This window comes from Kitasatospora sp. NPDC089509 (genome assembly GCF_044749365.1).
Lineage (GTDB): Bacteria > Actinomycetota > Actinomycetes > Streptomycetales > Streptomycetaceae > Kitasatospora.
Window position 1 is genome coordinate 1 of the sequence record NZ_JBIVHS010000029.1, and the last position, 109,043, is coordinate 109,043.

General features: G+C 73.6%; 105 protein-coding genes and 1 pseudogene (1 of these 106 running past the window's edge). 48 read left to right on the forward strand and 58 right to left on the reverse strand.

The annotated features are described in order from the left end of the window. Window positions 1-169: 169 nt before the first annotated feature. The 6 genes from ACIP4P_RS38065 to ACIP4P_RS38090 all read right to left on the reverse strand — a co-directional run bounded on the left by ACIP4P_RS38065 (window position 170) and on the right by ACIP4P_RS38090 (window position 5,462). The gene (locus tag ACIP4P_RS38065; protein ID WP_400926936.1) at window positions 170-610 is read right to left on the reverse strand and encodes an SHOCT domain-containing protein; all 441 of its coding nucleotides are present in this window, start codon (window positions 608-610) and stop codon (window positions 170-172) included. Window positions 611-710: 100 nt separating this feature from the next. Beyond that, window positions 711-1,301 carry an NUDIX domain-containing protein gene (locus ACIP4P_RS38070; RefSeq protein WP_400926939.1) on the reverse strand — a complete coding sequence of 197 codons (591 nt, stop codon included), beginning with the start codon at window positions 1,299-1,301 and terminating at the stop codon, window positions 711-713. After that, window positions 1,298-2,455, reverse strand: a complete 1,158-nt coding sequence (locus tag ACIP4P_RS38075) for a type III polyketide synthase (RefSeq protein WP_400926942.1) — start codon at window positions 2,453-2,455, stop codon at window positions 1,298-1,300. The genes ACIP4P_RS38070 and ACIP4P_RS38075 overlap by 4 nt, the downstream gene beginning before the upstream one ends. Before the next feature lie 47 nt (window positions 2,456-2,502). After that, window positions 2,503-3,711 carry a cytochrome P450 gene (locus ACIP4P_RS38080; RefSeq protein WP_400926945.1) on the reverse strand — a complete coding sequence of 403 codons (1,209 nt, stop codon included), beginning with the start codon at window positions 3,709-3,711 and terminating at the stop codon, window positions 2,503-2,505. A 210-nt stretch (window positions 3,712-3,921) separates the two neighbouring features. Next, a complete protein-coding gene (locus ACIP4P_RS38085) occupies window positions 3,922-4,623 on the reverse strand; it encodes a response regulator (RefSeq protein ID WP_400926948.1) in 702 nt (233 codons plus the stop codon). An 11-nt stretch (window positions 4,624-4,634) separates the two neighbouring features. Continuing rightward, complete coding sequence (locus ACIP4P_RS38090) at window positions 4,635-5,462, reverse strand: sensor histidine kinase (RefSeq protein ID WP_400926951.1); 828 nt, start codon at window positions 5,460-5,462, stop codon at window positions 4,635-4,637. A 139-nt stretch (window positions 5,463-5,601) separates the two neighbouring features. Between ACIP4P_RS38090 and ACIP4P_RS38095 the strand changes: the two genes are divergently transcribed. The 6 genes from ACIP4P_RS38095 (at window position 5,602) to ACIP4P_RS38120 (ending at window position 14,076) form a co-directional block, all read left to right on the forward strand. Then, window positions 5,602-6,327, forward strand: a complete 726-nt coding sequence (locus tag ACIP4P_RS38095) for an ABC transporter ATP-binding protein (RefSeq protein ID WP_400926954.1) — start codon at window positions 5,602-5,604, stop codon at window positions 6,325-6,327. Beyond that, entirely contained in the window at window positions 6,324-8,633 is a 2,310-nt protein-coding gene (locus ACIP4P_RS38100) for an ABC transporter permease (RefSeq protein WP_400926957.1), read from the forward strand. The genes ACIP4P_RS38095 and ACIP4P_RS38100 overlap by 4 nt, the downstream gene beginning before the upstream one ends. A gap of 188 nt (window positions 8,634-8,821) precedes the next feature. After that, window positions 8,822-10,078 (forward strand): hypothetical protein, encoded by a 1,257-nt coding sequence (locus tag ACIP4P_RS38105; protein WP_400926960.1) that lies wholly within the window; start codon window positions 8,822-8,824, stop codon window positions 10,076-10,078. 25 nt (window positions 10,079-10,103) lie between these two features. Then, window positions 10,104-11,039 carry a hydroxymethylbilane synthase gene (gene hemC, locus ACIP4P_RS38110; RefSeq protein ID WP_400926963.1) on the forward strand — a complete coding sequence of 312 codons (936 nt, stop codon included), beginning with the start codon at window positions 10,104-10,106 and terminating at the stop codon, window positions 11,037-11,039. Between the two features lie 152 nt (window positions 11,040-11,191). After that, on the forward strand, window positions 11,192-13,084 hold the full coding sequence (locus ACIP4P_RS38115) for a serine/threonine protein kinase (RefSeq protein ID WP_400926966.1): 1,893 nt from the start codon (window positions 11,192-11,194) through the stop codon (window positions 13,082-13,084). A gap of 191 nt (window positions 13,085-13,275) precedes the next feature. Next, a complete protein-coding gene (locus tag ACIP4P_RS38120; protein ID WP_400926969.1) occupies window positions 13,276-14,076 on the forward strand; it encodes an RICIN domain-containing protein in 801 nt (266 codons plus the stop codon). 9 nt (window positions 14,077-14,085) lie between these two features. On the opposite strand, the gene ACIP4P_RS38125 is transcribed toward ACIP4P_RS38120, so the two are convergent. Continuing rightward, a complete protein-coding gene (locus ACIP4P_RS38125) occupies window positions 14,086-14,250 on the reverse strand; it encodes a hypothetical protein (protein WP_350514609.1) in 165 nt (54 codons plus the stop codon). Window positions 14,251-14,330: 80 nt separating this feature from the next. On the opposite strand from ACIP4P_RS38125, the gene ACIP4P_RS38130 reads away from it, so the two are divergent. Beyond that, entirely contained in the window at window positions 14,331-14,858 is a 528-nt protein-coding gene (locus ACIP4P_RS38130) for a hypothetical protein (RefSeq protein ID WP_400926973.1), read from the forward strand. Between the two features lies 1 nt (window position 14,859). Here ACIP4P_RS38130 and ACIP4P_RS38135 read toward each other — a convergent pair whose 3' ends face one another. Then, window positions 14,860-15,378 (reverse strand): helix-turn-helix domain-containing protein, encoded by a 519-nt coding sequence (locus tag ACIP4P_RS38135; protein WP_400926976.1) that lies wholly within the window; start codon window positions 15,376-15,378, stop codon window positions 14,860-14,862. 60 nt (window positions 15,379-15,438) lie between these two features. Between ACIP4P_RS38135 and def the strand changes: the two genes are divergently transcribed. The 4 genes from def (at window position 15,439) to ACIP4P_RS38155 (ending at window position 18,800) form a co-directional block, all read left to right on the forward strand. Then, a complete protein-coding gene (def, locus tag ACIP4P_RS38140; protein WP_400926979.1) occupies window positions 15,439-16,023 on the forward strand; it encodes a peptide deformylase in 585 nt (194 codons plus the stop codon). Then, complete coding sequence (locus tag ACIP4P_RS38145) at window positions 16,023-16,667, forward strand: class I SAM-dependent methyltransferase (protein ID WP_400926982.1); 645 nt, start codon at window positions 16,023-16,025, stop codon at window positions 16,665-16,667. The genes def and ACIP4P_RS38145 overlap by 1 nt, the downstream gene beginning before the upstream one ends. A 137-nt stretch (window positions 16,668-16,804) precedes the next feature. Then, window positions 16,805-17,209 carry a nuclear transport factor 2 family protein gene (locus ACIP4P_RS38150; protein ID WP_400926985.1) on the forward strand — a complete coding sequence of 135 codons (405 nt, stop codon included), beginning with the start codon at window positions 16,805-16,807 and terminating at the stop codon, window positions 17,207-17,209. A 121-nt stretch (window positions 17,210-17,330) separates the two neighbouring features. Further along, entirely contained in the window at window positions 17,331-18,800 is a 1,470-nt protein-coding gene (locus ACIP4P_RS38155; protein WP_400926988.1) for an MFS transporter, read from the forward strand. Here ACIP4P_RS38155 and ACIP4P_RS38160 read toward each other — a convergent pair. The 3 genes from ACIP4P_RS38160 to ACIP4P_RS38170 all read right to left on the reverse strand — a co-directional run bounded on the left by ACIP4P_RS38160 (window position 18,773) and on the right by ACIP4P_RS38170 (window position 20,153). Further along, complete coding sequence (locus ACIP4P_RS38160; RefSeq protein WP_400926991.1) at window positions 18,773-19,024, reverse strand: DUF397 domain-containing protein; 252 nt, start codon at window positions 19,022-19,024, stop codon at window positions 18,773-18,775. The two genes, ACIP4P_RS38155 and ACIP4P_RS38160, sit on opposite strands and share 28 nt — an antisense overlap. A gap of 62 nt (window positions 19,025-19,086) precedes the next feature. Continuing rightward, window positions 19,087-19,275, reverse strand: a complete 189-nt coding sequence (locus tag ACIP4P_RS38165; protein ID WP_400926994.1) for a DUF397 domain-containing protein — start codon at window positions 19,273-19,275, stop codon at window positions 19,087-19,089. After that, window positions 19,272-20,153, reverse strand: coding sequence for a helix-turn-helix domain-containing protein (locus ACIP4P_RS38170; protein ID WP_400926997.1), 882 nt, complete (start codon window positions 20,151-20,153; stop codon window positions 19,272-19,274). The genes ACIP4P_RS38165 and ACIP4P_RS38170 overlap by 4 nt, the downstream gene beginning before the upstream one ends. A 120-nt stretch (window positions 20,154-20,273) precedes the next feature. On the opposite strand from ACIP4P_RS38170, the gene ACIP4P_RS38175 reads away from it, so the two are divergent. The 3 genes from ACIP4P_RS38175 (at window position 20,274) to ACIP4P_RS38185 (ending at window position 21,942) form a co-directional block, all read left to right on the forward strand. Continuing rightward, window positions 20,274-20,741 carry an ATP-binding protein gene (locus tag ACIP4P_RS38175; RefSeq protein WP_400927000.1) on the forward strand — a complete coding sequence of 156 codons (468 nt, stop codon included), beginning with the start codon at window positions 20,274-20,276 and terminating at the stop codon, window positions 20,739-20,741. A gap of 415 nt (window positions 20,742-21,156) precedes the next feature. Further along, entirely contained in the window at window positions 21,157-21,486 is a 330-nt protein-coding gene (locus ACIP4P_RS38180) for a hypothetical protein (RefSeq protein WP_400927003.1), read from the forward strand. 108 nt (window positions 21,487-21,594) lie between these two features. Next, window positions 21,595-21,942, forward strand: coding sequence for a VOC family protein (locus tag ACIP4P_RS38185; RefSeq protein ID WP_400927006.1), 348 nt, complete (start codon window positions 21,595-21,597; stop codon window positions 21,940-21,942). A 120-nt stretch (window positions 21,943-22,062) separates the two neighbouring features. Here ACIP4P_RS38185 and ACIP4P_RS38190 read toward each other — a convergent pair whose 3' ends face one another. Then, window positions 22,063-23,499, reverse strand: coding sequence for an MFS transporter (locus ACIP4P_RS38190; RefSeq protein ID WP_400927009.1), 1,437 nt, complete (start codon window positions 23,497-23,499; stop codon window positions 22,063-22,065). 105 nt (window positions 23,500-23,604) lie between these two features. On the opposite strand from ACIP4P_RS38190, the gene ACIP4P_RS38195 reads away from it, so the two are divergent. From ACIP4P_RS38195 to ACIP4P_RS38205, 3 genes are all read left to right on the forward strand, one after another. Beyond that, a complete protein-coding gene (locus ACIP4P_RS38195) occupies window positions 23,605-24,264 on the forward strand; it encodes a TetR/AcrR family transcriptional regulator (protein ID WP_400927012.1) in 660 nt (219 codons plus the stop codon). An 808-nt stretch (window positions 24,265-25,072) separates the two neighbouring features. Then, entirely contained in the window at window positions 25,073-25,588 is a 516-nt protein-coding gene (locus ACIP4P_RS38200; RefSeq protein WP_400927269.1) for a GNAT family N-acetyltransferase, read from the forward strand. Between the two features lie 97 nt (window positions 25,589-25,685). Further along, a complete protein-coding gene (locus ACIP4P_RS38205; protein WP_350514594.1) occupies window positions 25,686-26,096 on the forward strand; it encodes a nuclear transport factor 2 family protein in 411 nt (136 codons plus the stop codon). Here ACIP4P_RS38205 and ACIP4P_RS38210 read toward each other — a convergent pair. After that, a complete protein-coding gene (locus tag ACIP4P_RS38210; protein WP_400927016.1) occupies window positions 26,057-26,899 on the reverse strand; it encodes an NAD-dependent epimerase/dehydratase family protein in 843 nt (280 codons plus the stop codon). The genes ACIP4P_RS38205 and ACIP4P_RS38210 overlap by 40 nt on opposite strands. A gap of 186 nt (window positions 26,900-27,085) precedes the next feature. Here ACIP4P_RS38210 and ACIP4P_RS38215 point away from each other — a divergent pair, with 186 nt between their 5' ends. Then, window positions 27,086-28,279, forward strand: coding sequence for a serine hydrolase domain-containing protein (locus tag ACIP4P_RS38215; RefSeq protein ID WP_400927019.1), 1,194 nt, complete (start codon window positions 27,086-27,088; stop codon window positions 28,277-28,279). Between the two features lie 194 nt (window positions 28,280-28,473). Next, a complete protein-coding gene (locus tag ACIP4P_RS38220; RefSeq protein WP_400927022.1) occupies window positions 28,474-29,001 on the forward strand; it encodes a hypothetical protein in 528 nt (175 codons plus the stop codon). 112 nt (window positions 29,002-29,113) lie between these two features. Here ACIP4P_RS38220 and ACIP4P_RS38225 read toward each other — a convergent pair whose 3' ends face one another. Next, window positions 29,114-30,157, reverse strand: coding sequence for a hypothetical protein (locus ACIP4P_RS38225; protein WP_400927025.1), 1,044 nt, complete (start codon window positions 30,155-30,157; stop codon window positions 29,114-29,116). 124 nt (window positions 30,158-30,281) lie between these two features. On the opposite strand from ACIP4P_RS38225, the gene ACIP4P_RS38230 reads away from it, so the two are divergent. After that, window positions 30,282-30,866: a TetR/AcrR family transcriptional regulator gene (locus ACIP4P_RS38230; RefSeq protein ID WP_400927028.1), complete on the forward strand. Its 585-nt coding sequence runs from the start codon at window positions 30,282-30,284 to the stop codon at window positions 30,864-30,866. Here the strand turns inward: ACIP4P_RS38230 and ACIP4P_RS38235 are convergent. Next, the gene (locus tag ACIP4P_RS38235; protein ID WP_400927031.1) at window positions 30,863-31,564 is read right to left on the reverse strand and encodes a TetR/AcrR family transcriptional regulator; all 702 of its coding nucleotides are present in this window, start codon (window positions 31,562-31,564) and stop codon (window positions 30,863-30,865) included. The two genes, ACIP4P_RS38230 and ACIP4P_RS38235, sit on opposite strands and share 4 nt — an antisense overlap. Window positions 31,565-31,690: 126 nt before the next feature. Here ACIP4P_RS38235 and ACIP4P_RS38240 point away from each other — a divergent pair, with 126 nt between their 5' ends. Beyond that, on the forward strand, window positions 31,691-32,434 hold the full coding sequence (locus ACIP4P_RS38240; RefSeq protein WP_400927034.1) for an SDR family oxidoreductase: 744 nt from the start codon (window positions 31,691-31,693) through the stop codon (window positions 32,432-32,434). Window positions 32,435-32,487: 53 nt separating this feature from the next. On the opposite strand, the gene ACIP4P_RS38245 is transcribed toward ACIP4P_RS38240, so the two are convergent. The 4 genes from ACIP4P_RS38245 to ACIP4P_RS38260 form a co-directional block, all read right to left on the reverse strand. Then, complete coding sequence (locus ACIP4P_RS38245; protein WP_400927037.1) at window positions 32,488-33,918, reverse strand: SDR family NAD(P)-dependent oxidoreductase; 1,431 nt, start codon at window positions 33,916-33,918, stop codon at window positions 32,488-32,490. A 103-nt stretch (window positions 33,919-34,021) separates the two neighbouring features. Then, a complete protein-coding gene (locus tag ACIP4P_RS38250) occupies window positions 34,022-34,414 on the reverse strand; it encodes a peptidase inhibitor family I36 protein (RefSeq protein WP_400927040.1) in 393 nt (130 codons plus the stop codon). Window positions 34,415-34,612: 198 nt separating this feature from the next. Next, window positions 34,613-36,109 carry a carbohydrate binding domain-containing protein gene (locus tag ACIP4P_RS38255; RefSeq protein WP_400927043.1) on the reverse strand — a complete coding sequence of 499 codons (1,497 nt, stop codon included), beginning with the start codon at window positions 36,107-36,109 and terminating at the stop codon, window positions 34,613-34,615. 231 nt (window positions 36,110-36,340) lie between these two features. Then, window positions 36,341-36,952, reverse strand: a complete 612-nt coding sequence (locus tag ACIP4P_RS38260; protein ID WP_400927046.1) for a choice-of-anchor C family protein — start codon at window positions 36,950-36,952, stop codon at window positions 36,341-36,343. A 308-nt stretch (window positions 36,953-37,260) separates the two neighbouring features. On the opposite strand from ACIP4P_RS38260, the gene ACIP4P_RS38265 reads away from it, so the two are divergent. Together ACIP4P_RS38265 and ACIP4P_RS38270 are read left to right on the forward strand one after the other, a co-directional pair. Continuing rightward, window positions 37,261-37,896: a GDSL-type esterase/lipase family protein gene (locus tag ACIP4P_RS38265; RefSeq protein WP_400927048.1), complete on the forward strand. Its 636-nt coding sequence runs from the start codon at window positions 37,261-37,263 to the stop codon at window positions 37,894-37,896. Window positions 37,897-38,054: 158 nt separating this feature from the next. Further along, entirely contained in the window at window positions 38,055-39,014 is a 960-nt protein-coding gene (locus tag ACIP4P_RS38270) for an aldo/keto reductase (protein WP_400927051.1), read from the forward strand. Between the two features lie 52 nt (window positions 39,015-39,066). Here ACIP4P_RS38270 and ACIP4P_RS38275 read toward each other — a convergent pair whose 3' ends face one another. The 4 genes from ACIP4P_RS38275 to ACIP4P_RS38290 form a co-directional block, all read right to left on the reverse strand. Continuing rightward, a complete protein-coding gene (locus tag ACIP4P_RS38275) occupies window positions 39,067-39,669 on the reverse strand; it encodes a GNAT family N-acetyltransferase (protein ID WP_400927054.1) in 603 nt (200 codons plus the stop codon). Between the two features lie 97 nt (window positions 39,670-39,766). Further along, complete coding sequence (locus ACIP4P_RS38280; protein ID WP_350514579.1) at window positions 39,767-40,441, reverse strand: nitroreductase family protein; 675 nt, start codon at window positions 40,439-40,441, stop codon at window positions 39,767-39,769. A 98-nt stretch (window positions 40,442-40,539) separates the two neighbouring features. After that, window positions 40,540-42,177: an ABC-F family ATP-binding cassette domain-containing protein gene (locus tag ACIP4P_RS38285; RefSeq protein ID WP_350514578.1), complete on the reverse strand. Its 1,638-nt coding sequence runs from the start codon at window positions 42,175-42,177 to the stop codon at window positions 40,540-40,542. 353 nt (window positions 42,178-42,530) lie between these two features. Next, window positions 42,531-43,739 (reverse strand): hypothetical protein, encoded by a 1,209-nt coding sequence (locus tag ACIP4P_RS38290; RefSeq protein WP_400927059.1) that lies wholly within the window; start codon window positions 43,737-43,739, stop codon window positions 42,531-42,533. A gap of 474 nt (window positions 43,740-44,213) precedes the next feature. On the opposite strand from ACIP4P_RS38290, the gene ACIP4P_RS38295 reads away from it, so the two are divergent. Then, on the forward strand, window positions 44,214-45,821 hold the full coding sequence (locus ACIP4P_RS38295) for an ABC-F family ATP-binding cassette domain-containing protein (RefSeq protein ID WP_400927062.1): 1,608 nt from the start codon (window positions 44,214-44,216) through the stop codon (window positions 45,819-45,821). 63 nt (window positions 45,822-45,884) lie between these two features. On the opposite strand, the gene ACIP4P_RS38300 is transcribed toward ACIP4P_RS38295, so the two are convergent. Next, window positions 45,885-47,372: a S41 family peptidase gene (locus ACIP4P_RS38300; protein ID WP_400927065.1), complete on the reverse strand. Its 1,488-nt coding sequence runs from the start codon at window positions 47,370-47,372 to the stop codon at window positions 45,885-45,887. A gap of 241 nt (window positions 47,373-47,613) precedes the next feature. Between ACIP4P_RS38300 and ACIP4P_RS38305 the strand changes: the two genes are divergently transcribed. Further along, window positions 47,614-47,826: a hypothetical protein gene (locus ACIP4P_RS38305; protein ID WP_350514574.1), complete on the forward strand. Its 213-nt coding sequence runs from the start codon at window positions 47,614-47,616 to the stop codon at window positions 47,824-47,826. Window positions 47,827-47,872: 46 nt separating this feature from the next. Next, window positions 47,873-48,262: a toxin Doc gene (locus tag ACIP4P_RS38310; protein ID WP_400927070.1), complete on the forward strand. Its 390-nt coding sequence runs from the start codon at window positions 47,873-47,875 to the stop codon at window positions 48,260-48,262. Between the two features lie 22 nt (window positions 48,263-48,284). On the opposite strand, the gene ACIP4P_RS38315 is transcribed toward ACIP4P_RS38310, so the two are convergent. The 7 genes from ACIP4P_RS38315 to ACIP4P_RS38345 form a co-directional block, all read right to left on the reverse strand. Then, window positions 48,285-48,962, reverse strand: a complete 678-nt coding sequence (locus ACIP4P_RS38315; RefSeq protein WP_400927073.1) for a Pr6Pr family membrane protein — start codon at window positions 48,960-48,962, stop codon at window positions 48,285-48,287. A gap of 187 nt (window positions 48,963-49,149) precedes the next feature. Continuing rightward, window positions 49,150-49,863 (reverse strand): response regulator, encoded by a 714-nt coding sequence (locus ACIP4P_RS38320; RefSeq protein WP_400927076.1) that lies wholly within the window; start codon window positions 49,861-49,863, stop codon window positions 49,150-49,152. Further along, window positions 49,860-51,128: a sensor histidine kinase gene (locus ACIP4P_RS38325; protein ID WP_400927079.1), complete on the reverse strand. Its 1,269-nt coding sequence runs from the start codon at window positions 51,126-51,128 to the stop codon at window positions 49,860-49,862. The genes ACIP4P_RS38320 and ACIP4P_RS38325 overlap by 4 nt, the downstream gene beginning before the upstream one ends. 84 nt (window positions 51,129-51,212) lie before the next feature. Continuing rightward, window positions 51,213-51,746 (reverse strand): GNAT family N-acetyltransferase, encoded by a 534-nt coding sequence (locus ACIP4P_RS38330; protein ID WP_350514569.1) that lies wholly within the window; start codon window positions 51,744-51,746, stop codon window positions 51,213-51,215. Between the two features lie 76 nt (window positions 51,747-51,822). Next, the gene (locus tag ACIP4P_RS38335; RefSeq protein ID WP_400927083.1) at window positions 51,823-52,866 is read right to left on the reverse strand and encodes a hypothetical protein; all 1,044 of its coding nucleotides are present in this window, start codon (window positions 52,864-52,866) and stop codon (window positions 51,823-51,825) included. 4 nt (window positions 52,867-52,870) lie between these two features. Beyond that, entirely contained in the window at window positions 52,871-54,988 is a 2,118-nt protein-coding gene (locus ACIP4P_RS38340) for a hypothetical protein (protein ID WP_400927085.1), read from the reverse strand. A 30-nt stretch (window positions 54,989-55,018) separates the two neighbouring features. After that, on the reverse strand, window positions 55,019-55,486 hold the full coding sequence (locus tag ACIP4P_RS38345; protein WP_400927088.1) for a hypothetical protein: 468 nt from the start codon (window positions 55,484-55,486) through the stop codon (window positions 55,019-55,021). Window positions 55,487-55,793: 307 nt separating this feature from the next. Between ACIP4P_RS38345 and ACIP4P_RS38350 the strand changes: the two genes are divergently transcribed. The 4 genes from ACIP4P_RS38350 (at window position 55,794) to ACIP4P_RS38365 (ending at window position 61,828) form a co-directional block, all read left to right on the forward strand. Beyond that, a complete protein-coding gene (locus ACIP4P_RS38350; RefSeq protein ID WP_400927090.1) occupies window positions 55,794-57,053 on the forward strand; it encodes a CaiB/BaiF CoA transferase family protein in 1,260 nt (419 codons plus the stop codon). Between the two features lie 2 nt (window positions 57,054-57,055). Continuing rightward, entirely contained in the window at window positions 57,056-58,198 is a 1,143-nt protein-coding gene (locus ACIP4P_RS38355) for an acyl-CoA dehydrogenase family protein (RefSeq protein WP_350514564.1), read from the forward strand. Window positions 58,199-58,357: 159 nt separating this feature from the next. Further along, window positions 58,358-59,572, forward strand: coding sequence for an acetyl-CoA C-acetyltransferase (locus ACIP4P_RS38360; RefSeq protein WP_400927094.1), 1,215 nt, complete (start codon window positions 58,358-58,360; stop codon window positions 59,570-59,572). Window positions 59,573-59,611: 39 nt separating this feature from the next. Next, window positions 59,612-61,828: a 3-hydroxyacyl-CoA dehydrogenase NAD-binding domain-containing protein gene (locus tag ACIP4P_RS38365; RefSeq protein ID WP_400927097.1), complete on the forward strand. Its 2,217-nt coding sequence runs from the start codon at window positions 59,612-59,614 to the stop codon at window positions 61,826-61,828. A 91-nt stretch (window positions 61,829-61,919) separates the two neighbouring features. On the opposite strand, the gene ACIP4P_RS38370 is transcribed toward ACIP4P_RS38365, so the two are convergent. The 4 genes from ACIP4P_RS38370 to ACIP4P_RS38385 all read right to left on the reverse strand — a co-directional run bounded on the left by ACIP4P_RS38370 (window position 61,920) and on the right by ACIP4P_RS38385 (window position 66,462). Continuing rightward, window positions 61,920-62,759 carry a MerR family transcriptional regulator gene (locus tag ACIP4P_RS38370; protein ID WP_400927272.1) on the reverse strand — a complete coding sequence of 280 codons (840 nt, stop codon included), beginning with the start codon at window positions 62,757-62,759 and terminating at the stop codon, window positions 61,920-61,922. Between the two features lie 215 nt (window positions 62,760-62,974). Next, on the reverse strand, window positions 62,975-64,069 hold the full coding sequence (locus ACIP4P_RS38375; RefSeq protein ID WP_400927100.1) for an isopenicillin N synthase family dioxygenase: 1,095 nt from the start codon (window positions 64,067-64,069) through the stop codon (window positions 62,975-62,977). A 342-nt stretch (window positions 64,070-64,411) separates the two neighbouring features. Next, window positions 64,412-65,059 (reverse strand): response regulator transcription factor, encoded by a 648-nt coding sequence (locus tag ACIP4P_RS38380; protein WP_350514560.1) that lies wholly within the window; start codon window positions 65,057-65,059, stop codon window positions 64,412-64,414. Continuing rightward, window positions 65,011-66,462, reverse strand: coding sequence for a histidine kinase (locus ACIP4P_RS38385; RefSeq protein WP_400927104.1), 1,452 nt, complete (start codon window positions 66,460-66,462; stop codon window positions 65,011-65,013). The genes ACIP4P_RS38380 and ACIP4P_RS38385 overlap by 49 nt, the downstream gene beginning before the upstream one ends. Window positions 66,463-66,735: 273 nt before the next feature. On the opposite strand from ACIP4P_RS38385, the gene ACIP4P_RS38390 reads away from it, so the two are divergent. Together ACIP4P_RS38390 and ACIP4P_RS38395 are read left to right on the forward strand one after the other, a co-directional pair. Next, entirely contained in the window at window positions 66,736-67,461 is a 726-nt protein-coding gene (locus tag ACIP4P_RS38390; RefSeq protein ID WP_400927107.1) for an ABC transporter ATP-binding protein, read from the forward strand. Then, complete coding sequence (locus tag ACIP4P_RS38395; RefSeq protein WP_400927110.1) at window positions 67,458-69,842, forward strand: FtsX-like permease family protein; 2,385 nt, start codon at window positions 67,458-67,460, stop codon at window positions 69,840-69,842. Before ACIP4P_RS38390 ends, ACIP4P_RS38395 begins: the two co-directional genes overlap by 4 nt. 165 nt (window positions 69,843-70,007) lie before the next feature. Here ACIP4P_RS38395 and ACIP4P_RS38400 read toward each other — a convergent pair whose 3' ends face one another. Both ACIP4P_RS38400 and ACIP4P_RS38405 read right to left on the reverse strand, forming a co-directional pair. Continuing rightward, the gene (locus ACIP4P_RS38400) at window positions 70,008-70,769 is read right to left on the reverse strand and encodes a MerR family transcriptional regulator (RefSeq protein WP_400927113.1); all 762 of its coding nucleotides are present in this window, start codon (window positions 70,767-70,769) and stop codon (window positions 70,008-70,010) included. Between the two features lie 202 nt (window positions 70,770-70,971). Then, a complete protein-coding gene (locus ACIP4P_RS38405) occupies window positions 70,972-71,943 on the reverse strand; it encodes a LysR family transcriptional regulator (RefSeq protein WP_400927275.1) in 972 nt (323 codons plus the stop codon). Window positions 71,944-72,115: 172 nt separating this feature from the next. On the opposite strand from ACIP4P_RS38405, the gene ACIP4P_RS38410 reads away from it, so the two are divergent. Next, entirely contained in the window at window positions 72,116-73,567 is a 1,452-nt protein-coding gene (locus ACIP4P_RS38410) for an MFS transporter (protein ID WP_400927116.1), read from the forward strand. On the opposite strand, the gene ACIP4P_RS38415 is transcribed toward ACIP4P_RS38410, so the two are convergent. From ACIP4P_RS38415 to ACIP4P_RS38445, 7 genes are all read right to left on the reverse strand, one after another. Continuing rightward, entirely contained in the window at window positions 73,482-73,862 is a 381-nt protein-coding gene (locus tag ACIP4P_RS38415) for a hypothetical protein (RefSeq protein ID WP_350514554.1), read from the reverse strand. The genes ACIP4P_RS38410 and ACIP4P_RS38415 overlap by 86 nt on opposite strands. 145 nt (window positions 73,863-74,007) lie before the next feature. Further along, on the reverse strand, window positions 74,008-75,144 hold the full coding sequence (locus ACIP4P_RS38420; protein WP_400927119.1) for an SUKH-4 family immunity protein: 1,137 nt from the start codon (window positions 75,142-75,144) through the stop codon (window positions 74,008-74,010). Between the two features lie 104 nt (window positions 75,145-75,248). Further along, the gene (locus ACIP4P_RS38425) at window positions 75,249-76,139 is read right to left on the reverse strand and encodes a hypothetical protein (RefSeq protein WP_400927122.1); all 891 of its coding nucleotides are present in this window, start codon (window positions 76,137-76,139) and stop codon (window positions 75,249-75,251) included. 109 nt (window positions 76,140-76,248) lie between these two features. Beyond that, window positions 76,249-76,863: a DinB family protein gene (locus tag ACIP4P_RS38430; RefSeq protein ID WP_400927125.1), complete on the reverse strand. Its 615-nt coding sequence runs from the start codon at window positions 76,861-76,863 to the stop codon at window positions 76,249-76,251. Window positions 76,864-76,989: 126 nt separating this feature from the next. After that, the gene (locus ACIP4P_RS38435) at window positions 76,990-77,562 is read right to left on the reverse strand and encodes a dihydrofolate reductase family protein (RefSeq protein WP_400927128.1); all 573 of its coding nucleotides are present in this window, start codon (window positions 77,560-77,562) and stop codon (window positions 76,990-76,992) included. 96 nt (window positions 77,563-77,658) lie between these two features. Next, window positions 77,659-78,396, reverse strand: a complete 738-nt coding sequence (locus tag ACIP4P_RS38440) for an SRPBCC domain-containing protein (protein WP_400927130.1) — start codon at window positions 78,394-78,396, stop codon at window positions 77,659-77,661. Next, entirely contained in the window at window positions 78,393-79,049 is a 657-nt protein-coding gene (locus tag ACIP4P_RS38445) for an ArsR/SmtB family transcription factor (protein WP_400927278.1), read from the reverse strand. The genes ACIP4P_RS38440 and ACIP4P_RS38445 overlap by 4 nt, the downstream gene beginning before the upstream one ends. 249 nt (window positions 79,050-79,298) lie before the next feature. On the opposite strand from ACIP4P_RS38445, the gene ACIP4P_RS38450 reads away from it, so the two are divergent. From ACIP4P_RS38450 to ACIP4P_RS38460, 3 genes are all read left to right on the forward strand, one after another. Beyond that, entirely contained in the window at window positions 79,299-80,141 is an 843-nt protein-coding gene (locus tag ACIP4P_RS38450) for a hypothetical protein (protein WP_400927134.1), read from the forward strand. 1 nt (window position 80,142) lies between these two features. Beyond that, window positions 80,143-81,822: a DNA polymerase Y family protein gene (locus ACIP4P_RS38455; RefSeq protein ID WP_400927137.1), complete on the forward strand. Its 1,680-nt coding sequence runs from the start codon at window positions 80,143-80,145 to the stop codon at window positions 81,820-81,822. Between the two features lie 80 nt (window positions 81,823-81,902). Further along, window positions 81,903-85,130, forward strand: coding sequence for an error-prone DNA polymerase (locus tag ACIP4P_RS38460; protein ID WP_400927140.1), 3,228 nt, complete (start codon window positions 81,903-81,905; stop codon window positions 85,128-85,130). Window positions 85,131-85,293: 163 nt separating this feature from the next. On the opposite strand, the gene ACIP4P_RS38465 is transcribed toward ACIP4P_RS38460, so the two are convergent. Then, complete coding sequence (locus ACIP4P_RS38465) at window positions 85,294-86,145, reverse strand: TIGR03084 family metal-binding protein (RefSeq protein WP_400927143.1); 852 nt, start codon at window positions 86,143-86,145, stop codon at window positions 85,294-85,296. A gap of 157 nt (window positions 86,146-86,302) precedes the next feature. Here ACIP4P_RS38465 and ACIP4P_RS38470 point away from each other — a divergent pair, with 157 nt between their 5' ends. After that, complete coding sequence (locus ACIP4P_RS38470; RefSeq protein WP_400927146.1) at window positions 86,303-87,154, forward strand: LuxR C-terminal-related transcriptional regulator; 852 nt, start codon at window positions 86,303-86,305, stop codon at window positions 87,152-87,154. Here ACIP4P_RS38470 and ACIP4P_RS38475 read toward each other — a convergent pair. The 3 genes and pseudogenes from ACIP4P_RS38475 to ACIP4P_RS38485 form a co-directional block, all read right to left on the reverse strand. Further along, window positions 87,147-88,682: an AMP-binding protein gene (locus tag ACIP4P_RS38475; RefSeq protein WP_400927149.1), complete on the reverse strand. Its 1,536-nt coding sequence runs from the start codon at window positions 88,680-88,682 to the stop codon at window positions 87,147-87,149. The genes ACIP4P_RS38470 and ACIP4P_RS38475 overlap by 8 nt on opposite strands. 192 nt (window positions 88,683-88,874) lie before the next feature. After that, window positions 88,875-89,210, reverse strand: a pseudogene (locus tag ACIP4P_RS38480) (MerR family transcriptional regulator); the annotation flags it as partial. Window positions 89,211-89,232: 22 nt separating this feature from the next. Then, window positions 89,233-89,997 (reverse strand): SDR family NAD(P)-dependent oxidoreductase, encoded by a 765-nt coding sequence (locus tag ACIP4P_RS38485; protein ID WP_400927152.1) that lies wholly within the window; start codon window positions 89,995-89,997, stop codon window positions 89,233-89,235. A 106-nt stretch (window positions 89,998-90,103) separates the two neighbouring features. On the opposite strand from ACIP4P_RS38485, the gene ACIP4P_RS38490 reads away from it, so the two are divergent. From ACIP4P_RS38490 to ACIP4P_RS38500, 3 genes are all read left to right on the forward strand, one after another. Then, window positions 90,104-90,652, forward strand: coding sequence for a GNAT family N-acetyltransferase (locus tag ACIP4P_RS38490; protein ID WP_400927155.1), 549 nt, complete (start codon window positions 90,104-90,106; stop codon window positions 90,650-90,652). An 11-nt stretch (window positions 90,653-90,663) separates the two neighbouring features. Further along, window positions 90,664-91,050 (forward strand): VOC family protein, encoded by a 387-nt coding sequence (locus ACIP4P_RS38495; protein ID WP_400927158.1) that lies wholly within the window; start codon window positions 90,664-90,666, stop codon window positions 91,048-91,050. 121 nt (window positions 91,051-91,171) lie between these two features. Further along, complete coding sequence (locus ACIP4P_RS38500; protein ID WP_400927160.1) at window positions 91,172-91,819, forward strand: NAD(P)-dependent oxidoreductase; 648 nt, start codon at window positions 91,172-91,174, stop codon at window positions 91,817-91,819. Between the two features lie 86 nt (window positions 91,820-91,905). On the opposite strand, the gene ACIP4P_RS38505 is transcribed toward ACIP4P_RS38500, so the two are convergent. Then, the gene (locus ACIP4P_RS38505; protein ID WP_400927163.1) at window positions 91,906-92,688 is read right to left on the reverse strand and encodes a dioxygenase; all 783 of its coding nucleotides are present in this window, start codon (window positions 92,686-92,688) and stop codon (window positions 91,906-91,908) included. A 126-nt stretch (window positions 92,689-92,814) separates the two neighbouring features. Here ACIP4P_RS38505 and ACIP4P_RS38510 point away from each other — a divergent pair, with 126 nt between their 5' ends. Beyond that, a complete protein-coding gene (locus tag ACIP4P_RS38510) occupies window positions 92,815-93,282 on the forward strand; it encodes a MarR family winged helix-turn-helix transcriptional regulator (protein WP_400927281.1) in 468 nt (155 codons plus the stop codon). A gap of 56 nt (window positions 93,283-93,338) precedes the next feature. On the opposite strand, the gene ACIP4P_RS38515 is transcribed toward ACIP4P_RS38510, so the two are convergent. Then, on the reverse strand, window positions 93,339-94,586 hold the full coding sequence (locus ACIP4P_RS38515; RefSeq protein WP_400927166.1) for an RNA polymerase sigma factor: 1,248 nt from the start codon (window positions 94,584-94,586) through the stop codon (window positions 93,339-93,341). Between the two features lie 65 nt (window positions 94,587-94,651). Next, a complete protein-coding gene (locus ACIP4P_RS38520) occupies window positions 94,652-95,023 on the reverse strand; it encodes a YciI family protein (protein WP_350514535.1) in 372 nt (123 codons plus the stop codon). Between the two features lie 182 nt (window positions 95,024-95,205). On the opposite strand from ACIP4P_RS38520, the gene ACIP4P_RS38525 reads away from it, so the two are divergent. After that, window positions 95,206-95,610, forward strand: coding sequence for a hypothetical protein (locus ACIP4P_RS38525; RefSeq protein WP_400927169.1), 405 nt, complete (start codon window positions 95,206-95,208; stop codon window positions 95,608-95,610). Here ACIP4P_RS38525 and ACIP4P_RS38530 read toward each other — a convergent pair. Further along, window positions 95,592-97,127 (reverse strand): PucR family transcriptional regulator, encoded by a 1,536-nt coding sequence (locus ACIP4P_RS38530; RefSeq protein ID WP_400927172.1) that lies wholly within the window; start codon window positions 97,125-97,127, stop codon window positions 95,592-95,594. The genes ACIP4P_RS38525 and ACIP4P_RS38530 overlap by 19 nt on opposite strands. Window positions 97,128-97,527: 400 nt before the next feature. Between ACIP4P_RS38530 and ACIP4P_RS38535 the strand changes: the two genes are divergently transcribed. The 3 genes from ACIP4P_RS38535 (at window position 97,528) to ACIP4P_RS38545 (ending at window position 99,899) form a co-directional block, all read left to right on the forward strand. Continuing rightward, complete coding sequence (locus ACIP4P_RS38535) at window positions 97,528-98,016, forward strand: molybdopterin-dependent oxidoreductase (RefSeq protein ID WP_400927175.1); 489 nt, start codon at window positions 97,528-97,530, stop codon at window positions 98,014-98,016. Window positions 98,017-98,109: 93 nt separating this feature from the next. Then, entirely contained in the window at window positions 98,110-98,628 is a 519-nt protein-coding gene (locus ACIP4P_RS38540; protein ID WP_400927178.1) for a GNAT family N-acetyltransferase, read from the forward strand. Between the two features lie 230 nt (window positions 98,629-98,858). Next, the gene (locus ACIP4P_RS38545; RefSeq protein WP_400927181.1) at window positions 98,859-99,899 is read left to right on the forward strand and encodes an endonuclease/exonuclease/phosphatase family protein; all 1,041 of its coding nucleotides are present in this window, start codon (window positions 98,859-98,861) and stop codon (window positions 99,897-99,899) included. A 29-nt stretch (window positions 99,900-99,928) separates the two neighbouring features. On the opposite strand, the gene ACIP4P_RS38550 is transcribed toward ACIP4P_RS38545, so the two are convergent. Next, window positions 99,929-100,963, reverse strand: a complete 1,035-nt coding sequence (locus tag ACIP4P_RS38550) for a LacI family DNA-binding transcriptional regulator (protein ID WP_400927184.1) — start codon at window positions 100,961-100,963, stop codon at window positions 99,929-99,931. A gap of 182 nt (window positions 100,964-101,145) precedes the next feature. Here ACIP4P_RS38550 and ACIP4P_RS38555 point away from each other — a divergent pair, with 182 nt between their 5' ends. Continuing rightward, the gene (locus tag ACIP4P_RS38555) at window positions 101,146-102,099 is read left to right on the forward strand and encodes a DUF4436 family protein (RefSeq protein ID WP_350514528.1); all 954 of its coding nucleotides are present in this window, start codon (window positions 101,146-101,148) and stop codon (window positions 102,097-102,099) included. 10 nt (window positions 102,100-102,109) lie between these two features. On the opposite strand, the gene ACIP4P_RS38560 is transcribed toward ACIP4P_RS38555, so the two are convergent. After that, complete coding sequence (locus ACIP4P_RS38560; protein ID WP_400927188.1) at window positions 102,110-102,982, reverse strand: MurR/RpiR family transcriptional regulator; 873 nt, start codon at window positions 102,980-102,982, stop codon at window positions 102,110-102,112. A 76-nt stretch (window positions 102,983-103,058) separates the two neighbouring features. Here ACIP4P_RS38560 and ACIP4P_RS38565 point away from each other — a divergent pair, with 76 nt between their 5' ends. Continuing rightward, on the forward strand, window positions 103,059-103,916 hold the full coding sequence (locus ACIP4P_RS38565) for a DMT family transporter (protein WP_350514526.1): 858 nt from the start codon (window positions 103,059-103,061) through the stop codon (window positions 103,914-103,916). A 39-nt stretch (window positions 103,917-103,955) separates the two neighbouring features. Here ACIP4P_RS38565 and ACIP4P_RS38570 read toward each other — a convergent pair whose 3' ends face one another. The 4 genes from ACIP4P_RS38570 to ACIP4P_RS38585 all read right to left on the reverse strand — a co-directional run bounded on the left by ACIP4P_RS38570 (window position 103,956) and on the right by ACIP4P_RS38585 (window position 108,441). Then, the gene (locus ACIP4P_RS38570; RefSeq protein ID WP_400927192.1) at window positions 103,956-104,720 is read right to left on the reverse strand and encodes a GNAT family N-acetyltransferase; all 765 of its coding nucleotides are present in this window, start codon (window positions 104,718-104,720) and stop codon (window positions 103,956-103,958) included. Between the two features lie 113 nt (window positions 104,721-104,833). Continuing rightward, entirely contained in the window at window positions 104,834-105,928 is a 1,095-nt protein-coding gene (locus ACIP4P_RS38575) for a WD40/YVTN/BNR-like repeat-containing protein (protein WP_400927194.1), read from the reverse strand. 203 nt (window positions 105,929-106,131) lie between these two features. Then, window positions 106,132-107,577, reverse strand: a complete 1,446-nt coding sequence (locus ACIP4P_RS38580) for an NAD(P)/FAD-dependent oxidoreductase (protein WP_350514523.1) — start codon at window positions 107,575-107,577, stop codon at window positions 106,132-106,134. A 129-nt stretch (window positions 107,578-107,706) separates the two neighbouring features. Next, a complete protein-coding gene (locus ACIP4P_RS38585; protein ID WP_400927198.1) occupies window positions 107,707-108,441 on the reverse strand; it encodes an alpha/beta fold hydrolase in 735 nt (244 codons plus the stop codon). A 112-nt stretch (window positions 108,442-108,553) separates the two neighbouring features. On the opposite strand from ACIP4P_RS38585, the gene ACIP4P_RS38590 reads away from it, so the two are divergent. After that, on the forward strand, window positions 108,554-109,043 hold the beginning of the coding sequence (locus ACIP4P_RS38590) for a helix-turn-helix transcriptional regulator (RefSeq protein ID WP_400927201.1). Its footprint extends 491 nt past the window's final position; only the first 490 of its 981 coding nucleotides appear in the window; its start codon is at window positions 108,554-108,556; the stop codon falls past the right edge of the window.

Genomic DNA, 109,043 nt, shown 5'->3' on the forward strand with positions numbered 1-109,043 from the left:
TCGGGGAGCACCGGGGGGGGGGCCCCCCTCGCTCGGGCCGCGTGCGGGGGGGGGGCGGGGGGGGGGGGGGGGGGGCGGGGGGCCCCGGGGGGGCGGGGGGGGGGGGGGGGGGGGGGGGGGGGGGGGGGGGGGGGGCCCCGGCCCCCCCCCCCCCCGGCCGCTGTGCAGGTCAGGCCAGGAGTTTGTCCTTGGCCTTCTGGTACTCCTCGTCGGAGATGACGCCCCGCTCCTTGAGGTCCGCCAGCTTCGCCAGGTCCTCGACGTGGCTGCCGCTGCCACCGCCGTCCCCCGGCGCGTTCCCGGCGGCGTCCCGGATGTAGGCGCGGACCGCCGCGTCGGCTTTCTGGGCCTGTTCGACGTCCCGTTTCCCCATGCCCTGGCCACGGGCGATCAGGTACGCCAGGATGCCGATCAGCGGCAGGATGATCACCAGGACCAGCCAGCCGGCCTTGCCCCACCCGCTCAGGTCGTGGCTGCGGAAGATGTCCGTGATGATCTTGAACAGCAGGAAGAACCAGAGGATCCACAGGAACAGCTCCAACATCGTCCAGAAGATGTTGAGCATCGGGTAGTCCACTGCCAGCGAAGCGGCCAAGGCGTTGGTGTCCATGGAATGAGTCATATCACCGCAAAACGGACATCGCGCTCCGCTGTTCGGCTATTCCAGTGATCTTTCGCCTCAGTGGGAATACCCGGAGGTCGGGGCGACCTCAGCCCCGCCCGGCCCGCCGCCGCAGCTCCACGGCCAGCCCGATCAGCTCGCCCCACCAGGCGTCGTGCCCGGCGAGCAGCAGCCGCTGCGCCTCCGCGACCGGGACGGCCCGGACCTCCACCACCTGCTCGCCGTCCACCGGATTGGTCGGCGTCGAGTCCAGCTCGACCTCGCCCCAGCCCCAGAGCCAGGCCTTGTCCGGGTGCGGCTGCCACGGCCGGTACGGCACCGCGTCCTCGGTGTGGCACCGGTGCGCACCCAGCCAGGCCGCCTCGCCGACCAGCCGGGCGCCGGCCTCCTCGCGCAGCTCGCGCGCCAGGCAGTCGGCGACCGACTCGTCCCGCTCCCGGGTGCCGCCGGGCAGGAACCAGTGGTTCCGGTCGTCCCGGCAGAGCACCACCGCGTCGTCCGTGAACCCGACCAGGTGGATGTTGGTGACCAGCTCGTCCGGCGGCAGCTCGGTGGAGAACTGCGCGTCGTAGCGGCCCCAGGCCCAGTACTGCGGCGCGTGCAACGCCGGGAAGAGGGCGGCGAGTTCGGCGGCTCTGCCGGAGGCGTCGGTGTCGGTGCGGTCCGTGGTGTCTGTCATTCCGTGATCGTAGTGCCGGCCGGGAAACGGCGAGGGACGCCTTGGTGGACGAGGGCGATGTCGGAGGTGGAGATGGCGCGCGGGCGTCGGCGCGCCGCTCCGGTCGGGGCGTCGACCCAACTGCCCAGCGAGATCTCGGCGGTGATGCCCGGCCCGAAGCCGGCGATCAGGCCGGTGGTGCCCTCGCCCACCCCGCCGTCGGCGAACAGCCGGGCCAGGGCGTCGAAGACGACGGCGCTGGCGATGTTGCCCCGCTCGGTCAGGGTGGCCCGGCTGTAGCGGAACGTCTCCGGCGGCAGGTTGAGGAAGTGGCACAGGTCGTCCAGGATCCGCGGGCCGCCGGCGTGCACGATGTAGAAGCCCAGTCCGGAGACGTCCCAGCCGTGCTGTCCGGCCAGGGTGCGCAGTGCGGGGGCGAGCATCTCCATGGTGCCGGGCACCCGCTTGTCCAGCTGGAAGTGGAAGCCGGTGTCCTTGACCCCGTACGAGATCCAGTTCTCGGTGTCCGGGACGAGGTGCGAGCCGTTGCGTTCGACGTGCACCCCGGTGCCGCCCTGGCCGCGCATCACCACGGCGGCGACGGCGTCCCCGAACAGGCCGTTGGAGAGCAGCGAGCCGACGCCGAGGTCGCTCGGCTGGTAGCAGAGCGAGCAGAACTCGCAGGCGACGATGAGCACGTTGGCGCCCGGGTAGGCGCGGCAGAAGTCGTGCGCGCGGTTGACGGCGGCGCCGCCGGCCGCGCAGCCGAGCTGGGCGATCGGCACCTGGCGGGTGTCGGAGCGGAAGCCCAGGGTGTTGATCAGCCAGGCGGTCATCGACGGCATCATGAAGCCGGTGCAGGACACGTAGATGATCAGGTCGATGTCCTGGGCGACCAGCTCGGCGTGGCCGAGGGCGCGTTCGACCACCTCGGGGACGCGGCGCTTGGCCTCCCGCTCGTACACCTGGTTGCGGACGGTGAGACCGGGGTGGGTGAGGGTCTGCTCGATCGGCTGGACCAGGTGCCGGGTGCGCACCCCGGTGTTCTCGATCAGCCGCAGGGCCAGGGCGAGTTGGGGGTGGTCGGCGTGCAGGGTGCGGGCCAGGTCGAGGGTCTCGTCGAGGGTGATGACGTGCTCGGGGACGGCGATGGCGGGACGGCAGAGTACGGCCATGGTGATGGGTCTCCCCAGGGTCGGGCTTGACGGGGTGGGGGAGGGGGCTACCAGGCGACCGGCAGGGTGCGCGGGAAGCGCCAGATCGAACCGGAGTCCCAGTCGAGCTCGGCCGGGTCGACGGCCAGCCGCAGCCGGGGGAAGCGCCGCAGCAGGGTGCCGATGGCGACCTGGAGCTCCATCAGGGCGAGGTGCGAGCCGAGGCAGCGGTGCTGGCCGTGGCCGAAGGTCATGTTGACGGGCCCGGCGGTGCGGTCGAGGTCCAGCTCGTCGGGGCGCTCGTAGACCGAGGCGTCCCGGTTGGCGGTCAGGTAGGAGACGTGCACGGCCTCGCCGGCCCGGATCAGCACGCCGCCCAGCTCGACGTCCTCGGTGGCGACCCGGGCGATGCCCACGCCCTGGCGGAACGGGATGAAGCGCAGCAGCTCCTCCAGGGCGTTCGGCAGGGCGTCCGGCCGGGCGCGGAGTTCGCCGAGCTGCTCGGGGTGGGTGAGCAGGGTGTAGGTGATGTTGCTGAGCTGGTAGGTGCTGGTGTCGTGGCCGGTGACCAGCAGGACCATCGCCATGACGGCGAGTTCGTCGGCGTTCAGCAGGTCCTCGCCGTCGCGGGCGGTGGCGAGCGCGCTGATCAGGTCCTCGCCGGGGTCGGCCCGGCGTTCGGCGGTGAGCGCGGTGAAGTAGCCGCGCAGGCCGGCCTTGGCCTCCTCCTGGCCGTCCCGGCTGCCCGGGCCCATCCGCATCATCGCGACGGCCCAGCCGCGCAGTCGGTCGCGGTCCGGCTCGGGGATCTCCAGCAGGTCGCTGATGGTGTGCAGCGGGAGCCGGGCGGAGAGGAAGTGCGCCAGGTCGGCCGGGGCGCCGTGCTCCTCCATCTCGTCGAGGTAGCCGTCCACGACGGCCTGGGTGCGGGCGCGCATCCGCTCGACCTGGCGGTTGGTGAAGCCCTGGGCGACCAGGCGGCGCAGCCGGTTGTGCTCGGGCGGGTCCATCAGGTTGATCGACTCGGCCTGGGCGATCGCGGCGGGCGTCATCCGGGGGAGGTCCCGTCCGATGCCGGCGGCGCGGCTGAACCGGCGGTCGGTGGTGACCAGTTTGACGTCCTCGTAGCGGGTGGCGAGCCAGGCCTCGCCCTCGCCGTGCGGCAGCCGGATCCGGGCGATCGGGGCCTCGGTGAGCAGCCGCTTGAGGAGGGGGTCGAACTCCAGGCCGTCGGTGTGGTGGAAGGGGCAGTCCCACACGGGGGTGGTGGCGGTCACGGGCCCGTCCAATCCAGGGTCTTCGGCATGCGGGTGTCATGAGGGTGCGGAGCCGCCCGAACGGTGCGCGGTGTGCGGGGAGTTCGGGCGCGGACATGCAGATGTTCCCCCATGAAATGGCAAAGATGTGAATCCGATGAACTCTTCCCTCTAATGAGTGAGATGGATGATTGTCATGCGAATTAGTCGTCCTGGTGGGCGAGTTGACGATCAGTCGTTCGCGCCCGGTGCGACCAGTCCGGTCTCGTAGGCGAGCACCACCGCCTGGGCCCGGTCGCGCAGGTTCAACTTGGCGAAGATCCGGGCCACATGGGTCTTCACCGTCGATTCGCTGAGGGTCAGTTCGACCGCCAACTCGGTGTTGGAGAGCCCGCGTCCCAGCAGTCCGAGCACCTCCGCCTCACGCGGGGTGAGCGGCGCCAGGTCGCGGTGCAGCCGCGGGGCGTCGGCGGGGCGGGCGGCGGGGCGCGGGGCGTCGGCCGCGAAGCGCTCCACCAGGCGGCGGGTGATCGACGGGGCGAGCAGCGCGTCACCGGTGTCCACCAGCCGTACGGCGGCGGCGAGATGGGCCGAGGTGACGTCCTTGAGCAGGAAGCCGCTGGCCCCGGCCGACAGCGCCGCGTAGACGTAGTGGTCCAGGTCGAAGGTGGTCAGCATGATCACCCGGCAGTCGGGCGCCTGCGCCAGGATCCGGCGGGCCGCCTCCAGGCCGTCCATGGTGGGCATCCGGATGTCCAGCAGGGCCACGTCGGGCCGGTGCCGCAGCACGGCGGCCACCGCCGCGGCGCCGTCGCCGGCCTCGGCGACCACGTCGATGCCGCGTGCGGTGAGGATCATCCGGAAGCCGGTGCGGACCAGTTCCTGGTCGTCGGCGATCACCACCCGGGGGCGGCGCTCCTCATGCTGTTCCACGGTCTCCCCCGTCACGGCCGGTCCAGCGGGATGCGGGCGCGCACCCGGAAGCCGCCGCCGAGCCGGCGCCGGGCGTCCAGGTCCCCGCCGTACACCGCGACCCGCTCGCGCAGGCCGAGCAGCCCGCGCCCGGCGCCGTCGGTGCGGCGCGGCTTGGCGGGCGCCCCGGAGAGCACGCTGGGGCCGGAGTTGAGCACCTCCACCCGCAGGTAGTGGTCCGCGTACCGCACCGTCACCTCCGCCGTCACCCCGTCCCCGTGCTTGAGCGCATTGGTCAGCGCCTCCTGGACGATCCGGTACGCCGTCACGTCGATGCCGCCGGGCAGCGGCCGCGGCTCGCCGGAGATCCGCACCTCCACCGGCAGCCCGGCGAAGGAGAACCGGTCGATCAGCGGGCTCAGCCGGCTCAGGCTCGGCTGCGGCGTGAAGTCCGCCGCGGCCGGCTCCTCGCTGCCGTCCGCCGCCGGGGCGAGCAGCCCCAGCAGGTGCCGCAGCTCGGTCATGGTGTCCCGGCCGGCCGCCTCGACCGCGCCCATCGCGGCCGCCGCCTCCGCCGGCATGGTGGCCAGCACCTCGCGGGCGGCCCCGGCCTGCACCACCATCAGGCTCACGTTGTGGCTCACGATGTCGTGCAACTCGGCGGCGATCCGCGCCCGTTCGGCGTCCACGGCGGCGCTCGCGGCGCTCTCCCGCTCGCGCTCCAGCAGCCAGCCGCGCTCGCCGATGGCCTGCCGGTACAGCCGGCGCGCCCGCACCAGCGCGACGCCCAGCCAGCCGGCGCCCGCGCAGGCCGCGCCCGCCACCGCGAGCACGATCCAGTCCGTTCCGCTTCCCCCCATGGCGCCAGCCTCCCAGGCCGGTGCTTGATCCACATCATCCGGGGGTGCCGCCGCCGTACATCCCCGGTACTACGGCCACCTGCGGTTACACCCGGGGTGGGACGTGACGCCCGGCCGGCCGCGCCTACCGTCGTCGACCATGAGCAACGACCACGACGGGACCACCCGCCCCGACGACGCGCCGTACGTCGTCGAGCTGTCCGGGGTGCACAAGGAGTTCGGTGACGCCAAGGCGCTGGACGGCCTCGACCTGCGGATCCGCGCGGGTGAGGCGGTCGCCGTGATGGGCCCCTCGGGGTGCGGCAAGTCCACCCTGCTGAACATGGTGGCCGGGCTGGACCGGCCCACCGCCGGCACCGTCCGGGTGCAGGGCCAGGACCTGGGCGGGCTGAACGAGCACGGGCTGGCGCTGTTCCGGCGCCGCCACATCGGCATGATCTTCCAGTTCTTCAACCTGATCGACGACCTCCCGGCGCTGGACAACGTCGCCCTGGCCGCCCAACTCACCGGCACCGGCGCCCGCCAGGCCCGCCGCCGGGCCCTGGAACTGCTGGACGAACTCGGCGTCGCCCACCGCAAGGACGTCTACCCGGCCACCCTCAGCGGCGGCGAGCGCCAGCGGGTCGCGGTGGCCCGCGCCCTGATGAACCGCCCGGCGCTGCTGCTCGCCGACGAGCCGACCGGCGCGCTGGACAGCCGCTCGGGCGAGCAGGTGATGGACCTGCTGATCGACCTCAACCAGATCGGGCAGACCCTGCTGATCGTCACCCACGACCCCGCCCTGGCCACCCGCTGCGCCAGCCGGCTGGTCGAGGTCGCGGACGGCAAGGTGGCGCGCGAGCGGATGCTGGAGCCGCAGTCATGACCGGCGCCGTGTGGCGGGCCTCCCGGGCGGCCGTGAAGCGCCGCCGGGTGCAGACCGTGGTGATCGGCCTGGTGGTGTTCTGCTCCACCGCGACCGTGCTGCTCGCCCTCGCGGTGATCAGCGCCGCCCGGGCCCCCTTCGACGCCGCCTTCGAGGCCGAGCGCGGCGCCCACGTCAGCGCCGTCTTCGACCCGGCCAAGGGCTCGGCGGAGCAACTGGCCGCCACCGCCCACCGGCCGGGCGTCGAGGCGGCCGCCGGGCCCTTCGACCAGGCCGTGGTGACCATCCCCCAGGACTGGGTCGGCCACGCGCCGGGCCCGCTGACCCTGGTCGGCCGCCCCGACCCGGCGGCCGCCCCGGTGGACCGGGTGGAGGTGCTGTCCGGCCGGTGGGCCACCGCGCCCGGCGAGGTGGTCATCGACACCCCCGGCGGCGGGTCGGCGAAGTACCTCGGCACGCCCCTCACCACCAGCACCGGACTGAAGCTCACCATCGTCGGCTTCGCGACCGACATGAGCCAGTCCTCCGGCGGCTGGGTGACCCCCGAGCAGGCCGCCGCCCTGCACCCCACCGGGCGGCAGATGCTCTACCGCTTCACCGACGCGGGCACCGCCCAACAGCTGGCCGACTCGCTGGCCGAGGCCACCGAGGGCCTGCCGAAGGACGCCGTCGCCAACGGCCAGTCCTACCTGGTGCTCAAGCAGGCCTTCTCGGCCGGCGCCGACGCCTACCTGCCGCTGATGACGGTCTTCGGCGTGCTCGGTCTGATCGTCGCCGCGCTGATCATCGGCAACGTGGTGAGCGGCGCGGTGGTCTCCGGCTACCGGCACATCGGGGTGCTGAAGTCGATCGGCTTCACCCCGCGCCAGGTGGTCACCGTCTACCTGACCATGGTCTCGGTGCCCGCCGTGGTCGGCACCGTGCTCGGCACGGCGGCCGGCTGGGCGGCCGCGTACCCGATCCTGGAGACCGCCTTCTCCGGGATCGCCACCGGCACCGCCGTGATCGAACCGGCCGGCTGGCTGCCGGTCGCCACCCTGCTCGGCGTGCCGCTGCTGGTCGCCCTCGCCGCGCTGGTCCCCGCCTCCCGGGCCCGCCGGCTCTCCGCCGCCGAGGCGATCTCGGCCGGCAGCGCCCCGCGCACCGGGCGCGGCCTGAGGGTCCAGCGGTGGCTGAGCGGCACCCGGCTGCCGCGCGCCGTCAGCCTCGGCCTCGGCCAGCCCTTCGCCCGCCCGGCCCGCACCGCGCTGACCATGGCCGCGATCGTGCTCGGCGTGGTCACCGTGACCGTGACCACCGGCGTCAGCGGCACCCTGGCCCGGTCGATGACCGCGCCCGACCGCTACACCCACATCGACGTGCAGACCAGCGCCTTCTCCGAGAACAAGGTCGCGCCCCGGCTGACCCCGGAGCAGACCACGGCGATGCTGCACGCCACCCCCGGCGCCGACCAGGTCTCCGTCCGCGGCCTGGTCCGGGTCGGCCTGGTGGGCCAGCCCCAACTGGTCTTCGCCAACTTCTACGGCGGCGACGCCATGGTCGACCACCGGCGGCTGAACGTGGTCGAGGGCCGGCCGGCGACCGGGCTGAACGAGATCGAGGCCGGCCCGTCCTTCCTGGACCAGCACGGCCTCAAGCTCGGCGACAAGGTCACCCTGCTGCTGGACGGCCGGCAGACCACCGTCACCCTGGTCGGCCTGGAGGTCCAGGGCAACGCCAACGCGATCGCCTCCAACGACGCCACCCGCGCGCTGCTCACCCCCGACCCGCACGTGGTCGAGTACGACGTCCGGCTCGCCGCCGGCGCCGACGCCAAGGCCTACCGGGACGCGGTCGACGCCGCCGACCCCAGCCTGTCCACCTCGGTGGTCACGGCGAACGCCGAGGGACCGGTCGTCGCGATCAAGACCTTCAGCACCGTCTTCACCGTCCTGCTGTCGGTGGTCGCCGCGCTCGGCGTCTTCAACACCCTGCTGCTCACCATCCGGGAGCGCCGCCGCGACCTCGGGATGCTGAAGTCGATCGGGATGACGCCCCGGCAGGTCGTCGCGATGACGGTCACCTCGGTGGCCTGGCAGGGCGTGGCCAGCGGGATCATCGGCATCCCGATCGGGATCCTGGTGCACCGGGTGATCGTGGAGCACGTCCGGATCATCCACTTCACCGACGCGATGATCGACGTCTGGGGCGCCCCGCTGCTGGCCGGCCTCGCCCTCGCGGGCGTCGCCATCGCCGTCCTCGGCGCGCTCGTCCCGGCCCGCTCGGCGGCCCGGCTGCCGATCGCCGAGGTGCTGCACAACGAGTGAGCCCCCGCGGGGGGACGGCGCAACGTGGCGGTCGCCCGCGGGGGACCGCGCAACGTGGCGGTCGCCCGCGGGGAACCGCGCAACGTGGCGGTGTCCGCGGGGACTTGAGGAACGGCCGGGCGGGGAACCGCCCGGCCGTCCGTCGCGTCCCACCTCGCGCCGACATCGGGGGAGAAGGGGTGAGGCGGGTGTCCGTCAACCGTTCCGGACCGGCCGTTCGGGCCGCTGTGACACTGGGCGGCGTGGTGCTGTTCCGGCTCGGGCAGAGCCTGCCGCAGCCCGGCGTCGACCCGGCCGTGCTGCGCCGGGTCGCCGACCGCACCCTGCCGGGCGACCAACTGCGCGGTCTGGTCGACCTGGTGACCGGCGGCGGGCTCTACCGGCTGGCGCTGCTGCCGTTCGGCGCCCTGGTGGTCTTCCTGGCCCGCCCACTGCTGCTGGGGCTCACCCGGGTGAGCCCCCGACTCGCCGCGCTGCGCGAGGAAGGCGAGGCCGGCCGCGCCGTCCTGCGCCGGCTCGAAGCCTGGACCACCCTCGTCCTCGGCCTGCTCGGCGGCCTGGCGCTCGGACTCGTCGCCGACACCGGCCGGTTGCTGCCGGGTCCGGCCGCCGGGGACGGCGTGCTGCGCTGGCACGGCGTGCCCGCCGTCGCGGCGATCACCGGCTGCACCGCGCTCGGCGCGCCGGCAGTGCTGGCGCTGGCCCGCTGGATGACCCGGTACGGGCTCGGCCACGGCCTCGCGGTGCTGCTGCTCGCCCAGGTGCTCGCCGTCCTGCCGGGCCAACTCTGGGACGTGGAGCGGGAGTCCGGCCCGGCCGGCTACGCGCTGGTGTTGGTGGCGGCACTGTTCGCGCTGGCGGCGACCACCGCGCTGGTGATCGCCGGGCGCCGGGGCGGGCGGCACGTCCCGGTCCAGTACGCCCGGCGGATGATCGGCGTACGGCGGTCCGGGGGCCGCGAGCCGACGTACCTGCCGCTGGTGCTCAGCCACCGCGGCTTCGTCCCGGCGGTGACCGCCGCGCTGCTGCTCGCCCCCTTCACGCCGCCCCGACTGCCTTACCTGGTACTGCTGTTCGCGATCGCCGCGCTCGGCGCGGCGGTGGCCGTACGGGCCGGGGACTCGGTACCGGGGCAAGCCAGGGTGATGGAGCGGGAGGGGGCGTTCATCCCCGGGATCCGGCCCGGCCGCCCGACCGTCGCGTACCTGACCTACGTGCGCGGACGGCTCGCCGTCGCCGAGGTGCTCGGCACCGGCCTGGTCGCCGTGCTGCCCACGCTCGCCCTGGCCGCCGTCGGCGCGGCCGACGGCTACCGCTTCGGCGGCGCGAGCCTGCTGGTGGCGGCCGGCACGGCGCTCGGCGCGGTCGGATCGGTGCTGGGGGACGTCCAGGAGGCGACGGCGACGCGGCGTTACGCCGAGTACGTGACCGAGCGGCGGTCCTGACCGTCAGGACCCCTATCATCGCGCCATGGCCACCGCTCAGCTGATCCGCATCGTGTCCCGTTCCTCGCCCATGGCACTCGCCCAGGTCGACCGGGTCCGCGCCGAACTCGCCGTACTGCACCCGGGACTGCGCACCGAGGTGGTGCCGGTCACCACCTCGGGCGACCGCTGGACCGGGGACCTCGCCGCGCTCGGCGGCAAGGGCGCGTTCACCAAGGAGGTCGACGCCGCGCTGCTCGCCGGGGAGGCCGACGTCGCCGTGCACTGCCTCAAGGACGTGCCCGCCGACCGCCCGCTGCCCGCCGGCACCGTCTTCGCCGCGTACCTGCGCCGGGACGACATCCGCGACGCGCTGGTCCACCCCGGCGGGCTGACCCTGGCCGAACTCCCGCCCGGCAGCCGGATCGGCACCTCCTCCGTCCGCCGCATCGCCCAACTCGCCTCCTCCCACCCGCACCTGGAGTGCGTGCCGATCCGCGGCAACGCCAACAGCCGGCTCGCCAAGCTGGACGCCGGGGTGGTCGACGCCCTGCTGCTCGCCGTCTCCGGCCTGGAGCGGATCGGCCTGCCGGAGCGGATCACCGAGGTGCTCGGCATCGAGGCGATGTGCCCGCCGATCGGCGCCGGCATCCTGGTGCTGCAGTGCCGGGAGGACGACGCGGCGACCGTCGAGGCCGTCGGCGGGCTCGGCCACCACGACACCTGGCGCGAGGCGGCCGCCGAGCGGATGTTCCTGCACGTGCTGCAGGGCCACTGCAACAGCCCGATCGCCGGCTTCGCCGCCGCCGAGGCGGACGGCCGGCTCTCGCTGCGCGGCCGGGTCTTCACCCCGGACGGCAAGCGGGTGCTGGACGCCCACGAGTGGGCGGGCGCGCTCAGCCCGGAGGACCTCGGCACCTCCGTCGCCCTGGCGCTCAAGCGGCAGGGGGCGCAGGAGCTGATCACCTCGATCCCGCACTGACTCGATCCCGCACTGAGCTGCGTCGGGGGCGCCGGGCGGCCCGGGCGATCTTTTGCTCCGATGAACTGTTCCGGCGTGCCCGCAACTGAGATGATTCCGTTCGGGGGAACGGCAATTGACGTTGCATCACGCCGGGGGTGGCTGTGGAGGCGTTGAGACCCACCGATCCGACGACGATCGGTGGCCGCTACCGGCTGCTGGCGCGGCTCGGCAGCGGTGGGATGGGGATCGTGTACCTGGGGCGCTCGCCCGGCGGGCGGCTGGTCGCGGTCAAGTGCGTGCACTGGGACCTCGCCACCGACCCGCTCTTCCGGCGCCGCTTCACCCTGGAGCTGGAGGCCGCCCGGCGGGTCGGCGGCTTCCACACCGCCCAGGTGGTCGACGCCGACCCGGACGGCGACCCGCCCTGGCTGGTCACCGCCTACATCCCCGGCCCGTCCCTGGAGGCGGCCGTCGCCGAGCACGGCCCGCTGCCCGAACCGGTGCTGCGGGTGCTCGGCGCCGGGCTGGCCGAGGCGCTGGCGGCGATCCACGCGGTCGGGCTGGTCCACCGGGACCTCAAGCCCTCCAACGTGCTGCTCGGCGACGACGGGCCGCGGGTCATCGACTTCGGCATCGCCCGCGCCCTGGATGGCGCCTCGATCACCCGCACCCAGACCGTCATCGGCACCCCCGGCTACATGGCCCCCGAGCAGATCGCGGGCGAGCCGCTGACCCCGGCCTGCGACGTGTTCAGCCTCGGCCGGGTGCTCTGCCACGCGGCCGGCGGCGACCCGTACGGCGGCGGCAACCCGCAGGTGCTGCTCTACCGGATCATGCACACCGAACCGGACCTCGGCGGCGTGCCCGAGGCGTTGCGCCCGCTGGTCGCCGCCTGCCTGGCCCGCCGCCCGGAGGACCGGCCCACGCCCGCCCGGCTGCTGGAGCGGCTCGGGCCGCCCGGGTACGACGGACCGACCGGCTCCTGGCTGCCGGAGCCGCTGCGGGTGCGGCCCGCGGTGCCCGAAGTGCCGCTGCTGGAGCCGCAGGTGGGCCCGGTCACCGGCTCCTTCGGGCCGCCCGTCCCGGCGCCGCCGTCGGTGCCGCCGACCCGGGTGCCGACCATGCTGGGCGGGGACCCGTACGGGGTCGACGGCTGGGCGCGGACCGAGGAGGCCGGGGCCCGGCGCCGCCGGACGCGCCGCCGGCTGTGGGTGCTGGTGCCGAGCGCGCTGGCGCTGGTCGCGGCCGGGGTGACGGTGCCGCTCTACCTGACCCGGGACAAGGGCGGCCCCGGCCTGGACAACGGCGGCTTCGTGGTCGCCAAGGACGACGGCAGCCCGCCGGACTGCGTGACCGGCGGGACCGCCGGCGGCTTCGGCGGCGCCGCGGCCGGCAGCGCCAGTCCGGCCCCGAACCAGGGCCCGCCCCCGTCGGTCCCGGCCGACACCCCGCACCCGCCCGGCCTGGTCACCCCGGCCGACCGGGACGGCCTGACCCTGGGCAAGTCGCTGGTGCTCAGCTGGGACAAGACCGGCGCGGTGACCAAGGTCTTCACCAAGCGCGGCGACCAGCCCTGGCAGGGCTCCGGCTGGCTCACCTCCGGCGACTGCACCTTCAAGCCCACCGAGGCCGGGGTCTACCAGTGGGCCGTGGTCGCCGCCAACACCTCCAACGGCAGCATCGGCAGCGGCTGGAGCATCTCCCGCTACCTGAACGTCCAGACGGACCAGAACCGGGGCACCAACCCGGTCAAGGCCGCGCCCTCCGCCCCGCTGCTGGTCCTCCCGGCGGACCAGCAGGTGGTCAAGGCCGGACAGCCGGTGGACTTCAGCTGGGCGACGGCCGGCAGCAACTCCACGGTGAACATCCTGGCGCCGGGCGCCAACGACTGGGACCACCGGCCCTGGCAGTCCGGGCTGAGCCTGACGTACACGCCGAAGACTCCCGGGGTGTACATCTGGACGGTCTTCACCACCGGGCCGGGGGACTGCACGGGCGGGCCGATCAGCACCGGCGCCTGCGAGAGCGGGGGGAGCGAGCAGCGGTACCTGATCGTCCAGTAGTGGAGGTCGACGAACGTCCTTCCGTCCGGTACCACCGCGCTCCCTAGGTGTGCGAAGAGCCCCGGCCAACTCCCGTGCCGTTCCGGCCAGTTGCGTGTCAGGTACACGGCGGCACAGCCCCGGTCCGCCTAGCATCGGTGCGCCCCGACCGGTCGGCGGGGCGCCCGAACGAGCTGGGGACGGGGACGGACATGACGGTGCGGATCATCCGGGGCCAGGGCGTGGACGCGTGCCCGCCGGGCCACTGGGCGCTGTACGACGACGTGGAGTTCAACCGGAAGGGCCCCGCGGACATCCTGATCGGCGACGCCTCCGCCGGGAACCTCGGGGAGGTCGGCTTCGACGGCCGGGCCTCCTCGTACGTGAACCGCACCGGCCGCACCATCTCCCTCTACGACGACGCCGGCTACGGCGGCCGCCGGATCGACGTCCTGCCCGGGCGCGCCGAACGGCTGGTCGTCGACCAGCGGACCGTCCGCCCGTACGTCTACAGCAACGAGGAGGTCGGCGACATGAACGACGCCGTGTCCTCGGTGGAGGTGCGGGAGCCGGGCCCGGAGACCGCCCGGCTCCTGCCGGAAGCCGGCACCTACACGCTCGTCAACGTGTACAGCGGCAAGGCCCTGGACGTGCTCAGCGACGGCTCGGTGCTGCAGTGGACCGGGCACGGCGGCCCCAACCAGCGCTGGACGCTCACCCCCGTCGGCTACGGGCTGTACACGCTGACCAGCGTCTTCAGCGGCAAGGTGCTGGACGTGACCGGCGCCAGCCGGCACAACGGCGCCCGGGTCCAGCAGTGGACCGGGAACGGCACCGCCGCCCAGCGCTGGCGGGTGACCGAGGCCGGGGGCGGCGTCTACCGGCTCCAGTGCGTCGGCAGCGACAAGTACCTCGACGTCCAGGACGGGCGGACGGACGACGGCGCCCCGGTGCACCAGTGGGAGCACGACGACAGCGACAGCCAGAAGTGGCGGCTGAGCCCGCTGGGCTGAGGGCTTCCGTCAGCGCTTGAGGAACCGCAGGTAGAACGCCGCGAACACCAGGACGATGCCGATGTTCACCAGCAGTCGCGGCCAGAAGTGGTTGCGGAAGAACAGGAAGTCCACACCGACCACGAGGGCCACCATCGCGAGCACGTAGATCACGGCGATCGTCTGTCTAGCCATGCTTCTGTTGTACCGCGCAGCGGCCCCCGTCGAACCGGTGCGGGGAGAACCGGGCGGCTGTTCGACGCGTCCGTTGAGGCGTGATCAGTGGGGTGCTCGGCGGGATGCCGATGTTCTGGCCCGGACTGCTGCTCTCCCTCGTCCCGGCGGCGCTGCTGAACCGGCCGGTGGGGCGGCTGCTGCGGGCGCACTGGGTGGTCGGCTTCCTGCTGCTGCTCGGGCTCGGCGGGGTGGTGGTGGCGACGCTGCTGCCGGAGGCGTTCCAGCTCTCGCGGGACGCCGTGCGGCACTGCACGGTGCGGGGCGGGCGGCCGCGCTCGCCGTACGAGCTGCTGCACGTGCGGCACATTGAACTCAAGCTGGCGACCTACGCCCCGGTGGGCTTCGCCGCCGCCCTGGCCGGGACGCGACGGCGGGCGGCGGTGGCGCTGGCGGGTGCGGCGGTGCTGCCGTTCGGGGTGTCGGCGCTGCAGTACGCGGCGCCGGCGATCGGGCGGGCCTGCGACGTGCAGGACGTTTGGGACGGGGTGCAGGGGGTCGTGCTGGGAGCGGTCGCGGGGTCGGTGGCCGGGCCGGTGGTGCGGGCGCTGCGTTCCAGGGCGGCCTGACCTACTGGTCGAGCAGGGGGAAGAGCCGGGTCACGACGGCGACCGGACGGGCCCCGGCGGGGCGGGCGGCGGGGTCGTCGTCCCGGTCGCGGTAGCGGGCGAGCAGTTGCCGGACGGCCTCGCCGACGGCGGTCAGCTCCTCGGGGGTGAGGTGGACGACGGCGCTGAACGCCTCGTCCCGCTGCCACTCGGCGGGGGCCTCGGCGCGGCGGGCCAGCCAGCGCTGGTGGCTCTCGTCCTCCAGACCTCGGGCCAGTTCGCTGAACTCGTCCCGAGGTGCGGCCGGTTGGGCCTGGGGGAGGCGCCAGGGGCGGGCCCGGCCGTCGGTCGCCGGGGCCTCCTCGATCAGGCCGTAGCGGGCGAGCTGGCGGAGGTGGAACGAGCACAGGCCCGAGCTGTGGCCGAGTCGGGCGGCGGCCTCGGTGGAGGTCAGGGTGCCGCGTTCGGCGAGCAGCTCCAGCAGGGCGGTGCGGACGGCGTGCTCGGGCAGGGCGCCGGATCTGACGGTCTCTTCGGTCACTTTGCAAAGTCTGCTACTTTGCAAAGTCGACAGCAAGTCAATCCCGTGAAGGAGCACCACGTGTCCGAGCCGAACGACCGTCCGACCGTCCTGCGGATCACCGAGGTGGGGGAGGAGATCCTCGCCCGCACCTGCCGCACGGCCGGCGCGGAGGACTTCGGCAGCCCGGAACTGGCCCGGCTGATCGACGACATGTTCGCCACCATGTACGTCGCCGACGGCTGCGGCCTCGCCGCCAACCAGGTCGACGTGGACCTGCGCCTGTTCGTCTACGACTGCCCCGACGACGAGGGCGTCCGGCACGTCGGCCACGTGCTCAATCCGGTCGTCGAGGCGCAGGAGCCCGGCCGCCGCCTGATCGAGGACACCGAGGGCTGCCTCTCCGTCCCCGGTGCCAACACCCAACTCGCCCGCCCGGAGCGGGCGGTGGTGCGCGGGGTCGACCAGCACGGCGAACCGGTGGTGATCGAGGGTACCGGCTACTTCGCCCGCTGCCTCCAGCACGAGACCGACCACCTCAACGGCGGCCTCTACCTCGACCGGCTCTCGGCTCGCGACCGCAAGCGGATGCTGAAGCAGACCGCCGACCGGCGCGACAAGGTGTTCGCCCAGCGTGCCGCCAAGGCTGCCAAACTGGCCGGGTGATGACCGAACCCGCACACCTCGCCGCTGTACGGGTGTCGTACGACACCGTCGCCGCCGACTACCTCCGTCTGGTCGTCCCGCCCGAGGGCATGGACCCGGTGTCGCGGGCGATGATCGCCGCCTTCGCCGAACTGGTGCGGGAGTCAGGCGGCGGCGAGGTCGCGGACCTCGGCTGCGGTCCGGGGCGGATCACGGCGTACCTGCACAACCTCGGTCTGTCCGCCTTCGGCGTCGACGTGTCCGGCGAGATGATCGCCCTCGCGCGGCGGGCGTACCCGGAGCTGCGGTTCACCGTCGGCTCGATGGGCGCCCTGGAGGTGGCGGACGGTTCGCTCGGCGGGATCCTCGCCTGGTACTCCGTCCACCACACCCCGGCTGACCAACTGCCCGCGCTGTTCGGTGAGTTCGCGCGAGTCCTGGCTCCCGGTGGTCACCTGCTGCTGGGCGGCCACGTGGGCGAGGGCGAGCGGCGCCCGACGGCGGCGTACGGGCACCCGGTTTCCTACACCTCCTACCTCGTCCCGGTGGGGCGGCTGGTCGAGCTGCTGGAACAGGCCGGCTTCACCGTCACGACGACGCTGGAGCAGCCGATCGCGCAGCGGGACGACCGCTCGCACGCCTGCCTGCTGGCGCGGAGGTCGTAGCGGGTCGAGACGCGAGTCCGTGCAGGCCGTCGGCAGGGTGTCCAGTTGAGCGTGCGCGGCGCACGCATTTCATAGTACGGTGCAGATGCGTGCTCGACGCACGCTTATTCTCCGACTGCACCACCAAGGGGACACCCATGACCGCCGCCACCACCCGCACCGACATCGCCGCCGCCCTCACCGACCTGCTCTTCACCCCCGGCCTGGACCTGGCCGAGGCCGTCGACCGGCACTTCGCCCCCGACTACCGCCAGCGCACCGACGGCCGCTGGGACGACCGTGAGGAGTTCACCGCCCACATCGCCCACCTGCGTGAGATCGTCGCCGGCGGCGAGATCCAGGTCCTGGAGGAGCTGGTGCAGGGCGACCGCTACGCGGACCGCCACATCGTCGACGTCCGCAAGACCGACGGCTCCGCCGTGCGCATGGAGGTCTACCTCTTCGGCGAGCTCGCCGCCGACGGGCGCTTCCGCCGCATCGAGGAGACCACCCTGATGCTCCAGGGCGCCGACGCCGACCGGAACCTCGGCAGCGCCCGCTGACCCGGCGGCCCCGCCCGCCCGCGACCCCCGTCGCGGGCGGGCGGGGCATCGGGGGCGAACCGCACTGCCCCGCCTCCGCGATCCGATCTCCGCTCACGTGTCACCGCTGGAGCCCACACCCATGACCCGCACAGGCAACCGCCCGCACTACAACGTGACCTTCGCCGTCCTGCTGCTCGGCGTAGGGGCGTACTCGCTGCTGCAATCACTGATCATCCCGGTCCTGCCGACCCTGACGGACCGTCTGCACACCAGCCAGTCCGCCGCAAGCTGGCTGATGACCGCCAACCTGCTCTCCGCCTCCGCCGCCACCCCGATCCTGGGCCGGATCGGGGACAAGATCGGCAAGGAACGGATGCTGGTCGCCACCCTCGTCGCGCTGACCGCCGGCGCCGCGCTGGCCGGCCTCGCCCACTCCATCGGCCTGATGATCGTCGCGCGCGTCATCCAAGGGCTGGGCGGCGGCGTGGTGCCACTGGCGTTCGGCATCATCCGCGACGAGTTCCCCGCCGGGAAGGTCCGCGGCGCCGTCGGCGTCACGGCCGCCCTGAGCGCCGTCGGTGCGGGACTCGGGCTGGTCCTGGCCGGGCCGATCACCGAACACCTCGACTACCACTGGCTGTTCTGGGCGCCGATGGCCATCACGGCCGTCGCCGCCGTCGCCACCCTCCTGTTCGTCCCCGAATCCCCCGTCCGCACCCCGGGCCGGATCAGCTGGGGTGCGGCGCTGCTGCTCTCGGCCTGGCTGGTGGCCCTGCTGCTCGCCGTCAGCAAGGGACCGAAGCTGGGCTGGGGCTCACCGTGGGTCCTCGGCCTGTTCGCGGCCGCCGCGGCCTTCTGCGTCGGCTGGATCCTGGTCGAACTGCGCTCCGACGAGCCGCTGATCGACATGCGAATGATGCGGATCCCGGCCGTGTGGACCGCCAACCTGGTGGCGCTGCTCTTCGGGGTCGGGCTGTACACGACGATGACGGTCCTGCCGCAACTGACCCAGATGCCGCGCGAACTCGCCGGCTACGGCTTCGGGGCGACCGTCACCCGGTCCGGCCTCTACATGCTGCCGCTGACGGTCGGCATGTTCGTCCTCGGCGTCCTGGCCGGGCCGTTGGCTGCCCGCTTCGGCTCCCGGCGGGTGCTGATCGCCGGCAGCCTGGTCGCCGTCGTCCCGTTCGCGATGCTCGCCGTCGGCCACGACCGTGCCTGGCAGATCTACACCACGTCCGCCCTGGTCGGCATCGGCCTCGGACTCGCCTTTTCGGCGATGTCCGCCATCGTCGTCGAGGCCGTCCCGCCGTCCCAGACGGGCGTGGCCAGCGGCATGAACGCGAACATCCGGACGATCGGAGGCGCCGTCGGCAGCGCGGTGGCGGCGAGCATCCTCTCCTCCGGCGTCACCGTCGGCCACCCCTTCCCTCAGGAAGCCGGCTACACCGCCACCTTCTGGTTCCTGACCGGCAGCGCCGTACTCGCCGCCGCCGCGGCGTTCGCCGTCCCGGCGGTCCGAACCCGCCGGGCCGCGGACAGCGCGGGAGCGGCGAGCGTTGAGGCCGTAGTGGTGAAGCCTCAGAGCCGTACAGGCGCGGGGGGTTGAGAGCGGGCGAAGTCGACGAAGGACTGCCAGGCGGCGGGGGAGAAGGCGAGTTGGGGTCCGGACTTGTCCTTGGAGTCGCGGACGTGGATGGCGGTGGTCGTCTCGGCAACCTCGACGCACTCGCCGCCCTCATTGTTGCTGTAGCTGCTCTTGCGCCACGCGACCTCGACGCACTGGCCGCCTTCGTTGCTGCTGTGGCTGCTCTTGAACCAGGCAAGCTGCATGTCTTTGACGGTACGCCGATGGCCCGCCACCGGGAAGGTGGTGGGCCATCGGGGAAGGCTGATCAGACCTCGGCGGTCGCGGCGAACTCCACGAACGCCTTCCACGCGGTCGGCTCGAAGGCCAGCTGCGGGCCGCTCTTGTCCTTGGAGTCACGCACGTGGACGACACCGGGGGTCTCGGCGACCTCAACGCAGGCGCCGCCCTCGTTGCCGCTGTAGCTGCTCTTGAACCATGCCAGCTCGGTGCTCATCGTTCTCCCAGGATCTTCTCGATCAAGGCCATGGTTTCCTCAGGACCGTGGGCCTGTGCCCTGAGGATGTTGTAGCGCGCGTTCATGATCCGAACCTCGTCCGGATCGGCGATCAGCCTACTGCTCGTCTGCACTTCAATGTACGCGTGCTGAGGCTGCCCTTTCGGCGTGATCAGAATGAACGGCCCGCCCATGCCGGCGTGCTCGGTTCTGTCCAGGGGCAGTACCTGGATGACCATTCCACGCATCTGGCCAACCTCCAGAAGTCGACGAAGCTGAGCAGCATGCACGTCCCACCCGCCCAGCGGCCGTCGCAGCACGCTCTCGTCGATCACCCAGCTGAACATTCCCCGAGGCCACCGCGTCAGGACTTCTTGTCGTGCCATTCGAGCCGCGACGCGCATCTCGATCACGTCTTCCGATAGCGGCGGCTGCCTCATGGCGTAGACCGCTCGCGCGTGAGCCTCGGTCTGCAGAAGTCCAGGGATGTCCAGCGTGGAAAGGTCATGGATCTCGATGGAGTCGACTTCCAGGACGGCGTAGCCCTGGAACCAGGCGGGGTGCCTCAGCCGCGCCTTGTTCCGTGCGCTGATCACGTCGTCCTTCTGAATGGCCAACAGGCCACCGGCATTGACGGCCCTGTCCACCGCGATGAGGATCTCCGGCTGTGGTGTGCGAACCCCGCGCTCCACCGCACTGATCATCGGTTCGGTGTACCCGATGCGCTCGCCGAGTTCCCTCTGCGTCATCCCGGCCCGCTCCCGCAGGAGCTTGATCTGCTTTCCGATCGCGCGGAAGAAGTCGGAGACCTCCGCCAGGTCCTTCGGCAGTTCGGTCCGAGTCTCGTCGCTTGAGTCGTTTTGACGCGCCGCACACATAACAACCATCCCGCCTGTATTTCGGGCTAGCCCAACATTAGCGGTCCGCACCCGGACCACCACTCTCTGTGCGCCTCATCCCCATGGTCAGGGTACGTCCGCGCAGTCACGCTTCTACCCATGACGACCGAAATCCCCCTCGACAGACCCCGCCCCCACACCACCACGCTCCCCGCCACCCCCAAGGGCGCCGCCACCTGCCGACGCCTCGCCAGGCGTCAACTCACCATCTGGGGGCTGAATTCGACGCACACCGAGCCCTTCTACTCCGCCCTCCTCGTCGTCGCGGAGCTGGCCGCGAACGCGATCACGCACGGACGCGTTCCGGGGCGCGGGTTCGAGCTGCACCTCTCCCTCACCACCACCGCGCGCCGGGGCACCACCCTTCGCATCGAGATCAGCGACCCCAGGGGTGACCGGCTCCCCGTCCTCCCCACCGTCCACCTTCCCAACGCCCAGTCCGGGCGCGGCCTCACCCTCATCGACGCCCTGGCCGACCGCTGGGGCACCATCCCCCGTAGTCCCAACTCCAAGACCGTCTGGGCCGAACTCGACCTCACCGCCCCTGCTGCCCCCGATGCCGCCTGAACCCCGCGATAGCGAGGCGGCCCCCGGCGGCGCGGTGCTCTGCACGATCCTTCCCTTCGCGCTCCTCATCGCCCTGCTCGCTTGGGCCTACCCCCTCACCGCCCGCCACCACAACCACCCTACGCCCCAAGCCACTTCGAGTCCCGCCGCCACCCCGTGAACCACCGAGGAGTGGGAAGTCGGCCGCACCGACTTCCCACTCCTCGTCTTCGGGTACGGTCCCTCGGTGGTGAACTCCCGTGCGCTGGTGCCGCATTCGGCAGGGCGCGGAGTACCGTTCAAGGGTTCGGCCTGTGCTCTGCGGTGCCTGAGCGCCCACCCCCGGCGGTCCGACCCACGGGGGCTCCTCGGCCGACAGGCGGACGGGGGAGTCGACATGACATGGCTGGGGCCGGCGAACGCCAGACTGGTTCGAGTGCCCGACGTGGTCGGGCTGGAACTCGGCGCCGCGCGCCGGGTTGCCGGGGAGGCCGGGGTCGTCCTCGCCCCTCCGGACCCGGACGGCCCCTCACTACGCGCACTCACCTGGCCGGGGCAGTGGACCGTGACGGCCCAGAGCCTCCCGCCCGGATCGGCCATGCGCTACCGGGGTTCACTCGTGGTCGAGTTCCGGCCCGGCGCTCCCTCGACCGCGACGCCGGGCACTCCGCCACCGGGTGACTCCGGGGGTGAGGAGTCCGGTGATCGAGAGCCGCGTCTGCCCAAGCCGTCGCCGGGGGCGGTCGGCGCCGAGCGGCAGGAATGATCACGCGGCCGGAACCCGTGGTGCCTCGTCTGCTGCGCGAAGTCCGGGCGTGCTGTAGTACTCCTGGGAAGAGGTTGGAAGCAGGTCCGTTCTCGTCTGGAGTCATCGATGGCCGTTCGCCGTGTCGTGCCCAACATCCGCTCGGAGGCCGCGCAGGAGAGCCGTGAGTTCTACGGCCTGCTGGGCTTCGAGGAGGTCATGAACCACGGCTGGATCATGACGCTCGCCTCCCCGTCCAGCCCGGCCGCGCAGATCAGCGTCATGAGCGCTGACAAGACCGCGCCCGTCGCCCCCGACCTGAGCATCGAGGTGGACGACGTGGACGCGGCCTACGCGGTCATGCGGGAGAACGGCGTGGAGATCGTCCATCCCTTGCAGGACGAGGAGTGGGGCGTGCGGCGGTTCTTCGTCCGCGACCCCAGCGGACGGGTGGTCAACGTCCTGGGTCACCGCTGACGGCCTCCCACTCCCACGGGCAGGCGCCGCGCTCCGGCCGGAGGCACCCCCGGAGGCACGGCCCGTCCGCGCGGGCTGCGGGATCGGCGGGGCTGGGGCCGCGAGGCGGCTGCCTGGGCGTCAGCGACGCACTGACGAGGGAAGGCTGGCGGGTGCGGGGCTCCGCTTCCGGCGTACGTCCGCCCCGGCGTCGGGGTGCATGCGCAGAGCCGTGGCGGTAACGCCCAAGGAGAGCAGAGCGAGCATGAGGAACGCGACCGTGTAGGCGGTGCCGGCATCCGGACGGCCGGGCAGGAAGCGGCCGAGGGGTCCTCCGGCGCGCAGGGCGACGGTGCTCACGCCGATGGCGAGTCCGGCGGCGACCTGGTAGCTCGTGGCGCTGATGGAGTTGGCGTCGCGCATCTCCTGTGGAGCCACATCGCTGAAGGCGACCGTGCTGAAGGCGGTGAGCGCCACCGAGCGGGCGATACCGCTGAGCAGGACCAGTACGGCGATGAGGATGATCGACGTGTCGGCGCTGATCAGGCTGATGGCCGCCGTCGTCGCGGTCATCACCAGCGTGGAGGCGATGAGGACCGGTCGGAAGCCGAAGCGGTTGAGCAGCGGCGTGGTGGCCGGCTTGATCCCGATGTTGCCCACGAAGATGAACAGCACCACCGCGCCCGACTTGACGGCACTCCAGCCGAAGACGTTCTGGAACAGCAGCGGAAGCAGGAACGGTCCGGCGCCGACGACGAGCCAGAAGAGCGACCCGCCGGTGACGGATGCCCGCAGTGTGGGGATCCGCAGGACTCGGATGTTGACCAGCGGAGCCTCGGTCCGCAGGAGGTGCCGGGCGGCAGCCGCGAGCAGTCCGATCGACGCCAGGACGGTGGCGGTGGCGAAGGTCCAGGAGATGTCGGTGTCGGAGAACAGGTGGGCGGCGTAGGTGAGAGCGCCCAGGCCGGCACAGGTGAGGACGAGTCCGATCCGGTCCAGGGGGGAGGGCGTCTCGAGCGGCGTGGCGTCCACGATGCGCCAGGCGATGGCGAAGGCGACGACGCCGAGCGGGATGTTGATGAGGAACAACCACGGCCAGGAGGCATAGGTGGTGATGAAGCCGCCGACCAGCGGTGCTACGACCGGAGCCATCAGCCCGGGCCACACGATGTAGGCCATGAGCCGCATCAGGTCGGACTTCTCGGTCCCGGTCAGGACGATCAGCCGTCCGACCGGCACCATCATCGCTCCACCGAGCCCCTGGAGAACGCGCATGGCGATCAGCACGGGCAAGGTCGTGCTGATCGCACAGCCCAACGAGGACAGGGTGAAGACGGCTATTGCGCCGAGAAAGACCGGCCGGACGCCCCACCTCTGGGTGAGCCAGCCGCTGAGCGGTATCAGCGTGGCCAGAGTGATCAGGAACGAGGTGATCACCAACCCGATCGCGGCGGAGTCGACGTGCAGTGAGCGGGCCATCCGGGGGGCTGCGGTCGTGACGATCGTGCCGTCGAGCATCTCCATGAAGAAGCATCCGGCGACGAGCAGGGCTTTGTTGCGGTGTCGCTTGTCGATCATGTCGCTCCTCGATTCGGGCCGGGCGGGAGCCGCGGTGACACGCCTAGAGTAGACGCACCGTTGCGTCTACTCAACGGGTTAGACTGGAGTCAGGAGGATGCTCTGATGACACGACTGGAACTGACGGACGACGATGCTCGGGGTGAGAGCGGGACCACCGCCGGGGCACGCGCCCGAAAGCACCACGGCAATCGACACGGCCGCAGCGAGCAGGCCCGACTGGCCGTCCTGCGGGCCACCGACGACCTCCTGGTGGAGCGGGGGTTCGCGGGCGTGACCATCGAAGGAATCGCGGCCAGGGCCGGTGTCGCCAAGCAGACGATCTACCGCCAGTGGAACTCGAAGGTGGACATTCTCCTGGACACCTACCTCGCGGACGCCGAGCGCGAGCTCGCGGTGCCGGACCGCGGGAGCGTCGAGCAGGACCTGCGCGAGTACCTGCGCCGGCTGACCGGCTTCCTGACCACGTCGGACGCCGGGGCCGTGCTGCGGGCCCTCATCGGACAGGCCCAGCACGATCCTGAGCTGGCGCACACCCTCCGCACCGACCACCTCGCCCAACAGTGGGAGTGGGAGCGGGCGATCTTGCGTCGGGCCGTGGATCGCGGCGAACTGCCCGCCGACCTCGATCTCGACCTGGCCCTGGACCAGCTCACCGGCCCCGTCTACTTCCGGGTCCTGGTCACAGGGAGGCCGGTCGAGCAGCGGTTCACCGACACGCTGCTGGAGCGCTTCCTCGCCGACTATCGCACGCACAGCACCTGAGGGCGCGCAGAGCATGCCACCGGGGCGGCCGTGGCCCCCACAGCCCGGAGAATTCAACGGGCGCTGCGGGAAGCCGGATTGTAGGCTCGCCGGTATGCCCTCACTCCCACGCGGCTTCGATGCCCTGGTCGAGCGGGCCGCCGCCGACCCCGATGTCCTCGGGCTCGTCCTCAAGGGGTCGCGGGCCCATGAGGGCATGGTCACCGAGCACTCCGACCACGACGTCCACCTGGTCCTCGCCGAGGGTGCGACCACCGGGCTGGCGGGCCTGGACGGCTACCGCAGTGCGGAGTTGGACGTGGTGGTGACCACCGTGGACGGGCTGCGCGGGGCCGACGGCCGGCAGGACCACGCGCTCGCCCGGGCGCGCGTCGTGCTGGACCGGACCGGCGGCGAGCTGACGGCCGTCCTCGCGGCCAAGGGTCGGCGCGGCCCCGAGGAGGCGCACCGGGCCGCCGCCGAGCGGCTGGACGCGTACGCCGACCGGCTGTACCGCTCGGTGAAGAACGCCTGCGACGGGCACGGGCCGGCCGCCAGGCTCGACGCGGCGGAGAGCCTCGGCCACCTGCTGGAGCTGCTGTTCGCCCTGGACCGCCGCCCTCGCCCGTACAACCGGTACCTGGCCTGGGAGTTGGCGCGGCATCCGTTGCCCGGTTGGGACACCGCCGCGCTACTGGAGGCGGTCGACCGGATCCTGGGGACCGGTGACGTGGCCACCCAGCGGCGGCTGTTCGCCCGGGTCGAGGCCGTGGCCCGGGCGGCCGGGCACGGGCCGACGCTGGACGCCCGGGGCGCGGACCTGGCGCTGATGCGCCCGGCGCCGGGCGAGACGGCCGGCGACGCCTTGGCGATCCCGGTCCACGTGCGGGACCTCCGGCTCCAGGACCTCCCGGCCTGCGGCTGGTCCGGTTCCGCCCTGCATCTGCGCAGCGTCGAGCGGGAGTTGGCGCGTGCCGAGGCGCGCGAGGTGGACTACCTGGCGGTGTGCACGCCCGCCGACCTCCCGGTGGCGATCGGTGGCGTCGACTACCGGGCCGTCGAGGACGCCGGCTACCTGTGGCAGCTCGCCGTGCACCCCGCGCTGCAATCGCTGGGCCTGGGCACGCTGTTGATCCGTGCGGCGGAGCAGCGGATCCTGGCGCGCGGCCTGCGCCGGGCCGAACTCGCCGTGGAGGAGGGCAATCCGCGGGCCCGGGCGCTGTACGAACGGCTGGGCTACCTGGCCTACGGCGGCAAGCCCGACGCCTGGGACGAGGAGGGGCCGGACGGGGAGGTCCGCCGGTACGAGACGATGTGCGTGCTCATGCGGCGGGAACTCGCCTGAACGTGAGCCAGTGAACGTGAGCCAGTGAACGTGACTCAGTGAACGTAAGTCAGTGAACGCGAGCCAGTAGGCGACCACCGGATCCGAGGAGCCCCGCATGTCCCCGACGCACCAGGAGATCTTCCAGCGCTACGTCCACGCCGGCGCGATCACCGCGAACGCCGACGCCCTCGCCGAGCTGTTCACCCCGGACGGCGTCTTCGAGGCGCCGCTCGTGCCCGAGGGCGGCGACTTCCCCCGGCGGACGGTCGGCCGCGAGCAGATCCGCGCGGCGATGGCGGCGTACTACGCCCGGCAGACGGGCGGCGGCCGGGTGCCCAACCTGGAGAAGTCCGGGTACGTGCTGCACACCACCGCCGACCCCGACGTCTTCATCGCGGAGATCGACACCTTCTTCGACCCCGACGAGACCGTCTCGCTGGTCCAGATCTTCCGCGTCCGCGACGGCAGGATCGCCCACCTGCGCGACTACTTCACCCCCGGGCTGGTGAGCTCCGAGACACCGTGACGGGGGCGGTAGCCGAGCAGTGCGCCCGCCCGCGCGGACACGTACACCCGGTCGACGGAGGTGGGCAGCGCCCAGCCCCGCCGGGCGAAGCCGGCCGCCACCTCGGGGAGCCGCCCGGTGATCAACCCGGCCGGGTCGTACCGCAGTCGCTTGAGGTCCTCCTCCAGCCACGGGTACGGCCCGGCGACGTTCAGGACCCCCTCCGCGTCGCCCTCGACGGCGAGCAGGTGGGCCTCGGCGACGTCGGCGAGGGCCACACCCCGGTAGAGCCGGTGCCGGGCCTCGACCTCCGGCGGCTCGGGGAAGCAGCGGGCGATCCGCAGGCAGGCCGCGGTCATCGGGCCCGCCTCCGTCGCGTCGAGCACCAGGCGTTCGGCGGCCAGCTTGGTCTCGTCGTAGATGTCGCGCGGGCGGCACTCCGTCTCCTCGGTGATCCAGACCGCCGCGTCCGTCGGCACCAGCGCGTGGCCGTACACCGAGGTTGAGCTGGTGAGGACGAAGCGGCGCACGCCCGCGGCGGCGGCCGCCGCCACCAGGCTCCGCGTCGCCCCGACGTTGACCTGGTGGAACTCGTCGTCGGTGCGCACCCCGACGTGCGGCGCGTGCAGCGCGGCCGTGTGGACCACCGCCCCGACCCCGTCGAGCGCACCGCGCCACGCCCCGGGGGCGCGCAGGTCCGCCACCACGGAGGTCTCGGCGGACGGCAGCCGGTCGACGCCGACCACCGTCCGCCCCGCCGCCCGCAGTCGGCGCGCGACCGCCGAACCGACCAGTCCGGCGCTGCCGGTGACCAGGACCCGCATCGTGAAGCCTCCCCAGGTGAACGAAGCTTCGAGCCTACGAGCTCGGGGGTACCCCTGACAGAAGATCAGGGATCATCGACGGTCCGACCCTGATGATCCCGGCAGCCGGTTTCGGAAGACTCCTCCTGCGGGCCGGGGAAACGATTCACCGGCCCGGACGACGAACAGTCTGGAGACGCAGAACCCGTGAACGCCTACCCGCACCGCACCCGTTGGGCCGTTGTCGCCGCCGCCGGCGCCCTGGCGGCCGCACTGACCGTCGGTGCGGGCACGCCCGCCCTCGCCGCGGCGCCCACCGCCACCGCTTCGGCCCTTCCTCCGCTGGACCCCGCCGCCGTCCGGGCCGCCCTCGCCCAGCGGCCCGCCGGCGACGTCTCCGCCGCCTTCGTGCGGATCACCGGCTCCGGCGGGCACTTCGCGGGCAGTTCCGCGGAGGACGGGATGACCGTGGACGCCTCCGGCCGGTTCCGGATCGGGTCGATCTCGAAGATCTTCACCGCCACCGTCGTGCTGCAACTCGCCGGCGAGGGCCGGATCGACCTGGACGCCGACGTGCGGCAGTACCTCCCGGACTTCCCCTACCAGGGCGTCCAGGTCGGCCAACTGCTCAACCACACCAGCGGATTGCCCAACGGCGACAACGGGCCCTGGGGCGACGGCAGCACCGGCTGGTTCGAGACCCACCGCCTGGACTCGTTCACCCCGGAGCAGGTCATCGCCACCATGGCCGGCGAGCCGCTCGGTTTCACGCCCGGCACCGAGCAGCAGTACAACGGCATGAACACCTTCGTCGCCGGACTGATCGTCGAGAAGGTCACCGGCCACCGCTACGCCGACGAGCTGCGGCAGCGGATCATCCGGCCGCTCGGCCTGCACGACACCGCCCTCCCGGACGGCGACGACCCCGCGCTGCGGCACCCCGCCACCCACCCGTACCTGACCGTCCCCGACGCCGACGGCGGCTCGCACCGCGCCGACGTGACCGAGCAGAGCCCGTGGCCGTGGGCCGAGGGCGGCATGATCTCCAGCGCCGCCGACCTGGACCGCTTCCTCACCGCGCTGTTCCGGGGCCGGCTGCTCCCGGCGTCCGAGCAGGAGCGGCTGTTCACCGTCCCGGACGTGCCGGTCGCCCCGCACAACAACCACTGCCCGGGCGGCAAGGCCTGCATGAGCATGGGGCTGGAGCGGCTGCAGACGAACGGCGTCACCGCCTGGGGCAAGACCGGCTCCCGGCCCGGCTCCACCAGCGGGGTGTTCGCGACCCGCGACCTCTCCCGCAAGGTGGTCTACTCGGTCGACCCGACCGCCCTGAACGGCGCCGAGACGCCGTACGTGCTCGGGCTGGTGGCGACGGGCTTCGGCCTGAAGTCCGTGGTCTGACGAATCGCGGCATCGGCTCGCATGAGCTCCTCCGCACGACCACCGAGGCCCCCGCGCAGGAAGTCGGCCCCGTCGACTTCCTGCGCGACTCCGCCGCTGTGACGATCTCCGGTGCCCCGGTTGGCTCGCGCGGGGGAGGGTGATGCGCCGCGCGGTGGAGGCGGGAGAGGGGCGCTGCCCGCGAGGCTGGCCGCATGCTGAAGAACATTCCGGTCGGCGACACCGAACGCCCCGCCCCCCGTTGGGCGTTGCGCCTCGCCAAGGCCCTCCCGTTCATCGTGCTGCCGCACTGCCTGTGGCGGCTGCCGTTCGCGTTCGGCTTCGAGATGGGCACGGTCGACCCGGCCCGTGCGCCCATGCCCTGGTGGGGCACCCCGTACGTGTTCGGCCTCAGCGTGACCACCGAGGCGCTGACCATCCTCACCCTCGGACTGGTCAGCGGCTGGGGCGAGGTGTACCCGCGCTGGGTGCCGCTGCTGCGCGGCCGCCGGGTGCCGCCGCCGGTGCCGCTCGTCGCGACGCTGCTGGGCGGGCTGACCCTGTTCGGCCTGTTCGGGCTGCAGCCGCTGGCCTGGGTCGGGCTGCTGGACGAGGTCGGGTTCAGCAACGGCTGGTGGGAGGCGCTGGCCCGGGTGTGCATCGGCCCGGCGATGCTCTGGGGGCCGATCACCATCGCCCTCGGCCTCGCCTACTACCGCCGTCGTACGGCTCGCACCGGCTGACCGCGACGCGCACCGGACCGGCCCGCACCGGAGCCGCCGAAGAGCCCCGAGAAGAGCTCCGGGCGTCGCCGGTGGGGCCGGTTCCGGGGCCGTTCCGCGGAGTAGCCGCGGTTCAGTGGGTCCGGTAGTACTCGCCGACGGCCGCGAAGGCCTCCTTGGGCTCCCAGGGCAGCAGGCCCGGCCGGTTCCCGTCCAGGTCCCCGGGCCGGTCCTCGCCCACCTTCACCAGGCCGTAGCTGGCCAGGTCGAGGTCCTCGCGCGGGTCGCCGTCCGGGCGGTGGACGAAGTCGTACAGCGCGAAGGTGAAGACGAAGGCGGCGTCGATCCCGCCGGCGTCGAAGGCCGCCAGCAACTCCCGTACGTACGCGGCCTGGCCGGCCTCGTCGCGCTCGTGGACGCCGGTCAGCCGCACCGGCCCGTCGGCGTCGTACTCGACGATCTCCAGGCCCATCGCGCCCCGGTCGCCCGCGCCGCGGTAGGTGGCGGAGCCGAACTCGGTGACCGCGACCGGCTTGCCCCCGGTGGTCTCCTGGCCGGTCAGCCCGCGGACGCCGTCGGCGAAGCGGTCGGCGGTCGTGGCATCGCGGTACAGGTCGAGGGAGATCAGGTCGAAGGGCTCCCAGTCGACCCGTTCCAGCGGGACGGCGGCGTAGCTGACCGGGCCGCCGAAGTGGGTGCGGACGGTGGCGACGGCGGTGCGCAGGAAGGCGTTCACCCGGCCGCTGACCGCGCCGAGGTGCTCGCGCACCGCCTCCGGCCGGGCGAGCAGCGCGATCCGCTCGTCCGTGCTGTCGCCGGGCAGGAAGCCCGGGTTCATCAGGCTGAGCTCGGCCCCGGTCAGGAACACCACCTCGGCGCCGGTCCGCCGTAGCCGCTCGGCCCGCCGGGCGCAGTCGGCGAACAGCTCCAGCAGTTCTTCCTGTGCCAGCTCCAGAGGGTACGGCGAGTACCAGATATCCAGGCCGAGTTCGGCGGCGAATCCGGCGGCCAGCTCGATCCGGTCCGGGTCGCCGCCCATGATCCGCACCGCGTTGCAGTGCAGATCGTCCCGGATGATCCTCAACTCCTCCCGGACCAGCTCTGGTTCGAATCGCTTGCGGGAGCACACCCCGCCCCGGACGAACCCGGTGTCGTAACTGATTCCCTTGATGCGCATGAGTCCCTGCCTTTTGTGGCGAGTCGGCGGATCGGAACAGAATTTACGGTACGAGCAGTACCGTAGTTGCCGTCACCACGGGATGGCAAGAAGGATGGGGCGGCACACGGGAGAGGACGGGACCATGGTCGGGCAGACACGGCGGCGCGGGGCGGCGCTGGAGGAGGCGATCCTGCACGCGGCGGTCGCCGAGCTCACCGAGTCCGGCTTCGCCGGGCTGACCATGGACCGGGTCGCCGCCCGCGCGGGCACCAACAAGAACGCCATCTACCGCCGCTGGCCGAACCGCATCGCCCTCGGCATCGCCGGCTACAAGCGGCTCGCCGAGGCCGCCCCGCTTCCCGACACCGGCGAACTGCGCGGCGACGCGCTGGAGTTGCTGCGCCAGGCGAACCGGCACTGGAGCTCCCCGCTCGGCGCCGTGCTGCGCGAACTGATGGCCGCGGCGGGCGGCGCCACCGAGTTCCTGGCGCAGCTGCAGGACCAGTCCGGGGATGCCGCGGCCGCGCCCTGGCTCACCGTGCTGGGCCGGGCCGTCGCTCGCGGTGAGGCGGTGCCCGAGGTGCTGCACCCGCGGGTGGCGACGGTGGCGATGGTGCTGCTGCGCAACGAGTTCGTGGTGCGGGGGGTGCCGAGCGCGCCCGACGACGTGCTGGTGGAGATCGTGGACGAGGTGTACCTGCCGCTGGTCCGTCGCCGCGGGGCTTAGCTCCTCGTGGCCGGTCCCGGTGCGTCGTTCCCGGTGACCAGGGTGTCCGCCAGTCGCTCGGCGACGGCCGTGTCCAGCGGGCCGTGGCCGAGCAGGAAGCGGTACCAGAACACCCCGTAGACCTGGTCCACGATCAGGTCCAGGTCGGCGTCGCCGGCCAGTTCGCCGCGCTCGCGCCCGCGGGTGAGCAGTTCGTGCAGCGCGCTGCGCCGGGTCTCGGTGAAGGTCCGCATCAGGTCGGCCAGGTGCGGGTCGCGGGCGGCCTCGCGGGCGACGGTGCGCAGCGCGGACGCCGTGGTGCTGCGCTGGGCGGCGTCGAAGGTGGTCTCGATGAAGGCGCGCAGGTCGGTGCGCAGGGCGCCGGTGTCCGGGCGGTCGGAGACGTCCTGGTCGGCCCGGTCGGTGAGGGCGTCCAGCAGGACCGCGCCCTTGGAGGGCCACCAGCGGTAGACGGTCTGCTTGCCGACTCCGGCCGTACGGGCGATGGCGTCGATGGTGACGGGCGTGCCGTCGGACTCGGCGAGCAGGTGGAGGGCCGCGTCCAGGATCGCCCGGTGGGCGGCCTCGTTGCGGCGGCGGCCGGTGTGCGGGCGCGCGGCCTGCGGATCGTCGGCCTGGACGGTGCCGGCCTGCGGGTCGTCGGCCTGGACGGCGTCGGCCTGCGGGTCGTCGGCCCGGAGGTCGTCGGTGTCGCTCATCGTGGGTCCCTTCTCGCTGCCCCCGTGCTCCTTGCCCTCGGTTGACAAGACTAACAGTCTCGACAATCATCATTACCGGAACTACCGGTCTCGACAAGTTCTCGTACCAGCCGGAAAGGCACCACCATGAGCACTGCATCGAACCTCTTCGCCGGACACCGCGTCGTCGTCATGGGCGGCAGCTCGGGCATCGGTGAGGCCACCGCCGCCGCCTTCGCGGCGGACGGGGCCGAGGTCGTGATCACCGGCCGCGACCGCGAGAAGCTGGACGCCGCCGTCGCCCGGATCGGCGGCAGGACCAGCGGTGCCCAGCTCGACGCGACCGACCCGGCCGCCCTGGCCGCCTTCTTCGCCGAGGCCGGCACCGTCGACCACCTGGTCGTCGCGGTCAGCGGCGCGGCCGGCAGCGGCCCGTTCGCCCAGCTCGACCTGGCCGACCTCGCCCACGGCTTCGACGCCAAGTTCTGGCCCCAGGTCCGGGTGCTGCAGGCGGCCCTGCCGCACCTGCGCAAGGACGGCTCGGTCACCCTGATCACCGCCGCCTCGGCCCGCTCCGCCTTCCCCGGCACCGCCGGACTGGCCGCCATCAACGGCGCCCTGGAGGCGATGGTCCCGCCGCTGGCCGTCGAACTCGCCCCGCTGCGGATCAACGCCGTCTCGCCCGGCGTCATCGACACCCCGTGGTGGGACCGCGTCCCGGCCGAGCAGCGGACCGCCCTCTTCGACGGCCTCGCGGCCACCACCCCCGTCGGCCGGGTCGGCCGCCCGGAGGACGTCGCCCGGGCGATCCACATGTTCGCCGCCAACACCTTCGTCACCGGCGTGGTGCTCGACTGCACCGGCGGCGCGAACCTGCCGACCGGTCGCTGAGTGCCCCTGGGACGGTGGCTACGACACCTGAGCCGTAGCCACCGTCACCACTTTCACCACTCCGCCACCCGGTAGTCCTTGAGGAACACCCCCGACACCGGGTGCCCCGCCTCCCCGCGCACGATCGGGTCGTACACCCGGGCCGCGCCGTCCACGATGTCCAGCGGGGTGCGGAACCCCCGGGCGGCGATCCGGGCCTTGACCGGCGCCGGGTTCTCGTCGGTGATCCAGCCGGTGTCCACCGCGCACATGTGCACACCCTGCGGGGCGAGTTCGGCCGCGCTGGTGCGGGTGAGCATGTTGAGCGCGGCCTTGGCCATGTTGGTGTGCGGGTGGCGCGCCGTCTTGTTGCGGACGGCGAACCGGCCCTCCACCGCCGTGACGTTGACGATGTAGCGGGCGCGGCGCGGCGAGGCGAGCAGCAGCGGCAGCAGTCGGTCGCAGAGCAGCGCCGGGGCCAGCGAGTTGACCAACTGGGTCTCCAGCAGCTCGGTCGGGTCGAGCGAACCCAGCGTGGCGGACCAGGAGTTGGTGGGGGCGAGGTCGGGCAGCAGCCCGGCCTCGTCGGTGAGGTCGATCAACGCTCCTGCGCCCGAGGGAAGTTGGGCGACATCGGTGAGCGGCCGGAACCCGGGCGCATGGGCGATCGCCCGGCGGTCGGCGCCCGGCAGGGCGGTCGACTCGCCCGCCGCCAGCAGGGCGTAGGACTCCGGCGGGCGGCGCAGGGTCTGCGCGGCGTTGTTGACCAGGATGTCCAGCGGTCGCCCGTCGGCGCGGAGTTGCTCGGTGAGGCCGAGGACCTGGCGCGGGTCCCGGAGGTCGATGCCGACCACGGTCAGCCGCTCGAACCAGGCCTCGCTGCCCTCGGCGGCGCGGAAGCGGCGGACGGTGTCCTGCGGGAAGCGGCTGGTGACGATCAGCTCGGCGCCGTCCCGCAGCAGCATCAGCGCGAGCTGGAAGCCGATCTTCACCCGCCCGCCGGTGAGCAGGGCGCGCCGTCCGCGCAGGTCGGTGGAGAGCGCACGGCGGGTGGTGTTGTCGGCCGAGCAGTCCGGGCAGAGCGCGTGGTAGAAGGCGTCGACCTGCTGGTACTGCTGCTTGCAGACGTAGCACCGGCGGGGCACCTGGAGCTCTCCGAGCGGTCCTCCGGGGGCCGGGGCGAGCGGGGTGTCCTCGCGGCGGTGCCGGGCGCCGGTCGCGGTGGCGGCGAGCAGCTCGACGTCGGCCTGCCGGACGGACTCCTTGGCCTCCTGGCGGCGGCGTTTGCGGCTCTCCATCACGAAGGAGCTGAGCTGCCGCTCGGCGTGCAGCCGGGTGCGGTCCTGGGAGGGGAGGGCGCGCAGCCGGCCGAGGGTGCGGCTGAACGCGGCGAGTTCCTCGGGGGAGACGGCGGCCGCGCAGGCGGTGAGGTCGGCCGCGCAGGCGGCACCGCTGGTCGGCGTGATGTCGTTGATCAGCTGATGATGGTCGTCCCGGACCGTCATGTCCGCCCCCTCGTTTCGTACAGGTGGGAGGGACAGTAGTGGACGGTCCGGGACGATGAGATGCCAATTTCCGCCGGGGGCCGGGTCGGGCGTCGGCTGGGCGTCAGCCGCAGTCGGGGGTGATCGAGGCGACCCGTCGGCCGTCCAGCTCGTGCGGGCCGAAGCTGTTGAGCTCCTGCTCGGCGCCGCCGAAGTTGGGCTGGTCGTTCAGCCGGATGATGCAGCCGAAGTCGTCCGGCAGCGGGTCGACGGCCGAGCGCGGGAAGATCGGCGGCTCGATGTCGTCGATCTCGCGCAGGTTGAAGCCGTCCTTGGTGACGTGGGCGTCCTCGTTGAACAGCAGGCGCCCGGTCATGTGCGGGCCCTCCCACAGGCAGAGGTGCCCCTTGGGACACCGTGCGGCGGTCGGCATCGCGTGGGCGGCGGGGGCGGTGGCGAGGGCCAGACCGAGGGCGGCGGAGCAGGCGAGGGCGGCGCGGAGCAGGCGGTGGCGCACGGGGGACTCCCATCTCAGCAGGGGTGGTCACCGTCCGTGTGGACGGCGCTACCGCATGCTAGATGGTTCCCGTTCGAACGGTTCGCACCACACGCGCTTTCCGGACGCGGGTACGGCCGTCGGTTCACGCGCGGGCCCCGAACGCGACGGGGTGCCGGCGGCCCCCCGGCCTGCCGGCACCCCTGATCACTCGTCGCGTCAGCCCGTGTACTTGCTGAAGATCTTCGCGAACTCGTACGGCTGCTGCGTGATGTTGGTGCACTTCGCCAGCGAGCCGGTGCAGGCGTTGGCGTCCCGGGTGGCGTCCCAGAAGGCCAGCAGGCCGAGGTGGTTCTGCTGGGCGAAGGTCGTCAACTGCTGGGCGGCGGCCTGGTTGTAGATCTGGTGGTCGTCGTTCTCGCCGATCATCGGGGTGACCCCGACCATGGCCCACAGCTGGGCGTCGGTCTTCGCCGGGTAGAGCGCCTTGAGCTGGCCGAAGGTCGACTGCGCGGCCTGGACGGCGGCGTTGCCGTAGTCGCTGCCGGTGCGGTAGTAGTCCATCGCCATGATGTTGACCAGGTCGAGGTTGACCCCGGCGTCCCGGGCGGACTTGACGATGGCGACGCCGTCGCTGGTCAGGCCCTCGGGCAGGACGGGCAGGGTGAGCGAGACCTTGAGGCCCGGGTGGGCCTGCTGGAGCTTGGCGAGCGCGGCGGAGCGGCGGTCGTTGGAGGCGGTGTCGGCGACCGCCGCGCCCTCGATGTCGTAGTCGACGTAGCGCAGGTTGTAGGCGTTGACCACCGCGTCGTACTCGGTGAACAGCGAGTTCACGTCGGTGCAGGCGGCCGCGAGTTCGGTGCCGGCCGCGCCGCCGAAGGAGAGCTTGACGTCGCCGCCGGCCGCGCGCAGCGCGTCGACCTGGTCCTTGGCCCAACCGGTGCGCGGGTCATAGGCGTTGAACCAGCTGGCCTTGCAGCCGACGCCGGTGACGAAGCCCATGCTGTAGCCCTTGACGCCGCCCGCCTTGGCCATGTCGGGCATGGACGGGGTGGGCCAGGCGCCCATGTCGATGTACGGGGCCACCGGCAGCGCGACGTTCGGCGGCGGGGTGGTCGGTCCGCCGGTGGGGGTGCCGCTCGGCGGGGTGGTGGGCGGGGTGGTCGGCCCGCCGCCGGGGCCGTAGAGGCTGACGTCGTCGGCGAGGTAGGCGCCCTGCCCGTACCAGCCGTGCAGGTAGACGGTGACGCTGGTGGTGCTCGGGCCGGTGGTGAAACTGGCGTTCAGCTGCTGCCAGTTGGCGCCGCCGGGGGTCCACACGGCGGGGTCGGTGACACCGTTGCCGGTGGCGCCGAGGTAGACGTACTGGCCCTGCACCCAGGCGCTGAGGGTGTACGTGGTGTTGGGCTGGACGCTCACGGTCTGGCCGCACTGCGCGGTGTCACTCGCGCTCGCCGCCCCCTTGAGGGCGTACGTCCCGCTGTGCGCGCCGGAGTTGACGATGCTGCCGGTGGCGGCGGAACAGCTCCACGGGTCGAGCGCGCCGCTCTCGAAGCCGCCGTTGGCCAGCAGGTTGGCGTCGGCGGCACCGGCGTTCCCGGCGAGGGTGGCGAGGCCGCCGGCCGCGAGCGCGGTGGCGGCGGCGAGGCTCAGCAGTTTCGTCCGGGTGGAGGCCGGGCGGCGGTGGGTGGGGGCGTGCTGGAGCGCGCTGGGCATGGGGGTCGCCTCTCGGGACGTGGGGCCGCCCGCGCCGCGAAGGGGGGAGACGCGGGGCGGGCGGCAGCATGGGGGCCGGTCCGGTGCGGGGAGGAGCGCGGTGCTGAGGATCAAACTGGACTAGACCAGCTGTGCACGTCAAGCACTTCCCGGCTACCGGGGGCCTTCCGAGGGCAGGTTTTAGGGCGGGTTTAAGGAGCCGTCTCCCCTAAGGCGTGTCTGGCCCCCCGATCAGTTGCAGCAGGGCTTGCACTCCTTCACCCGCACGTCGTCCAGCACCGGTCCGTAGCCGCCCCCGACGGTGCTCTGGAAGGTCAGCGTGGTCGAGGAGTTGTACGCGACGAAGGTGAACTGCCGTCCCACGTAGCCCATCGCGGCCCTCGTCTTGCCGGTGACGTCGAAGCTGAAGTCCTGGAAGTCCTGCCCGTCGATGAGCGCCTTCCCGGTCCGCACGGCGGGCCCGCCGTCGGGGTTGGCGGCCAGCGCGTAGCTCACCGAGTAGGTGGTGCCGGGGGTGGTGGCGAAGGTCTGGGCGATGGTGCCGGGGTTGGAACCGTTGAGGTCGATGGACTGGTCGCCCTCGGCGGCCTGCCAGTAGCCCGCGCCGATCAGGTCGATGCTGCCGCCGGTGATCTGCCACGGGCCGACGGTCTGGCCGGCGACCAGGTCGGTGAAGTTGTTCGCCGGGGCCTTGGGGTACTCGAAGCTGCCGTCGTCGAAGCGGCTGGCCGTCCGGTGCCCGCCGGCCGCCTGGGCCGGGGCGACCAGCGAGACGGTGGCCAGCGCGGTGGTGGTGGCGACGACGAGGGCGAGGGCGGCGGCGCGGGTGCGCGAGAGCGACATGAATTCCCCAAGTTCCGTGATGGTCGGCCGAGATGATCGGCAGCATGATCGGTCGAGATGATCGCGTGCGGACCGAGCGTCGACCGTCGCGGCGAGCCCTGCCAAGACCGGACGGGCGGCGCCCGGTGGTGTGGGGCGTGCGGCGGCGCGCCCCTTCGCGCCGGTTTGTACGGCGGGTCGGCCGGGGGCCCGGCCGTCGGGGCCCGGCGGGCCGTCCGGCCGCGAACCTCCGGGGCTGACGCCCGGGTGCCGGGGCCCGGTGGTGAAAGCGGAGGCGCACGCCCCGTACGCACCCCTAACCTGGCCCGATGACCATACGAACGGCGACCGGTGACCCCTTCGACGGGCCGCGGATCCTCTTCCTCGGCGACTCCTTCGTCCAGGGCCTCGGCGACCCGGAGTTCCGCGGCTGGGTCGGCCGGGTGCTCCAGGCCGCCGCCCCGGACGCCACCGCCTTCAACCTCGGGGTCCGCCGCGACACCTCCACCCAGGTGCGGCGGCGCTGCTGGGCGGAGGTCGAGGCCCGCACCCGGCCCGGGGCCGACCACCGGCTGGTGCTCTCCTTCGGCGCCAACGACGCGATCGAGCGGGACGGCGGCCCGCGGGTCCGGCCCGCGGACACCCTGGCCAACCTCGCCGCCCTGCTCGACGGCGCCCGGGCGCGGGGGGTCGCCGCGCTGGTGGTCGGCCCGCCGCCGGTGGTCGGCGGGGGAGCGGCGCACCTGGGCCGGCTGACCGCGCTCGTGCCCGAACTGGCCGGGGCCTGCGCCGGGTTCGGGGTGCCCTTCGTCGACGTCACCGGGGCGCTGGCCGCCGACCCGGTCTGGACGGCCGAGGCCGCGGCGGCGGACGGCGCGCACCCGGGCGCGGGCGGCTACGCCCGGCTCGCCCGGCTGGTGCTCGACGGCGGCTTCGGCGACTGGCTGCGGAAGCCGGCGGGGTAGCGGTTCCGGTACGTGTCCCGTCGGGCGTTCCGTCAGGCGTTCCGGCAACTCTCCAAGGGACTTGATCGTTCATCAGATCTGATCAACTCCCCGGAGCGGATCGCCCACGACGCCCGATCGGTCGTGGGACCAGCCGGAAACCAGACAGGAGTACCGTCATGCGCAACGCCCCGTTCGGCAGCAACGGCCCGGAGGTCGGTGTCATCGGCCTCGGCTGCATGGGGATGACCTTCGCCTACGACGTGGGCAACCGGGACGACGAGAAGTCCGTCGGCGTGATCCGCCAGGCGCTGGACCTCGGCGTCACCCTGATCGACACCGCCGACATGTACGGCCCGTACACCAACGAGGAGGTGGTCGGCGCCGCGCTGGACGGCCCGTACCGCGAGCGCGCCTTCCTGGCCACCAAGGTCGGCATGGTCCCGGGTGCGGTGGGCTCGGACGGCGCCCGCGACGGCAGCCCCGAGCACGTGCGGCGCTCGATCGACGACAGCCTGCGCCGCCTGCGCACCGACCACCTCGACCTCTACCAGCTGCACCGGGTCGACCCGGCCGTCCCGATCGAGGAGACCTGGGGCGCGCTGGCCGAGACCGTCCGGGCCGGCAAGGTCCGCCTGATCGGGCTCTCCGAGGTGTCCGTCGAGGAGATCGAACGGGCCCGGGCGGTGCACCCGGTGGCCTCGGTGCAGTCCGAGCTGTCGCTGTGGACGAGGGACGCGCTGGCCGAGGTGCTGCCGTACACCGAGGAGCACGGCATCGCCTTCCTGCCGTACTCGCCGCTCGGCCGGGGCTTCCTGACCGGGAACATCACCTCGCTCGACGAGCTGCCCGAGGACGACTTCCGCCGCCGGCTGCCGCGCTTCCAGCGGGACGCGCTGCAGGCCAACCTGGAACTGGTCGGGAAGGTCCGGGCGATCGCCGAGCGGATCGGCGCCACGCCCGCGCAGGTCGCCCTGGCCTGGGTGCTGGCGCAGGGCCGGCACGTCTTCCCGATCCCGGGCACCAAGACGCCGCGCTACCTGGTGGACAACGCGGGCGCGGCCGCGGTCGAGCTCTCGGCGGCCGACCTGGCCGAGCTGGACGCGCTGCCGGCCGCGGAGGGCGGGCGCTACCACTGACCCGGGGCGCGGGGCCTGATCCGGCGCGCGGGGCCGCCGGTGATCCGGGGGCTCAGCGCTCCTTGATCCACACCAGCTGCCGTCCGGTTTCCGCCGGAGCCCGGACGGAGGCCTCGGCGATCCGGTCCAGCCGGTAGCCGAGCTTGCGCGGGACGGCCGCGCTGGCCGTGTTGGCCCGGTCGCAGCGGATCTCCACCCGGGCGATCCCGGGCAGCGCCAGCGCGGCCTCGGTCAGTGCCCCGGCGGCCGTGGTGGCGATGCCGCGGCCGACGTGCCGGGCGGCGACCCAGTAGCCGATCTCCAGCGCGCCCGGGCCGATCCGCCCGTGCAGCCCGAGGGCCGCGACCACCCGGCCGGGCGCCGCGTCCAGCTCGGCCAGGTACATGAAGTCCGTCCCGGCCTCCCAGGCGGCGGTGCCGGCCCGGGTCAGCTCGGCGGTCCGGGCCCGGCTGGGGGCCTCGGCCGCCCACTCCATCCAGGGCCGCAGGTGCTCCAGGTTGGCGCGCACGGCCCGGTTCAGGGCCGGTGCGTGGGTGCTGCGGCGGCGGTGCAGGGACAGGCCGCCGGGCAGCCGCAACAGCTCGGGCGGCCGCCCGGTGGTCATCTCCGGCGCGGCCCGGAGGGGCTCGCAGGACTGCGACTGTGCGGGGCTCATGGCCGCGATTATGTCCTTGGCCCGAACCTGCCACATCCGGACGGAGACGCATCCGGGGCCCCTCCGTCCGGCGGGTGCGGCCGCTGCGCCCGGCGCGTCAGAGCCGGATCATCACCTCGTCGAGCTCCTTGCGCCGCAGGTCCGGGACGCGCGCCCCCTCGGCCGGGTAGCCGACCGGGATGACGTAGGCGGCGCGCTCCTCCGCCGGGCGGTCGCACACCTCGTTGAGGAACCGCATCGGGCTCGGCGTGTGGGTCAGCGTCGCCAGCCCGGCCTGGTGCAGCGAGGCCAGCAGCAGCCCGACCGCGATCCCCACCGACTCCTTTGTGTAGTACGGGCGCGGCGAGTGGGGGCCCTTGTGCACCTCGAAGACCACGATCACGGCCGGCGCGTCCTCCAGGAACGGCTTCTGCCAGTCGGTGCCGATCGGCGCCAGCGCGGTCAGCCACTCCTCGGACGCCCGGTGGCCGTAGAACTCGCGCTCCTCGGCCTCGGCGGCCTCGCGCAGCAGCCGCTTGCGCTCCGGGTCGGTGATCACCACGAACCGCCAGGGCTGCACGTGCGCGCCGCTGGGCGCGGTGCTCGCGGTGCGCACCGCCCACTCGACCACCCCGTCCGGGATCGGCCGGGTGCTGTAGTCGCGGACGGTCCGGCGCTGCGCCATCACGTCGTGGAAGGCCTTGCCACGGGCCTCGGCCTGGTGGGCCGGCACCGTCATCGGGGCGAGCGGGACGGTCGGGTGGGGCGTCCCCGCCGCTGCGCTGTCAACCATGTCAACCATGGCCGACAGCACAGCACATGACGGCCGCCCCGGGAAGAGGTCGAGACCAATTCCCGGGGCGGCCGCCACGCGCTCAGGGGCTGCGGGGGTTACAGCTCGTGCACCCGGCCGTCCCGGACCTCGATCCGGCGGTTCACCGCGACGGTGTCCAGCATCCGCCGGTCGTGGGTGACCAGCAGCAGGGTGCCGGTGTACGAGCCGAGCGCGGACTCCAACTGCTCGATCGCGGGCAGGTCCAGGTGGTTGGTGGGCTCGTCCAGCACCAGCAGGTTGACCCCGCGCGCCTGCAGCAGCGCCAGCGCGGCCCGGGTGCGCTCGCCGGGGGAGAGGGTGCCGGCCGGGCGCAGCACGTGCACCGCCTTGAGGCCGAACTTGGCCAGCAGGGTGCGCACCTCCTCCTCGGTGAGCTCCGGCACGGCGGCCGCGAAGGCGTCCGCCAGCGGCTCGCCGCCCAGGAACAGCCCGCGCGCCTGGTCCACCTCGCCGACCACCACGCCGGAGCCCAGCACGGCGCTGCCGCCGTCCAGTTCGAGCCGCCCGAGCAGGGCGGCCAGCAGCGTGGACTTGCCCGCGCCGTTGGCGCCGGTGATGGCGACCCGGTCCGCCCAGTCGATCTGCAGGTCCACCGGGCCGAAGGCGAAGTCACCGCGCCGGGCGACCGCCCCGCGCAGGGTGGCGACCACCGAACCGGAGCGCGGCGCGGTGGCGATCTCCATCCGCAGCTCCCACTCCTTGCGCGGCTCCTCGACCACGTCCAGCCGCTCGATCATCCGCTGGGTCTGCCGGGCCTTGGAGGCCTGCTTCTCGGTGGACTCGGTGCGCTTCGCCTTGGCGTTCTTGTCGTTGTCGCCGCCCTTGCGGCGGGCGTTGCGGACGCCGTGCTCCATCCAGTTGCGCTGCATCTGGGCCCGGGCCTCCAGCGAGGCCTTGGTGTCCGCGTAGTCCTCGTACTCCTCGCGGGCGTGCCGACGGGCCACCGCCCGCTCCTCCAGGTACGACTCGTAGCCGCCGCCGTACAGGTGGACCTGCTGCTGGTGCAGGTCCAGCTCCAGCACCTTGGTGACGGTGCGGGCCAGGAACTCGCGGTCGTGGCTGATCAGCACGGTGCCGGCGCGCAGGCCCTTGACGAAGGCCTCCAGCCGCTCCAGGCCGTCCAGGTCGAGGTCGTTGGTGGGCTCGTCCAGGAGGAACACGTCGTAGCGGGAGAGCAGCAGCGAGGCCAGGCCGGCCCGGGCGGCCTGGCCGCCGGACAGTGCCGTCATCGGCAGGTCGAGGGAGACCTTCAGGCCGAGCGAGTCGGCCACCTCCTCGGCCCGCTCCTCCAGGTCGGCGCCGCCGAGGTCCAGCCAGCGGTCCAGGCTCGCCGCGTAGGCGTCGTCGGCGCCCGGGCGGCCCTCGACCAGGCCCTCGGTGGCCTCGTCCAGCGCGGTCTGGGCGGCCGACACGCCGGTGCGCCGGGCCAGGAAGTCGCGCACCGACTCGCCCTCGCGCCGCTCCGGCTCCTGCGGCAGGTGGCCGACGTTGGCGCTCGCCGGGCTGAGCCGCAGCGAACCGCCCTCGGGGGTGTCCAGCCCGGCCAGCAGCCGCAGCAGGGTCGACTTGCCGGCGCCGTTCACGCCGACCAGGCCGATCACGTCGCCGGGGGCGACGACCAGGTCCAGGCCGGTGAAGAGGGTGCGTTCGCCGTGGCCGGCGCTGAGGTCCTTGACTACGAGTGTGGCGCTCATGATGCAGCCGATTGTAGGAGGAGCGGGGGCGGCACCGGAAAAGCCAGGGGGGCGGGGGGCGCCGCGGGGGGGGGGGGGCCCCCCGGGGGGGGGGCGGGGGGGGCGGCCCCCCCCCCGGGGGGGGCCCGCCGGGGGGGGGGGGGGGGGCCGCCGGGCGGGGGGGCGGGGGGGGGGTTCTTTCTCTCGTGGGGGGGCGACTTTGAGCCCCCCTTTTGTGGGCGGGGGGGGGCCCCCCCCCCCGCCCGGGGGGCCCCCCCCCGGGGGGGGGGGGCGCGGCCCCCGTGGGGACTACCCGTCGGTCACTTCACCGTCCCGGGTCAGTTAGCCCTCGCGGGTCGGTTCGCCCGCTCGGGTCACTTGGCCTTCTTGGAGAAGTAGTCGAACATGTGCGCCGCGACGTCCTCCAGGTAGGGGCCCGCCTCGTAGGTGTTGGCGTTGTTGCCGACCGAGGTGTCGCTGACCAGGGCCGGCTTGCCGTCCTTGGTGGTGTACCAGCCGCCGCCGCTGCTGCCGCCGGTCATGTTGCAGCCGATCATCAGCATCGCCGGGCGGCTCGGGTCACCGGGCTTGGCGGCCGGCTTGCCGCCGTCGCAGTGCTCCAGCTCGACGCCGTCGAAGGGCTTGGCCTCCGGGAAGCCGTAGTTGGAGACGGCGGCGAGCTGCTCGCGCGGGGCGTTGAACCACAGCGGCACCGAGCCGCCGACGGTCTCCTCCAGCGACTTGCCGTTCGGGTCGGGGTTGGCGACCTTGATGATGCCGAAGTCGTACTGGCTCCACGGGCCGCCGCGCTCCGGGTCGGCCTCGGCCGTCCACTGCGGGGAGACCATGCCGGAGGTCGCGCCCCACTCGCCGTACGGCTCGGCGTCCTCCAGCTTGGACTTCTGCTTGTTGCCGCCGCTCAGCACGCCGTTGCTGTTGAACGCCGGGGCGAAGGTGATGTCGGTGTAGTACGAGTTGCCCTTGCCGCCGTGCAGGCAGTGGCTCGCGGTCCACACCAGGTTGCTCTTGCCCGGGTTGGCCGGGTCGGAGACGACGGTGCCGGAGCACACGTAGTCCTCGTTGCCGTCCTTGAAGAAGATCTTGCCGTTGACGTGCATGTTCTTCGGGAACGGGTGCGCCACGGGCTTCGCCGAGACCGCCGCGGGCGGCTGGTCCGGCCCGGCCGGCGGCTGGGCGCCGGTGGGCTGGGCCGGGGCGGCGCCGGTCGGCTGGGCGGTGGGGGCCTGGCTCGGGCCCGGGGTCGGGGGCTGCGGCAGCGGCTTCGGCTTGGCGTTCAGCAGCTTCTGCAGGGTCCAGTAGCCCTTGACGGCCGGGGTGACCACATTGGCCTTGGCCCACTTGTCCCAGTCGTCGAGCTTCCAGCTCTTCAGCTCCTCGACCGTCGGTAGCTTGATCGGAGCCGCGCCCGGCTTGCCGGAGGCGCTGGCCGCGACCGACGGCGCGGTGGTCTGGGCGCCGGCCGGGTCGCTGTTGTCCGGTCCGCAACCGGTGGCGACCACCATGGTCAGCGCGGCGACGGACGCGCCCAGGACGGCACGGCTCGGCCGGGATATCGGTGACATGAGTTCAATTCCCCCTGTTGACTACCGCCATACGGCCCGTTCCTCGGGTACGGCCCCGGGGGCCGCAGGCATGGCAGGTGAGGAGTCTGCCATGCGGATAAGGAACTCCTTACACGTGGCGCGGGCCGGGACGGGGCTGTCACCGGATCGGCACCGGATCGGCACGGGGCCTCCGTCCGGGCCGTTGTGGGCCCCGAAAATCGGTTGCGGGCGTCCGGCGCGGTCCCTAGCGTGGTTGGAGTCATCAGCCAGACAAGGAGAAGGCCGTTGCTCTACTGAGGTCCCGGGACACCGCCCCCGCCACGTAGGCCCTGCTGTTCCAGCAGCCGCGTGGTGTGCGAGTGTGCGACCTCAGTCACGGCCCCCGGCGCCCGCGCGCGCCGCCGTCCTGTCGTTCGGCCGTACCTGTTCCGCACCCGCGGTGTCTCCCCGTGTTGCTCATCACCCCATCGGCAACCACCCGGGAGGCCTTGCATGGCACAACCCACCACCTCCGTCCTCTGCACCGAGCTCACGTTCGAGTGGCCGGACGGCAAGCCCGTCCTGGACGGCTTCCACCTCGCCGTCGGCCCCGGCCGCACCGGACTGATCGGCCTCAACGGGGCCGGCAAGTCCACCCTGCTGCGGCTGATCGCCGGCGAACTCACCCCCACCGGCGGCACCGTCCGGGTCGCGGGCGAACTCGGCTACCTGCCCCAGGGCCTCACCCTCGACACCGCCCTGCGGGTCGACGAGGCGCTCGGCATCCGGGCCGCCCGCGAGGCCCTGCACGCCATCGAGTCGGGCGACACCGACCAGCGGCACTTCGACGCCGTCGGCGACGACTGGGACGTCGAGGAGCGCGCCCGCGCCACCCTCGACCGGCTCGGTCTGCGCCGCCTCGGCCTCGACCGCACCACCGGCGAACTCTCCGGTGGCGAGGTGGTGTTGCTGCGGCTGGCCGCGCTGCTGCTGCGCCGCCCCGACGTGCTGCTGCTCGACGAGCCCACCAACAACCTCGACCGGGCCGCCCGCGAGCGGCTCTACGAGACGGTGGCCGGCTGGCAGGGCACCATGGTGATCGTCAGCCACGACCGCGAACTGCTCCAGCACGTCGACCAGATCGCCGACCTGCGGGACGGCGCAGTCACCTGGTACGGCGGCAACTTCGCCGCCTACGAGCGCACCCTCGCCGCCCAGCAGGAGACGGCCGAGCGCCTGCTGCGCAACGCCGAGGCCGATGTCCAGCGCCAGAAACGGGACTTGGTCGACGCCCGGACCAGGCTGGACCGCAGCGCCAGCTACGGCAAGAAGCGATCGGTCACCCGCAACGACCCGCACATCTTCGCCGGGATGCTCAAACGCAAGGGGCAGGAGACGGCGGGCCGGCTCACCGGGATGCACACCGAGCGCCTGGAGGAGGCCAAGGCACGGCTCACCGCCGCCGAGGAGGCGGTGCGCGACGACGCCGAGATCCGGGTCGACCTGCCGCGCACCGCGGTGCCGGCCGGGCGCACGGTGCTCTCCCTGCAGAAGGTCCGGCTGCCCTTCGGCCCCACCGTCGACCTCGACCTGCGCGGTCCCGAGCGGATCGCCCTGGTCGGGCGCAACGGCTCCGGCAAGTCCACGCTGCTGCGCACCATCGCGGGCGAACTCTCCCCGCTGGAGGGGCAGATCACCACCCCGGAGGCGGTGCGCCACCTGCCGCAGCGGCTCGACCTGCTGGACGACGGGCTGACGGTGGTGGAGAACGTCAAGCGGTTCGCCCCGGGCACCGGGGACAACGCGGTCCGGGCCCGGCTCGCCCGCTTCCTGTTCCGCGGCGCCCGGGCCGAGCAGCCGGTCGGCACGCTGTCCGGCGGCGAGCGGTTCCGGGCCACACTGGCCGCCCTGCTGCTGGCCGACCCGCCGCCGCAGCTGCTGCTGCTCGACGAGCCGACCAACAACCTGGACCTCGCCAGCGTCCGCCAGCTCACCCAGGCGCTGGCCGGCTACCAGGGCGCGCTGATCGTGGTTAGCCACGACCTGCCGTTCCTGCGCGGCCTGGGCCTGACCAGGTGGCTGGAGCTGGACGGCGCACTGAGGGCGGTGGACCCGATGTAGCGGCTCCGCTCGGCTCGGCTCGGTCCGGCTCGGCTCGGCCCGGCTGGACCGGCTGGACCGGGCCTACCGCCGGTCCGCTCCTCCGCCGTCCTCGGCGAGCACCCGGCGGGCCGTGCTCAGGGCGGAGTCCTTGAGCGCGGCCAGCTCGTCGGGGCTGTACACCGGGGTCCGGAGGTCCGGCGCGATGCCCGGGCCGTCGAAGGTGCTGCCGTCCCGGTTCAGGTACTCCTCGTTCGGCAGGACCAGCGCGAAGTCCGGTGAGATGAGCTTGACCAGGACGTCGGAGAAGACGCCCTGGGTGTTCTCGCCGATCCGGGTCACGTGCGGCGAGCGGCCCATCAGCGCCTGGGCGAAGGTCTCCGCGGCGCTGGCCGAGATCGAGGAGGTGAGCAGGGTGACCGGCCCGGTGAAGTGCTCGCCGTCCGAGGGCCGGACGTGCACCGGTGAGGGCCGGGTGAACTTCGTCGGGTCGGCCGGGTCGTCCCGGGCCACCTTCCGGTAGGCGAGGTACGGGCGGTCGGTGAGCCGGGCGGCGATGTGCACCCCGAGCGCGTCCGAGCCGCCGCCGTTCAGTCGGACGTCGATCACCAGGCCGCTGAGCCGGTCCGGGTCGGCGAGCAGGGAGTCCAGGGCCTTGTCCAGCTCGGCGACCTGGCTGCGGTAGTCGCCGTCGGTGTAGCCGTCGAAGCTGCCCACCCGGAGGTAGCCGACGTCGTCGGGGAGCCGGCCCACGCCGAGCTTCCCGCCCGCGAACAGCTGCTCCGGGCCGGTGAGCTGGGCGGCGACGGCCTGCCCGGCCCGGGTGGTCAGCTCCTTGGTGCGCACCGTCGTGCCGGGCCGCCGCCCGCCGAACACCGGCACCGGCTGCCCGTCGACCACCCGGGCCAGCCCGGTGTGGGCGTCGCCGAGCGGCCTGAGCAGGTCGACGAAGATCTGCTGCAGTTGCTCGGTGGTCGTCGTCGGGGTGATCCGCCGGCGCTGCTCGTCCCGGACGGCGTGCCAGTCGATGCCCTTGGCCGCGAAGAAGGGGTAGTTCTCCTCGAAGGTCTCCCAGAACCGGTCGAAGACCGCGAGCGGGTCGTTCGGCGCCGGGGTGGTGCACAGCGCGGGCAGCGCGGGGAGCCGGTACAGGTCCTTGGTGCCGACCCCGCCCTCCTCACGGTCGACGAGCCGGTCCCGGCCCTTCGGGGTGAGGGTCACCCCGTTGTGGCCCGTGACGTAGCGGACGGTGCCGTCCGCCCCGGGCGCGCCGTCCTGGGTCGCGGTGATCCAGCCGGGCACGCAGCTGTGCGTGGTCACGTCGTAGGTGGTCAGCCGGCCCCCGGCGACGGTGACCACCGTGCCGTAGCCGTCCATCCGCCACACCCCGTCCAGCGTGCCGCCGTGCCGCGCCTCCGCCGAGGCGGCGCCGCCCTCCGCCGGGACCGCCCCCGCGGCCGAGGCAGTCCCCGCCGCGGCGGCCGTTCCCGGCGCCGCGACCGCGACCGTCGTCGCCAGCGCCGCCGTCACCACCGTCGCGGCCGCCGCCCTGCCGATACCCCTGTGCGTCATCTCCGGCCTCCGCCGAGTTCCCGGTCTCCCCCGCGGAACCGCTCCGCCACCGCCGCCGACGCTACGGCCGGGCGCGCCCGTCGGTCGTCATCCACCGCGCCGCGCCCGTGCCATCCTCCGGACGCATCCGCCCGGCCGGGCGAACCGCCCCCGGGGGTATCGACAGCAAAGCGTTTTGCGGACTGCTGGAAAACCGTCGGCCCTCCTCCCAACTCCCGTGCGCTGCAGTACCATCGGCGACATGCCTGCGCTCAACATCGAGTACACGGAGCACGAACTCGCCGCGATCCGCGCGGCCGCCGCCGCGGACGGCAAGAGCGTCAAGGCGTACGTCCACGACCTCAGCGTCCGGGAGCAGCAGCGGCGGGTGTTCGTGGACCACGCGGTGGCGTTCTGGAAGGACCACCAGGCGGAGTTCGACGCCGCGTTCCCGGAGGACGCACCCGCCGCGTGAGGCGCGGCGGCCGCGGGGGAGTGGTCCGGCGGTGGACGCTCCGGCGATGGACGGTGCGGACGTGACGCTGCTGCAGGTCGACCTGCGCTGGCTGCTCGACGTGCAGGAGCTGGCCTCCCCGGAGGACCTCAGCGTGCGCGACTACTCGGCGCTGCAGGCCGCCGTGGCCCGGCACCGGGTGAACACCGCCCAGCTCGGCCACGACGCCGATCCGGCCTGGTGCGCGGCCACCCTGATGCACACCATCGTGCTGCTGCGCCCGCTCCCGGTGCGCAACAACCTGTACGCCTGCATGACGACGGCCGCGTACATGCACGCGGCCGGAGAGGGCATCGACCCGCCGTACGGGGCGTTGGTCGAGCTGGCCCGGGACATCGCCGGGGCCCGGGCGGACGTCTACGCGGCGGCCGACCGGATCCGCTCCTGGCGGATCTGAGGCCGGCCGCCGGTCCCGCGCCTCAGGAGCGGCCGGGCGTCTCCGCGACCTTCGCCGCGACCCTCGCCGAAACCTTCGCCGCGACCTTCGTGCCCAGCCGGTCCAGTCCGACCACGAGCAGGCCGAGCAGCACGAATTCGACCGTCAGCTGGGCTATCTGGCCCCAGACGTAACCGTAGCCCCGCTCGGTCGGGTCGAAGAAGAAGTACGGGTAGGGCGTCGGGAAGTCGGCGAACAGCGCGTTGCGGGCGAGCACGATCGCCGCGTAGCCGAGCGGGAAGGTCAGCCAGAGCGGGATGTCCTTCCAGGCCGCCGCGTTGCGCGGCTTCAGCACCAGCCAGTCGATCAGCACCATCACCGGCGTGACGTAGTGCAGGAAGAACGACGACCAGTTCGCCAGCCGGTCCGGTCCGCTGACCAGCCCGGGCAGTGGGCTGGCGCCGTGCTGCAGCAGGATGTGCGAGACCAGCCCGGTGATCAGGATGTACAGCGTGGCGGCGCCGCGCAGCCGGGGCGCGGGCGCGTCCACGGTGCCGCGCTTGAGCATCCAGTAGACCGCGCCGATGAAGTAGCCGAGCACGATGACGTTGCTCTGCACGGTGAAGTACACCAGCGAGGCGGTCCCGAGGGACAGGCCGAGGCCCGCCGAGAGCACGATGCCCATGCGCCACCAGAGCGCGGGACGGGTCCGGACGGTCATGCGGCCACCAGTTCGGTTCGGGCGATACGGGAGGTATCGGACGGTTCAGGGGGAAGATCGCACTCTACTTCCTGACGCCGGTTGAGTGGAACCTGTGTGCGAGTCATCCCTGTCGTCTTCATCTGTCGCTGTCGCTGTCGCTGTCGCTGTCGCTGTCGCTGCCGCCGCCGCCGTTGCCGTCACTGCCTCAGCCCGGCAGCACGAACCCCGACTCGTACGCCACGATCACCGCCTGGGTCCGGTCCCGGGCGCCCAGCTTGGCCAGCACGCTGCCGACGTGCGTCTTCACCGTCTCCTGGCTCACCACCAACTGCCGGGCGATCTCGCGGTTGTTCAGCCCGGTGGCCATCAGTCGCAGCACCTGCCCCTCTCGCTCGGTCAGCCGCCCCACCGGGCTGCGACCCACGGCGGCCGCGCGCCGCGCGTCCGCGCCGTGCCGCAGCGCGAGTTCGCGCACGGCCGCCGGGAACAGCAGCGAGTCCCCCCGCGCGACCAGCCGTACCGCCTGGACCATCTCCTCCGCCCGGGCCCGCTTCAGCAGGAACCCGGCCGCGCCCGCGCGCAGCGCGTCGTACACGTGGTCGTCGTGCTCGAAGGTGGTGACCACCAGGATCCGCGGCGGCTCGGCCATCCCGCCGACCAGCTGCTCGGTGGCCCGGATCCCGTCGATGCCGGGCATCCGGACGTCCATCAGCACCACGTCCGGCCGCAGTTGGCGCACCAGCGGGACGACCTCGGCGCCGTCGGCCGCCTCGCCGACCACGGTGAGGTCCGGTTCGGCGTCGATCACCACCCGCAGGCCCATCCGGACCAGCCGCTCGTCGTCCGCGATCACCACCCGGATGCCCGTGCCGCTCCCGGTGCCCTCGGTGCCCCCGGCGCCCTCGGTCGTCGTGCTCATCCCGCGCTCCCTCCCACCGGCAGCCAGACCGCCAGCCGCCACGTCGTCCCGTCCTCGCTCGGCCCCACGGCGCTCCCGCCGCGCAGCGCCGCCGCCCGTTCCCCGATCCCGCGCAGCCCGCGCCCGCCGCCGGGCCGGCTCGGACGGGCCGGGCCCAGCGGGTTGGTCAGCTCGATCTCCAGCCGGCCCGCGGCCAGCCCGACCCGCAGTCCGGCCGGTGCGGGCCCGGCGTGCCGCAGCACATTGGTCAGGCCCTCCTGCACGATCCGGTACGCCTCGCGGGAGACCGCGGCGGGCAGCGCACCCAGGCCGGGCGCCAGCTCGGCGTCCACCGTCACGCCGGTGCGGGCGAGTTGACGCAGCAGGTCGTCCAGCCCGGCCAGCGTGGGCCCGGCCGGTCCGCCGCCCCGGTCCTCCTCCTCGCGCAACAGCCCGAGCACGGTGTCCAGTTCAGCGACGGCCCCGCGCGCGGTCTCCTCGATCGCGCGCAGCGCCTCGGCGGCGAAGTCCGGGTCGGTGCGCAGCACCCGGGCGGCCGCCGAGGCCTGGATGCCGACCGCGCTGAGCGCGTGCCCGACCGAGTCGTGCAGTTCACGGGCCAGCTGGTTGCGCTGGGCGAGCACGGTGGCCCGCCGCTCGGCGGCGGCCAGCCGCTCCTCCGGGGTCGGGCCGAGCAGGACGGGCGCCCAACGGGCCAGCAGCGCGCCGCAGCCGGCGTTGGTCCCGACGATCAGCAGCAGCAGCGCCAGGCCCAGGGCCGGGCCGGTGAGCATCCAGCCGGGGAAACGGTTCTCCCAGAACCCGGCGAGGTCCGGGACCTCGGCGAAATCGACCAGCAGCACCACCGCGAACGGCACCCCGGCCAGCGTCATCCCGGCGACCACCCCGCCGAACAGCAGGTGCAGCACGAACCAGAGCGCGGTGCGCCACCGGGCCGCCCAGGACCGGGCCGGCCCGGCGGCCAGCTCCTCGGGCCGCTCCACCGCGCACAGCGCCCGGGCGGCCGCGCCCTCCAGCCCCCGGACGGTGGGCACCAGCGCGGTGATCGCCGCCATCGGCAGCGAGGTGAACAACGCCAGGATCTGCAGCACCAGTTGACGCAGGTGCCCCTGGTTCGGATCGAGCGCCCCGAGCCCCACCGTCGACAACAGGTAGTACGGCATCAGCAGCGCGCCGCCCAGCACCAGGTGCACCCAGCGCTGCCGGGCCCGTCGCCCGACCAACGCCTCGCCGACCCGCCGAACCCGCCCGCCCCCCGCCGTCACCCGGGTGACTCTACGTCAGCGCCCCGGCCCGCAGCCTCCGCCCGGGGAGCGATCCGGCTCCCCCTGCCGGGGGATCCGGGGGCGTCAGGCCATCCGGTGGATCAGCCGGTCCTCGTGGTCCACCCGCCCGTCCGGGTCCGCCACCAGCCCGAGCCGCTCGGCCAGCCGGCGCGAGGGCAGGTTGTCCGCCCTGATCAGCGCCGTCACCGGGATCCCGGGGAACCGCGGCAGCGCCTCCGCCATCGCGGCCCGGCACGCCTCGGCCGCGTACCCCTTGCCCCAGGCCACCGGCCGGAACCGGTAGTACAGGTTGAACACCGGCTCCCCGTCCAGCGAGTGCAGGAACAGCCCGGCCACCCCGATGCTCACCCCCGGCTCCTCCCGGGTCGCCACCATGCAGTACCCCACCCCGTCCCGCGGCCAGTCCGCCACGAACCCGGCCAACTGCTCCCGGGCCTCCGCGATGTCCCGCTGCGGCCCGTTCGGGTTGTACCGGTTGGTCTCCGGATCCCCGTGGATCGCGAACACCGCCTCCGCATCCCCCTCCTGCGGCCGGCTCAGCACCAGCCGCTCGGAGACGGCGACGATCGTGCGGTCGGTGGTGGTGGCGGTGGTCATGCTGGTCCCCCGGCTGTCGTGCGTAATGGCCAGCACGCACGATAGGCCATTACGCCGACATCCGTCCGCTGCTTTTTCAGAGGATCGGCTCGCAACCGATCGCCTTGCCCCCGGCGGTGAGGAACTGCTTCCAGATCTCGTCGCTGTCGGGGATCAGCTTCTGAGGACCCTTCCAGCTCAACCGGAAGTGGACCGGTTCGCCCTGGCAGGTCGTCACCATCTCGTCCGGTCGCACCCAGCGGGCCCGGCCCAGCCCGGGGTCGTTCGTCGGGGCGTCGGCGGCCAGGAGCCGGGGCTCGGTGCCGATGGTGAAGGCGACCGAGGACCTGGGGCTCGCGTCCGAGTCGACGCGGCAGGTCCACAAGGGGTCGGTGGCCGTGGTCGCGGTCTCCCGGAGGCCGGGGGCCCCGGGCACGTCGGGAACGGTGAATCCCGGCAGGTCGCACACCGCGCCGCGGTCGAGGGCGTGTTCCGTCCCGGCCTTCGACAGGTCGTGCGGTGCCGGTATCCGTGCCGTCCCACAGGCCCGCTGCGTCGCGATCCGGTTGGCCACCGACACGGAGAGTCCCGCGAGCTCCCGGCTGCCGGGACCGTCGTCGTCCGAGCTCACCACGACCTGCACGCTGTCGTCGCAACCCTCGGGGAGCAGCGCCCACGCCCGGTGGTCGGAGGCCGCACCGACCGCACCGCCGTTGGCCGAGGCGGCGAACAGCCGGGCGTCCGGGTCGTCCGCGAGGAGGTCGAGGTCGGTGGTCCTGCGGAGTTCCACCGTGACCGACCGGTCGTTCCCGAAGATCCCCCGACTCACCGTCGCCCGGCAGAGGGCGGTTCCGGCGGACAGGTGCCCGTCGCCGTACTCCTGCCCGGCGGTCTTGCCCGAACCGAGCGCACCGGTCAGCGCCTCGGAACCGACCGTCCCCTCGCACACGCTGTCCGGCCCGAAGGCGTTGCTCAGGTTGTTCGCGAGGAACGCGCCCGCCCCGGCCACGACGGCGGTCGCCACCGCCACCACGACCGCCGCCCGCAACCGCAGCGGCCAGGTGGTGAACCCGCGCCGGTCGGGTGCCGGGTCGGTCTCGCCGTCCGGCCTGCCGACCGTCTCGTGCCGTCCCGTCGTCATGGGATCAGCCCTTCCCGAAGGCGGCGTTGTGGGCCTGGGTGATCGAGGTGTAGTAGTGCATGTTGGCCCCGTCGGTCAGTTGGGCGAGCAGGGGGTCACGAGCCGGCACGCCGAAGTCGTCGGCCTTCCTCCTGACCATGACCTGCACCTGCGACTGCCCGGTGGTGTAGAGGCTGCTGAGGTCGCCCTGCGCCTTGGTGTCGAGCGCCGCGTTGACCTTGTTGGCCCAGTCGGACGTGGCGACGTCGACGTAGCGCTGGGCGATGTCCCCGACCGGCAGCCAGTCCTTGCCCGGCAGCATGTTCGCGAGGGTGCCGACGTAGTGGTAGTCCATCTTGGCCTTCCAGTTGACCTTGAACTGTTCGTCGGCCTTGTGGTCCGTGATGGTGTCCGCCTGGACGGCATCGAGCGCGCCGAAGGCTTTGCCGGCCTCGTTCACGAAGCTCTCGAACTTCGCATCTGGGCGGCCGTTGACGTCCTTGAAGGCCTCGGGCCCGTACTCGGCCATCCGTCGGGCCACCTCCTGGGTCTCGGCCAGGTGGATCAGGGAGTACGACTCCGGGTCCTCGGCGGTGCCGCGGATCACCCGGAGGAGCTGCTCCCGGGTGGCGTTCAGTCCTCCGGGTTCGGACGGGCCGGGGAGGTCCTTGCTGAGGATGTCGTGGGTGTCCGCCGCGTAGTCGCTGATCATGTCGGCCATCGGCCGACGGAGCGCGGGGGACAGGTCGTTCTGATGGCCCGCCTTGTCGCCGCCGAGCGTCGAGAGGGCGGAGTCCATGATCCGTGTCATCGTCGCGTCGTGCGGTCGTACCGGCGGCTGCGTGCTGCCGGGTTCGCGGCCGGTGGCCGCGGCCTCCAGCGTCTGGGCGAACATTCCGTGGGAGCTGTTGCACAGCTCGTCCGGGGACAGGTTGCCCTCCAGGTCCTGGTCCGGCCATGCGCGGTCCTTGAGCAGGTAGCCGAGGTTCTTGTTGCGTCCCGGGTCGAGGAACTCCCCGGCGGCGGCCGGGTCGGTCCTCAGCTGCTTCATCAGGGGGCCCAGGGGGTCCCCCTCCTTGAGCGACCAGCTCGGACCCCACAGGTCGCTGCCCTTGGCCTTGCTGGTGCGCTCGTAGTCGAGCAGGTCGTCGCCCACCTTCACCAGGAACGCCTTGTCGTACCTGCCGCCCGCTCCCATCAGCGCCGTCAGCGCCGGGTAGTTGTCGTTCCACCCCGCCGCCGAGCCGCCCGGGCGGCGGGCGGCTGCGAGGAGGCCGTCCTCCCAGGCCCGGCCCATGCCGCCGTCGCGGGTGGCGGTGGCGAGGGCCACCGACAGGTTGCCGTAGACGTCCTGGTAGCCCTTGGCGTTGTGGTTGCCGTGGGCGAGGTCGCCGTAGGCCTTGCCGTAGCCCAGGAGGGCCTCCGGGCCGGTCTTCCCGCCGTAGTTGAGGCCGTTGAGCAGGGTGGTGGCGAAGTCCTTGTTCTCCGCGTTGGCGGCCAGCAGGGTCTGGAGCTGCTTGAGCTGTTCGTCGGAGAGGCTGCCGCCCTTGGACATCAGGTCGGTGGCCCGCTTGGCGTCGGCGACCGGGCCGCCGCCGCCCGGGGCGGGGTTGAAGGCGGTGGTACTGGTGCCGATGTCGCTCTGGAGGTCGAGGGTGGCGCGCTGGTCGGCACTGGTGGCCTTCTCGACGGCCTTGGTCAGGCGGGCCGAGATGGCCTTGGCCTTGGCGTCCAACTCCTTGGCCAGGAGATCGTGGTCGGGGTCGTTCCTGGCGTCCTTCGGCAGGGTCCAGCTCACCGTGCCGTCCGCCGACACGGTCAACTCCTGGACCTGGGCGTCGTGGAGCGCCGTGTCCAGGTCGCGGCGGGCGGCGGTGAAGTCCTCGGCGGCGGTCTTCATGATCGCGGCGAGCGCGGTGGCGACGGCGGAGGCCTGCTTGAAGTCGCCGTCGATGCCCTGCATCACCTTCGTCGCCTGGTCGGCGGCGTCCCCCTTCCAACCGGCCCGTTGGGCGGTGGTGGTGAGGTCCTTGGTGACCCGGCCGTCCAGGGCGGTGAGGGCCTTGGCGACCCCCGCCCATGCCTCGGCCGCGTCGGAGACCCCGGAGAAGTCGGCCTCGTGCAGTTCCTTGAAGGACACCATGTGTCTGTTCCCCCTGTACTGATGTGCTGGCTAGCGGGTGGCGCGGAGATCTGCGGCGGTGGTGATCTCGTTGCCGTGGTAGTACTCGCGGGTCCGGTCGAGGCTGGTGGCCGCGTTGTCGACCTTGCCGTGCAGGGCCTTGCACTGCTGCAGCCAGCGTTCGGTGCTGCCGGTGAGGGCGCCGCCGAAGGTGAAGCCGCGGATTCCGGTCGACGCGGTGCTCGCGTACTCGGTGAGGCTGTGCGCGCCGGGCCCCGCCTTGGTGTTGGCGCCGTCCAGGTCGGTGGCGATCTGCCGGGCCAGTCCGGCGGAGGCGGTGAGTTCGTACGGGGTGTCCAGCTGGGTGGTGGGCCGCCCCGGGGGCAGCAGGGGGAACGGCGACACCGGACTGCCGTCGCCGACCGGCGCCGGAACGGCGTAGGGCGACTTCTTCGGCGTGCTCGGCATCGGGTCCGTCGCCGGGGGGACCGGTCCGGTGGTGAAGTACGGGCTACCCATGTGTCAACAGTCCTCCCCGACAAGGCAAAGGGTTCGTATGCCCTTCGCGGCATGACGACCGTACAGGCCCCCACTGTCAGTACGCGGACGCACCCTGGGTTCTGGCGTCCGTACTGGGCGTGACCGGTTCGACGGGGGCTTCGTCAAGGCTTCGCGAGGGCCCCAGCGGGGCGCCGCCGGGGCGGAATCGGCGACACGGGGCCGGTGTCAAGGTCTTGTTGCCGACGGGTAGCTTCCCTATCATCGCGACTGTTACAGCTTTACTGTCAAACCCAGAAGGGTTCTGCGGCCAGTGCGTGACAGGCCAGTGCGTGACACGAGCGGTACGGCGGGGGGCTCCGGGCCGTTGGCGGGTGTGCGGGTGGTCGAGCTCGCCGGGATCGGGCCGGGGCCGTTCGCCGCGATGCTGCTGGGTGATCTCGGGGCGGACGTGGTGCGGGTGGACCGCCCGGACCCGTCCCCGCTGGGGACGGACCCGGCGTACGACCTCACCAACCGGAACAAGCGGTCGGTGCTGATCGACCTCAAGTCGCCCGAGGGGCCCGGCCTGGTGCTGGACCTGGTCGAGCGGGCCGACCTGCTGATCGAGGGCTACCGGCCGGGCGTCGCGGAGCGGCTCGGGGTCGGCCCGGAGGCGTGCCTGGCGCGCAATCCGGCGCTGGTGTACGGGCGGATGACCGGCTGGGGGCAGCAGGGGCCGCGGGCCGCGACCGCCGGACACGACCTCGGGTACGCGGCGGTGGCCGGGGTGCTCGGCCTGGTCGCCTCGCCGGGCGGGCCCGACGCCCCGCCCGGGATCCCGGCGAACCTGCTCGGCGACTACGCGGGCGGCTCGCTCTACCTGGTCGTCGGCCTGCTCGCCGGGCTGCACCACGCCCGGACCACCGGCACCGGCCAGGTGGTCGACGCCGCGATCGTGGACGGCGCGGCGCACCTCGGCAGCATGCTGTGGGGCCTGCTCGCGGCCGGTCACTGGCAGGACCGCCGGGGCGTCAACCTGCTGGACGGCGGTGCGCCCTTTTACGCGATCTACCGGGCCGCCGACGGCGGACACCTCGCGGTGGGCGCCCTGGAGCCCCGGTTCTACGCCGAGTTCGCCCGCCTGCTGGAGCTCGGCCCGGACGCCCCCGGCCAGTACGACCTCGCTCGCTGGTCCGAACTGCGCGCCCTGATCGCGGCCCGCTTCGCGACCCGGACGCGGGGCGAGTGGGAGGCGGTCTTCGCCGGTTCGGACGCCTGTGTGGAACCGGTGCTGACGATGCGTCAGGCTCCTGCCGACGCCCACCTGTCGGCGCGCGGCACGTACGTCGAGGCGGACGGGGTGACCCAACCCGCCCCCGCCCCGCGGTTCTCCGCCACCCCCGGTGCGCTGCGCCGCCCACCGGCCCGGCCCGGCGCGGACACCGCCGAGGTGGCCCGGGACTGGGGGGTCGCGTCCCTCGGTGCCCCGACGCCCCTCGACTCCGGCGTCGGCTCCGGCGCCAGCTCCGCTTCCGCTTCGGGCTCCGGTCCCGGCTCCGAACCAAGCGTCGATCCCATCAACTCCGCAGCCGAACCAGGGGAGTAGCGTTGCAGCGCGAGATCTTCACCGAGCAGCACGAGGACTTCCGGGCCACCGTGAAGGCCTTCCTCGCCAAGGAGGTGCTGCCGCACTACGACCGCTGGGAGAAGGCCGGCATCGTCGACCGCTCCGTGTGGCTGGCGGCCGGCCGGCAGGGCCTGCTCGGCCCCGCCGTGCCCGAGGAGTACGGCGGCGGCGGCGCCCCGGACTTCCGCTACGCCGCCGTACTGGCCGAGGAGTTCGCCCGGGCGGGCGCCTCCGGGTTGGCGATCGGGCTGCACAACGACATCATCGGCCCGTACCTCACCTCGCTCGCCACCGAGGAGCAGAAGCGCCGCTGGCTGCCCGGCTTCTGCAGCGGTGAGCTGATCACCGCGATCGCGATGACCGAGCCCGGCACCGGCTCCGACCTCCAGGGCATCCGCACCCAGGCGGTCGACCGGGGCGACCACTTCCTGCTCAACGGTGCCAAGACCTTCATCTCCAACGGCATCCTGGCGGACCTGGTCATCGTGGTCGCCCGGACCACCCCGGAGGGTGGCGCGCACGGGCTGAGCCTGCTCGCGGTCGAGCGCGGCACACCCGGCTTCGAGCGCGGCCGCAACCTGGACAAGATCGGCCAGAAGGCCCAGGACACCGCCGAGTTGTTCTTCGAGGACGTGCGGGTCCCGAAGGAGAACCTGCTCGGCGAGCTCAACGGCGGCTTCGTCCACCTGATGCAGAACCTCGCCCAGGAGCGGCTGACCATCGCCGCCGCGGCGATCGCCGGTGCCGAGTACCTGGTCGAGATCACCACCGACTACGTCAAGCAGCGCGAGGCCTTCGGCCGCCCGCTGGCCAAGCTCCAGCACGTCCGCTTCGAGATCGCCGAGCTGGCCACCGAGTGCGCGATCACCCGGACCTTCGTGGACCGCTGCATCACCGAGCACAACCGCTACGCGCTCACCCCGGCCGACGCCTCGATGGCCAAGTGGTGGGCCACCGAACTGCAGAAGCGCACCGCCGACCGGTGCCTCCAACTCCACGGCGGTTACGGGTACATGAGCGAGTTCCCGGTCGCCCGGGCGTTCACCGACGGCCGCATCCAGACGATCTACGGCGGCACCACCGAGATCATGAAGGAGATCGTCGGCCGCTCCATCCTGGGCTGATCCCCGGCGCCGAGCCGCTGAGCCCCGGCGCCGAACTGCCGAGCCCCGGTGCCGAACTGCCGAGTCGCCGAGCCCCGGCGCCGAGCCGCCCCGCTGCGCGTCGCCCCCCTGCGAAGGTGCCCCGCCCCGCCCGCCCTCTCCTCGAAAGGCACTCCCATCGTGACCACCGAAGCGTACGTCTACGACGCGATCCGCACCCCGCGCGGCCGCGGCAAGGCCACCGGCTCGCTGCACGGCACCAAGCCGATCGACCTGGTCGTCGGCCTGATCCACGAAGTGCGCCGCCGCTACCCCGAGTTGGACCCGGCCGCGATCGACGACATCGTGCTCGGCGTGGTCAGCCCGATCGGCGACCAGGGCTCCGACATCGCCCGGATCGCCGCCATCGCGGCCGGTCTGCCCGACACCGTGGCCGGCGTCCAGGAGAACCGCTTCTGCGCCTCCGGCCTGGAGGCCGTCAACCTGGCCGCCGCCAAGGTCCGTTCGGGCTGGGAGGACCTGATCCTGGCCGGCGGCGTGGAGTCGATGTCCCGGGTCAAGATGGCCTCTGACGGCGGCGCCTGGTTCGCCGACCCGATGACCTCCTTCGCGACCGACTTCGCCCCGCAGGGCATCGGCGCCGACCTGATCGCCACCCTCGGCGGCTTCTCCCGCACCGACGTGGACGCCTTCGCCGCCGAGTCCCAGGCCCGTGCCGCCAAGGCCCAGGCGGACGGCCTGTTCGACCGCTCGGTGGTCCCGGTGCGCGACCGCAACGGCCTGGTCGTGCTGGAGCGCGACGAGTTCATCCGCCCCGGCACCACCGTGGAGACCCTGGCGGGCCTCAAGCCCTCCTTCGCCGCGATCGGCGAGGCCGGCGGCTTCGACGCCGTCGCCCTGCAGAAGTACCACTGGGTGGAGGCCATCGACCACGTCCACCACGCGGGCAACTCCTCCGGCATCGTGGACGGCGCCGCGCTGGTCGCGATCGGCAACCGCGAGGTCGGCGAGCGGTACGGGCTGCGTCCGCGCGCCCGGATCGTCTCCGCCGCCGTCTCCGGCTCCGAGCCGACCATCATGCTCACCGGTCCCGCCCCGGCCACCCGCAAGGCGCTGGCCAAGGCCGGACTCACCGCGGCCGACATCGACCTGGTCGAGATCAACGAGGCCTTCGCGGCGGTCGCCCTGCGCTTCATCGGCGAACTCGGCTTCCGGCACGACCAGGTGAACGTCAACGGCGGTGCGATCGCCCTCGGCCACCCGCTCGGCGCCACCGGCGCGATGCTGCTCGGCACCGTCGTGGACGAGCTGGAGCGGCGCGACCTGCGGTACGGCCTGATCACCCTGTGCGTGGGCGGCGGCATGGGCGTCGCCACCATCGTCGAGCGCGTCTGACTCCCCTCCCGCCCCGGTAGACCTGGAGACCTTGAACTCATGAGCGACACCACCACCATCCGCTGGGAGCAGGACCAGGACGGCGTGGTCACCCTCGTCCTCGACAATCCCGGCCAGTCCGTCAACACCATGAACGAGGCCTTCACGGCCGACCTGGAGGCCGTGGTCGAGCGGCTGGCGGGCGTGGCCGCCGCCGGGGCGCTGCGCGGCGTGGTGATCACCTCCGCGAAGAAGACCTTCCTCGCCGGCGGCGACCTGCGGATGCTCCTCGCCGCACGCCCCGAGCACGCCGAGGTCGTCTTCGAGAAGTCCATGCGGATCAAGCGCGCGCTGCGCACGCTGGAGACCCTCGGCAAGCCGGTCGTCGCCGCCGTCAACGGCAGCGCGCTCGGCGGCGGCCTGGAGATCGCCCTCGCCTGCCACCACCGGATCGCGCTGTCCACCCCCGACAGCAGGATCGGCCTTCCCGAGGTCACCCTCGGCATGCTGCCGGGCGGTGGCGGCGTGGTCCGCACCGTGCGGCTGTTCGGCATCACCGACGCCCTGCTGAAGTTCCTGCTGGAGGGCCGCCGGTACAGCCCCGCGCGGGCGCTGGAGCACGGGCTGGTGCACGAACTCGTCGACACCCAGGAGGAGTTGATCGCCCGGGCGAAGGCCTGGATCGAGGCCAACCCGACCGCCGTCCAGCCCTGGGACGTCGCCGGCTACAAGATCCCCGGCGGCACCCCCGCCACCCCGGCCTTCGCCGCCAACCTGCCCGCCTTCCCGGCCAACCTGCGCAAGCAGCTGAACGGCGCCCCCTACCCGGCCCCGCGCAACGTGCTGGCCGCGGCCGTGGAGAGCAGCCAGGTCGACGTCGACACCGCGATGGTGATCGAGGCCCGCTACTTCACCGAGCTGGCCTGCGGGCAGACCGGCAAGAACATGATCCAGGGCCTGTTCTTCGACATGCAGGCCGTCAACTCCGGTGCCGGGCGCCCCAAGGACGTCGAGCAGCGGACGGTCCGCAAGGTCGCCGTGCTCGGTGCCGGGATGATGGGCGCCGGCATCGCCTACGCCTGTGCCCGGGCCGGCATCGAGGTGGTGCTCAAGGACGTCAGCGCCGAGGCCGCCGAGCGCGGAAAGGCCTACTCCGAGGGGCTATTGGACAAGGCCGTCGCCCGCGGCCGCTCCACCGAGGCCGAGCGGGACGCCCTGCTCGCCCGGATCACCCCCACCGGCGAGGCCGCCGACCTGGCCGGCTGCGACGCGGTGATCGAGGCCGTCTTCGAGAACACCGAGCTCAAGCACAAGGTGTTCCAGGAGATCGAGGGCGTGGTCGCCCCCGACGCGCTGCTCTGCTCCAACACCTCCACCCTGCCGATCGGGGTGCTCGCCGAAGGCGTGCAGCGCACCGGCGACTTCATCGGGCTGCACTTCTTCTCGCCGGTCGACAAGATGCGCCTGGTCGAGATCATCCGCGGCCCGCAGACCGGCGACGAGGCGCTCGCCCGCGCCTTCGACCTGGTCCGGCAGATCGACCGGACGCCGATCGTGGTCAACGACTCGCGCGGCTTCTTCACCTCGCGGGTGATCGGCCAGTTCCTCAACGAGGGCGTCGCCATGGTCGGCGAGGGCATCCACCCGGCCTCGATCGAGCAGGCCGCCGCCCAGGCCGGCTACCCCGCCAAGGTGCTCTCCCTGATGGACGAGCTCACCCTCACCCTGCCGCGCAAGATCCGCGACGAGTACCGGCGCGCGGTCGAGGCCACCGGCGGCACCTGGACCCCGCACCCGGCGGACGCGGTGGTGGACCGGATGGTCGACGAGTTCGGCCGCCCTGGCCGCAGCGGCGGCGCGGGCTTCTACGAGTACGGCGAGGACGGGCGGCGCGGGCGGCTCTGGCCGGGACTGCTGGAGCACTTCTCCGGCGCGGCCGGCTCCGGCGATCCCGCGGTCGACCCCTCGAAGGTTCCGTTCGAGGTCCCGTTCGAGGACCTCAAGGAGCGGATGCTGTTCAGCGAGGCGCTCGACTCGGTGCGCTGCTTGGAGGAGGGCGTGCTGACCTCGGTCGCCGACGCCAACGTGGGCTCGATCCTCGGCATCGGTTTCCCGGCCTGGACGGGCGGGGTGTTCCAGTACATCAACGGGTACGAGGGCGGCCCGGCCGGCTTCGTGGCCCGCGCCCGGGAACTCGCCGCCGCGTACGGCGAGCGCTTCGCCCCGCCGGCGCTGCTGGAGCGGGTCGCGGCGGAGGGGCGGACCTTCACCGACTGACGACCGCCGACTGACGACCGCCGGCGGGCGATCGTTGCCGGTCGGGATGAGCGGGGTGGGGTCGGGTCGCCACGGCCCGGCCCCACCCCGCTCACCCGTCCCGCTTCCCCGGCTCGTCCGGTCCCTCGCTCGACTCCGCTCCGAACTCCTCGCCCAACTCCTCCCGGAGCGACCGCTGGAAGGCGGTGACCAGGGCTTGGGCCACCATCGGCTGGATGTGGTCGGTCAGTTCCTTCATCCGGGCCAGCTCCGCCGGGTCCGGTGCGCTCTCCCGGTACGGCTTCCACACCGTCTCCCGGAACAGCCGCTGCAACTCCCGTGCCGTCGCCCGGCTGTGCTCCAGCACCACCGCGCGGGCGGCCAACAGCGTCTCCAACGGGATCGGCACGTCCAGGATCCGCACGCCCAGCGGCAGCAGGCCCGGGTCCGCCCGGAACACCTCCGGGTCGGCCGTCCGCTCCAAGGCGCCCATCGCGACCAGGTGTTCCACCTGCTCCTCCGACAGCCCCCGGCCGGCCCGCCTTTCGACCTGCGCCCGGCCCATCTCCTCGGCCGCCTCCGGGGTCCAGGACGCCACCAGTGCCCGGTGGATCGCCAGACCCAGCGGCGTGCTGTCCTCCGGCAGCCGGGCCAGGTACCGCTCGATCGCGGCCAGCGTCAGCCCCTGCCGCTGCAACTCCTCGATCAGCCCCAGCCGGTCCAGGTGTTCCGCCCCGTACAGGCCCACCCGCCGCGGCCCCAGCTCCGGCGGCGGCAGCAGCCCTTTGGTCCCGTAGAACCGGACGGTCCGCACCGTCACCCCGGCCCGCGCCGCCAACTCGTCCACCGTCAGCCGCACTTCGCCCACCCCGGAGCCGTGCTTCCCCACTTGCCGCCTCCCGCGCCGGGACACTACTGCTGTGACAGCAGTAGTGTGACAGCGCTCCGCGATCAGGTCCATCGATCGGTGCGACGGCCAAGGCTTCTCCACCACTCCACCACGCGGCCCGCCAGGGCCCGGTTCCGGAACCACGGGCCCGTCACGACGTCCTGGCCGCCCGACCCGGCATACGCCCCTGAGGTGCCGGAACGGCCGAACCGGCACGCCCCCATGTGTCGGGGTGCGTGCCGGTTCGGCCGTCGCGGGTTTCCGGGCGGGCCCTGGGCTCAGGCGGCCGCAGGCCCGGCGAGGGCGGCGTGGTGGCGGCGGGTGACCTCGGGGTGGGCCCGGGTGTAGCCCTTCCACTCGTTGAAGCCGAAGTCGGCGAAGAGCGGGTTGGCCGGGTCCTCGGTGGCGCCGGGGGCGTGGTGGGCGAGCGGGAAGTCGAGCGGCTCGATGTGAGCGTCCAGGCGGGGGTTGTAGAAGAACGGGACGGAGTAGCGCTCGCGGGCTCCGGCCGGGCTGACCACGCGGTGGTTGGTGGCCTTGAGGTAGCCGTCGGTGGCCACCTCCAGCAGCTCGCCGAGGTTGACCACGAAGGCGCCGTCGAGCGGCGGGACGTCCAGGAAGGTGCCGTCCGGGCGCTCGACCTGGAGGCCGCCGACGGTGTCCTGGAGGAGCAGGGTGATGAAGCCGTAGTCCTTGTGGACGCCGACGCCCTGGCCGGCGCCGTCCGGGGCGGTGCCGGGGTAGCGGACCAGCTTCAGCCGCAGGTGGGGGTGGCCCGCGAAGGCGTCGTCGTAGAAGTCGGGGCGGGCGCCGATCGCGGCGAGGAGCTCGTGCAGCAGGCGGCGGGCGACCGAACCGAGGTGGTCGATCCAGCCGAGGGCGGCGGTGCGCAGCTCGGGGAGCGCGGTCGGCCACTGGTTGGGGCCCTCCAGCCACCAGTACGGGGGCTCGCCGCTGTCGGGGGTGTGCGGGGGCAGCTCGGCGCCGATGTCCAGCTGGTCGCGCCAGTCCTGGTTGCCGCCGGTGAGCTCGTCGCCGGTGCGGGTGTAGCCACGGTAGTGCGGGGAGTTGAGGTTGCTCACGGAGAGTCGGTCGGCCTCGGGGAGGGCGAAGAAGGCGCGCATGGCTCCGGTGAGGGCAGCCGTCTCCTCGGGGGTGATGCCGTGGCCGACGAGCTGGAAGAAGCCGACGCCGGTGGCCGCGGCGCGGAGTTCGTCGTGCAGCCGGCGGCGGTCCTCCAGGCTGCGGTCGGCGAGCGAGAGGTCGATCACCGGAAGGGACTCGGGAAGGGCCTGGGGAAGGTCCCCCGGGAGCGCTTCCGGGGTGGAGCCGGTTCCGGATACGGGTGCGTACTGGTGCGTCATGTGTGACATCCGCTGGTCTCGTCCCGGCTGGTTCCGGTGGTCGACCGGGGACGGACGGAGGCGCCGCCTGGTGCGGCGGGGTGCTCTCCGGTAGCCGGGAGGTGGCGGCGGCCGCTCGGGGCCGCCGTGAGGGTGGGTGGCGCGAGGTTCAGCCGGAGCGTCGACAGGACATGGTCGTCACGCGGAGCAGGTCCACGTGGCGGCGGCGAACAAGGATGAGCACCTCATCAGCCTAAATGACCCGTTCGGCGGCAGGCGAGCCCCTCGCGGCGGAGTGATATCCCTCACTTGTTCGAGGCCTGTCAATTTGGGTGGTTGCCCAGGTGGGCCTTCGGCAGTCGGCGACCCTTTTCAGGCGTTGTTGAGGTAGGCCAGGACGGCCAGGACGCGGCGGTTGTCGTCGTCGGAGGGCTGGAGGTCGAGGCGGACGAAGATCGAGGCGGTGTGCTTGGCGACCGCTCGTTCGGTGATCACCAGCTGCTGGGCGATCGCCGCGTTCGAACGGCCCTCGGCCATCAGTCCCAGTACCTGGCGCTCGCGCGGGGAGAGGGTGGAGACCGGACCGGCCGAGGAGTTGTGGGTGAGCAGCCGGGTGATCACCTCCGGGTCCATCGCGGTACCGCCCTGGGCGACCCGCCGGACGGCGTCGAGGAACTGCGTGCCGTCCAGCACGCGGTCCTTGAGCAGGTAGCCGATCCCGCCGGAGCTGCCGGCCAGCAGCTCACGGGCGTAGAGCTGCTCCACGAACTGCGAGAGCACCAGCACCGGCAGGCCCGGGTGGGCCTGCCGGGCCGCCAGCGCCGCGCGCAGCCCCTCGTCCGTGAAGCTCGGTGGCAGCCGCACGTCGACCACCGCGATGTCGGGACGGTCGGCGGCCACCGCGGCGAGCAGCTGCTCGCCGTTCTCGACCGCTGCGGTGACCTTCATGCCGTTGGCCTCCAGCAGCCGGGTCAGCCCGTCCCGGAGGAGGAAGAGGTCTTCGGCGATGACAACGCGCACGGGATCTCCAGGTTCACGATGGTCGGACCACCGGACGGGCTGCTGATCGCGAGCACTCCGTCGAAGGCGGCCAGTCTGCGTTCGGTTCCGCTGAGGCCGGTGCCCCGGGACGGGTCCGCGCCTCCGCGCCCGTCGTCGGTCACCGATATCCGCAGCAGCCCGTCACTGTGCCCTATCTCGATCCAGATGTGCGAGGCCTCGGCGTGCTTCACCGCGTTGGCCAGGAGCTCGCTCACCGCGAAGTAGGCGGCCGACTCCACCGGAGCCGGCGCCCGGCCGGGCAGGCCGCCGGTGAAGGTGACCGGCAGTGGCAGGTCCAGTGCCGTCGCGTGGACCGCGTCGGCCAGGCCGCGGTCGGCCAGCACCGGCGGGTGGATGCCCCGGATCAAGTCCCGCAGTTCGCTCAACGCCTTCACCGAGGAGGTCCTGGCCTCGGCGAGCAGCGGCCCGAGGGCCTCCGGGTCGTGCTTCATCTGCTCGGCGACGGTCAGCAGCATCCCCAGGGCCACCAGCCGGGCCTGCGCCCCGTCGTGGAGGTCCCGCTCGATCCGGCGCAGTTCGGCCGCCCCGGCATCGATGGTGTCCGCCCGGGTGCGTGCCAGATGGCTGATCCGGTGGGCGAGTTCGGCCTGTCGGGAGGGGCCGAGCAGGGACCGGGCGGCCTTCTCGTGCAGCCGCAGGACGGGCGGGGCGGCCCACAGGATCGCGAACGGCGCCGCCCAGACGCCCATGCCGTAGACGAGCACCAGCGGGAAGAGCAGCCCGTTCCGGCCGAAGACCTCCAGGGCGAGCGGGGTCAGCACCACGATCGCGGCCGTGAACAGCACGGCGAGGCCGGTGAGGAGCGTCCAGGCGAGGTCCCGCCAGGTGGCCGGGTCGGTCAGCCAGCCGCCGGACCGCAACCGGTGCCAGGAGCCGGCCGGGTCGGCCGGGCGGCGGTACGGCACCGGGACCGGCTGCCCGCTCCACCGGCCGACGAGCCGTCGGCTCTCGGTGGCGATCCAGCGCGTCCCGAACAGCCCGAGCACCAGCAGGGAGGGGGCCAGCCAGAGCGAGACGGACCGGTTGCCGGGCGCGGCGCCGCCGTACAGGTGGGTGGCCGTCACCGCGAGCGCGCCCGGGGCGAACAGCACGGCCCCGACCGCCCGGCCACCGCCGCCGGTGGCCCAGCACAGCGCCCAGAGGGCGACCGGGCCCAGCGGCACCAGCAGGATCAACGGCCCGCCCAACCCGAACTGTTGCGACTCGTCGGGGCCGAAGAGCGCGGCGCCCACCAGGACCGGCCCGGCCAGCAGCGAGATCAGCCCCGTCACGGCCAACGTCACCGCGTACCAGGCGCGTACGCCGTCCGCACAGGCCCGGCCCACCCGCCGGACCGCCTGGTCGATCACTCCTGCCCCCATGTCGCACCCCCTCCGTTCCGAGCCCCCCGTTCAGGGCCCTGAGCCTGACCGCCGGAGCCCCGCGGGCCCCGGTTCCGATCTTTCGCTGGGTCAGTCTGCCCCGCCTGGAAGCCCGATGCTCTAGGCCTGAACACCCAGTTCGGGGTGTATCTGGATACACCTCCAGGACGCCGCTTAGACGGCTGTCCGCCCCCGGTCGCGGATTCGTAGCGTGATGTTCCGTCAGCCGGACCGGGTCCCTCCCGGTGCCGGACCCAGAACCGTGGAGGGCCCGTGAGCGCGCCGATCATCAGGATCCGTGGCGTCAGCAAGACGTACGACGGATCCGACGCAGCCCGTCCCGCCCTGGCCGGGCTCGACCTGGAGGTGCGGGCCGGCGAGGCGTTGGCCGTGCTCGGCCGCTCGGGCAGTGGCAAGTCCACCCTGCTGAACCTGATCGCCGGCCTCGACCGCCCGAGCGAGGGCGGCGTCGAGGTGGACGGCGTGGCCGTGCACGAGCTGGGCGAGGCCGCGCTGGCCGAGTACCGGCGGAAGCGGATCGGCATGGTGTTCCAGTTCTTCAACCTGCTGGACGACCTGAACGTGGAGGACAACGTGCTGCTCCCGGCCCAGCTGGCCGGGATGCGCCGGGACGAGGCCCGGGCCCGGGCCTCGGAACTGCTGGAGCGGCTCGGGGTGGCCCGGCACGCCGGGTCCTTCCCCGGTCGGCTCTCCGGCGGCGAGCGCCAACGCGTCGCGGTGGCCCGCGCCTTGATGAACCGTCCGCCGCTGCTGCTGGCCGACGAGCCGACCGGAGCGCTGGACACCGCCTCCGCGGCCGACGTCCGCGACCTGCTCCGCCGGCTCAACGCGGAGGGTCAGACGATCCTGCTGGTCACCCATGACACCGCGCTCGCCGAGGCCTGCGCCGACCGGACGATCGAACTGCTCGACGGCCGGCTGGTGCGGGACACGGCGGCGGTGCCGGCGGCCGGTGGCCGGAGCGGGGTGGGCGCATGAGTGCGATGGGAAAGGTGGTCCGGGCCGGGGTCGGCCGCAAGCGGGTGCAGACCCTGGTCATGGTGCTCACCACGATGATGTCCGTGACGGCCTGCATCCTCGCGCTGGGGCTGGTGGTCGCCGCCCAGGCCCCGTACGAGCGCTCGTTCACCGAGCAGCACGGCGCGCACCTCAACGTGCTGTACGACCCGACCAGGGCGAGCCCCGCCCAACTCGCCGCGGCCGCGCACGCACCGGGGGTGACGGCCTCGGTCGGGCCCTACCCGGCGGTCACCCTCCAACCGCGGTCCGGCCCGGACACCAAGATCCCGCCGCCCGGCAGCCCGCTGCCGCCGATGACGCTGGTCGGCCGCGCCCAGGTCGGCCCGATGGACGACCTGCGGATCACCATGGGCCGCTGGATCGCGGGCCCCGGCGAGGTGGTCTTCCTGGACGGGCACTCCCCGCTGGCGGTCGGGGACAGCGCGCAGTTCCCGGACCTGCCCGGGCACCCGACGCTCAAGGTCGTCGGCCTGGCCGCCTCCGTCTCCTGGAGCGCGGACGGCTGGGTCGCCCCGGAGCAGGTGGCCGGGCTGACCGCGCCGGGCACGGCGCCCGCCGCCCAGTACCTCTACCGCTTCGCCCACGCCGCGAGCGATGCCGACGTGGACTCCGACAGCGCGGCGATCGCCGCCGCCGTGCCGAGCGGTGCGGTCGTCAAGGCGACCACCAACCGGCCCGCCCGGGAGGAGGCCAACCGGACGGCCTCGACCTTCGTCCCGTTCGTCACGGCCTTCGGGGTGCTCGGCCTGGCCATGTCGGTGCTGATCATCGGTGTGGTGGTGAGCGGCGCGGTGAGCGCCGCCACCCGGCGGATCGGCATCCTCAAGTCGCTGGGCTTCACCCCGGCCCAGGTGGCCCGGGCCTACGTCGGCCAGGCGCTGATCCCGGCCGGGGTCGGCACCGCACTCGGGGTGTTGGGGGGCAACCTGTTCGCCGTGCCGGTGCTCGGCATGGCGCACAAGGCCCTGCGCGGAGGGCTGCTCGGCATCCCGCTCTGGGTGGACGCGGTGGTCGCGGTGGCGGCCCTGGGCGCGGTAACCGGCACCGCGCTGGTCCCGGCGCTGCGGGCCGGGCGGCTGCGCACGGTGGAGGCGCTCGCGGTCGGCCGGACGGCGCCGGGCGCCAAGCGGGCGGCCGCCGGGGCCGGCCGGGCCGGAGCGGCGGGCCTGCCGGCCCGGCTGCAGAACCTGATCGGCCGACTCCCGCTGCCACGCGCCTTCAGCCTCGGGCTGGCGTCCCCGCTGAACCGGCCCGGCCGCTCGGCGACCACGGCCGCCGCGGTGGTGCTCGGCACGATCGGGGTCACCCTCTGCGTCGGGCTGACGCTCTCGCTGGGCCTGTTCCAGCAGGGCCTGTCGGCCGATCGCGGGGGCAAGGTCGTGGTCCAGGCGCCGATCGACGGCGACAAGGCCGTCGACCACGTGGACGAGGCGGCGGTGCGGAAGGCGATCGAGTCCCGCCCAGGCACCCGGGCCTGGTACAGCAGCGTGCCGACCCCGGTCGCCGTCGCGGGGAACACCGGGCGCTCCCAGGTGGTCGCCTACAGCGGCGACGCCTCCTGGAGCGGCTTCCAACTGGTCAAGGGCCGCTGGTTCCACGGCCCCGGCGAGGTGGCGGTCAGCGCGGCCTTCCTACGGGCCAACCAGGCCAAGGTCGGTGACACCGTCACCCTGACCGACCACGGGCACAGTACCCCGGCGAAGATCAGCGATGAGGTCCTGACCGTGGAGGACGTGGTGTTCCTGGACCGGGCCTCGCTGGAGCCGCTCGGCGGCCCGATCCACGCCGAGGCGCTCTCCTTCCACATCGACCTCACCCCGGGCACCGACGCGAAGGCCTACGCCGACGGGCTGGACGCGGCGGTGGAGCCGATGGGGCTGAGCGCGGACCCCGGCGAGGACCACCTCAACATCGTGGTGCTGGCGATGAACACCCTGGCCGTCACGCTCACACTGCTGCTCGCCGTGGTGGCGGGGCTGGGCGTGCTCAACACGGTGCTGCTGGACACCCGGGAGCGGGTGCACGACCTCGGGGTGTTCAAGGCACTGGGGATGTCGCCCCGCCAGACCATCGGCATGGTGCTCACCTCGGTCTGCGGCAGCGGACTGGTGGCCGGGTTGGTCGGAGTCCCGATCGGGATCGCGGTGCACCACCTGGTGATGCCGGCGATGGCCGAGGCCGCCGGGCTCGGAGTGCCGGATCAGGACCTCACCGTGTTCTCCCCGACGGTGGTGGGGCCGCTGATACTCGGCGGCCTGGTGCTGGCCCTGCTCGGCGCGCTCCTGCCCGCCACCTGGGCCGCCCGCACCCGCACGGTGACGGCGCTGCGGACGGAGTGAAGGAGAGGAGCCGGAGGGGAGCCGCCGGGAAGTCGGCGGGGAGCGGAGGGGTGCGGCCGGGTGTGGCCGGGAGTGCCGGGGGAGGAGGCCGGAGGCTCCCCCGCGGCCCCCGGTCCCGCCCCCGCTGCTCCCGGCCCTGCCCGGCCCCGCCCCGCCGACTCCGGTTCAGGAGAGCCGGGCCGCCGCGTACGCCTCCATGGCGGCGCGCTGGTAGGCGGCCAGCCCCGGGGCGATGGCCTCGTACGCGGCGCTCCACTGTTCGTTCTCCGTGCACGAGCGCGCGATGGCGAGGTACTCCTCCACCGGGACGGTGCGGAGGCCGCTGAGCAGCTGGTACTCCTCGTCGATCATGTGCTGCGTCGGCTCGGCGTCGGCCGACTGGCCGGACGCCATCAGCTCCGCCAGACGGACCATCCGTGCGGTCCGCTCACGCTGGCCGGCCTCGATCTCGGCCGGGGTCATCCCGGCGGTCGCCCGCCGGGCGGCCTCGGCCTGCTCGGGGAAGTCACGCAGGCTGAAGTCGATCTCGGTGGGCTGGATGCCCTCGAAGAGGTTCTCGGGTCGGTTGATGCTGGTCATGGGAGTGCCGTCCTTCCGGGAGCGTTCCAGGTCGGCGATCGTGCGCGAGACGGTGGCGGCCAGGGCGTCGATCCGGTCGCGTTCGGCGACCAGTCGGCGGTGGTGGCTCCGCAGGGACTCCAGTTCGTCCACCTGGTCCCCGAGGATCCGGGAGATCTCGGCCAGCCCCACGCCCAGTGCCCGCAGGACGAGGATCTGCTGCAGCTGCAGCAACTGCCGCTCCTCGTAGTAGCGGTGGCCGTTGGAGCCGATCCGGGCCGGGGGCAGGAGACCGATCTCGTCGTAGTGCCGCAGGGTCCGGGCGGTCACGCCCGACATCCGGGCGACTTCTGCGATCGGCCAGGCCATTGCGCTCTCCTTCTCCCGGGCCGTCCATCGACGCGCGGTGTCGCTCGACGGGCCGGTTCCTCCGGCCCTGGTCACGACGGTAGAAGCTGCCGCTGCGGCAGCTTCAAGTCCGCAGCGGCGGTGCAGGTGTTCCCCGGACCGCCGCCCATGGTCCGCACTCCTTCTCTCCCGCCCCTTGCCTTTGCCGTCCCCTGTACGGGCGCTAACCCGCCGCCCGCGAGGGTGGGCGCACCGGAGAACGCATCCCGGAGGAATCCACAACTCCCCGTCCCAGGAGGACCGATGGAGTCTCCGCCGCCTCCGCCGCCCCCGCCGCCGACCGCAGCGCGGCCACCAGGGCCGCGAGCACCGGCTGCCCCCATGCCCCCTCCCGCACCGCCGCGTGCAGCGTCCGCACCGGCTCCGGTCCGCGCACCCGGCGCACCGTGACCCCGGGGTGCCGCTGGGCCAGGCCCAGCTCCGGCAGCAGCGACACGCCCAGTCCCGCCGCGACGAAGCCCTGTGCGGTCAGGTAGTCCGCGCCGTCCACCGCGATCGCCGGACGGAACCCGGCCGCGTCGCAGGCCTCGTGCACGAGGCTCCGGCAGGGGCCGGGCGGTTCGGCGCCCACCCAGGGCTCGTCCGCGAGCTCGGTCAGCTCCAGGACGCGCCGCGCGGCCAGCCGGTGTCCCCGGGGCAGCACGGCGCGGTACGGATCGTCGTGCAGGTGCACCAGCCGTAGGCCGGTCGGGGCCGTCTCCTCGGACCGGAACACCACCGCGAGGTCCGCCCGGCCGTCCTGCACCTCGCCGAGCGGGTCCGCCGGGTCGGTCAGCCCGAGGTCGAGCCGTACACCCGGGTACTCCCGGCGGAAGAGTGCGACGGCCGGGGCGACCAGGGCGGCGCCGGCGGTGGCGAAGTAGCGGACGGTCAGGCTGCCGCTGCGCCCGGCCCGCAGGTCGGCCAGGGCCGCGCCCGCCTCGGCGACCTGCCGGTCGATGGCGGCCGCGTGGCCGGCCAGCAGCAGCCCGGCGGCGGTCGGCCGCACCCCGCGCCCGATCCGCTCCAGCAGGGCCGTCCCGGTCTCCCGCTCCAGCGTCGCGACCTGCTGGCTGACGGCGGACGGGGTGTAGCCGAGCGCTCCGGCGGCGGCGCTCACCGAACCGTGGTCGACCACGGCGCGCAGGACCTGCATCCGGCGGACGTCGAGCGAGGCATTCATGCAGCGCAGCTTAAAGGTCGTGAAGAACTTTTCGCTTGTGCTACCTGATCATGTCGCGCGACCGTCATCAGGCACCTCCCCGTCACCCACCGGCGACCACCACCGCCCACCTGCGCCCGTCACCCACCAGCGACCGAAACGGACCATGCGCCCCGACTCCCTCTGGCGGATCCCCGACTTCCGCACCCTCTTCACCGCCACCGCCCTCACCCAGCTCGGCACCAACGTCGGCTACGTCGCCGTCCCCCTGGTCGCCGTCGCCGCCCTCGACGCGGGCCCGGGGCAGGCCGGCCTGCTCGCCACCCTGAGCACCCTCGCCTTCCTGCTCATCGGCCTGCCCGCCGGAGCCTGGGTCGACCGGATGCGCCACCGCCGCGTCCTGATCGTCGCCGACCTGGTGAAGGCCCTGCTCTACGCCTCCGTCCCGCTCGCCTGGTGGCTGGGCGGCCTCACCCTCGGGCAGCTGTACGCGGTCGCGCTGCTCACCGGCGCCGCCACGGTGTTCTTCGACGTCGGCTCGCAGAGCGTGCTGCCCGGCCTGGTCGGCCGCCGGCACCTGGTGGACGCGAACGCCGCCGTGGTCGGCCTGATGGCGGTCGGCAACGTCGCCGGCCGCGGCGCGGGCGGGATGCTGGTCCAGCTGCTCGGCGCGCCATCGGCGATCGTGGTGACCGCGCTCAGCCACCTCGGCTCGGCCCTGCGCCTGACCACGCTGCATCCAGCCCCTCCCGCCACCACCCCTCCCGCCACCACCCCTCCCGCCACCACCCCTCCCGCCACCACCGCTCCCGCCACCGCCGCTCCCGCCACCGCCGCTCCCGCGACCGCCGGAACCGCTCCCACCGCCGGCCTCGGACCCCAGATTGCCGAGGGCCTGCGGCACGTCCTCGGCAACCCGCGGCTGCGTGCACTGGCCGCCACCGCGGCCCTCAACAACCTCGGCTCGCAGCTGGTCAACACCCTGCTCCCGGTGCTGTTCGTGCGGGAACTGCATCTCCCCGCCTCGGCGTTGGGCCTGTTCTGGGCGGCCGGCGGGGTCGGCATCCTGCTCGGTTCGCGCTGCGCCCGCCCGGTCTCCGCCCGGCTCGGCGACGGTCGCACCCTCGCCCTGGCGGGCCTGTGCGCGGCGCCCGCCGGGCTGCTGGTGCCGTTGATCGACGGCGGGCCGTGGCTGCTGCCGGCCGGGGCGGGCTGGCTGCTGGTCTCGCTCAAGACCGGCATGGACAACGTGCTCGGGGTGAGTCTGCGCCAGCGGATGACCCCTGATCCGCTGCTCGGCCGGATGAACGCGACCTTCCGCTTCCTGCTGACCGGCGCGCTCGCGATCGGTTCGGCGCTCTCCGGGCTGCTCGGCGAACTCCTCGGCGTGCGGACCACGCTCTGGTTCGGCGGGGCGGTCCTCGCCACGGCCTTCCTGCCGGTCTACCTCTCCCCGCTGCGGGCGCGCACCGGCCGTCGCCCACCGGCACCGACGGCACCACCAGCACCGACGGAGGCGGTCGGCCGCCCGGCTACCGCCCCGGACCGAGGCCGTGCCCCGGCTGCCAGTCCAGCCCCGGGTTCGGGCGCGGACGGAGGGTGCGCACCAGTGAGCTGACCGACCAGACCACCACCGTCAGCAGCCCGTAGAACAGCAGCAGCGCCCAGAACGGGGTGGTGGACAGGCTCTGGTCCTCGAACCGGCACCAGGCGTCCGGCGGCAGCCAGGACGCCCCGGTCTCCAGCAGCCGCCCGCCGCCCGACACCAGTCCGCGCTCGCAGCGCTGCCCGTAGTCCAGCGACCGTACGTACAGCAGGCCGTACACCGTGCCGGCCGAGGCGAGGGAGAGGACGGCGCTGATGCCGAGGAGCATCGCCCGTCTTCGTCCGGCCGCCGTACGGATGTTCGTCACCGGGGCAGCGTACCGGCGCGACGGCCCCGACCGGGCGTGGATCAAGACCCGCCCAGATGTGGATCAAGCACTCCACCCGCCCCCGGATCACCCGGCCAGGACTGCCCACCCCAGGACTGCCCGCCCCGGAACCACCCGCCCCGCGTCACCCGAGCAGCCCGCCCATGTGCCCGTCCTCCGCGAGCAGCCGCCAGGAGCGGCCGGGCGAGGCGAAGGCCTCCGGGTCGACGCCCTCGACCAGCCGGTCCACCACGGTGCTCAGCAGCGACTGCGGGTCGAACACCGCCCAGGTGTCCCGGCCCCGGCCGTAGTCCCAGCGGTCCCATTCGGCGCGCAGCCGCTCGTACGTCCACAGCGCGTAGAGCAGGGCGGACAGGTCGCGGTTCAGGTAGGCCTCGGGCTGGCCGTCGTCGTACCAGTCGGGCAGTTCGAGTCGGCCGGTGGTGCCGTCCAGGGCGATGGTGAGGTCGGTGGGCCAGTCCCCGAGGGCGAGGAAGTCCCGCTGGTACGGGCGCTCCTCCTCGCCGTCGAAGTACTCCGGGTACGCCTCCGCCATGGTGACCAGCGGCTCCTCGCACACCCCGAACATCGCCCCGCCGAGCGGTAGCCCGACCTCGGTGAGCAGCTGCCGGGTCGGCTCGTGCACCAGGGTGGCGGGCAGCGCCTCCGGCCGGAACCGGTGCACCAGGCCCTCGCCGCCGTCCTCGTCGGTCAGTGCCGCGAGTTCGGCCACCAGTTCCCCGCCGACCTGGTACGCGGGCCCGTCCGGGCCGCCGGGCAGCGCGCCCCAGCCCAGGGCCCGCACCAGCAGCGCCGTCCCCCAGTGCGCGGGCGCGGCACCGGGCCGGAACAGCCCGGGGTCGATCTCCCGCAGCCGCCGTTCGGCCTCCGCCATCACCTCGGCCACCACCGCGGGCCCGCGCCGTCCGTCCCGCGCCTCCGGGTGCCGGGCCGCCTCGCCGACCGCCTCGACCTCCCGTACCAGCGCGGCCAGCGTGGCGAGGTCGGTGGCCAGCGGGTCCCGCAGGGGGCCGCCGTTGCCCAGGGACACCTCACCGGTGCCGCCGTCCAGCAGCACCAGGTTGCCGACAGCGGCGAACGGGGTGCAGTAGTCGGTCTCCCCGAGGACGTAGAGCCGCTCGGGACCGTCAGTCGGGAAGGCCCGCAGCGTCCCGCCGTCGAGCGTCCCGAAGTCCAGGAACGCCCCGGTAGTCGGCAACCCCTCCCGCACCAGGAACTCCCGGCTCCCCTCGTGCACCACCCCGCCCGGCAGTCCGGCCACCCGCACACACCCCACGTGCCCCGCCTTTCACGGTTCCGCCCCTCGATCCACCAGACCCTAGCGGGCCGACCCGACAGCGCCACGGGGGTTTCACCGGCGGACGCCTACGGCAGCGGTACGTCGTCCACGTTCCACCGCTCCGGCAGGTCCGCGTCGCAGAACACGCAGACGTGGTGCCCCTCCCGGACGATGCCGCAGCGCCCGCACCCGGGGCAGCGGCGGAACACCACCGGGTCGGTGAAGCCGCCGGGGTGCGGCAGCGCGAGCCGGTCGAGGGCGGCGGCGACGGCGGGCCAGGAGGCGACGTCCGGGCAGTAGCCGGTGGACAGGTTGCCGACCGTTCCGACCTCCCAGCCCCCGCCCGGTCTCCCACCCCCGGCGCCCCCGCCGCCGCCCCCGCTGCCGTCCGACCGTCGGAACCCGATCTCCCCGGCGCTCAGCACCAACTCCCCACCCGCGCAGGCCACGTGCTCACTGCGGCGCGGGGCGAGCCGGAGCGCCCCGCCCAGGTCGACGGTGAAGGTGAACGGCTCCGCGAGCTCCGCCGCCGTCCGCGCCGCCGCCCAGTCGGCGAACTCCCCCTCGGTCCTGACCAGTTGGCCGCCGGGGCTTCCGAGGTCCACCGCCCACTCCCACAACTCCGGCGGGCCCACGTACCGGTACGCCCGCCCGAAGCCCGCCTCGACCTCGGCCGCGACGCCCCGCTCGGCGAGTCGCGCCCGCCGCCACGCCATCTCGACGGCCGTCCCGGTCAGGCCGAACTCCCTCAGCTCGTCCAATAGTTGACGCGCCAGCCCGAGTGTCACGCCGGGTTCCTCCCGCAGTACGCGCAGCGCCGCCACCGGATCGCCGAGCGGTCCCGGGAGCCGCAGCCGGGCCGGGCCGTGGGCGGTCAGCAGGGCCGTGCGCCCCTCCGCCGGCATCGCCTCCGGGCCCGAGTAGTCGCATGCGGTCAGCTGGCAGGACGGGCAGTGGCGCTCGTCGTACCAGCGCAACTCCGTGCCGTGTTCCAGGAATTGCCCGATGCTCCGGACGGCGGCGCCCCCGCAGCACTCGCACCGGACGGTCGTCCGGACCCCCTGCTCCGTGCCCGGCGTCCCCACCTCAGGCGAGCCCGCCGGCCCGTCGGGCGGCCTGCTCCACCCGGTCGTGGTGCGTTTGCCACCAACTCGGTTCGCCGGGAGCCATGTTGGCTCCGTCGGACCGCTGGCCGACGGCGCCGTCGATGAGTTCGCGGACCAGGTCGGCGTGGCCTGCGTGCCGGTGGGTCTCGGCGATCAGGTGGACCAGCACCCGGTGCAGGGTCTGCTTCGGGCGGTCGCCGAAGGGGAGTTCGCCGATCGCGTCCAGCGGCAGCGCCTCGATGGTGGCGTCCGAGTGGGCCCAGACCCGGCGGTAGCGCCCGAGGATCTCCTCGGTGCTCTCGTCCGCGCGGGCCCACAGGTCGCCGTTCGGTTCGTCGGTGCCGATGAACCAGAGCGGGGTCGGTTCGGGGAAGGGCCGTCCGAAGGTCTCGCCGAGGTACAGCGCCTCGGCCCCGGTGACGTGCTTGACCAGCCCCAACAGGTTGGTGCCGGTGGGTGTGAGCGGTCGCCGGAGGTCGTACTCGGAGAGGCCGTCCAGCTTCCACACCAGGGCGTCGCGGGCGTCCTGGATGTAGATCCGCAGGTCGTTCTTGTCGTCGTCCGCCGTCACGTTCCTCGTCGCGTTCGTCGTCATGGGACCAGTGTGTTGACCTGCGTGGACCTGTCCACCGGTTTTGATCGCCGACGGACGGTCAGGTACCCGACCACAGCTGCCCGGCACCGGTCGGCGGACCGGTGTCGGGCGGCGAAGCGACGCCGGTCAGCGGACGACGTCGAAGATCTGCTTCTGCAGGCCGTTGGAGTAGACCTCGTGCTCGACCAGGGTCAGCTTCTGGGTGTCCTTGTCCGTGCTGCTGAACAGCCGCTTGCCGGCGCCGAGCAGGAGGGGGTAGACGAGCAGGTGGTAGCGGTCGATCAGGCCGGCGTCCGAGAGGCTGTGGTTCAGGTCGGCGCTGCCGTGGAGGATGATCGGGCCGCCCTCGCCCTCCTTCAGGGCGGCGACCTGGTCGAGCGAGCGCAGGATGGTCGTCTCACCCCAGTTCGGGACCAGGTCGTCCTCGGCGAGGGTGGTGGAGACGACGTACTTCGGCAGCGTCTTGTAGCGGGCGAACTCGGCCATGTCCGGCCACACCGGGCTGAAGGCCTGGTAGCTGACCCGCCCCATCAGCATGGCGGCGGCCTCCTCCTGCTCCCTCCCCTTGATCTCGTAGGCCGCGGGGACGAACTCGACGTTCTTGAAGGTCCAGCCGGAGTTCCGGTAGCCGGGTTCGCCGCCGGGGGCCTCCATGACGCCGTCGAGCGAGATGAAGGCGGTGCTGATCAGGGTGCGCATGGGTGGTTCCTCTTTCGTGGGTCCGTGCGGTCGGGGGAAGACGGAGGGAGGCGGAGGGAGACGGGGAAGGCGGAGGAAGGCGGAGGGGGCGGGGTGTCAGGCGAGGAGCGCGGTCAGCCAACGCTGCCAGGCCGCTTCGGCGTCCTCCGGTGCCGCGCCGAAGAGGTGATGGAACATCAGCGCCATGCCCCTGCCGTGGTGGAAGGTGAGGAGGGCGTCGGCGGTGCGGATCCCGAAGCACTCGTCGTCCACGCGGACCACCTCGCCGTCCAGCGGCGGCAGCCCGGCCGGCTCGGCGTGGGCCCGGGCGCCCACGGTGACCGGGAGCGGCAGCGACAGGGCCCGGGCGAGGACGGCCCGGACCTCCGGACCCGGCCGCTCGGGGGCCGGGGCGGCGGCGAAGACCGGAGTGCCGGTGCGTCCCGGGAAGTGGGTGAGGTACTCGCGGAGGGTGTGCAGGTGGAACGGCCAGCCGCGGCGCAGCGCGTCGTACTCGTCCTGCCAGTCGTCGCCGAGCAGGCCGCTGTGGACGACGCGGAGCACGGTGCTGCCGCCGTCCCGTCCCTCGATCAGGTACTCGAAGGCCATGAACCGGCCGTCCTCGGCGGTGGTGGTACGGGTGGCCAGACGCTTGCCCGGTTCGTAGGCGGTGACGAGGGCCTGTGTGCGGTGGCCCCCGGTCTCCATGACGAGGGTCCCGCCCTCGCGCGGGTCGAGTTCGTTGCGTCCCATGAACCAGGAGTCGATGCCCGGTCCGGTGGCGATCGCCTCCCAGACCTGTTCCGGGCTCGCGGGGAGGATCGTCTCCAGCTCGATCTCGAACGGGTGGGTCATGTCCGGTCCTCCTGAACGGGCGCGGGGGTGGCGGTGGGTGTGGGGGCGGTGGCGGCCTCGGTGCCGGGCTGTGCCGCCGAGGGGATCTGGTGCAGCCCGACCACCACCCGGTGGCTGCGCCCCCCGGGCGCCGACTCGTCGTGGTAGCGGCTGACCAGGGTGGCCACGCTCCGGGCCAGTTCCTCGGCGAAGGCCGTCCGGTCGGCCGCGGAGGCGAACCGCACCTGGGCGTCGATGCCGAAGCTGGCGACCCGCCGTTGGGCACGGGCGGCGCCGGTCAGCAGGGCGCCGACCTCCTGGACCAGCCGGGCGCCGAGGGCCAGCAGCCAGCGGGCGGAGAGCTGGTCGGGCGAGCGGGAGGGGTCCGGGCTCACGGCGGCCAGGGCGCTGGGGGAGATCACGTAGGAGGCGGCGGTGGCGCGGTACACCCGTTCGGTCACATTGCCCTTGCGCCGTTCCTCGGCGAGTTCGACGAGTCCGTGCCGTTCCAGCTCCTTCAGGTGGTAGTTGACCTTCTGCCGGGGGAGCCCCAGGCGGGTGGCCAGCATGGCGGCCGAGCCGGGCTCGGCGAGGGAGGCGAGGATCCGGGACCGTATCGGGTCCAGGGAGGCCTCGGCTGCGGCGGGTTCTTCGATCACGGCGACGTCCAGCACCGTTCCAGCATTCAACCGACAAGAAAAATTGTCAAGGAAAAAAGTCTTGTCGGTAGCCCGACGGCGGCCTGGCGGGATGGCGTGCGGGCGGCCCCGATGACGGCTCCGGCGGCGGCCCCGATGGCGGCGCCGGGGCGGTCCGATCGGCCGAACGGCATCGCCCGTTCGGCGCATCCGACACGGAGCGTGACGAATGGGGGCGACGGGGTGGACTTGAATCTTTACGAACGGATGTTCGATCCTGGGGCTGTGCCCGTTTTCGAATCTGTTTTCGAATCCACCGCCGACCAGCTCGAACGCCCCGCGCTGCGCCCGGTGGCGCTCCCGGCTGCCGCGCCCGAGAACGGGCTGAGCGGGCCGAGCGGGCAGGGCGGACCGGGCACGCACCCGGCGGCCGGGCACGGACTGCTTCCGGTGGTGCCCGCCCTGCGCGAGGTGTTGCCGGACGGCGGGCTGCGACGCGGCACGGCGGTCTCGGTGGCGGGCGGGGACGCCGGACTGCTGCTGGCCCTGGCCGCCGGGGTCCGGGAGACCGAGGGCGGCTGGGCCGCGGCGGTCGGGCTGCCGGACCTGGGACTGGCCGCCGCCGAGGGGTACGGGCTGGACCTGCGCCGCCTGCTGGTCGCGGACGACCCGGGACAGCACTGGCCCGAGGTCGTGTCGGTGCTGGCCGGCGCGGTCGAACTGATCATGCTGCGCCCGGACGGGCCGGTACCGCCGAAGCTGGCCACCCGACTGGCCGCCGTGCTGCGGCGCAGCGGTTGCGTGCTGCTGGTGGCCGGGCCGTGGCCGGGGGCGGTGCTGCGCCTGGGGGTGCGCTCCGGGCGCTGGTTCGGGCTGGGGGACGGCTACGGGCAGCTCGCCGGGCGGCAGGTGGAGGTGGTGGCCGAGGGGCGCGGCGCGGCGGTGCGCGGTCGGTCGGCCCGGCTCTGGCTGCCGGACGAGCACGGCGCGGTGCGCCCGGTCCGGGAGCAGCCGCAGGCCGCGCCGGTGCCGGAGGCGGTACCGGCGGCAGAACTGGTACCGGTGGCGGAGCTCGTGCCGGTGGCGGAGCCGGTGCCGGCGCCGCCACGCGTGGCGGCGGTGGTCTGAGATGCCCGGCGACGACAGGACCCCCCGGGTGCTGGTGGTCTGGTGCCCGGACTGGCCGGTGGTGGCCGTCACCGGCGACGACCCGGTGGCGGTCACCGAGGGCGGGCGGATCCTCGCCTGCTCGGCGGGTGCCCGGGCGGCCGGGGTGCGGCAGGGGCAGCGGCTCAAGCTGGCCCAACGGCTCTGCCCGGAGCTGGAGCTGCGCGACCGCGACCCGGAGGCGGAGACCCGCCGCTTCGAGCCGGTGGTCGCGGCGGTGGAGGCCTTCACACCCCGGGTGGAGGTGATCCGCCCGGGCCTGTGCGCCATCCCGGTGAAGGGCCCGGGCCGCTACTTCGGCGGCGAGGAGGCGCTGGCGACCCTGGTCGGCACGGCGGTCGCGGACGCCCTCGGCCGGCCGCCGGTCCCGGACGCCGTCCCCGGCGCGGTGACGGTCCCTGGTGAACCCGGTGAACCCGGTGAACCCACCGAACCACGCCCCACCGAACCACGCCCCACCGAACCGCCCGAGCCGCAGCCCACCCGGGCAGCAGTCCCGAGCGCCCTGATCGGCGTCGCCGACGGCCTGTTCGCCGCCGTGCTCGCCGCCCGCGCCGGGGTACTGGTGCCCGCCGGGCGCACGGCGGAGTTCCTCGCCCCGTACCCGGTCGGCGCGCTGGGCGACGAGGCCCTGGCCGAGCTGCTCGACCGGCTCGGCCTGCCCACCGTCGGGGCCTTCGCCGCCCTGCCGCCCGAGGCGGTCGCGGACCGCTTCGGCCCGGCCGGGACGGTCGCCCACCGGCTGGCCCGCGGCCTGCAGCCGCGCCCGCTGGTCCCGCGCGACGAGGAGCCCGACCTCGCCGTGGAGCAGCGCTTCGACCCGCCGGAGCCGTCGGCCGAGCCGCTGGTGTTCGTCGCCCGCACGCTGGCCGAGCAACTGCACCAGCGGCTGGCCGGGGCCGGGCTGACCTGTCGCCGGGTGGCCGTCGAGGTGGCCTGCGCGGACGGTCGGACGGCTTCGCGGCTGTGGCGGCACGAGGGCCGGCTGTCCGCGACGGCGCTGGCCGAACGGGTCCGCTGGCAGCTGCAGGCCTGGCAGGGCGCGGGCACCTTCGCGGACAGCCGCGAGGGCTTCACCCTGCTCCGCCTCGCCCCCGACGGCCTCTCCCCGGACCAGGGCCGCCAACTCGCCCTGTGGGGCCAGGCGGTCGCGGACGACCGGGTGGAGCGTGCGGTGGCCCGGGTGCAGTCGGTGCTCGGGCACGCCGGGTTGCGCCGGATCAAGCCGGCCGGCGGGCGCGGCCCGGGGGAGCAGCAGGTCCGGGTGCCGTGGGGCGAGCCGTACGAGGCGGCGGCCACGGCGGATGCGCCCTGGCCGGGGCGGCTGGCGGGGCGGTCGGCGGACCTCTGGCCGGCCGTGGTGCTGCGCGAGCCGGCGCCGGTGCGGGTGCTGGACGAGGCCGGGCGGCCGGTCACGGTGGACGGTCGGGCGGGGGTGTCGGCCCGGCCGGCCCTGGTCGTGTTCCGGGGCCGGGAGGAGCGGGTGGCGGGCTGGACCGGGCCCTGGCCGGCGGTCGAGTACTGGTGGGACCAGTCGCAGGCCCGCCGCCGGGCGCGGTTCCAGGTGGTGGTGGACGGCGGCCGGGCGCTGCTGCTCACCGTGGAGGGGGGTGGGTGGTACCTGGAGGCCGGCTACGACTGACCGGCGATCCGGGCACCAGGGGGGAGCAGGACCAGCAGGGGGGAGCAGGACCGGTACGAGAACGACGAAGGCAACCCCCGATGGGCTTCACCAGCCACCCCACCCTCCCTTGGAGCGAACTGCACCGCCGGCTGACCGGCGCCGCGCCGGACCGCACGGTCGTCCCGCTGCGCCACCCTGCCGAGAAGTCCCCTCCAGCCGAAGCCGAAGCCGAAGCTGGAACCGCCGAACCCTGGGCCGAACTGCACGTCCACTCCGCCTTCAGCTTCCTGGACGGCGCCAGCGACCCGGAGGACCTGGTCGCCGAGGCGGCCCGGCTGGGCGTGGAGACCCTGGCGGTCACCGACCACGACGGCCTCTACGCCGCCGTCCGGCTCGCCGAAGCGGCCCGCGGGACGGGCGTGGCCACCGTCTTCGGCGCCGAACTGACCCTCCGCGACGGCGCGACCGCGACCGAGGAGCACCTGCTGGTCCTCGCCCGCGACCCGGCCGGCTACCGCCGCCTCTCCGCCGCGATCGCCGCCGCCCAACTGGCCGGTGGCACCAAGGGCCGCCCGGTGTACGACCTCGGGACGCTGGCCGACGCCCACGACGGCCACTGGGCGGTGCTCACCGGTTGCCGCCTGGGCCGGGTCCCGGCCGCCCTCGCGTCCGGCGGTGCGGAGCGCCAACTCCGGACCCTCACCGAGGCGTTCGGCCGGGAGAACGTGCACGTCGAGCTGATCGACCAGTGGCTGCCCGGGGACGACCGGCGCAACGACGCCCTCGCCGCGCTCGCCACCGCGGTCGAGCTGCCGACCGTCGCCTCCACCAACGCCCACCACGCCGGCCCCGCCCAGGGGCGGCTCGCCCAGAGCCTGGCCGCCCTGCACGAGCGCCGCACCCTCCAGGAGGCGGCCGGCTGGACCCGGGCGTCCGGCACCGCGCACCTGCGCTCGGGCCGCGAGATGGCCGCCCGGCTGGCCCGCTTCCCCGGCGTGCAGCGGGCCACCGCCGAACTCGGCCGGGCCTGCGCCTTCGACTTCGCCCGGCTGGACCCGGAACTGCCCGGCTACCCCGTGCCCGAGGGCGAGACCGAGATCAGCCACCTGCGCGCCCTGGTCGCGGCCGGCGGCCCGGACCGCTTCGGCCCCGGCAACGCCGCCGCCCGCCGCCAGCTCGCCAGGGAACTGGACGTGATCGAGGACCTCGCGCTGGCCGGCTACTTCCTGATCGTGCACGACATCGTGGACTTCTGCCGCAGCCAGGACATCTGGTGCCAGGGCCGCGGCTCGGCCGCCAACTCGGCGGTCTGCTACGCCCTCGGGATCACCGCCGTCGACCCGGTCCACTACAAGCTGCTGTTCGAGCGCTTCCTCTCCACCGCCCGGGACGGCCCGCCCGACATCGACCTGGACATCGAGAACCGCCGCCGCGAGGAGGTCATCCAGTACGTCTACCGCCGTTACGGGCGCGAGCACGCCGCCCAGGTCGCCAACGTGATCACCTACCGGCCCCGGCTGGCGATCCGCGACGCCGCCAGGGTGCTCGGCTACCCGCAGGGCCAGGTGGACGCCTTCAGCCGGCAGACCGACTTCCGCTCCGCTCCCGGCGCGGACGCCGTCATCCCCGCCGACGTGCTCTCGCTCGCCGGCCAACTCCACGGCCTGCCACGCCACCTGGGCATCCACTCCGGCGGCATGGTGCTCACCAAGGAGCCGATCGGGGAGATCTGCCCGACCGAGTGGGCCCGGATGCCCGGGCGCTCCGTGCTGCAGTGGGACAAGGAGTCCACCGCCGGCGCCGGGCTGGTGAAGATCGACCTGCTCGGCCTCGGCATGCTCGCCGCGCTGCACGACGCCTGCGACCTGATCGCCCGGCACCACGGGCTGCACTACGACCTGGCGAGCATCCCGGACGACGACGAGGGCGTGTACGCGATGCTGCGCCGCGCCGACACCGTCGGGGTGTTCCAGGTCGAGTCCCGGGCGCAGATGGCCACCCTGCCCCGGCTCAAGCCGGACCACTTCTACGACCTGGTGGTCGAGGTCGCGCTGATCCGCCCCGGCCCGATCCAGGGCGGCTCCGTCCACCCGTACCTGCGCCGCCGCGCCGGGGCGGAACCGCCCGGCTGCCCGCACCCGCTGATGGAGAACGCCCTCGGCAAGACCCTCGGGGTGCCGCTGTTCCAGGAGCAGATGATGCAACTCGCCATCGACTGCGCCGGGTTCACCCCGCCCGAGGCCGATCGGCTGCGCCAGGCGATGGGCGCCAAGCGCTCGCACGAGCGGGTCGCCCGGCTGCGCGAGCGACTGCTCACCGGGATGGCCGAGCGCGGCATCCCGCCCGAGGTCGCCGAGGACGTCTACGGCAAGATCGAGGCCTTCTCCAACTACGGCTTCCCGGAGAGCCACGCGATCAGCTTCGCCTACCTGGTGTACGCCAGCGCCTGGCTCAAGCACCACTTCCCGGCGGCCTTCACCTGCGCCCTGCTGGCCAACCAGCCGATGGGCTTCTACTCGCCGCTCAGTCTGGTCGCCGACGTACGGCGGCACGGCGTCCGGGTGCGCGGGGTGGACGTCAACGCCAGCGGGCCGCGCCCCACCCTGGAACCGTACCGGGGGCCGACGCCGGTGCCGCCGCTGACCGCGGGCCGCCCGCAACCCGCCATCCGGCTCGGCCTGGAGACGGTGCGCGGCATCGGCGGCCCGCAGGCCGAGGCGATCGCGGCCGGACAGCCGTACGCCGACCTGGAGGACTTCGCCCGCCGCACCGGCCTGCCCGCGCCCGCCCTGGAGGCGCTGGCGACGGCCGGCGCCTTCGACTGCTTCGGCCTGACGAGACGTCAGGCCCTGTGGGCCGCCGGGGCGTTCGCCGGGATCTCGGCCGCACTGATCCCCGGCACCACCCCCGGCACCGAGGCGCCGGAACTGCCCGGGATGAGCCCGGTCGAGGAGACCATCGCCGACCTGTGGGCCACCGGAACCTCCGCCACCAGCCACCCGCTCCAGCACCTGCGCGCCCACCTGGAGCGCGGCGGCGCGCTCAGCGCCGCCCAACTCCCGGACGTACCACCGGGAACGGCGGTGGTGGTCGGCGGCCTGGTCACCCACCGGCAGCGGCCGCCGACGGCCGGCGGGGTGCTCTTCCTCAGCCTGGAGGACGAGACCGGCCTGATCAACGTGATCTGCAACCGCCCGGTCTGGGAGTCCCAGCGCCGCACCGCCCTGGACCGGGCCGGCCTCCTGGTGCACGGCCACATCGAACGCGACCGCGGCGCCACCAACCTGATCGCCACCCGCCTCACCCCGCTCCGGATCGGCCTCTGAGCGCGCGGACGCCTCAGTCGGGGTACCGCACCAGCTCGCTCAGGTCCAGGTCGAAGCCGAACGGCTCGGGGAGCTCGCGGTGCCTCCTCCGGTCTGTGCATCCGGCCGACTCGAAGTCAGTGCACATGCCTCGAAGTCTATGCACGTACCAGGACCGGGCCGTTCAGGCGCCGGAGGCCGGGGCGCGGCCCTTGCCGGGCGGGCCGGCGAAGACCTGGGCGATCGGTAGCCAGGCGGTGGCGGCCGGGCCGGTGGCGGTGAGGGAGAGGTCGTCGCGGTGGCGGCGCTGGGTGACCAGCAGGCAGAAGTCCAGGGCCGGGCCGGTCACCACGTCCGTCGCGTCGGCGGGGCCGAAGGCCCAGGAAGTGCCGTCGGGGGCGGTCAGGTCGAGCCGGACCGGGGTCTCCGGGGCGGGCAGGCCGTGGGCGGTGAAGGCGAAGCCGAGGGTGCGCAGGCCCAGGTGGACGATGTGCCGCAGCCGGGCGGTGGGCTCCCGGGTCGCGCCGAGCGCGTCCGCGACGTCCTGGCCGTGCGCCCAGGTCTCCATCAGCCGGGCGGTCGCCATCGAGGGGGCCTTCATCGGCGGGCCGAACCAGGGCAGCCGCAGGTCGGCGGGGGCGGCGGCGAGCGCGGCCAGCACCTCCTCCCGGCCGGTCCGCCAGCGGGTGAGCAGGGCGGCGGGCTCGACGGCGGCACCCTCCCGGGCGCTCTCCTCGACCGGGTCGGCACCGGCGGCCAGCAGTTCGGTGAAGGTCCCGCCGAGCGAGGCGGTGAAGCCCTCGGGGTCGCGGGCGGACAGTGCCGTCCAGTCGTCGGTCCAGGCCAGGTGGGCGATCTGGTGCGCGACCGTCCAGCCCTCGGCCGGGGTGGGCGTGGCCCAGTCCTCGGGCGGCAGCCCGGCCACCAGGGCGTCCAGGACGGCGCTCTCGGCCCGCAGGTCGGCCAGCAGGCCGTGCAGCACGCCGCCCGGGGAGCCCGGGGCGGCGGGGAAGCTGGCGGTGTTCGGCTCGGTCATCGGCTTCCCCTCGGATTCCCCTCGGATCACGGCAGTCGCTACCCGTCGGTAGCCCCGCGGCCGCACCCTATGCCCCGCGCGCCGCCGCCGTCCCGAACTCCGGGAAACCCGCATGTCAGGTCTCGCCACCGGCTCCACCGCGTGTGACAATTCCGCGATGACCAGGGCCGCGGACACCCTCACCGCTGCGCACCCGGCCGATGCCGCCGCGCGATCCGCCGACAGCACCGTGCGACCCGTCGGCACGGCACCGGCCGACGACCCCGAACTCGCCGCCCGCGCCGCCGAACTGGTGCGGGACGCGGTGCTCGGCGACCTGGCCCGCCGGGTGGTGGCCGAGTGCGGTGCCGACGTCGGCCTGGTCGGCGTGCCCGAGCCGCTGCCGGGCGCCCGCGCCGGGGAGGACGGCATGGTGCTGCGCCACTGGGCGGGCACCCGCGCCGACCTGCTGCACGACCTGGCCGTCCCGGCCGGGCTGGGCCTGGGCGGCCGGGCGCTGGCCGAGCGCGCGCCCAGCTGGGTGCCCGACTACCGTGCGGCGACGACCATTTCGCACCACTACGACGCGGCCGTGGCCGCCGACGACCTGTACGCGATGCTCACCGTCCCGCTGCTGGACGGCGACACCGTGCACGGCGTGGTGTACGCCTCGCTGCGCGCCGTGGTGCCGTTCGGGGACGTCCGGATCTCCGCCGTCGGCAAGCTGGCCGCGACCGCCACCCGGGCGCTCGCCGGGGCCGCCGCCTGGAGCAAGGAGAACCCGGGACCGACCGCCCCTGTAGGACCGACCGCCCCCGTACGGCCCGCCCCCGCAAGGCCGTTGACCCCGCGCGAGCACGAGGTGCTGCGCTGGGCGGCGACCGGCCGGACCAACCCGGAGATCGCCGCCCACCTGGGCCTGACCTGCAACACCGTGACCGGCTACCTCAAGTCCGCGATGCACAAGCTCGGTGTCCGCAACCGCACCGAACTCGCCCTCACCGCGCGGGAATCCGGACTCGTCAGTTGACCTGCCGCTCCTGCCCGCTCCAGTACGGCTCGCGCAGCCGGAACTTCTGCAGCTTCCCGGTGGCCGTGCGCGGCAGCGCGTCCCGGAACTCCACCGTGGTGGGCGACTTGTAGCCGGCCAGCCGCTGCTTGCAGTGCGCGATCAACTCCGCCTCGGTGACGGGCTCCTGACCCTCCCGGAGCACCACCAGTGCCTTGACCGTCTCGCCCCACTTCTCGTGCGGCACCCCGATCACGGCCACCTCGGCCACCGCCGGGTGGCCGTACAGGCAGTCCTCCACCTCGATCGAGGAGACGTTCTCCCCGCCGCTGATGATGACGTCCTTCTTCCGGTCCGAGATGGACAGTTGGCCGTCGGTGAGGGTGCCGCCGTCGCCGGTGTGGAACCACTCGTCGCGCAGCGCCTCGGCGGTCGCCGCCGGCTGCTGCCAGTAGCCGGCCAGCACGGTGTTGGAGCGCACCAGCACCTCGCCGGACGCGTCCACCCGCAGCTGGGTGCCGAGCGCCGGGGCGCCGGCCTGCACCAGCTTCTCGGCCCGCTCGGCGGCCGGCAGGGCGTCCCACTCGGCGCGCGAGCGGTTGACCGTGACGATCGGGGCGGTCTCGGTCAGCCCGTAGAGCTGCATGAACTCCCAGCCCAGCCGCTCCTCGACCTGCTGCACCACCGAGGTGGGCGGCGGCGCACCGGCCACGATCATCCGCACCCGGTCCCGGCCGGGCACCGGGCCGTCCCAGTCGGCCGCCGCGTCCAGCACCATCTGCACCACGGCGGGTGCGCCGGACAGGAAGGTCACCCCGTGCCGCTCGACCCGGCGCAGGATCTCCGCGCCGTCCACCTTGCGCAGCACGATGTGCCGGGCGCCGAGGCCGGTGAGGGCGAACGGCAGGCCCCAGCCGTTGGCGTGGAACATCGGCAGGGTGTGCAGGTACACGTCCCGGTCGCTCGCGCCGTAGTGCAGGCCCATCAGTGTCGCGTTCAGCCACACGTTGCGGTGGGTGAGCTGAACGCCCTTGGGGCGGGCGGTGGTTCCGCTGGTGTAGTTGATGGTGGCGGTGTCGTTCTCGGAGATCGCGTACCGGCGGGGCTGGTTGGCGAAGTCGTACAGCAGGGCGTCGCTGTCCGCGCCGAGCGTGAACTTGTGCTTGGCCACCACCCCGTGCAGCGCGTCGGCGAGTTCGGGGTCGACCAGCAGGACGGAGGCGCCGCTCTGCTCGACGATGTACGCGACCTCCTCGGCCCGCAGCCGGAAGTTCACCGGCACCAGGACCCGGCCGTACCCGCTCACCCCGAAGAAGGAGGTGAGCAGCCGGGCCGAGTTGTGCGAGACGATCGCGACCCGCTCGCCCGGCCCGACGCCGAGCCGGTCCAGTCCGGCGGCCTGGGCGCGGGCGAGTTCGGCGATCCGCCGGTAGCTCGGCCCGCCCCAGGACTCGGCCGGCTGCTCGGGTTCGTCGACGATGCCGACCCGGTCGCCGTAGACCAGCTCGGCCCGGTCGAGGAAGTCCAGCACGGAGAGTGGAATCTGCATGCGCCCACTGTCCTCTCCGGTCGGGCCCCTGCACACCCCCGATCGGGGGTGTCACCCTTCCGCAGCAGCACCCGTGACAGCACCCGCAGCACCCGTGACAGCACCCGCCGAAGCCGCAGCACCCGCAGCACCCGCAGCACCCGCCGAAGCCGCAGCGCCCGCAGCACCCGCCGAAGCGGCGGCACCCGCCGCCGCCAGGCCCGCGACCAGCCGGTCCCGGGCCTCGGTCTGGGCGGCGATCCGGCGCTCCAGCACCGCCAGCCGCTCCCGGACGATCCCCAGCACCTGCTCGGACGGCGGCTGGGAGAGCACGTCCCCGTCCAGGCAGCCGAGCAGCGGCCGCAGATCGTCCAGGGTGAGCCCGGCGGCGACCAGGGAGCGGATGTTGCGCACCCGTGGGACCGCCGGATCCGCGTATTCCCGGTAGCCGTTGGCCGCCCGCTCGGACGTGATCAGCCCGGCCTGTTCGTAGTGCCGCAGCGCCCGGGCGGTGCTGCCCGTCCGCCGTGCCAGTTCCCCGATCCGCACCGCTGCCCGCCTCGTCCGTCGCTCAGGCCACCAACGCGCCCCCGTCCACCGAGAAGACTACGCCGGTCACGAACGAGGCCTCCGGCGCCGCGAGTTGGGTGATCGCCCAGGCCACCTCGGCAGGCCGGCCGATCCGGCCCAGCGGGGTCTGCGCCAGCTGCCAGGCGCGCAGAGCCTCGGTTTGCTCGGGGCTGTACCCGGAGTGCTCGCCGATCGGGGTGTCGATCGCGCCGGGCGCCACCGCCACCACCCGGATGCCGCGCGGGGCGAGTTCCACCGCCCAGCTGCGGGTGATCGTCTCCAGCGCGGCCTTGCCCGCCGCGTACACCGAGTTGGTGGGCCAGCCGCGCTGCCCGACGGCCGTGCTGACGTTGACCACCACACCCCGGCTCTCGGTCAGGGCCGGTACCGCGGCCTGTCCGAGCAGCACGGGGGCGACCAGGTTGGTGGACAGCAGTGCCTCGATGCCGGCCCGGTGGAAGCCGCCGAGGTGCTGGCCGCTGTGCACGATGCCGGCGTTGTTGACCAGGACGTCGAGCCGTCCGTACCGCTCCAGGGCCGTCCCGACGACCTGTTCCGGGGCGTCCGGCCCGGTGATGTCGGCGACCAGCGGCTCGATCAGCCCCGGGTGCGCGGCCGCCGTCTCCGCCAGCGGCCCGGGCCGGCGCCCGACCGCCACCACCCGGGCGCCCCCGGCGGCGAAGGCCCACGCCGTCTCCCGTCCGATCCCCGTCCCGGCCCCGGTGACCACCACGACCCGCTCCGTCACTGCGTTCTGCTCGTTCATGGGGCCACTCTCCGACCCTGCCGCCAGCGTCAGGGTCAAGCCGCAACCGCGGGGCACCCGCCCGTCGTCCGTAGAGATCGCAACGAACCAGCGGGGGAGACCACTTGTGAAACACCTGACCACCCGTCCGACCGCCGACGGCCTACTGCTGCGGCCCTTCGAGGACGCCGACGCCCCGGCCCTGATCGAGGCCTACCGGGACACGACGCTGCGCCACTACACCCGTACCCCGGTGGACGACGCCGAGCAGGCCGCGCGCTGGCTGGACGTGCAGTACCAGGGCCGGGCGGCCGGCACCCGGTACGCCTTCGCCGTCCTGGAGGCCGGTGAACTGGTCGGCAACGTGGTGCTCAAGCGCGGCACCCCGGGCGCGGAGCACGCCGAGGTGGGCTACTGGACGGCGGCCGCGGCGCGCGGCCGGGGCGTGGCCCCGCGCGCGGTGGAGGGGCTCACCGCCTGGGCCTTCGACGCCTTCGCCGAGGACGGCCTGCGCCGGCTCGACCTGTTGCACGAGGGGGACAACGACGCCTCCTGCCGGGTCGCGGAGAAGAGCGGCTATCCCTTCGCGAGGATCCTTCCGGCCTTCCCGCCGTACCCGTTGGACGGTCATCTGCACTCCCGGAAAAGGCTGGACACGACCGAACGGCATCCGTGAGAGTGGGCGGCATGGCTTCCTTGGTACGACACGTGACGATCGACTGCGACGACCCGTTCGCCCTCGCGGACTTCTGGGCGAAGGTGCTGGACGGCACCGTGGGCGAGGACGACAACCCGGGTGACCCGGAGGCCGTGGTGAAGTCCGCCGGCGCCGATCTGCTCTTCATCAAGGTGCCGGACGCCAAGTCGGTGAAGAACCGGGTCCACCTCGACCTCCAGCCGCAGGACCGCAGCCGAGACGAGGAGGTCGAGCGCCTGCTCGCGCTGGGCGCCACGGTCGTCGCGGACCTTCGTCGCCCGGACGGCACCGGTTGGGTCACCATGGCCGATCCGGAGGGCAACGAGCTGTGCGTCGAGCGCAGCCAGGCCGAGCACATCGCCACCGGCGCCGCCTGAGCCCCGCCCGTGCGCATCGGCACCGTCCGCGCTCGCCCGGGCCGTCGGCGGAGGTCCGGCCGATAATCGACCCTGTCTGATCCCAACGAGGCGATGCCTCCGAGCACCAGGCAGGTACCCCATGGCCGGAATCGCCGTGATCGGCGCCAACGGGACCATCGGCAGCGCCGTCGTCGCGGAGGCGGCGGCCCGCGGACACGAGGTCGTCGCCGTGGTCCGCGACCCGGAGCACTACCGGGGCCCGGCCGTCACCGTGGTCCGCGGCGACGTGCTGGACCCGGCCGACGTGGCCCGGGTGGCGGCCGGCCGGGACGCCCTGGTGAGCGCCGTCGGCGGCGGCGACGGCCCGGGCCACCTGGCGTTGATCGAGCCCGCCGCCCGCTCACTGGTGGTGGGCCTGCGCACGCTCGCCGACGCCGCGCCCCGGCTGCTCGCGGTCGGCGGCGCGGGCAGTCTGGAGACCGCGCCGGGCGTACGGGTCTGGGACGCCCCGGGCCTGGCGGAGCCGATCCTGCAGATCATGCACGCCCACGGTGCGGCGCTGGACTACTACCGGACGGTCTCCGACCTGCGCTGGACGGTGCTCAGCCCGGCGGCCGAGATCGGCCCGGGGGAGCGGACCGGCCGCTACCGGACCGGCCTGGAGCAGCTGCTGTTCGACGCCTCGGGCCGCAGCCGGATCTCGGTGCCGGACTACGCGGTCGCCCTGGTGGACGAGATCGAGCAGCCCGAGCACATCGGCGAGCGCTTCACCTGCTGCGCCCTGTGACCGCCTGCGCCCTGCGCCCACCCGTGCCGCTGCCAGTGCCAGTGCCAGTGCCGCTGCCGGTGCCCGCCGCGCTCGTGCTCACCCGTTCAGCCCAGCTGGACGGACCGCTTCGCCAGCCCCATCCAGAACCCGTCGATCACGCTGCGCTGGCTGCCGAGGTCGGCCTCGCCGGCACCGAGGGTGACGAACAGCGGGGCGAAGTGCTCGGTGCGCGGGTGGGCCAGGCGTCCGGCCGGGGCCTTGTGCTCGAAGTCCAGCAGCGCGTCCAGGTCCTGGGCGTCCAGGGCGCGTCGGCCCCAGTCGTCGAACTCGGCCATCACCGAGCTGATCCGGCCGTCGCTGCTGAGCGCCCGCAGGTTGTGGGTGAAGAAGCCGCTGCCGATGATCAGCACGCCCTCCTCGCGCAGCGGGGCGAGTCGGCGGCCGATCTCCAGCAGCCGCTGCGGGTCGAGGGTGGGCATCGAGATCTGCAGCACCGGGATGTCGGCCTCCGGGAACATCTCCACCAGCGGCACGTAGGCGCCGTGGTCGAGCCCGCGGTCGGGGATGTCCTGGACGGGCGTGCCGGGGGCGCGCAGCAGCTTGCGCACGCGCTCGGCCAGCTCCGGCGCGCCGGGGGCGGCGTACTGGACGGCGTAGTAGTGCTCGGGGAAGCCCCAGAAGTCGTAGACCAGCGGGACGGTGGTGACGGCGCCGACGGCCAGCGGGGCCTCCTCCCAGTGGGCGGAGACCATCAGGACGGCCTTGGGGCGCGGCAGGTCGGCGGACCAGGCGGCCAGTTCGCCCGGCCAGACCGGGTCGTCGGCGAGCGGCGGCGCGCCGTGCGACAGGTACAGGGCGGGCATGCGCTCGGGGGCCGCGGCGCTCATGGCGTCCTCCTCAAGGGATCGGGCTGCGGGGGATCGGACGGATAGTTCAAATTTGAACCTCTCCCTGAAAACGCTACACCTTCGTTCGAATTTGAACAACAGGAGTAGGCTTCACCCATGTCCTCATTGAACGAACCCCGCTGGCTCGACCAGGACGAGATGGCCGCCTGGCGGGGCTTCGTCGTCGCGAGCAACCTGCTCAACCGGCGGTTGGAGCGCCAGCTCAAGGACGACTCCGGCCTCTCCCACCAGCAGTACGAGATCCTGGTGCACCTGTCCGCCGCCCCCGGCGACTCGCTGCGGATGACCGAACTCGCCGACAAGCTGGTCACCTCCAAGAGCGGACTGACCTACCAGGTCACCCAGCTGGAGCGGATGGGCCTGGTCGCCCGCCGTTCCTGCCCCAGCGACGTGCGCGGCGTCTTCGCCGAACTCACCGACCAGGGCCGGGAGATGATCCGCCAGGCCGCCCCCGGGCACGTCGCCCTGGTGCGCGAGCTGCTGATCGACGTACTCACCCGCGAACAGCTCGCCGTCCTCGCCGAGGCCCTCGGCACGGTCAGTGCCCGACTGCGCCAGGACGACACCCCGTAAACCGGCCACCCGCGCAGGTCGGCCACTCCCACAAGCCGGCCACTCGCGCAAGCCGGTTACTCGCCCAACGAGGCCGCCCGCGCCCGCAGCAGCTCCCGCTCGCGCTCGTTGCGGGTCAGCTCCGCCGCCCGCTCGAACTCCGCCCGCGCCTGCGCCGTCCGCCCCAGCCGGGCCAGCAGGTCGCCCCGCACGCTCGGCAGCAGGTGGTACTCCCGCAGGGCCGGCTCCGCCGCCAGCGCGTCCACCAACTCCAGTGCGGCGGCCGGGCCCTGGTCCATCGAGACGGCCACCGCCCGGTTCAGCGCCACCACCGGCGAGGGCGTCAGGACCAGCAGCCGCCCGTACAGCGCGGCGATCGTCGCCCAGTCGGTGTCCTCGTACCGGCGCGCCCGGGCGTGGCAGGCGGCGATCGCGGCCTGCACCGAGTACGGACCGCCGCCCGCCCGCTGGAAGGCCTCGAAGCCGCGCCGGATCAACAGCCCGTCCCAGCGGGCCCGGTTCTGCTCGGCCAGCAGCACCGGCCGCCCGTCCGGGCCGGTCCGGGCGGCCGTCCGGGAGGCCTGGAACTCCAGCAGCGCGGCCAGCCCGTGCGCCTCCGGCTCGGCGGGAACCAGCGCGGCCAGCACCCGGGCCAGCCGCAGCGCGTCCTCGCACAGCTGCGGGCGCAGCAGGTCGTCCCCGGCGGTGGCCGAGTAACCCTCGTTGAAGATCAGGTAGATGACCTCCAGCACCGAGGACAGCCGCTGCGCCCGGTCCTCGCCGTACGGCACCTCGAACGGCACCCCGGCCTTGGCCAGGGTCCGCTTCGCCCGGACGATCCGCTGCGCCACCGTCGGCTCCGGTGCCAGGAAGGCGCGGGCGATCTCGGCGGTGGTCAGCCCGCCGAGCAGCCGCAGGGTGAGCGCGATCCGGGCCTGCGCCGACAGCACCGGGTGGCAGGCGGTGAAGATCAGCCGCAGCAGGTCGTCGTCGATGTCGTCCGGCCCGGCCGGCTCCATCGGCTCCGGCTCCGGTGCGTCCTCCAACGCCCGCCCCACCTCGGCGAGTTTGCGGGCGTAGACCTCCCGGCGGCGCACCAGGTCGATCGCCCGCCGCTTGGCGGTGGCCGTCAGCCAGGCGCCCGGGTTGTCCGGCACGCCGTCGCGCGGCCACTGTTCCAGCGCGGCGACCAGCGCGTCCTGCGCCAGTTCCTCGGCCAGTCCGAGGTCCCGGACGATCCGCGCGGTCGCGGCGATGATCCGCGCGGACTCGATCCGGAACACCGCTTCCACGGTCGCCGTGGCATCCCTCTCCGTCACGGCCACCCATCAGAGCAGCCGACGGAGCGGGAGGCAACGAGCGCCACGGCCGTCAGCGAGCGTTTCCGCCGCTACCGAGGGGGCTGCGGCAGCTCGTCGATCTGCCGGACCTCGGCCTCGACCGGCCAGTGCACCGGGTGGGTCTGCAGGAAGCGCCGGGTCCACTCCAGGGCCTCCGCCTTGTCCTTGCACTGCAGGATGGCGTAGCCCCCGACGACCTCCTTGGTCTCGGTGAACGGCCCGTCGGTGTAGCCGATCTTCCCGTCGGTCCAGGACACCCGGGTGGCCTGGGCTGTCGGGGTCAGCCCGGCGGTCTCCAGCATCACCCCGGCCTTGGTGATCTCCTCGAACAGCGCCCCCATCCGCTGCTCGAAGCCGGGGTCGGGCTCCCAGCCGTCCCGGGCGTTCTCGTCGATGCGGATCAGCGTCATGAAGCGCGGCATGGTGACTCCTCGGTCGTGCGGGCGGGGCCTCTCCCCGGCCGCTCACCCCTGCGTCGAACGGGCCGGCGCCGGATCGACACCCGGCACGGAACATCTTTCCGCCGCCTTCCGAACCGGGCCTCCGGGCCGGGCCACCCGTGATCGAATGGTTCGAACACGAAAGCGGTGGAGGGGAGCGGGAGATGCTGGGGGAGATTCTCGACGTGCTGACGGCCGCGCTGGGGCCGACGTCGACGGGGTCGGCGCAGTCGCACGGACAACTCCTCAAGGAGGGGCGGGTGCTGGTCTTCGGGGGCTGCGTCGTCGGCACCCGGCCGTACTGCCGCCCGGAGGCGGCGTTCCTGCACCTGTCGCTCACGGAGCTCGCGTTCTCGCCGGTCCGGGAGGCCGACGTACGGGCCCGACGGCTGCCGGTCGACGGGCTGGAGACGGTCGAGGTGCGCAGGTGGCGCACCGGCGACCCGGCGGCGGTCAGCAGGAACTGGGACGTGGTCGAGTGCCGGGACGGCGAGTCCACCGTGCTGATCGGCTGCGAGCCCTTCTACACGAAGTACGTCCGCCAGGTGCTTCAGCCGGTGGGGGTCTGACCGGCCGCGGCCGGCCCGCACAGCAGGGCCGCCCGCAGGTCGAGCCGGTCCCGCAGCCGGGCCAGGTTGCGTCCGGTCAGCTCCTCGATCCGGCGGATCCGGTAGTGCACGGTGTTGACGTGCAGATGGAGTGCCTCCGCCGTCCGCGCCCAGGAGCCGTCGTGCTCCAGGAACACCGCCAGGGTGCCCAGCAGCGAGACGCTGTTCTCCTCGTCGTGGGCGGTCAGCGGGGCCAGCAGCCGGGCGTGGAAGGCGGTCGTCACCTCGGCCGGGATGCCGCTCAACAGCCCTGCCAGCGTGTCCAGTTCGGTCGCGCTGCCGACCGGTCCGGCCGGGTCCGCCAGTACGTACCGGGCCTGCACCAGGGCGGCCCGCAGCGCCCCGGCGGTGGGCGGGGTGGTCGGGCCGACGCCGATCCGCAGGGTGCGCCGACCGGTCAGCCGGGCCTGTAGGGCGGGCCGGGCCCGGCGCAGCCGCTCGGTGACCCGCTCGGCGGGTGCGGCCACCAGTGCGGCGCCGCGCCCGGCGCGGTCGGTGCCGGCCGCGTACGGCGCGCCCAGCGGGTGCAGCGCCTCCGCCAGTGCGTGCGCGGCCCAGTCGGCGGGCACCTCGTCGCCGGTCCGGCCGGGTTCGATCCGCGCGGTGACCGCCGTCAGCGCCCCCGCTCCGCCCAGCCCGCAGCCGGCCAGCGGCTCGGCGAGCCCGCCGTCGTCGACCAGCGCGTCCAGCAGCCGTCCGGCGGCCCGCCGCCGGGCACCGGCCGCGGCCCGGGCCCGGGTGGCGAGCGGGGCGAGCAGCTCGGCCAGGCCCTGGAGCGCCGGCTCCGCGCCCGGGGTGTGCGGGTGGGTGCGCAGCCGCCAGCCGTCGAACGGGGAGCCGTCCTGCGGGCCGACCGGCAGCCCGGGCCCGCCGCGGCCGACCGATCCGTCGGACGCGGCGGCACCGGTCGACGCCTCGGACCGGGAGCGGGCGATCCGTCGTCCGCCGGCGGTGCCGATCGAGCAGTCCGGCAGGCCGAGCCGGCCGACCGCACGGGTCAGCACCTCGTCCGGGCCGGCCTCGGCGCGGACCAGGTCGAGCAGTTCGTTCCGGACGGTCTCCGGGATCGCCGCGGTGTCCTGCGCCCCGGCCCGCAGGTCGCCCCAGAGCCGCAGGTAGACCCGGTCGGTGACGGCCCGGAAGCTCACCCCGGCGGGCACCGCGAGCAGCGGGATGCCATGGGTGCGGCAGGCCTCGGCCAGGCCGTCCGGGATGCTGCCGTGGGTGCCCTCGCCGGCCAGCAGCGCGGCGACGCCCGCGCTGCGCAGCGCGGTGGCGAAGCGCAGCGCGCCGGAGGCGTCGGCGGGCTGCCACCAGACCAGGCCGGTGAGCACCAGCTCGCCGGGCTGGAGGTAGCGGGCCGGGTCCTGGAGGTCGGTGGAGCTGACGCCGGTGACCGGGCGGTCGAGCAGGTCCGGGGTGCCCCAGGCCAGTCGGATGGACAGGTCGTCGAGGTGCAGCAGGTCGCCGACGATCATCTCTTGCTCGCTCTCGCCCGGGTGTCGCCTTGGTGCGTCGCCTTCGCCACTCCCGCAGATGAGAGGGCTTTTGGCACATGGGCATCGTAAATGCCAGGAGAAGGACCGTGAATCTTCTTGTCCGATCATCCAGTGGAGACCCCTGCGGCCGGTGTGCGGAACCAGTGGTCCGCCCGATTGCCCGACTGCTTCACTCGGTGTGCGGGGCGCGCCGAGCCTTCTCCTTCGGCGCGCCCCGTGGCCGAAGCCGCACCTGCGAGCCGATGGGCGCCCACACCATGGCAGCTGCGGATGAATACCGGCATTCAGGACCGCAACTGCGAATGCCGGAGCTCCCCCTCGGGTAGTCCTCATCCCGGGCCGCGGCGGCGCGGCCCGGGAGCGGAGCGGGAGGAGCGCCATGACCCCGGCGAGACCCGGTGCGACCTCGGCGTCGCCCACCGTCCGGCTGCTCGGCCACCTCGACGAGCCGGCCGAGCTGACCGTCGAGCAACTGCGCGCCCTCCCGGCGCACCGGGTCGAGGTCAGCTTCGACTGCCGGACCGAGGGCGAGCAGCACCACGGCTACGAGGGCCCGGCGCTGCTGGACGTGCTGCTCGCCGCCCGGCCCCGGATCGACTTCTCCGGCCGCAAGCAGCGACTGCGCTTCCTGCTCGACGTGCTCGGCGCCGACGGCCACCGGGCGGTGGTCTCCTGGGCCGAGATCGACCCGGACTTCGGCGGCCGCCGGATCCTGCTCGCCACCAGCATGGACGGCACCCCGCTGGACGCCGCCGGCCCGCAGCTGGTCGTCCCCGACGACCACTGCGGCGCCCGCTACGTCAGCGCCGTCACCGCCGTCTGGCTGGGCCCGCTCGGCGACCGGCCCGAACCGGCCCCGACCTCTTAGGGCCGACCCTGGCGCCTTGGGCCCGGGCAGGGTGGGCCGGGGCCCGGGGAAAACCGCTCGCCCGGGGCGGTTTTCCGTGCCAACATGCCCCATATGGGGACGATTCTGCACGGCACCCTGGTCACCCTCCGCCCGGCCACCGCCGACGACATCCCGGCGCTGGTGGCGATCCGCAGCACGCCCGAGGTGTTCGCCCGCTGGCGGGGCGGTGACGACCTGCTCGACGAGGTCGCCCGGGATCTGGATTCCCCCGACACCGAGACCTTCGCGATCGAGCTGGGCGGCCGGGTGGTCGGCGCCGTGCAGTGGTACGCCGAGAACGACGACGAGTACCGGCACGCCGGGATGGACGTCTACCTGGAACCCTCGGTGCACGGTCTGGGTCTGGGCACCGACGCCGTGCGCACCATGGCCCGGCACCTGGTGCACGACCACCACTACCACCGGCTGGTGATCGACCCGGCCGCGGACAACGCCGCCGCGATCCGCTGCTACACCAAGGTCGGCTTCCGTCCGGTCGGCACCATGCGCCAGTACGAGCGTGGTCCGGACGGCAGTTGGCACGACAACCTGCTGATGGACCTGCTCGCGGACGAACTGTCGGACGGCTGACGGAGCCCGGCCCGTCCCTCGGTGCCTGGTGCAAGGGTGTACAGACATCTTGTCAGCCGATGGCTCTGAGCTGTACAGACACCTCGTCGCCACAGGAGCGATCGGAACTGATCGCCTGGCGTTCTTCCCGTCGTACCGGGCGGTAGCTAGCGTTCCCCCGCCAATCCCCGGCGGCCGGTCACCCCGGCCGGTCCGGGCCCCACCGGATTGACGGACCCAGGAGAACGCCCATGCTCTCGCGTCGCACGGCCACCGCCCTCACCACGGCGGCCGCCGCCGCACTGCTGCTCGGCGGCGTCGCCGCCCCGAGCGCCTCCGCCGCCACCACGGCGAGCCCCACCACGCTGTCCGTGTTCGCGTTCAACGTCGACCTCGGCACCGCCGTCGTCGACGCCACCCAGAACGAGCGGGCGTCCACCCGCACCCCGGTGATCGAGCAGATCGTCCGTCAGCACAACGCCGACGTGGTCGTGCTGGACGAGCAGTTCAACAACAGCTCGACCGCCGACATCAACAGCAAGCTCGCGGACCTCTACCCGTACCGCACCCCGGTGGTCGGCGGGGTCTGCTCCGGCGGCGGCTGGACGGGCGTCAGCGGCAACTGCTCCAACTCGTGGTTCGTCATCAACGGCGGCACGATGATCCTCTCCAAGTACCCGATCAGCGCCCAGTACGCCCACGTCTTCAGCAACTCCACCTACGGCACCTGGGACTACCACGCCAACAAGGGCGCGGCGCTGGTCAAGGTGACCAAGAACGGCAGCACCGCCTGGGTCGTCGGCACCCACCTCCAGGCCGACGAGGCGGACACCTCCACCGACACCACCCAGTCCACCCGGCTCGGCCAGCTCGCCGAGATCCGCGCCTGGGTCGACGGGATCGTCGGCAGCAGCGCCCCGGTGCTGATCGGCGGCGACCTCAACGTCGAGTACTTCCACGGCCAGGGCCGCGGCGACTACACCAACGCCCAGAACGCGGTGAACGGCGTCCTCGGCACCCCGGCCACCGACCCGAAGCAGGCCCGCACCACCATGGACTGCCCGGTCTCCTCCTGGTGCCAGTACATGGCCGGCGTGGAGACCTTCCCGGTCGACTACCGGGACGACCTCGACTACATCGGCTACCTCAACGCCCCGGGCCGCCCGGTGCCGACCTCGATGTCCACCGTGAAGATCGACTTCGACCCGCAGGCGGGGTGGGCGCCGGGCCAGCTGGACACCAACGCGCCCAGCGACCACTACCCGGTCGAGGCCGGCTTCCAGCTGAACTGACGCACCGCCCCGGCGTGCCGAACCGCGGATCAGGCCCGTCGGAGCGCGGGCCCGGCGGGGCAGCCGCAGGAGCGCCGCACCACCAGCCGGGCCGGGAAGGTCCGGGCCCCGGCGGAGCGGCGCTCCGGTCCGCCGAGCACGAGCTCCACGGCGGCCCGGGCCATCTCGTCCTGCGCGGTGGTGACGGTGGTCAGCGCCGGTCCGGCGATCACCGCCTCGGCGATGTCGTCGAAACCGGCCACCGCGAGGTCCTCCGGCACCCGGATGCCCAGGTCGTCGGCGGCCCGCAGCAGGCCTATCGCCTGGTCGTCCGTCGCGCAGAACACGGCGGACGGCCGGTCCGGCCGGCCCAGCAGGACGAGCGCCTCGGCGTGCGCCCGGACCCGGTCGAACGGCGCCGGGGCGAGCCGGCCGTCGGTGGACAGTCCGGCCTCGGCCAGCGCCTCGGCCCAGCCGGCCGTCCGCCCGCTGACCGGGTCGAGCGGGCTGAGCGCCAGGGTGCCGCCGAAGCAGTGCACCTCGGTGTGGCCGTGCCCGAGCAGGTGGCGGACCACCTCGCGGGCGCCGCCCTCGTCGTCCGCCACCACGGCCACCCCGTCGGCGCTCTCCGAACGGTGGTGCAGCAGCACGACCGGGGTCCCGTCGGCCGAGTCGAAGCCGGTCAGCCCGGGGGCGGCCGGGTCCTGGGTGACCAGGATCAGGCCGTCCACCTGCATCCCGAGGAAGGCCCGGATGTAGTGCGCCTCGCGCTCGTCGGCGTAGTCGGAGTTGCCGATCAGCAGCAGTCGGCCGTGTTCGGCGGCGGCCTGCTCCACGGCGTGCGCCAGCCCGGCGAAGAAGGGCTGGCGGGCGTCCGGCACGACCATCCCGAGCAGGTCGGTCCGCCGCCGGGCCATCGCCTGGGCGACCCGGTTGGGCCGGTAGCCGAGCTCCTCCACCGCCGCGAGCACCCGGGCCCGGGTGGCCGCCGCCACCGGCCGCGGCCCGTTGTTGATCACATAGCTCACGACCGCCGTGGACGTCCCCGCCACCCGCGCCACATCGTCCCGTGTCACCCTCGCCATGACCAGTGAGCCTACACAGCACCTCCGACCAGCGTGTTTTCCGCGTTCGGGGGAGGCCCCGGGGGAGGCTCCGGAGGTGCACCCGACCGGCCCGACCCGGTTGCGGCGGGGGTGGTAGCGTGCCGACGCTGGCGGGACGGGCGGCAGCGGGTGCCGCCGCCGCCGACCGTGGAAGCAGGTCGATGAGCACGCCGCCGCGCCGCCGGACCACCCGGCCACTGCGCCCGACCACCCGTTCGCGGGTCCGCATCCACGCCCGGGTGCGCGCCGCCAGCGCCACCCGGCCGAAGGTCCGGCCCTGGCGGGCGTACGCGGTGGTGGTGGCGATCGTGCTGTCCGTGACCGCCGGCCTGCTGCTCTACGCCAACGAGCGCTCCAACCGCAGTCGCTCCCAGGTGGTGGGAAACACCTCCGGAGCGGACTTCCTGGAGGTCGACGTGGTGCTCCAGCGGGTGGACGCGGCCGCGCAGTCGGTCGCCGCCAAGGTCCTGGTGCAGCCGCACGGCGCCCTGGCGACGCCCGGTCTCCAGCTGATCCCGGCCCAGGACGTGGTGCTGGAGACCACCTCGCTCGAACAGACCCTGCTCAAGTACCCGGCCGGCCAGCCGATCGCCTCCACCCTGGTGTCGTTCAACCTGGCCGAGGGGCGGGTCACCGACTACCCCTTCGACAGCTACCGTGCGCCGATCGGCTTCCGGGCCACCGTCGGGGGGAAGCCCGCCCCGGTGATGATCGGGATCCAGGAGGCCGACCCGTTCTTCGCGTTCACCCAGGGCGAGAAGGAGACCGAGGGCCTCGGCATCGCGGTCACCGAGCAGATCGACCGCTCGCGCAGCACCTACATCCTGGCCTGGTTCATGATGGCGGCGATGTGGGCGCTGGCGATGTCCGTCCTGGTGGCGGCCTGGCTGATCGTCCGGCAGCGGCGCGGGATCGTCTGGCCCGCGCTGAGCTGGATGGCGGCCACCCTGTTCGCCCTGGTCGGGATGCGCAACGCGGCGCCCGGCAGCCCGCCGATCGGCTCGCTGCTGGACTACGCGGCGTTCTTCTGGGCGGAGCTGCTGGTCGCGGTGGGCCTGACCATGGTCGTGGTGCGCGGCGCCCGGGTCGAGGGCGCCCACCGGCCCAGCACCTGAGGCCGGCCGGTCAGTACACGTAGTCCGCGCAGACGTCCGCCGCGAGCCGCAGGGACTGCTCCGCGCGCGGCCCGCGCAGCGCCAGCAGGGTCTGGGTGAGCGCGTCCACCGCGGTCAGGTGGGCGAGCCGGCTGGCGGTGGTCTCCAGGCCGAAGACCAGGTCCTGCCCGCCCGCGACCAGGACGCAGGTCGACGTCTCGGTGAGCGGCGAGCGGGCGTAGCTGGTGAGCGTCAGCACCTCGGCCCCGGCCGCCCGGGCCGCCCGGGCGGTGTCCACCACGCTGCGGGTGGCGCCGGAGTGGCTGACGGCCAGGCAGACGGCGCCCGGCGGCAGTCCGGCGGCCACCAGCTGGGCGGTCATCGAGTCGGCCGGGGCGTCCACCGGCAGGCCGAGCGCGCGCAGCCGGTAGGCGAGGTCGAGCACCACCGCGCCGGACAGCCCGGTGCCGACCAGGAGCACCCGGGGGGCGTCGTTCAGCAGGTCGGCGGCGGCTCGCAGGTCGTCCGGGCCGAGCGTGGCGGTGATCCCGTCCAGGGCCTCCCGGGCGGCGCGCAGGGTGTCGGTGAGCGCCCGGGCCGCCGGGTCGTGGGCGTCGGCGCCGGTGACCGGGGCGGGGGCGGCGGGGGCGTGCCGGGCGGCGGCGATCTTCAGCTCCTGGAAGCCGCGGAATCCGAGCCGCTGGCAGGCCCGGACCACCGAGGAGGGGGCCGTCCCGGCCAGTGCCGCGACGTCGCTGACGCTCAGGTGCACCAGATCCCCGCCCCGGTCCAGCACCACCTGGGCGACCCTCGCCTCGGTGCCGCGCAGCTCGCCGAGCCGGGCCCGGATCTGCGCGGCCAGCCGGGATTCCAGGGGCGTGAAAAATTCGGAACGTTCTTCCATGGACCTAGGGTAGCGTGGAATCCGATTCCAAGCCTGCCGGAATTCCCGGCAGGCCGACGGGGAGGAGAGCTTCGCCATGTCGGAGAACGGGGCGGCGGTGCCGCTGGTCGTGCTCGCGGCCGCCGTGCTGCACGCGGTGTGGAACGGGCTGGCGCACCGGATCCCGGACAAGATGGTCGGCTTCGCGCTGATCAACCTGACCTACACCGCCTGCGCCCTGGTGCTGGTCGCGGTCAACCCGCTGCCGGCCGCCGCGGCCTGGCCCTACCTGCTGGCCTCCACGGCGGTCCAGACGGTCTCGACGGTGCTGCTGCTGAAGGCCTACCAGCTGGGCGACTTCGGGCAGATGTACCCGATCGCCCGCGGCTCGGCGCCGCTGCTGGTCGCCCTGCTGTCGGTGGTGCTGCTCGGCCAGCACCTGGGGGTGGGCGAGCTGGCGGGCGTGGTGGTGATCTCCTGCGGCCTGATCGGGCTGGCCTTCGCCCAGGGCATACCCGGGCGGGCGCAGCTGCCCGCTCTCGGGGCCGCCGCCGGCACCGGTGTGATGATCGCCGGGTACACCGTGCTGGACGGCAGCGGCGTCCGGCACGCCGGTACCGTCGGCGGCTACGTGGCCTGGCTGTTCCTGCTCCAGGGGCCCGCGTTGGTGGCGGTGGTCTGGGCCCGGCGCGGCCGCACCCTGCTCACCGGGGTGCGCCCGGTGCTGCCGGTCGGGATCCTCGGTGGGGTGCTCTCGCTGACGGCGTACGGCCTGGTGGTCTGGGCACAGTCCCGGGGCAACCTGGCGACGATCGCCGCGCTGCGCGAGACCAGCATCGTGATCGCCGCGCTGATCGCCACGGTGGTGTTCCGGGAGCGCCTCGGCCGGCTGCGGCTGACCGCCGCGTTCACCGTCCTCGGCGGGATCGCCGTCCTGGAGCTCGCCCGGCCGTGAGCCCCGGCCGGGCGCCCCGGGCGCTGTACGCCCCGACCCTCAGGCCGCGTCCGGCACGATCACGGTCAGCGAGGTCTCCAGCAGCACGAAGCCCAGCGCCTCGTAGACCCGGCGGGCCGGATTGCCCTCGGACACCACCAGCTGCACGTCGGTCACCCCGTGCCCGGCCGCGTCCGCGATCGCCCGGCGCAGCAGATCGGCGCCGAGGCCGCGGTAGCCGCGCTGCGGGTGGCGGAAGACCTCGGCGACCCAGGGCAGGCCGTCGCGGTCGGTCAGCACGGCGCCGCCGACCACCCGGTCCTCGGCGTCCACGGCGAGCAGGCTGGACGGCAGCACCGGGCCGATGGCCCGACCGGCCAGCAGCGGGCCGATCCGCTCGGCCAGGGCCTGGGTGTCGTCGCCGTGGAAGTGGTCCACATGGGCCGGGTCGAAGGCGGCCCGCCAGGACTCCAGCAGCTCCTCCGGCGCGCGGTCGCAGGGCACCGCCCGCAGGCCCTCGCGCAGCGGCGCCCCGGCCCAGTCGGCGGGCGGCGGGTCGGCGCGCAGGTCACGCCGGAAGGTGTGGGCGTGCCGCAGCTTCCGCGCGCCGTCCTCCAGCAACCGGAGTCCGAGCTCCGGGGGGCCGGACACCACCCAGCCGGGCAGTTCGGCGCGGACGAACTCCGCCGCCCCCGCCGCGTCCAGCGAGTCGTCCACGAGCTCCAGCAGGTCGGCCCAGGGGCGCCCCTCCCGCTCGCCCTGCTGGAAGCGCAGTACCGCCGCGCCGCTTCCGTCGTACCTGACCACCCAGTCGGTTTCGGGCATGGCCCACCCCACTTCACGAGTTCGTTCGTCGGCGGCCCATGCTCACCAGAACCGGAGCGTTCCGGCAACAGGTTTTCGATCAGCGGGTCCGACAACCGGCGGCCCGGCGGCGCTCAACTCACCACCGCCGCGCGGACGCAGAGCACGTCCGGCAGGTGGGAGATCAGCAGCGACCAGTTCTCGCCCTCGTCGCGGCTGGCGTACACGTCGCCGGTCCGGTTGCCGAAGTAGATCCCGGCCGGTTCGGCGTCGTCGGTGCGCAGGGCGTCCCGCAGCACGATGCCGTAGTGGTCCTCGCCCGGCAGGCCGTTGGCCAGCTGCTGCCAGCTGGTGCCGGCGTCGGTGGTGCGGAAGACCCGGCAGCGGTGGCCGGGCGGGATCCGGTCGTCGGAGCCGCCGAGCGGGAAGAGGTACGCGGTGTCGCCCCGGCGCGGGTGGGCGGCGACGGCGAAGCCGAACTCGGCGGGCAGCCCGTCCACGACGGAGCGCCAGCTGCCGCCCCAGTCGTCGCTGCGGTAGACGCCGCCGTGGTTCTGCAGGTAGAGCCGGTCGGGGTGGACCGGGTCCGGGGCGATCTTGTGGACGCACTGGCCGAACTCGGGGTACTGCCGCTCCTCGGGGAAGAACTCGGCGCGCAGGCCGGTGTTGGCGGGCGCCCAGGAGTCGCCGCCGTCCTTGCTGCGGTAGACCCCGCCGCTGGAGACGGCGACCAGCAGCCGCTGCGGGTCGCGCGGGTCGGTGAGGATGGTGTGCAGGCCCTGGCCGCCGTAGCCGGCGCCCCATTCGGGCCGCTGGGGGTGGTTCCAGAGCGACTCGACCAGGGCGAAGGTCTCGCCGCCGTCGGTGGAGCGGAACAGCGCGGCGGGTTCGGTGCCCGCGTAGACCACCCCGGGGGCCTCCGGTCCGGCGGGCTGGAGCTGCCAGACCCGGGTGAGCGAGGCGCCGGTGGACTCCGGGAAGCGGATGGCCGGCCGGGCCGGCTCGGACCAACTGGCGCCGCAGTCGTCGGAGCGCCACACCGAGGGGCCCCAGTGGCTGCTGTCGGCGCCGACCAGCAGTCTGGTCCGGTCGCCGCGGCGGTCGATGGAGACGGAGTAGATCGCGTTCATCGGGAAGTGCGGCCCGCTGAACTCCCAGTCCAGCCGGTCGCGGCTGTGGCCGAGAAAGAGGCCCTTCTCGGTTCCGACGGCCAACAGCACCTCGGTCATGCCTCACACCACCTACGGATCGGGCCCCCCGGACGGCCCCCTCGGGGCGCACCGGAGGCGCCCCACCGCCAGTGTCCCGCCGTCCACCGGTGGTCACATCTCGCCGCGCCGCTCACCCGGACAGCGGCGGTCGGCCCGGGGTCGGCCCGGGGCCGGCTGGGGGTCGGCAGGGGTCGTCCGGGGCCAGTCGTTGGGCGCCGCGGTCAGCCCCGGCAGCCCTCCAGCAGCCGCAGCCACACCTCGCTGATCGTCGGGTAGGCGGGGACGGCGTGCCAGAGCCGGTCGATCGGCACCTCGCCGACCACGGCGACGGTCGCCGAGTGCAGCAGTTCGGCGACGGCCGGGCCGACCAGGCAGGCGCCGACGATCACCTCCCGGTCCAGGTCGAAGACGACCCGGGCCCGGCCGCGGTAGCCGTCGGCGTACAGCGAGGCCCCGGCGACGGCGCCGATCTCGTGGTCGACGTGCTTGACCCGCAGGCCGAGCCGCTCGGCCCCGGCCAGGGTCAGTCCGACGGCCGCGACCTCGGGCTCGGTGAACACCACCTGGGGCGCGCCGGCCAGGTCGGCGGACGCCGAGTGCGCGCCCCAGCGCGAGGTGTCCAGCGCACGCCCCTGGGCGCGGGCGGCGATCACCGCGCCGGTGATCCGGGCCTGGTACTTCCCCTGGTGGGTGAGCAGCGCCCGGTGGTTGACGTCCCCGGCCGCGTAGAGCCACTCGCCGTCCACGCCCCGCACCGTGCAGCTGTCGTCCACCTCCAGCCAGCCGCCCGGCCGCAGCCCGACCTGCTCCAGGCCGATGTCGGCGGTGCGCGGGGCCCGGCCGGTCGCGTACAGCACCTCGTCGACGGTCAGCCGGCCGCCGTCGCCGAGCGTGAGGGCCACCGGCCCGGCGCCCCCGGTCCGTTCCAGCGCGGTCACCTCGGTGCCGAAGCGCAGGTCCACGCCCGCCTCCCGCAGCGAGTCCGCGACCAACTCGCCCGCGAAGGGCTCCAGCCGCGGCAGCAGCGCGTCGCCGCGCACCAGCAGCACCACCTCGGAGCCGAGCGCCCGCCAGGCGGTGGCCATCTCCACCCCGACCACCCCGCCGCCGACCACCGCGAGCCGCCCGGGGACGGTCGGCGAGCCGGTCGCCTCCCGGTTGGTCCACGGGTGCGCCTCCGCCAGCCCGGGCACGTCGGCGGGCAGCACCGGCCGGCTGCCGGTGCACACGGCGACGGCGTGCCGGGCGGTGAGCAGCCGTTCGCTGCCGTCCTCCGCCTCCACCGTGACGGTCCGCACCCCCGCCAGCCGGCCGTGGCCGCGGACCAGTTCGATGCCGGTGTCCCGCAGCCACTGCACCTGGCCGTCGTCCTTCCAGTGCGAGGCGAAGGAGTCCCGCCGGGCCAGCACGGCCGCCGCGTCCAGTCGGCCCTCGCCCACCGCCTCCCGGGCACCGGCCACCGTGCGGGCGTCGGTCAGCGCGGCGGCCGGGCGCAGCAGCGCCTTGCTGGGCATGCAGGCCCAGTACGAGCACTCGCCGCCGACCAGTTCGGCCTCCACGATCACCGTGCGCAGCCCGGCGGCGACGGTCCGGTCGGCGACGTTCTCGCCGGTCGGGCCGGCGCCCAGGACGATGACGTCGTACTCCTCGGCGGTGCTGCTGGTCATGGGCCGTCCTCCGTGCTGTCGCGCGCTCGGCCCGTGCCGCCGACGCCTCGACGGCCGTCGGCGCGGGCCCCGTCCTGCGCCATCCTGCGGTGCGGACGGGTCCGTGCGCGGGCGAACACGCGGACCGGGTCAGATTGCCGCGAGCTCCGCCAGCACCGCCGCCGTGTCGGCCGGGCGGGAGAACATCGGCCAGTGCCCGGTGGGCAGTTCGCGCAACTCCCAGTTCGGCCGGCCCATCCCGGCGAACCACGGGTGCCCGGAGGCGATCAGCGCCCGGACCTGATCGAGCGGGAAGGAGCAGGAGACCAGTGCCTGCGGCAGCGCGGCCCCGGCACCGGTCAGCCGCAGCACGTCCCGGTAGGCGCCGACCGGCTGCGGGGTGACCCGGGCGCGGATCCGCTCCAGCGCGGCCCGGTCCAGGCCCTCGATGCTGGAGCCGTGGGCGGCCAGGTACTCCCAGGAGGGCATCGGGAGGCGGCCGTCGACCGCCGTGGCGTCGGCCTCGGCCCGGAAGTCGGGCTGCCAGACGTCGTACACCGAACTGCCGTCGGCCAGCGGGCCGCTGTCCAGGTGGACCACCCGGCGGATCCGCTCGGGCATCCGGTCGGCGGCCCCGCCCACCGGGGCGCAGGCGCCGCTGTGCGCGACCAGCACGACGTCCCACAGGTCCTCCCGGACCAGCAGCCCGGTCAGTTCCGCGATGTGCTCCTCCAGCCCGAAGTCGCCCTGCTCGCCCGCCCGTTCGGCGAGTCCGGGCAGGCTCACCGGGTGGACCTCGTGCCCGGCCGCGCGCAGCGGCGCGGCCACCTCGTCCCAGGCCCAGGCGCCGAGCCAGAACCCCGGGACCAGTACGAACGTGCTCATGGTGCACCGCTCCTTCCGCGATGGGGATCCCCGTCACCGCCGACTCTAGAATCGGATCCGGACGGAAGCCGCCCGGATTCCCCGGCGCGTCGGCCCGGAAGGAGCGCCCCGCATGGAACGCCCGGAACACCCGGTCAGCCGCGTGCTCGCCCTGCTGGAACTGCTCCAGGACCGCCCGGGCCTGACCGGCGCCGAGCTGGCGGCCCGGCTCGACGTGGACGAGCGGACCATCCGCCGCTACACCGCCCGGCTGGTCGAACTCGGCATCCCGGTCCGGGCCGACCGCGGCCGTTACGGCGGCTACCGCCTGCTGCCCGGCTACCGGCTGCCGCCGCTGATGCTCAGCCCCGACGAGGCCGCCTCGGTGGTGCTCGGCCTGCTGGCCGGGCGCAGTTCCGGCCTGTCGGTGGGGGAGCGGGCCGCCGAGACCGCGCTCGCCAAGATCCAGCGGGTGCTCCCGCCGCCGCTGCGCGAGCGGGTCACGGCCGTCGAGCAGACCCTCGGCCTGTCCGCCGCGCCCACGGCCGGCCCCAGCCCGGCCGCCGCCGCGCTGTTCGCCCTGGCCGAGGCGGCCCGCCGGTGCCGCCGGGTGCGGCTCGCCT

What these genes read in the sequence shown, in the direction of transcription:
- ACIP4P_RS38065 (WP_400926936.1), bottom strand. Translation starts at nt 610, where the DNA reads ATGGACACCAACGCCTTGGCCGCTTCGCTGGCAGTGGACTACCCGATG.
- ACIP4P_RS38070 (WP_400926939.1), bottom strand. Translation starts at nt 1,301, where the DNA reads ATGACAGACACCACGGACCGCACCGACACCGACGCCTCCGGCAGAGCC.
- ACIP4P_RS38075 (WP_400926942.1), bottom strand. Translation starts at nt 2,455, where the DNA reads ATGGCCGTACTCTGCCGTCCCGCCATCGCCGTCCCCGAGCACGTCATC.
- ACIP4P_RS38090 (WP_400926951.1), bottom strand. Translation starts at nt 5,462, where the DNA reads ATGGGGGGAAGCGGAACGGACTGGATCGTGCTCGCGGTGGCGGGCGCG.
- ACIP4P_RS38095 (WP_400926954.1), top strand. Translation starts at nt 5,602, where the DNA reads ATGAGCAACGACCACGACGGGACCACCCGCCCCGACGACGCGCCGTAC.
- ACIP4P_RS38100 (WP_400926957.1), top strand. Translation starts at nt 6,324, where the DNA reads ATGACCGGCGCCGTGTGGCGGGCCTCCCGGGCGGCCGTGAAGCGCCGC.
- hemC (WP_400926963.1), top strand. Translation starts at nt 10,104, where the DNA reads ATGGCCACCGCTCAGCTGATCCGCATCGTGTCCCGTTCCTCGCCCATG.
- ACIP4P_RS38120 (WP_400926969.1), top strand. Translation starts at nt 13,276, where the DNA reads ATGACGGTGCGGATCATCCGGGGCCAGGGCGTGGACGCGTGCCCGCCG.
- ACIP4P_RS38125 (WP_350514609.1), bottom strand. Translation starts at nt 14,250, where the DNA reads ATGGCTAGACAGACGATCGCCGTGATCTACGTGCTCGCGATGGTGGCC.
- ACIP4P_RS38145 (WP_400926982.1), top strand. Translation starts at nt 16,023, where the DNA reads ATGACCGAACCCGCACACCTCGCCGCTGTACGGGTGTCGTACGACACC.
- ACIP4P_RS38150 (WP_400926985.1), top strand. Translation starts at nt 16,805, where the DNA reads ATGACCGCCGCCACCACCCGCACCGACATCGCCGCCGCCCTCACCGAC.
- ACIP4P_RS38155 (WP_400926988.1), top strand. Translation starts at nt 17,331, where the DNA reads ATGACCCGCACAGGCAACCGCCCGCACTACAACGTGACCTTCGCCGTC.
- ACIP4P_RS38160 (WP_400926991.1), bottom strand. Translation starts at nt 19,024, where the DNA reads ATGCAGCTTGCCTGGTTCAAGAGCAGCCACAGCAGCAACGAAGGCGGC.
- ACIP4P_RS38165 (WP_400926994.1), bottom strand. Translation starts at nt 19,275, where the DNA reads ATGAGCACCGAGCTGGCATGGTTCAAGAGCAGCTACAGCGGCAACGAG.
- ACIP4P_RS38170 (WP_400926997.1), bottom strand. Translation starts at nt 20,153, where the DNA reads ATGTGTGCGGCGCGTCAAAACGACTCAAGCGACGAGACTCGGACCGAA.
- ACIP4P_RS38175 (WP_400927000.1), top strand. Translation starts at nt 20,274, where the DNA reads ATGACGACCGAAATCCCCCTCGACAGACCCCGCCCCCACACCACCACG.
- ACIP4P_RS38185 (WP_400927006.1), top strand. Translation starts at nt 21,595, where the DNA reads ATGGCCGTTCGCCGTGTCGTGCCCAACATCCGCTCGGAGGCCGCGCAG.
- ACIP4P_RS38190 (WP_400927009.1), bottom strand. Translation starts at nt 23,499, where the DNA reads ATGATCGACAAGCGACACCGCAACAAAGCCCTGCTCGTCGCCGGATGC.
- ACIP4P_RS38195 (WP_400927012.1), top strand. Translation starts at nt 23,605, where the DNA reads ATGACACGACTGGAACTGACGGACGACGATGCTCGGGGTGAGAGCGGG.
- ACIP4P_RS38200 (WP_400927269.1), top strand. Translation starts at nt 25,073, where the DNA reads ATGCGCCCGGCGCCGGGCGAGACGGCCGGCGACGCCTTGGCGATCCCG.
- ACIP4P_RS38205 (WP_350514594.1), top strand. Translation starts at nt 25,686, where the DNA reads ATGTCCCCGACGCACCAGGAGATCTTCCAGCGCTACGTCCACGCCGGC.
- ACIP4P_RS38210 (WP_400927016.1), bottom strand. Translation starts at nt 26,899, where the DNA reads ATGCGGGTCCTGGTCACCGGCAGCGCCGGACTGGTCGGTTCGGCGGTC.
- ACIP4P_RS38220 (WP_400927022.1), top strand. Translation starts at nt 28,474, where the DNA reads ATGCTGAAGAACATTCCGGTCGGCGACACCGAACGCCCCGCCCCCCGT.
- ACIP4P_RS38225 (WP_400927025.1), bottom strand. Translation starts at nt 30,157, where the DNA reads ATGCGCATCAAGGGAATCAGTTACGACACCGGGTTCGTCCGGGGCGGG.
- ACIP4P_RS38230 (WP_400927028.1), top strand. Translation starts at nt 30,282, where the DNA reads ATGGTCGGGCAGACACGGCGGCGCGGGGCGGCGCTGGAGGAGGCGATC.
- ACIP4P_RS38235 (WP_400927031.1), bottom strand. Translation starts at nt 31,564, where the DNA reads ATGAGCGACACCGACGACCTCCGGGCCGACGACCCGCAGGCCGACGCC.
- ACIP4P_RS38240 (WP_400927034.1), top strand. Translation starts at nt 31,691, where the DNA reads ATGAGCACTGCATCGAACCTCTTCGCCGGACACCGCGTCGTCGTCATG.
- ACIP4P_RS38245 (WP_400927037.1), bottom strand. Translation starts at nt 33,918, where the DNA reads ATGACGGTCCGGGACGACCATCATCAGCTGATCAACGACATCACGCCG.
- ACIP4P_RS38255 (WP_400927043.1), bottom strand. Translation starts at nt 36,109, where the DNA reads ATGCCCAGCGCGCTCCAGCACGCCCCCACCCACCGCCGCCCGGCCTCC.
- ACIP4P_RS38260 (WP_400927046.1), bottom strand. Translation starts at nt 36,952, where the DNA reads ATGTCGCTCTCGCGCACCCGCGCCGCCGCCCTCGCCCTCGTCGTCGCC.
- ACIP4P_RS38265 (WP_400927048.1), top strand. Translation starts at nt 37,261, where the DNA reads ATGACCATACGAACGGCGACCGGTGACCCCTTCGACGGGCCGCGGATC.
- ACIP4P_RS38270 (WP_400927051.1), top strand. Translation starts at nt 38,055, where the DNA reads ATGCGCAACGCCCCGTTCGGCAGCAACGGCCCGGAGGTCGGTGTCATC.
- ACIP4P_RS38275 (WP_400927054.1), bottom strand. Translation starts at nt 39,669, where the DNA reads ATGAGCCCCGCACAGTCGCAGTCCTGCGAGCCCCTCCGGGCCGCGCCG.
- ACIP4P_RS38280 (WP_350514579.1), bottom strand. Translation starts at nt 40,441, where the DNA reads ATGGTTGACAGCGCAGCGGCGGGGACGCCCCACCCGACCGTCCCGCTC.
- ACIP4P_RS38285 (WP_350514578.1), bottom strand. Translation starts at nt 42,177, where the DNA reads ATGAGCGCCACACTCGTAGTCAAGGACCTCAGCGCCGGCCACGGCGAA.
- ACIP4P_RS38290 (WP_400927059.1), bottom strand. Translation starts at nt 43,739, where the DNA reads ATGTCACCGATATCCCGGCCGAGCCGTGCCGTCCTGGGCGCGTCCGTC.
- ACIP4P_RS38295 (WP_400927062.1), top strand. Translation starts at nt 44,214, where the DNA reads ATGGCACAACCCACCACCTCCGTCCTCTGCACCGAGCTCACGTTCGAG.
- ACIP4P_RS38300 (WP_400927065.1), bottom strand. Translation starts at nt 47,372, where the DNA reads ATGACGCACAGGGGTATCGGCAGGGCGGCGGCCGCGACGGTGGTGACG.
- ACIP4P_RS38305 (WP_350514574.1), top strand. Translation starts at nt 47,614, where the DNA reads ATGCCTGCGCTCAACATCGAGTACACGGAGCACGAACTCGCCGCGATC.
- ACIP4P_RS38310 (WP_400927070.1), top strand. Translation starts at nt 47,873, where the DNA reads ATGGACGGTGCGGACGTGACGCTGCTGCAGGTCGACCTGCGCTGGCTG.
- ACIP4P_RS38315 (WP_400927073.1), bottom strand. Translation starts at nt 48,962, where the DNA reads ATGACCGTCCGGACCCGTCCCGCGCTCTGGTGGCGCATGGGCATCGTG.
- ACIP4P_RS38320 (WP_400927076.1), bottom strand. Translation starts at nt 49,863, where the DNA reads ATGAGCACGACGACCGAGGGCGCCGGGGGCACCGAGGGCACCGGGAGC.
- ACIP4P_RS38330 (WP_350514569.1), bottom strand. Translation starts at nt 51,746, where the DNA reads ATGACCACCGCCACCACCACCGACCGCACGATCGTCGCCGTCTCCGAG.
- ACIP4P_RS38335 (WP_400927083.1), bottom strand. Translation starts at nt 52,866, where the DNA reads ATGACGACGGGACGGCACGAGACGGTCGGCAGGCCGGACGGCGAGACC.
- ACIP4P_RS38340 (WP_400927085.1), bottom strand. Translation starts at nt 54,988, where the DNA reads ATGGTGTCCTTCAAGGAACTGCACGAGGCCGACTTCTCCGGGGTCTCC.
- ACIP4P_RS38345 (WP_400927088.1), bottom strand. Translation starts at nt 55,486, where the DNA reads ATGGGTAGCCCGTACTTCACCACCGGACCGGTCCCCCCGGCGACGGAC.
- ACIP4P_RS38365 (WP_400927097.1), top strand. Translation starts at nt 59,612, where the DNA reads ATGAGCGACACCACCACCATCCGCTGGGAGCAGGACCAGGACGGCGTG.
- ACIP4P_RS38375 (WP_400927100.1), bottom strand. Translation starts at nt 64,069, where the DNA reads ATGTCACACATGACGCACCAGTACGCACCCGTATCCGGAACCGGCTCC.
- ACIP4P_RS38385 (WP_400927104.1), bottom strand. Translation starts at nt 66,462, where the DNA reads ATGGGGGCAGGAGTGATCGACCAGGCGGTCCGGCGGGTGGGCCGGGCC.
- ACIP4P_RS38395 (WP_400927110.1), top strand. Translation starts at nt 67,458, where the DNA reads ATGAGTGCGATGGGAAAGGTGGTCCGGGCCGGGGTCGGCCGCAAGCGG.
- ACIP4P_RS38400 (WP_400927113.1), bottom strand. Translation starts at nt 70,769, where the DNA reads ATGGCCTGGCCGATCGCAGAAGTCGCCCGGATGTCGGGCGTGACCGCC.
- ACIP4P_RS38405 (WP_400927275.1), bottom strand. Translation starts at nt 71,943, where the DNA reads ATGCAGGTCCTGCGCGCCGTGGTCGACCACGGTTCGGTGAGCGCCGCC.
- ACIP4P_RS38410 (WP_400927116.1), top strand. Translation starts at nt 72,116, where the DNA reads ATGCGCCCCGACTCCCTCTGGCGGATCCCCGACTTCCGCACCCTCTTC.
- ACIP4P_RS38430 (WP_400927125.1), bottom strand. Translation starts at nt 76,863, where the DNA reads ATGACGACGAACGCGACGAGGAACGTGACGGCGGACGACGACAAGAAC.
- ACIP4P_RS38435 (WP_400927128.1), bottom strand. Translation starts at nt 77,562, where the DNA reads ATGCGCACCCTGATCAGCACCGCCTTCATCTCGCTCGACGGCGTCATG.
- ACIP4P_RS38440 (WP_400927130.1), bottom strand. Translation starts at nt 78,396, where the DNA reads ATGACCCACCCGTTCGAGATCGAGCTGGAGACGATCCTCCCCGCGAGC.
- ACIP4P_RS38455 (WP_400927137.1), top strand. Translation starts at nt 80,143, where the DNA reads ATGCCCGGCGACGACAGGACCCCCCGGGTGCTGGTGGTCTGGTGCCCG.
- ACIP4P_RS38460 (WP_400927140.1), top strand. Translation starts at nt 81,903, where the DNA reads ATGGGCTTCACCAGCCACCCCACCCTCCCTTGGAGCGAACTGCACCGC.
- ACIP4P_RS38465 (WP_400927143.1), bottom strand. Translation starts at nt 86,145, where the DNA reads ATGACCGAGCCGAACACCGCCAGCTTCCCCGCCGCCCCGGGCTCCCCG.
- ACIP4P_RS38470 (WP_400927146.1), top strand. Translation starts at nt 86,303, where the DNA reads ATGACCAGGGCCGCGGACACCCTCACCGCTGCGCACCCGGCCGATGCC.
- ACIP4P_RS38475 (WP_400927149.1), bottom strand. Translation starts at nt 88,682, where the DNA reads ATGCAGATTCCACTCTCCGTGCTGGACTTCCTCGACCGGGCCGAGCTG.
- ACIP4P_RS38485 (WP_400927152.1), bottom strand. Translation starts at nt 89,997, where the DNA reads ATGAACGAGCAGAACGCAGTGACGGAGCGGGTCGTGGTGGTCACCGGG.
- ACIP4P_RS38495 (WP_400927158.1), top strand. Translation starts at nt 90,664, where the DNA reads ATGGCTTCCTTGGTACGACACGTGACGATCGACTGCGACGACCCGTTC.
- ACIP4P_RS38500 (WP_400927160.1), top strand. Translation starts at nt 91,172, where the DNA reads ATGGCCGGAATCGCCGTGATCGGCGCCAACGGGACCATCGGCAGCGCC.
- ACIP4P_RS38505 (WP_400927163.1), bottom strand. Translation starts at nt 92,688, where the DNA reads ATGAGCGCCGCGGCCCCCGAGCGCATGCCCGCCCTGTACCTGTCGCAC.
- ACIP4P_RS38520 (WP_350514535.1), bottom strand. Translation starts at nt 95,023, where the DNA reads ATGCCGCGCTTCATGACGCTGATCCGCATCGACGAGAACGCCCGGGAC.
- ACIP4P_RS38525 (WP_400927169.1), top strand. Translation starts at nt 95,206, where the DNA reads ATGCTGGGGGAGATTCTCGACGTGCTGACGGCCGCGCTGGGGCCGACG.
- ACIP4P_RS38530 (WP_400927172.1), bottom strand. Translation starts at nt 97,127, where the DNA reads ATGATCGTCGGCGACCTGCTGCACCTCGACGACCTGTCCATCCGACTG.
- ACIP4P_RS38535 (WP_400927175.1), top strand. Translation starts at nt 97,528, where the DNA reads ATGACCCCGGCGAGACCCGGTGCGACCTCGGCGTCGCCCACCGTCCGG.
- ACIP4P_RS38540 (WP_400927178.1), top strand. Translation starts at nt 98,110, where the DNA reads ATGGGGACGATTCTGCACGGCACCCTGGTCACCCTCCGCCCGGCCACC.
- ACIP4P_RS38545 (WP_400927181.1), top strand. Translation starts at nt 98,859, where the DNA reads ATGCTCTCGCGTCGCACGGCCACCGCCCTCACCACGGCGGCCGCCGCC.
- ACIP4P_RS38550 (WP_400927184.1), bottom strand. Translation starts at nt 100,963, where the DNA reads ATGGCGAGGGTGACACGGGACGATGTGGCGCGGGTGGCGGGGACGTCC.
- ACIP4P_RS38555 (WP_350514528.1), top strand. Translation starts at nt 101,146, where the DNA reads ATGAGCACGCCGCCGCGCCGCCGGACCACCCGGCCACTGCGCCCGACC.
- ACIP4P_RS38560 (WP_400927188.1), bottom strand. Translation starts at nt 102,982, where the DNA reads ATGGAAGAACGTTCCGAATTTTTCACGCCCCTGGAATCCCGGCTGGCC.
- ACIP4P_RS38565 (WP_350514526.1), top strand. Translation starts at nt 103,059, where the DNA reads ATGTCGGAGAACGGGGCGGCGGTGCCGCTGGTCGTGCTCGCGGCCGCC.
- ACIP4P_RS38570 (WP_400927192.1), bottom strand. Translation starts at nt 104,720, where the DNA reads ATGCCCGAAACCGACTGGGTGGTCAGGTACGACGGAAGCGGCGCGGCG.
- ACIP4P_RS38575 (WP_400927194.1), bottom strand. Translation starts at nt 105,928, where the DNA reads ATGACCGAGGTGCTGTTGGCCGTCGGAACCGAGAAGGGCCTCTTTCTC.
- ACIP4P_RS38580 (WP_350514523.1), bottom strand. Translation starts at nt 107,577, where the DNA reads ATGACCAGCAGCACCGCCGAGGAGTACGACGTCATCGTCCTGGGCGCC.
- ACIP4P_RS38585 (WP_400927198.1), bottom strand. Translation starts at nt 108,441, where the DNA reads ATGAGCACGTTCGTACTGGTCCCGGGGTTCTGGCTCGGCGCCTGGGCC.